Source organism: Dietzia sp. UCD-THP (assembly GCF_000349585.1).
Lineage (GTDB): Bacteria > Actinomycetota > Actinomycetes > Mycobacteriales > Mycobacteriaceae > Dietzia > Dietzia natronolimnaea_A.
On sequence record NZ_AOSR01000013.1, the window covers coordinates 1 to 115,343 of the forward strand.

Below are 115,343 nucleotides of genomic sequence, written 5' to 3' on the forward strand. Positions count from 1 at the left end.
GTTCCGGGCTCGAGCCGCTCGCAGTCGATACGCGAGGCGTCCATGCGTTCGAGCAGGGAGTGCAGACCGGTGGCCGAGCCGAGTTCGATCCCCACGAGGGCGGCCCCGTACTCGCGGTTGTTCCGCTTGAGGTACTCGAACTGCGTGATGTCGTCCTCCGGCCCCAGCACCTCGTCGAGGAATCGACGCAGCTGACCGGGTTCTTGGGGGAACTTGACCAGGAAGTAGTGCTTGAGGCCCTGGTGGACCAACGAGCGTTCGATGATCTCGCTGTACCGCGAGACGTCGTTGTTGCCTCCCGAGATGATGCAGACGACCGTCGCACCCTCATCGATGTCGAGCTGGTCCAGTGCGGTGACCGCCAACGCGCCGGCGGGTTCGGCGATGATCCCCTCATTCTGGTACAGCTCCAGCATCGCGGTGCACACCGCGCCCTCATCCACGGTGAGGACCTGGATCCGCTCGGTCATCGAGGAGATCACCCCGAATGGGAAGTCGCCGATCCGGGCCACCGACGCGCCGTCGACGAAGGTGTCCACGGTGTCCAGGGTCACCGGCTCCCCCGCTTGCAGGGCCCTGGTCAGCGACGGGGCCCCCGCGGGTTCCACCGCGATGACCTTGCAGTCGGGGGCGTACTCCGCCAGGTAGGTCGCGAGACCGCCCACCAGCCCGCCACCGCCGACGGGCACGACCACCGCGTCGGGGACGCTGTCGAGCTGCGCCAGTATCTCCGCCGCGATGGTCCCCTGGCCGGCCATGGTGTCCGGATGGTCGAACGGCGGGACCATCGTCGCGCCGGTCCGTTCGGCGTCCGCCCGGGCGGCGGCCTGAGCCGCGTCGAAGTTGACGCCGGTGACCACCAGCTCCACCCAGTTGCGTCCGTGGGCGAGGATCCGGTCGCGCTTCTGCTTGGGGGTGTTGGTGGGAACGTAGATGCGGCCGTTGATCCCGAGGCTCCGGCAGGCGAAGGCGACGCCCTGGGCGTGGTTGCCCGCACTCGCGGTCACGACTCCGGCGCTGCGCTCGTCACCAGTCAGCTGCGACATCAGGTTGTATGCGCCGCGAATCTTGTACGACCGGACCGCCTGCTGGTCCTCGCGCTTGAGCAGGATGGTCGCACCGGTCTGCTCGCTCAACCGCTCACTCTGGTGAAGCTCGCTGGCGAGGATCACGTCGCCGATGCGGCGGGCGGCGGTGTCGATATCGTCGGGGGTCACGACCTGGGTCGCGGCGGAGTCGGTCACGGTCACGACGACCAGTGTCCCACCGCGCGGTCCGTCACCGCCAACTGGTCATCCGGTGAGACAGCCAGGCCCGAGGAGCGCCTTGAGGTCCCCCATGAGCGAGGACGACGTCTCGACCCGCAGATGGTCGTCCAACCGCAACACCGTGGACGACTTCCCGTTGACCAACCGCAGGTGGACGTCCGAGGGTCCGGGGTGCCGCCCGAGGACCTGCTTGAGGGCGGTGACCGTCTCGATGGTGCACATCTTCGTGGGCAACGTCAGCGCCAGCGGGGCGCCGTTTCCACCCACGACCAGGTCCGGTACCTCGAGGGTGTCGCCGAACACCGAGACCCGGTCCTCGCGGATGTTGATGCGAGCCTTGACCAGGACGACAGCGTCCTCGGCGATGTCGAGGGCGGCGAGGCGATAGGTCTTGGGGAAGAAGAGCACCTCGACGCTGCCGTTGAAGTCCTCGATCGTCACGATCGCCCACGGTTCGCCGTTCTTGTTGACCCGCCGGTCCACGCCGGAGATGATCCCGCCGATCGTCACCGCGGTGCCGTGCGGGAGCTCGCCCTCGTGGATGGTGGCGATCGACGTGTCGGTCTTCGCGGCGATCGCGGACTCCAGCCCGTCGAGCGGGTGTCCCGAGACGTACAGTCCCAGCATCTCCCGCTCGAGCGCCAGCTTCTGCTTGATGTCCCACTCCTCATCGGGAACCCTGACCGCGAAGACGTCGCTGAACGCCGAAGCTCCCCCGGCGTCCTCCGCATCTCCGCCACCGAACAGGTCGAACTGGCCCACCGCCTCGGCCTTCTTGGTGGACATCACCGACTCGACCGCGTCGGCGTGGACCAGGAACAAGCCCTTGCGCGGGTGTCCCAGGGAGTCGAACGCTCCCGCCTTGATCAACGATTCGGTGACCTTCTTGGTGCACGCGGTCTGGTCGATCTTCGCCAGGTAGTCGGAGAAGTCGGTGAACTCCCCTTTCTCCTTGCGCGCGGACACGACGGAGTCCACCACGTGCGTACCGACGTTGCGGACCGCACCCATCCCGAAGCGGATGTCCTCGCCCACCGAGACGAAGTTGGTGAGCGACTCGTTGACGGACGGCGGCAGCACCCGGATCCCCATCTGCCGGCAGTTGGACAGGTACAGCGCGGCCTTGTCCTTGTCGTCGCCCACGGAGGTGAGCAGGGCCGCCATGTACTCCGCCGGGTAGTTGGCCTTGAGGTAGCCGGTCCAGAAGGACACCAGACCGTAACCGGCCGCGTGGGACTTGTTGAAGGCGTAGGAGGCGAACGGCTCGATGGTGCCCCACAGAGCGTCCACGGCCTCCTTGGAGAATCCGCGCTCGCCCATGCCACCGGAGAACTTCTCGTACTCGGCGGCCAGGACCTCGGCCTTCTTCTTGCCCATCGCCTTGCGGAACCCGTCGGCCTCACCGGCCGTGTAGCCCGCGAGTTCGCGGGAGATCGCCATGATCTGCTCCTGGTACACGATCAGCCCGTGGGTCTCGCCCAGGATCTCCTTGAGCGGCTCCTCCAGCTCCGGGTGGATCGGGGTGAGCTCCTGCTTGCCGTTCTTGCGGTCGGCGTAGTTCCAGTGCGTGCCCATCCCCATCGGTCCGGGCCGGTACAGGGCGAGGGCGGCCACGATGTCGTTGAAGCCGGTGGGCTTCATCCGCTTGAGCAGCTCGCGCATGCCGCCGGAGTCCAGCTGGAACACTCCCAGTGTGTCGCCGCTGGCCAGCAGGTCGTAGGTCGCCTGGTCGTCGGTGCTGAGCGTGTCGAGGTCGATCTCCTCGCCGCGGTTGGACTTGATGTTCTCCAGGCAGTCGCCGATCACCGTGAGGTTGCGCAGGCCCAGGAAGTCCATCTTGAGCAGGCCGATGTCCTCGCACGAGGGGTAGTCCCACCCGGTGATGAGGGCGCCGTCCTGGGCACGCTTCCACATGGGGATCACGTCGAGCAGCGGCTCGGAGGACATGATCACCGCACACGCGTGGACGCCCGCCTGGCGGACCATGCCCTCCAGCCCGCGGGCGGTGTCGTAGATCCGCTTGACGTCCGGATCCGTCTCGATGAGCTGCCGGACCTCCGAGGCCTCGCCGTAGCGCTCGTGCTTGGGGTCGGTGATGCCCGACAGGGGGATGTCCTTGGCCATGATCGCCGGCGGCAGGGCCTTGGTGATCCGGTCGGCGATCGCGTAGCCGGGTTGGCCGAAGTTCACGCGGGCGGCGTCCTTGATGGCGGCCTTGGTCTTGATGGTGCCGAACGTGATGACCTGGGCGATCTTGTCCGAGCCCCATTTGTCGCTGGCGTAGCGGATCATCTCGCCGCGGCGGCGGTCGTCGAAGTCGATATCGATATCCGGCGCGGACGGGCGCTCCGGGTTGAGGAATCTCTCGAACAGCAGGCCGTGCTCGATCGGGTCGATGTTGGTGATCTTGAGTGCGTAGGCCACGAGCGCGCCCGCCGCCGAGCCGCGGCCCGGGCCGACCTTGATCCCGATGGATCGGGCGTACTCGATGAGGTCACCGACCACGAGGAAGTACCCGGGGTACCCCTTGCCCTTGATCACCTCGAGCTCGAACTGCGCGCGGTCCAGGTACTCCTGCGGTACCCCGGCGGGGAAGCGCCATTCCAGACCCTTGTGGACCTCACGAGCCAGCCACGTGTCCTCCGTCTCGCCCTCGGGCACGGGGAACTTGGGCATCCGGTCCTTCGGCGCCCAGATCTCGTCGTACGGCTGGACGCGTTCGGCGATCCACAGCGTGTTGTCGCACCCACCGGGGATCTCGGGGTCCCACTGCGCGCGCATCTCGTCGGCCGACTTGAGAAAGTACCCGTCGCCGTCGAACTTGAAACGGTTCTCGTCGGCGAGGGTCTTGCCCGTCTGCACGCACAGCATCGCCTCGTGGGCGTGGGCCTGTTCGCGGGTCACGTAGTGACAGTCGTTGGTCACCAGCGGCGGCATGCCCAGGTCCCTGCCCAGTGTGATCAGGTCCTCCCGGACCCGCCGCTCGATGTCGATCCCGTGGTCCATGAGCTCCAGGAAGAAGTTGTCCTTCCCGAAGATCGACTGCCACTTCTCGGCCGCCTCGTAGGCCTCCTTGCGCTGACCGAGGCGCAGGCGGGTCTGGATCTCTCCGGAAGGACATCCGGAGGTGGCGATGATCCCCTCGGAGTGCTCGGCCAGGATCTCGGCGTCCATGCGGGCCCACTTGCCCAGTTGACCCTCGTACGAGGCCAGGGAGGACAGCAGGAACAGGTTGCGCAGCCCGGTGGCGTTCTCGGCGAGCATGGTCATGTGGGTGTAGGCGCCCGACCCGGCGACGTCGTCACCCTTCTGGTGCTTCTCGCCCCACGTCACGCGCTTCTTGTTGAGCCTGGACTCGGGGGCGACGTATGCCTCGATACCGATGATGGGCTTGATGCCGGTCTTGACGGCCTGCTTGTAGAAGTCCGAGGACCCGTACATGTTCCCGTGGTCGGTCATGCCCACCGCCGGCATCCCGAGCCTGGAGGCCTCGGCGAACATCGGGGTGATCTGCGCCATCCCGTCGAGCATCGAGAACTCGGTGTGATTGTGCAGATGCACGAACTGGGATCCGCCCACGCAGCATTCCTCCTACGGCTTGTCCGGCCCAGTGTAGGTCGGCGCACCGACACGACCCGAAACCCCAGCACGCACCGAGCGTGGCGTCCGCCCCGCCAGCGTGAACGCGATCACCGCGGTCCAGATCAGCGCGAAACCGGTCCACTGGACCGCGTCCAGCCGCTCGCCCACCACCAGCAGTCCCCAGGCCATCTGCAGGATCGGGATGATGTACTGCAGCATTCCCACGGTGGCCAGGGGGATGCGCTGGGCGGCCGTCGCGAACAGGAGCAGGGGCACCACGGTCACCACCCCGGAGGCGGCCAGGAGAGCCGAGTGGCCCACCCCGTGTCCGGTCAAGGTCCCCGCGCCGGTCACACCCAGCCACACCAGCACGGACAGGGCCAGCGGGCCGATGACCAGCACCTCCCCGGTCATCCCGACCACCGGGTCCGCGCGGAGCTTCTTCTTGAAGACCCCGTAGAACCCGAAACTCGTCGCGAGGAGCAGCGAGAGGTACGGGACGTGTCCGTACCCCACGGTGAGAACGCCCACCGCGACCACGGCGAGGGCCACCGCGACCACCTGGGGCCGGTTCAGCCGCTCGCGGAAGATCAGGACCCCGAGGAGGACGCTCACCAGGGGGTTGATCGTGTACCCGAGCGCGGCCTCGGTGACCCGTTCGGAATTGACCGTGTGGACGTAGACACCCCAGTTCACGGTGATGAACGCGGCGGCCCCGGTGATTCGCGCCCACGAGAGACGGTCGAGGGCCCACAGCTGCCGCCACCGCCGGGTGACGGTGAGCACCAGCGCCATGATCACCAGCGACCACACGACGCGGTGGCCCACGATCTCGACCGCACCGGCGGGTTCGAGCAACGGGAAGAACGCGGGGAAGAACCCCCAGAGCGTGTACGCACAGACCCCGGCGAGCATCCCGAGCGCCACGGAGCGATCGGCGGAGTCCTGCCCCCCGGTCGCCCCACCACGCTCGCTCACCGGTGCCATCTCGGCTCCCTCTGGTTCACGCCGAGGGGACGGGCGCGTCGTCCGGCAGCGGGAACGCGGCGTCCACCTGCTGTGGTTGGAGGGGCCGGACGGCGAACCGCTGCCACACCGCGTCGGGGGGCAGCGCCTCGACGGCCCGCACCGACGGCCGGCCGGCCGCGTTACTCAGCTGCGCCGGGGTACCCCGGGCGAGCAGACCGATGATCGCCGGCTCCCCTGATCGGATCCGCGCGGCGGTGAGCGCGGCCGCCTTGGCCGCCCGGTCGGCGTCGGGCGGAGCCTGCCCCCCATCCGGTCGCTCGGGCCCGGTGGGGATCACTGCGTCCAACCGGTGCGCCACGTCATCGAGGCCTCGGTCGAACACCGGCTCACGGCCCGACTCCCCCGACACCGGCTCGGCCAGCGTCACCCCGGTCACGGGCATCGCCACGCCGTCGACCGGCACCTGGACATAGAGCCCGGAGACCCTGGGCAGGCTACGGACCACGGCGGCCGCCTCCGCGGCGGACCACGGCCGGGCGGCGGTCACGAGCGCCCAGCGGTGGGCGTCCGCTCCGGTGGCGGGGTCCTCGCCGTCGTCACCCAGCTCACCGTCGTCAACCATTTCGCCGTCGTGTCTTAAGGAGCTCGCGGCACGCGCCAGGTAGTCGTCGACCGGTTCACCGTTCTCGGGTCCCAGTGCATCGCTCATCACCCCGGGAGTGCGCGGGAGCTCGGTGCGCAGCGCGGTGAGGACGGCGACCAGTGCCAGGACGATCACCACGCCCACTCCCGCGACCGTAAGAGCCCTCAGTGTGACCGACCGAGGCGTGGAGCGGTCGGCTGCCGGGGCAGGGCTGCTCACGCCGCGCGCAGGGCGTCCAGCGCGTGCTGGAGGTCGTCGGGGTACGGGCTGGTGAAGTCCACGCGCTCACCGGTGCCCGGGTGGTCGAAGCCGAGCCCCACCGCGTGCAGCCACTGCCGCTCCAGCCCCAGCCGCTTCGCCAGCACCGGGTCCGCGCCGTAGGTGAGGTCGCCCGCGCACGGGTGGTGGAGGGCCGAGAAGTGGACGCGGATCTGATGGGTGCGACCGGTCTCGAGCTTGACCTCGACGAGCGTTGCCGCCTGGTGCGCCTCGAGCGTGTCGTAATGCGTGATGGAGTGCTTGCCGTCGGAGGTGACCGCGAACCGCCAGTCGTGGGAGGTGTGGCGGCCGATGGGCGCGTCGATCGTCCCGGACAGCGGATCGGGATGTCCCTGCACGAGAGCGTGGTAGGTCTTGTCCACGGTGCGGTCGCGGAACGCCCGTTTGAGCAGCGTGTACGCCCGCTCGGAGGCCGCCACGACCATCAGTCCGGACGTGCCCACGTCGAGTCGGTGGACGATCCCCTTGCGCTCCGGCGGCCCCGAGGTGGAGATGCGGTATCCGGCGGCCGCCAGCCCACCGATCACGGTGGGGCCGGTCCAGCCCACGGAGGCGTGGGCGGCCACGCCGACGGGTTTGTCGACGACGACGAGGTCGGCATCCGAGTAGACGACGGCCATCCCTTCGACCGGCTCGGCGACCACCGCGGGTTCGGCCCGCGGATCGGGCATCTCGACCTCGATCCATGACATCCCGGTGAGCTTGTCGGACTTACCCACCGCCCGGCCGTCGACCAGCACCTTGCCCTGCCCGGCGAGATCGGCGACCGCGGTACGGGAGAGTCCGAGGAGGCGGGAGACACCGGCGTCCACCCTCATCCCGTCGAGACCGTCCGGGACGGGGAAGGTGCGCAGCTCACCCATCCTTCGTGACCTTCTCCGCCGGCCCACGTGAGCCGTCGAACTCCACTCCCTTGAACACGGCGACGGCCACCACGACCACACCGATGACCAGACTCGAATCGGCGACGTTGAACACCGGCCACCAGCCCACCGAGACGAAGTCCACCACGTGGCCCTCCAGGAAGCCGGGAGCGCGGACGTAGCGGTCCACGAGATTGCCCGCGGCGCCACCCAGGATCAACCCGAGCCCCCACGCCCACCACCTCGAGTGGACCCGGCGCGAGAACCACAGCAGTCCCAGCACGACCACGGTGGCCACGAGACTCAACACGACGGTCGACCCCGCGCCCATCGAGAAGGCCGCGCCGGGGTTGCGGAGCAGGAGGAGCCGCACGGAATCACCGACGATCCGGATCGGGTCCTGCCCCTCGAGACCCCACACCGCCAGCGCCTTGGTCGCCTGGTCCACCGCCACGATCACCGCCGCGATCACCAGCATGGCCGCCGGCCCCGCCCTGAAGTATCGGGCACCGGTCCCACCGGGCGTCGTCCCCGCCGCATCGGCCCGCGTCCCGTTGGTCTCCGTCATGCGCTCCAGTATCCCTGATCCCCCGGCGGGGCCGCCGGGTGCGGTGGACCGACCCTCTAGGCTCGGGGGTCGTGAACCCCCGAACACCCTCCGCCTCCGGCCGTCCCCGACCCGTCCGTTCCGGTCGGCGACTGCTCGTCGCCGCACTGGCCACCGCGCTCGTGGCCTCCACCGCCGCATGCGCGGACGAGGGCGACGCCGCCGTGGACGACACCGTCGCCGCACAGGAGGGCCAGGCTCTCGAGCCCGCGGTGGAGGTCGACCCCGGACCCGCCCCCACGGTCGAGCTCCTCGACGAGGGCTCGGGCGAGCTGCGGGTGATGGCCTACGCCCCGTCCCGCGACGCCGTGACCGTCGCCGTCACCAGGTCCGCGTCGGCTCGCACGACCGTCCCGGGCGCGGAGACGAGGGTCGACGAGACCCCCGAGCAGACACTGACCGTCGAGGGCCTGTCGGAGCCGGACGTCGACGGCGCCCAGCGGGCCACCGTCACGACCCGGGAATTCACCTCCGTGGACGAGCTCCGCTCCGCCCAGTTCGCCACCGCTCCCGGATTCGCGGTCACCTGGACCCGCAGTGCCGACGGCATCGTGCGCGGCCTGTCGTTGGAGGCGCCGGCCACCGCGACGGACGCCGCGCGGGCGGGGGTCGAGATCACAGCGAACGCCGTATCCGACGCGACCGTCGCGTGGCCGACCGAGGCGATCGGGGTGGGGGCCCGGTGGACCGTCACCCGCAGCGTCGAGGACGCGGTGGCGCCGGAGCGGGCCGTGACCTACGAGCTGACCGCCCTCGACGGCGACGTCGCCACCGTGTCGATGGAACTGGCGGCACCCGACGCCGCCGCGACCCTGGACGCACCGGCACCGGATGGCGGCCCGGGCGTCACGCTGCAGGTCGAGGAATACGAGGTGACGGGGTCGGGTGAACTCACCGTGGACCTCCGCGCGCCACTGCCCGTCGACGGGACGACGGAGTCCTCGACGCGGGCCGTGTACGTGGACCCGGGTTCGGGCCGACGCACGACCTACGTCGAGGACTCGGTGCTGGAGTTCCGCACCGCCGGGTGAGACCCCCGCGAGGGGGCGGGACCCGGCGGGGTCTTCAGGGAATCAGGCGGTCTGGCACGTCGCCGGCGGCTCCAGGCCGGCATTGGTGATGAGCGCACAGGCGAAGGACTGCTGCAACTGCCACTGACCGCCCTGCTGGATGAACTGGGCCTGGACGTTGATGTCCTCCTGGCCGGGCTGGATGATCACCGCGTTCGCGATGAGCGTGCCCGGGATGTCGCCCTCGGCGGCGCCGGTGATGATCACGTCGGCGCCCTGCTCGGCCTTGAGCGCGGCGATCTGATCGAAGAGCTCCGGCGCCTCGGCGCCGCCCTCGACCAGGTCGACCTTCTCCTCCACCGGCACCGCCGGGTCGGAGGCCCGGGCGAGCAGCTGGGTCAGCTCCTCGGCGGTGGGCACGGGGGCGGCCGTCTGCTCGGTCGCGGTGGGGGCCGGTGCCGTCTCGCGCCCTCCGTCGTCATCCCCGCCGCATGCGGCGAGACCGCCCAGGGTGAAGGCGGAGAGGGAGACTGCGGCGATGGTCCGTCGAAGACTCACGCATGGTCCTTTCGTCGTGATGTGCAACTGTCGGGCCGTTCAGCAGCCCAACGGATACCGACGCTCCATTGTTCCACCGTCCACGGCCCGGGTGGTTGACGACGAGCCCGGAGCCCACCACTGTGGACCGGGTGACCAGCGTCGAGACCAGCACCGATACCCCCCACGTCGTGATCTGCACCACCGGCGGGACGATCACCGCCTCCACAGTGCCGGGAGGGGCGGTGGTGGCGGGCGACTCGGCCGCGGCGACGCAGGCCATGCTCGACGGGCTGCGCTCCGCGCTGCCGGCTTCGATCCGGGTGAGTGCGCGGGCCGTGCTCGACGCCGACTCGTCGACGTTCGGCCCCGCGGAGTGGGACGGCCTCGTCGACGCGGTCGCGGACGTCCTTGTCGATCCGGAGGTGGCCGGGGTCGTGGTGGCCCACGGGACGGACACGCTGGAGGAGACGGTCATGGCGCTGGACCTCCACCACAGCGACCCCCGGCCGGTGGCGGTCACCGGTGCCCAGCTGCCCGCCGACCACCCCGAGTCCGACGGGCCCGCGAACCTCCTCGACGCGGTGCTGCTCGCGGCCGACCCGGTCTCACGTGGTCTCGGCGTCCTGGTGGTGCTGGGACGGGCGATCCTCCAGGCCCGAGGGGTCCGCAAGTGGCACACCACGGAGCCCGTCGCCTTTGCGCGCAACGCCCCGGACCAGCCGGTCGAGGGCCTGCCACCGGAGCTCGAACGGCCCACCCTGCCCGGCCGGGCCCGGTTCTCCGGGACCCGGGTGGACGTGGTGTCCTGCCCGCCCGGCTCGGACGCCGTGGCGCTGCGGGCCTGCGTGGGCGCCGGGGCCCGCGGGCTGGTCCTCGAGGGGACCGGGTCCGGCAACCTGCCCCCCCTGGTGGCCGAGGCCGTCGCAGATCTGGCCGTGGAGCGCCCGGACATCGTGGTGGCGACCTCGACCCGCGTCCCGCGGGGCGAGGCGACGCCCACGTACTCGGGCCCCGGCGGCGGGGCGGATCTCGCAAGGCGAGGTGTTCTGAGCTGCGGTTACCTGCGTTCCGCCCAGGCACGGGTCCTGCTCACCGCACTGCTCTCCCTCGCCGAGGACGGTGCCGGCGCCGACGCGGTCCGGGCACAATGGTCCAGGTTCCACCTCTACAGCTGAGGTGCACCCTGTCTCCGACGCTCCCGCGAGGTGCGCGGGCTCTTCGTCCGGTTCGCGAGGGGGTACGCGGCCGGATCGGTCCAGACGGGCAGCGCACCCGGTGCGCAGCAGGGTGCGCGCCGTGGCAGGGCCGGGCTCCCCGCCCGGCTCCGCGCGTCACCACCCCAGGGAGTCCAGCGGATCGGCGAGCTCCAGGTCGGGATCGTCCTCGGCGAAGGTCCGCATCCTCCCGGGACCGGTGACCGCCGTCTCGAACCTGACCGACACCCGACCGTGGCCGGAGCCCTGGACCCAGCCGTGCCCGAACTCGGGATGGCGTACGTCCGAACCCGTGCGGAACCTCTCCTGCAGTCCCTGACGCCACGCGCCGATCGCCGGTGTGGCGGGGAGCGGGTCGTCCGCGGCCTCCGCACCCGGGCCCGAGGCCTCCTCGTCGGTCGTGACCGTGGTGCCGACCCCGAGGATGTCGGGGAGGTCGTCGGGTTCGTCGTGCCCGGAATCCTGCCGCGTCCCGGGCAGGAACTCCTGCTCGAACAGGGCGTCCTGGTGGATCTCGGTCAATCCCGACAGGCCCACGCCCAGCAGCCGGATCGCGCCGAAGTCCAGGGGGTCGGGGGCCAGGGACCGCGCGACGGCGATGATCGTCTCCAGCGACGTCGTGCCCACCGGCAACGTGAACGAGCGCGTCATCGACGTGAAGTCCGTGCGCTTGATCTTGACCGTCACGGTCCGGGCCGCCCGCCCGTCGCCCAGCAGCCGCCGGTGTGCGCCCTCCGCCGATCTGCGCACGGCCGCCGCGACCTGCCCGGCGGTGGTGAGGTCGGCCGCGAAGGTGCTCTCGGCGCTGATCTGTTTGGCCTCGGCCCGTTCGTGCACCGGCCTGTCGTCATACCCCCGTGCGATTCTGGCGATCGCCGGCCCCACGGTCCTGCCGAGCGCGTGGACCACGTCGTCGTCGTCCATCGCGGCCAGATCGCCGATGGTGGAGATCCCGAACTGGGAGAGCCTCTCCCCCGCCACCGGCCCCACGCCCCACAGACTCCGCACCGGGAGCGGATACAGCACGTCCGAGTGATCGCGTCGGGGCACCACGGCGATCCCGTCGGGCTTGGCGAGCTCGGAGGCGATCTTGGCGTACTGCTTTCCCGCCCCCGCCCCCACCGAGGCCGGCAATCCGGTGGACTCGCGTATCGCCGCCCGCAGGTCCTCCGCCCACCGGCGGGTCCGCTCGGCGTCGGCACCACGGAGCTCAGGCGGTTCGAGGAAGGCCTCGTCCACCGACACCTGCTCGACCACCGGAGCGTGCGCGGAGAAGACCTCGAACACCCGGCGGCTCAACGCGCGGTACACCGCCATCCGGGGGAACACGAAGACGGCCGAGGGGCCCACGAGCCGCCTGGCCTGGTGCGAGGGCATGGCGGAACGCGCCCCGCGGGCGCGCGCCTCGTACGAACACCCCGCCACCACACCGCGACCCCCCACGCCTCCCACGAGCACCGGCCGACCGCGCAGCGTCGGCCGGGTGAGCTGCTCGCAGGAGGCGAAGAAGGCGTCCATGTCCACGTGCAGGACCCACCGGTCCTGCCCGTCAGCCATGCCGGTTCCCGTCTCGTCTCAGGACCGGTCCGTGTCAGACCCGGGCCAGGGTCATCCTGACACCGTCACCGAGCTCCTCGGCGTCGCCGTCGCCCGGGGCCAACGCCTCGACGACCTCGAAATCCGTGGCCAGGACCTCGTCGGCGATCAGGCGGGCGTGACGGTCAGCCCACTCGCGACGGTCCGCCGGGACCTCCAGGCGTACCCGGATGCGGTCGGAGATGTCGAAGCCGGCGGCGCGCCGGGCCTCCTGGATCTCGCGGATCCGGTCCTTGGCCCAGCCCTCGGCCTCCAGCTCCTGCGTGACGGTCAGATCCAGCACCACCAGACCGGCCCCGCCGGGAAGCGCCGCCGTGGACTCCGGATCCGCGGCCACGAGGCGGTGCTCGTACTCGCCCTCCTGCAACTCGACGCCCCCGGCCACCACCACGCCGTCGACCTCGGACCAGTCGCCCGTCTTGGCGGCCTTGATGCACGCCTGCACCTGCTTGCCCAGCCGAGGCCCCGCCGCCCGCGCGTTGACCGCCAACTCCATCCGCCCGTGGGCGGCCACGTCGCTGGTCAGTCGCACCTCGCGCACGTTCACCTCATCGGCGATGATGCCGGTGAACGGCTCCAACCGCTCGGCGTCGGGCATCGCCACGGTGAGCGCGTTCAAGGGCAGGCGCACGCGCAGGTGCTTTGCCTTACGGATCGAGGACACCGTGGAACACACGTCGCGGACGGCCTCCATCGCCTCGACCAGCCCGGCGTCGTGCGGGAGCTCGTCGTCGGCCGGCCAGTCCGCCAGGTGGACGGACTCCCGCCCGGTCAGCCCGGTCCACACGACCTCCGACATGAGCGGCAGGAGCGGGGCGGCGAGCCGCATGGTCGTCTCGAGCACCGTGTAGAGGGTGTCGAAGGCATCGCGCGAATCCTGCCCCGACGACTCCCCCGCCCAGAACCGCGACCGGGACCTGCGCACGTACCAGTTGGTCAGGGCGTCGGCGAACTGGCGCAGCTCGTCGCAGGCGGCGGCGATGTCCGTGGTGTCCAGGGCCCGGGTCATCGCGTCCCGGGTCGTGGCCAGACGCGACAGGATGTAGCGGTCCAGCACGTGGGGCGAATCCGTCCGCCAGGTGGCGCGCTCGGCGGCGTACAGCTGCAGGAAGCTGTAGGAGTTCCACAGCGGGAGCATGGCCTGGCGCACGCCCTCCCGGATGCCCTGTTCGGTGACCACGAGATTGCCACCGCGGAGGATGGGGGAACTCATGAGGAACCAGCGCATGGCATCCGAGCCGTCGCGGGCGAACACCTCGTTGACGTCCGGGTAGTTGCCCTTGGACTTGCTCATCTTGAGCCCGTCGTTGCCCAACACGATGCCGTGCGCGGCGACGTGAGTGAACGCGGGCCTGTCGAACAGGGCCGTGGCCAGGACGTGCAGCGTGTAGAACCAGCCCCGGGTCTGGCCGTTGTACTCCACGATGAAGTCGCCCGGGTTGTGGGTCTCGAACCACTCCTTGTTCTCGAAGGGGTAGTGGACCTGGGCGAACGGCATGGACCCGGACTCGAACCAGCAGTCGAACACGTCGGCCACCCGCCGCATGGTGGACCTGCCGGTCGGGTCGTCGGGGTTGGGCCGGGTCAGCTCGTCGATGTACGGACGGTGCAGATCCGTGGGTCGCACGCCGAAGTCGGCCTCGAGCTCGTCGAGAGACCCGTAGACATCCACGCGCGGGTAGGCGGGGTCGTCGGACTCCCAGACGGGGATCGGCGCGCCCCAGTACCGGTTTCGGTTGATGTTCCAGTCCCGCGCGCCCTCGAGCCACTTGCCGAACTGCCCGTCGCGCACGTGCTCGGGCATCCAGGTGATCTGCTCGCGATTGAGTTCGACCATCCGGTCCCGGAACGCGGTGACCTTGACGAACCAGGCCGGCAGGGCCATGTAGATCAACGGCTGACCGGACCGCCAGGAGTGAGGGTAGGAGTGCTCGATGGTCTCGTGGCGGATCAGGCGCCCCGCGGCGCGCAGGTCGCGGGAGATCGGCGCGTTGGCGTCGAAGACCAGCTGGCCCGCGTACGGCGGCACCTCGGCGGTGAACTTCCCGTCGGGTCCGACGGGGATGACCAGCTCGATGCCGGCCGCATCGCAGGCGTCCTTGTCCTCCTCACCGAAGGCCGGCGCGAGGTGGACGATGCCCGTGCCCGACTCGGTGGTGACGTAGTCGGCCGACAGCACCACGTGCGAGTTGGGGTGGCCGGCGAAGAAGTCGAACGGCGGGACGTACGGCAGCCCCACCAGTGCGGAACCCTTGGCCGTGGCCACCACCTCCGCGTCCTCACCGAACTCGGGGGCGTACACCCCACGGCGGGCCTCGGCCACTACGAAGCGTCGGCCGGCGAGCTCACCCGTGTTCACCTGCACCACGCAGTAGTCGATGTCGGGGTGGACGGCGGCGGCCAGGTTGGACGGCAGGGTCCAGGGGGTGGTGGTCCACACCAGCACCTCGGCCCCGTGGAACGGGCTGGACTGCGGGGCCTCGAGCGGCAGGCCGACCGTGACCGCGGGGTCCTGTCGCATCTTGTACGCGTCGTCCAACCGCGTCTCCTGGTTGGACAGGGGCGTCTGCTCGTACCAGGAGTACGGCAGCACGCGGAAGCCCTTGTAGACCAGGCCCTTGTCGTAGAGGCGTTTGAACGCCCACAGGACGGACTCGGTGAAGTCGATGTCCAGGGTCTTGTAGTCGTTCTCGAAGTCCACCCAGCGGGCCTGGCGGTGGACGTAGTCCTCCCACTCGTCGGTGTAGCGCAGGACCGACGTCTCGCACGCCGCGTTGAACTCGGCCAGACCCATCTCGAGGATCTGCGACTTCTCGGTGATCCCCAGCTGCTTCTCCGCCTCGAGCTCGGCCGGCAGACCGTGACAGTCCCAGCCGAACCGGCGCTCGACCAGGTACCCGCGCATGGTGCGATAGCGCGGGATCACGTCCTTGACGTACCCGGTGAGCAGATGCCCGTAGTGGGGTAGGCCGTTGGCGAACGGGGGGCCGTCGTAGAAGACGTACTCGTGGGCGTCCGCTCGCCTGCGGACGGACTCCCGGAAGGTGTCGCGCTCGTCCCACCGGGCCAGGACGGTCTGCTCGAGCGCGGGGAACGACGGCGACTGCGCGGTGGTGCCGCCGGTGAGGTCGAGAATCGGGTACGCGCTACCCGTTGCGGTGGGCTCGGTGTTCACAGACTCGGTGTTCACAGACTCGGTGCTCATGTGGGCGGACTCCTCGAGGTACGGGCCCGCACGAGCTGGTACCCGTGGGGCCGACAGGCCTGCGCTCGGGGACGAACCGGACGCGACTGGCGCATCCGTCCGCGGTACCACCCCGTTTGGCGTCGACGGTGCGACGCCCACTCGTGGGTCGGGGGCCCTGACTGGCTCCCCCGGTTCGGTTCTACTGAGCCGCCCCCACCTCGGGGCCGACCGTTCTTCCGAGCGCTCCCCGGTGATGGCCGGATCTCAACGCATCCGGCTCAGCGCCGGACATCGGATGATGTTACCTGTCGCTGTGGGCGTCCGTCTCCTCCGCCTCGTCGCTCGCGTCCGGCGGAGTCGCGCCGGAGCCGTCGCGGGCCGTCCTCCCGCGGAGAAGATCCATGAGCAGCAACAGGAGGCCGAGGGCGCCGGCCACGATGCAGGCCCACGCCCACCCGATCTGCCCGGTCGCCACGGCCGCGACCAGGAAGGCGAAGCCGAGCAGCGTCAGTCCGAGTGCGGCGACGAGCATGCGTTCCTCCTGCCGTGGTACGAGTCGTGGAATGCACCGGCTCCGGGGCGGACCCACTCCCCGAATATACGTCGGTCCCCGCACCCTGGGCAGGGGCGGGGACCGGACGCGACGGTGCGGGGTCTACTCGGCGCGGTGGCCGCCGTCCTTCTTGCCACCCTGATCCGGCGCGCCGGCGTTCTCGGCCGGTGCGGTGGGGGCGGCGGACCCGGACTTGCCGAGTTCGGTCAGTTGGTTCTCGAGGTAGCTGGTGAGGCGGCTGCGGTAGTCCTTCTCGAAGGTCCGGAGCTGCTCGATGCGACCCTCCAGCACCCCGCGCTGCTGGTTGATGGTGGCCATGATCTCGGTGTGCTTGCGCTCCGCGTCGGCCTGCAGGGCGTCGGCCTTGGCCTGTGCTTCCTTGATCTGCTGCTCGGAGCGGGCCTGGGCGTCCTTGACGATCCCGTCGGACTTGGTCTTGGCCTCGCCGAGGATCTTGTCGGCCTCCCTGCGGGCATCCCCGACCATCTTCTCCGACTGGTTCTTGGCGTCGCCGACGAGGCGATCGGACTCGCCACGGGCCTTGGCCATCAGTCCGTCGGACTCCTTCTTGGCCTCGCCCGTGAGGCGGTCCGCCATCTCCTGTGCCATCGCGAGGACGCGGGCCGCGCGGAGATGGGTGTCCGAGTTCGCGGAACCGCTGTCCTCGCTCGCGAGGGACGGGGTGGCCGCAGGCGCCGGGGTCGGCGCGGGGGCGGCGGGCGCGGGAGGCGGGGTGGCGGCCCGCGGTTCCTCGACGCGGCCGGCACCCGAACCGCTCGCGGAGTCGCCGGAGGCCTTGTCGGACTTGTCCGCCGACTTGCGGGCCTTCTCGAGGTCCTTGGTCAACTCGTCGACACGCTGACGGAGGTCGTCGTTGTCCTCCACGAGGGTTCCGAGCTCCTCCTCTACCAGGTCGAGGAACTGGTCGACCTCGTCCTCGTTGTAGCCCCGCTTACCGATCGGCGGCTTTGAGAACGCGACGTTGTGCACATCGGCTGGAGTCAAGCGCATGGGATACCCCTCGTGGTCGTCTCGGGTGCCGGCCCGGCGTTCTCGAACCGGACCCACGACTTCATTACTACCTTAACGCGTGCCAATCTAGTCACATTCGGCCCGCGCGTCACCAGCGGCCCGCCTACACGCGTCACCTGTGTCCCGCCACGCCCCTCACGCGACGCTGGTGATCATGATCCGCAGGACCAGTTGGATCACGATGATGATCACGAAGAGCACCAGCACCGACAGGTCCAGGGAGACCTGTCCGAGCCGGACCGGCTTGATGACCTTGCGCAGCGCCTTGACCGGAGGATCGGTGATGGTGAACAACCACTCGAGGACCACCGCGAGTACACCGCGGGGGCTCCAGCCACGGGAGAACGAGGCGATCATCTCCACGACGATCCTGGCGAGGAGCAGATACCAGAAGACCTGGGTGATGATGTAAAGGACCAGCAGGATTTCACGCACGGGACAAGCCTACTGGCAACGATCGACGCCGCGCCGCGGACACCCGGTCATACGGGGTGACCACCCGGGGTCAGCGACGGAACGCGCCGTTGACCGCGTCCCGGACCTCCGCCTCGGTGAGGTCCATTCCGGCCGGCTGCAGCAGGAAGGTGCGCTCGCGATCGGTGACCTTCTCCATGCGGCCGTCGAGGCCGAAGACCAGGCCGGCGGCGAAGTCGACCATCCGGCGCGCGTCCCCGGAGGCCATCGTGGACAGATCCAACACCACGGCACGGCCCGCGCGGAAGTGCTCCCCGAGGCTCTTGCCGTCACCGAATCCCCGCGGACGCTCGACCACGGTCTCGGGGAGGGTCACCAGGCCGTCCTCGACGAAGTCCTCCTCCGGGGCCAGGGCGACGGCGCCGCGAGTGACGGGGACGCCGCGGAGCGAGGCCCGGGCCCCGGCCTCGGCCGCGTGGTAGCGCCTCGGGCGCGGGGCGGGGTCGTCGAGACCGCGGTGGCGACGATCCGGGGCGGGCTCGTCGACGGGATCGAGGTCACCCAGCCGGGGCCGGGGGGTCGCCTCGTCGCCGTACCGATCGGCGGCGTACCCGTAGTCCGCCCGGCGATCGCGGGCGACGCCACCGAGGTCGTCGGCCTCGTGCAGCGCACGCGAACCGCGGATGTCGTGGTGGATCGGGCGGTCGTAGTCGTCCAGGTACTCGTCCTCGTACGCCGCGACGGGCGACATTCCGAAGTACTCCTTGAACCGGGCGATTGCGCTCATCTTCCGGGGACCTTCCTGATACGGGTCGTCGCGGGCCGTTCCTCGTGGGGAAGGCCCCACGATGCTGGACCTCAAACTACTGGCCGTGGTCCCAGGATCGCCGTTCCGACACGCACGCAGGTCGAACCGGCGGCGATCGCGGATTCCAGGTCGCCGGACATCCCGGCGGAGAACTCGCGGGCCCCCGGGTGGTCGCGTCGCAACTCCTCCGCCACCCGGGAGGCCTCGGCGAAGTGCGCGGCGGGCGGTCCGCTCAACGGCGGCACCACCATGAGCCCGGCCAGCCGGAGGTGGTCCAGCCCCGCGACGTGATCGGCGAGCGCGGGGAGGTCGTCGCGGGCCACCCCGCCACGTGAGGTGTCCCCGTCGAGGCTCAGCTGGAGCAGCACCGGCAGCACCCCGGGGTGGTCGCCGTCCGCCGCGGCCCGGCCCCTGCCCTTGTCGAGGCCGCTTGCGACCTTGACCGAGTCGACCGAGTGCACGCGGTCCGCCCACCCGGCCACCGCGGCGGCCTTGTTGGACTGGATGTGGCCGATCATGTTCCACCGCACGGCCCGCGCCAGGTCCGGTTCGGTCGCCGACAGGTCGGCCACCTTCGCGGCCGCCTCCTGCACCCGGTTCTCCCCCAGGTCGCGCACCCCCAGGCGGGCGAGTCGTGCGACGTCGCCGACCGGGTGGAACTTGGTGACGACGACGAGGTCGACGCCGTCCTGACGGCCCGCCGCCGCCAGCGCCGCGTCCAGTCGCTCCCTGGTCTCGGCGAGCCTGGCGGCCAGTTCCTCGGTCCGGGAATCAGACACGGCTGCCGGACACCGGACTGGCGTTTCGCTGCATGTCCGTAACCTAGCGGAGGATCGCGGCCGGCCGCCAGCCGGTCACACCTGCCGCCAGATCACGCTGGCCTGGCGTCCCGTGCGGCCCTGCCTCCGGTAGGAGAAGAGGGACTCGTCGGCGATGGTGCACCGCGGGTCGCTGTCCACGCGGTCGACGCCGAGCCCGGCGAGCTGGCGCGTCAGGCCCGCGCGCAGGTCCACCCCGGACGTCCCCGCGACGGTCCGGGCGAGACTGCCCGGCAGCGCCTTCTCCACCTCGTGCGCGAGCTCGTCGGGCAACTCGTAGTGCTGACCCGCCGCCGCCGGTCCCAGCAGGACGCTGATCCGCTCGGGCTGCGCGCCCAACGAGGTCATGGCCCCGATCAGCGCGGGGACGATACCTCCGACCGCCCCCGCGCGGCCCGCGTGCACCGCGCCGATCACACCGGCCTGCTCATCCGCGGCCAGGACGGGCACGCAATCGGCGCTCAGCACGGCCAGCGCCAACCCTGGCCGGTCGGTCACCAGTCCGTCGGTGGCCGGTACGGCTCCGCCCGTGGGGCGGGTGACCCGGGCGATCCGGGTGCCGTGGACCTGGTCCATCCACACGACGTCCGAGGCCTGCAGTCCCAGTATCCGCGCGAGGCGGGCCCGGTTGGCCGATACCGCGGACGGGGCGTCGCCTACGTGGTCACCGAGATTGAACGAGTCGAAATCCCCCGTGGACACGCCACCGCGCCGGGAGGTGACGACCCGGCGGACCCGGCCCGGGGCGTGGGGCGCCATCCGGTCAGTGCCGCATGAAGGGGGGGACGTCGATGTCGTCGTCCTCGTCCCTGCGGCGCGACCCCTGGGAACCCGCACCGGACTGGCCCGGCTCGCGGCGCTCCTCGCGACGGCCCCCGTCGAGAGGGGTCGACCCGAGCCCGGGGGCGCCGCCGGTCTCGCCGGACGCCCCGGGGACCTCCTCGTCGTCGAGATGGTGGCGGCCCCGCCGTGCCCCGCCCGAGCCGGAGGTCTGACGGGAGCCGCCCTCGAACCCCGCGGCGATGACGGTCACCCGCACCTCGTCGCCGAGGGAGTCGTCGACGACGGTGCCGAAGATGATGTTCGCGTCCGGGTGCGCCTCCTCCTGCACGAGGGTCGCGGCCTCGTTGATCTCGAACAGGCCGAGGTCGCTGCCGCCTGCGATCGACATGAGTACGCCCTTGGCGCCCTCCATCGTCGTCTCCAGCAGCGGCGAATTGATGGCGGCCTCCGCGGCCTTGTACGCCCGGCCCTCCCCCCTCGAGGAGCCGATCCCCATCAGCGCGCTGCCCGCCCCGGACATGACGCCCTTGACGTCGGCGAAGTCGACGTTGATCACGCCGGGGGTGGTGATGAGGTCGGTGATCCCCTGGACGCCGTTGAGGAGCACCTCGTCGGCGGTCTTGAACGCCTCCATCATCGACACGCCGGCGTCCCCGAGCTGGAGCAGGCGGTCGTTCGGGATCACGATCAGGGTGTCGCAGGCCTCGCGCAGTCCCTCGATCCCCGCTTCCGCCTGTCCCCCGCGGCGCTTGCCCTCGAAGGAGAACGGGCGGGTGACGACGCCGACGGTGAGCGCGCCGAGCTTGCGCGCGATGGCCGCGACGACCGGCGCCCCGCCCGTGCCGGTGCCGCCGCCCTCACCGGCCGTGACGAAGACCATGTCGGCGCCCTTGAGGACCTCCTCGATCTCGTCCTTGTGGTCCTCCGCGGCCTTGCGTCCGACCTCCGGGTCCGCGCCGGCACCGAGGCCCCGGGTCAGTTCGCGACCCACATCGAGCTTGACGTCGGCATCGGACATGAGCAGCGCCTGAGCATCGGTGTTCACCGCGATGAACTCGACGCCCTTAAGGCCCTCGTCGATCATCCTGTTCACGGCGTTGACACCGCCGCCCCCGATTCCGACGACCTTGATGACTGCGAGGTAGTTGTGCGGTGAGCTCATCGAGGCCCGGCCTTCCTTTGGGGTGTCGTGCTCGGTTGCATGCTGTCTCGACGAAAGACTCTCGCCCAACTCTCACCCTCTACTTGAGGGTTAAAGTTGCTGGTCAGAGGCGGTTTCCGCCGTCGGGTCACACGGTAGGGGCACCGGACCCGCCCGTCCACGAGGCTCGCGGGCGTGTCGGTCTACCGCGACGCCGGCAGCGCCGGATTGGAGACGTTCCAGATCTCGCCGGGCTGCTCGAGGACCATCTGCAACGCGACCGCCTTCTCGTGGTCGCGGCCGGCGGCCCCCCACTCGACGATCCGACCGTCGACGAGGGTCAGGACGATCGACGCCGGCGTCTCCACGTCCACCGAGGCGATCTCCTGCCCCGCGGTCCCCCGGACCTCGGAGAAAACGACGGACAGGTCACGGACGATCCCCGGCAGGTCGGAGCGGGCCTCCTGCCCCACGGTGAGTTCCGGGGTGCCGGGGGGCGGATCGCCCTGTCCGAAATCGATCCCCTGCCCGTCGACCAGATGCCTCGCGCCGTCGACCTCGACCACCACCAGGGCCGTCCGTTCGATGAGCGAGATCCGCAGGGTCGACGGGTAGTCGCGGGTGACGGTGACCTGGTCGACCCTCGGTATCCCCGCGACACGCCGCGCCACCGCGTGGGTGTCCACCTGCAGCAACGGGGTACCGGGGGCCACCGCCGCCCGCTCGGTCACCGCCTCCACCGGGATCGTGCTGGTCCCGGTCACCTGGACCTGCCGGACGGAGAACACCGGCAGGAAGTACATCGCGATGTACCCGACCAGCAGGACGACCAGGGCCACACCGAGCCCGATGTAGATACGGTTGGTGCGCCGTCGCCGCCTGCGCAGGGTGGCCCGGACCGCGGGGTCCGAGTGGCGCACCCGCTCGTCGGAGCGGCGGACGGCGGCCGCGGCGAGCCGTCGGTCGGGATCGTCCGACGTCGTCGGATCCGCCGCGTCCTCGCGTGGCTCGTCGGTCACCGCGGTGTCCCCCTCACGAGGCGGCCCTCGTCATGACCCCGTCCCGCTCCCCGTGGGTCCGCCCACGATCCTCGGGCCGAGCGTCGTGATGTCCCCGGCCCCGAGGGTGAACACCACGTCGTCGGGCCGGACGATGTCGAAGACCGTGGCCAGGGCCGAGTCGAGGTCGGGCACGTGGTGGGCCGGGGAGCTGACGTGGCGGGCGACGAGTTCACCGTCGACCCCGGGCTCGGGCTGCTCGCGCGCGCCGTACACGTCGAGCACCACCACCTCTTCGGCGAGGGACAGGGCCCGCCCGAACTCCTCGGCGAAGATGCGGGTCCGGGAGTACAGGTGGGGCTGGAACACGGCGATCAGGCGGCCGCCGTCCGCGGAGACGATCTCCCGCCCCGCGCTCAACACCGCCCTGACCTCGGTCGGATGGTGCGCGTAGTCGTCGAAGACCCGCACCCGACCACCCGGGACGGTGGCGGTGCCCTTGGGCTCGAACCGCCGCCCCACGCCCCGGAAGCCGGACAGGCCGGACAGGAAGTCCTCGACGTCGATCCCGGCGACCCCCGCGACCTCCCGGGCTGCGAGTAGGGCCGCGAGGGCGTTGAGCGCCATGTGGCGACCCGGGGTACCCACGTGGAGGTCCCCGCGCGGGCGACCGTCGAGCGTGAGAACGGCCCGGGTCCCGCCGGAATCGACGTCGATCCCGGCGAGTTCCCCCGCGACCGGCAGGTCGGTCTCCGCGCCGCCCGCGGTGCGGTACCCCACCACCCGGACACCCGCGGACGCCGCACGGCGGGCGCGCTCGACCGCTCCCTCGTCGTCCAGGCACACCACCAGGGCGCCGGTGTCCGGGATACGGGCGAGGAACGTGTCGAAGACCTCGAAGTACGCCTCCGCCGTGCCGAAGTGATCGAGGTGGTCGGGCTCCGCGTTGGTGAGGATAACCACGTCCGGCTCGTAGTGCACGAGCGAGCCGTCGGACTCGTCGGCCTCGGCCACGAACACCGGATCCGCGCCGCCGTGCGCGTTGGTGCCGAACTGCAGGACCGTGCCCCCCACCGCGAAGGACGGGTCCGCGCCGGCGGCGAGCATCCCGGCGATCAGCATCGACGTCGTGGAGGTCTTGCCGTGCGTGCCGCACACCATGATCGAGCGACCCGCCCGCGCGAGGTGGCCCAGGACCTGGGACCGGGTCACCACGGGGATCCCCGCCGCCCGGGCCGCGACCAGCTCGGGGTTGTCCGCGGGGATCGCGGCCTTGGAGACCACGACGATCTGCGGCGGGGAGTCGAGCGCGTCCACCGCCGCCGCGTCGTGGCCGACCCGGACCACGGCGCCGAGGGACTCGAGGGAACGGAGGTCCACCGAGTCCCGGGCGTCACTGCCCGAGACCGCCACCCCGTGGTCGAGCAGGATGCGGGCGACGGCGGACATCCCCGCGCCGCCGATGCCGATCATGTGGACACGACCCAGGGTGTCGGGAACGGACCCCGTCGTGATGTCGTCCCCGGTGGAGCGGGCCTCCGGTGTGGTGCTCTCGGTCAACGCCGTGCCTTTCCGGCGGCGTCGATCGCGATCCGCGCCACGACCTCCGCCGCATCTCGTGAGCCGCCACTGACGGCGGCCGCGGACATGGTGTCCAGCCGGTCGCGGTCCAGTGCGAGTGGCAGGACCGTGGACCGGAGGTGGTCCGGTGTGAGCGCCGCGTCCTCGACGAGCAGCGCCGCCCCGCCCGCCACCAGGTCCCGGGCGTTGAGCGCCTGCTCCCCGTTGCCGTGCGGGAGCGGGACGAACACGGCGGGCAGCCCCACCGCGGACACCTCGGCCACCGTGATCGCCCCGGACCGGCACAGGATCAGATCGGCCGCCGCGTACGCCAGGTCCATCCGGTCCAGATAGGGCACGGTCACGTAGGCGGGTCCGTCCCCCGTCACGGCCGGCGCGTCACCGAGGTTCTTGGGCCCCACGGCGTGCAGCACGCCGACGCCGGCGTCGGAGAACTCCTGCGCCACCACGGCCATCGCCGAGTTCAGGGATCGGGCTCCCTGGGATCCACCCACCACCAGCACGGTCGGCGCGTCGGGGTCCAGCCCGAAGGTCGCCCGCGCCTCGGCCCGCAACGCTTCCCGGTCGAGGCCGGCCACCGCCCGCCTCACCGGATTGCCCACCACCCGGGCGTCCAGTCCGGATCCACTGACCGCGGCCAGCGTGGCCACCGCGAACCGTGCGCCGAGCTTGTTGGCGATCCCGGCGCGGGCGTTGGCCTCGTGGACCACGATCGGGACCCGGCCCCTGGTGAGGGCGGCCGCCAGGTACACGGGGACACACGCGTACCCGCCGAACCCCACCACGACGTCGGCCTCCGTCCGGCGCAGTACGGCGCGCGCGCCGCGCACCGCGCGCGCCAACCGTGTCGGCAGGCGGAACAGGTCCCCCCCGACCTTCCGGGGCAGGGGAACGGGGTCGACCAACTCGAGGGGGACACCGCGGCGCGGGACCAACTCGGTCTCGAGACCCTTCGGGGTGCCGACGGCGGTGACACGGGCGTTCGGATCCAGCTCGGCCACGGCCTCACCGACGGCCAGGGCGGGTTCGATGTGGCCCGCGGTACCGCCTCCCACGACCAGGACTGACAGAGCGTCGGTGCGCGGCGCGCTCATCGCTCCCGTCCCCGGTGGATGGGACTGGGTCCACCACCGCCCGGCGACTGGCGGGATCCGGGGTCGGCCGCGGGTCGCCGCGGCAGGCGCCGGTCGTCCTCCCGGGCTCGGACGGGCTTGGCGTTGCGCCCGGTCATGGCGGTGGCCCCACGGCGTCGGTCCCGGGCGGCGTCGGCCGGGATCGGCATCGACTCGTACCGCGGACCGGCGGGCGTCCCGCGCGCCGGCCGCGGTGCCGGTGCGGGCTGGGCGGCCCTGCGTCGGGGCGCCGGTTGGCGGGTGACGGGCTCGCCGTAGCGCCGGGCGCCGGCGCTCGAGCGGCCGGGGGCGTCCGAGGCGGGAACCGGGCGCTCAGGGGTGTAGGGGCGCGGATCCGGGAGGGTGAACCACCGACGCCGGCGCCGCTCGGGGGAGCTGAGGATCGCGGAGATGGCCTCGGGCTCGTGCCGGGCGCAGTTGGCGAGGAGTCCAAGCGACACCAGGGTGACGACCGCCGAGGTGCCACCGTTGGAGATCAGAGGTAGCTGGAGGCCGGTGACCGGCAGCAGGCCCACCACGTACCCGATGTTGATGAACGCCTGCAGGACGATCGTCGTGGTGATGGTGCCGGCGAGCAGTCGCCGGAACGGGTCGGCCGAGCGCAGCGCGATGCGCATACCCGCCCATCCCAACGCCAGGTACAGCGAGACGACGACCGCGGCCCCGAACCAGCCGAGTTCCTCTCCGATGATCGCGAAGATGAAGTCGTTGGTCGCCTCGGGGAGGTAGAACCACTTGGCACTGGACTGTCCGAGGCCGACCCCGAACAGGCCGCCCTCGGCAAGCGAGAGCATCCCCTGATACGACTGGTACGCCGACCCCTGCGGGTTGGAGAAGTCCCCGACGAAGGTGTTGGCGAACGTCCTGACCCGTTCGAACCGGTAGGCGAACGTCACCGCGAGCACGCCGAACACGACGGTGCCGAAGGCGATCACCCACACGAAGTGCCGGGTCGGATACCCGGCGAACCACAGCACGCACAGGAAGGCGAGGGTCACCGCCGTGGCCATCCCGAGGTCGGGGGCGACGACGACGAGGGCGGCGACCACCCCGTAGCCCACGATGGCCGGGAAGAGCAGATCGAGCCAGTACCCGGTGCGTATCCGCTTGGCCACCACCGACGAGGCCCAGACGATGAACGTGAACTTGGCGATCTCCGCGGGCTGGATCGCGAAGAACCCGAGGTCGATCCATCCGCGGGAGCCGTTGATCTCCATGCCGACGCCCGGGATCAGGACGGCGATGAGCAGCCCGATGGACACCAGCAGCATCGGCAGCGCGGCTGCTCGGAGAAGCTCGAACCGCATACGCAGGGCGACCACGAACCCCACCCAGCCGATCGTCACGAAGACCGCCTGGCGGAGGAAGATGTCGAAGGGTGTGCCGCCACCGGAGAACGCGAGGACGTTGGAGCTCGAGAGCACCATCCCCAGGCCGATCACCGTGAGCAGGGCGGTGACCACCATGACCACGTGGAAGGAGGTCAGCGGCGCACGGTTGATCGCCGCCAGCGGCGCGGCGATACGACCCAACAGGTCGGGCCGCGCCTCGGCGACCTGATCGTCGTCGCCGTGGACCCTGTCGGCCCCGTCGGCCCTGTCGGACCTGGCGGATCTATCGGCGCCGCCCCGGCGAGCGGATTCGTGAACTGCCATGCCCTACCTCCCGGCGACCCGGCCCACGGCGAGCGCGAAACTGCGCCCGCGGTGGCCGTAGTCGGTGAACATGTCCATCGACGCGGCGGCGGGGGCGAGCAGCACGGTGTCGCCTCCGGTGGCCATCCGTGCGGCCTCGGCGACCGCCCGGTCCATCGTCTGCTGCGGCTCGTCGGGAGCCGCCGCACCGTCATCGTCTCCCGAGGCCAGCTCCACGACGGGCACCCCCGGCGCGTGTCGGGACAATGCCTCTGCGATCCGCGCCCGGTCGCGGCCGATCAGGACCACTCCGCGCAGGACGTCCGCCACCTCCGCGACCAGGGGGTCGACATCGGCGCCCTTGAGCAGTCCGCCTGCGAGCCACACCATCGTCCCGCCCGCGAGCAGCGACGTGCGGGCCGCATGCGGGTTGGTCGCCTTGGAGTCGTCCACGTAGCGGACCCCGTCCACCGTGTCGACCAGCTCTGCGCGGTGCGCGGCCACCGTGAACCCCCGGAGACCGGCGGCGACGTGCTCGGCCTCCGCCCCCACCGACATCGCCACAGCCGCGGCGGCGAGAGCGTCGAGTACGCCCGCGGGCCCCGGCGGTCGGACGTCCTCCGCCGGCAGCAGTGGCACCCCGTCGTCGTCGCCCGGGTTATCACCGATCCGCGCGGTGAGGACACCCTCGACCACCCCCAACTCCCCGTCACGGGGTGCGTCGAGGCGCACCCCGATCCGCGTGGCCGCGGGCGCCTCCGCCAGTAACCGGGAGGCGATCGGATCGTCGTTCCCGGCCACCGCCACCCGCCCGGTGAGGACCCGCGCCTTGGCGGCCGCGTATGCCTCCATCGACCCGTGCCAGTCCAGGTGGTCCTCCGCGACGTTGAGAACGACCCCGACGTCGGGGCGACAACTCGGCGCCCAGTGGAGCTGGAAACTCGACAGTTCGGCCGCGAGCACCTCGACCCTCGGCTCGGCCAGCAGGACCTCCGTCACGGGCAGGCCGATGTTGCCGCACGCCCGCACGGCAAAGCCCGCCTCCCGGCAGATCGACTCGAGCATCGAGGTGGTGGTGGTCTTACCGTTGGTACCCGTCACCGCCAGCCATGTCCGCGGCGGCCCGAACATCCCGGCCGCATCGGCCCGCCAGGCCAGTTCCACGTCCCCCCACAGCTCGAGGCCGGCCTCCGTGGCGGACCGCAGCAGCGGGGAGTCGGGCCGCCACCCCGGGCTCGTCACCACCAGGTCGATCCGGCCGGGGCCGGTGTCGAGAAGCATCTCGGCCGCACGATCGAGGTCGACGCCGGTACAGCCCACCCCCTCCGGGAGCGAGGCCTGGAGCAGCTCGACGGCATCCGGTCGTGAGTCCGCCACCACGGGCTCGGCGCCGAGCGCGTGGAGTATCCGGACCGCCCCCGGGCCGGACACCCCGGCGCCGAGGACCAGGACGCGGGCTCCGGCGAGGTCGCTGATGCCGAGACCCTGCCCGGAGCCACCGATCCCTGCCGTGCGGAATGCTCTCGTCTCGTGCCCTATCGTCTCGCGCCTTGTCACGTCCGTCATCCCGATGTGCTCGCGAGCCAGTCACCGTAGAAGAGCGCGATCGCCAGACCGCAGGAGATGGCCACGAGGAGCCAGAACCTGATGGTGACGGTCGTCTCGGCCCACCCGCCGTTCTCGAAGTGGTGGTGGATGGGTGTCATGCGGAACGGACGACGGCCGGTGGTGCGGAACGCCACGACCTGGATGAGGACCGAGACGAACTCGATCACGAAGACCGCGCCGACGACGACCATGAGCAACTCGGTGCGCGAGACCACCGAGACGCCTGCGACGATGCCACCCAGGAACATCGACCCCGTGTCGCCCATGAAGATTTTGGCCGGGGCGGCGTTCCACCACAGGAAGCCCAGACACGCCCCGAGCGAGGCCGAACACACCACCGCGATGTCGAGTGGGTCACGCACCTGGTAACACCCGGACAGATCCACCCCCTCCGCGGTGGAGAAGCACGAGTAACGGAACTGCCAGAAGCTGAACACCACGTAGGTGCCCATGACCATGGCCATCGACCCGGCGGCCAGCCCGTCCAGACCGTCGGTGAAGTTGACCGCGTTGGACCAGCCGTAGACCAGGACCACGATGAAGATCAGGAAGACGACCACCGGGAAGGTCACGGCGACGAAGTCGCGCATGTAGCTCAACGAGCGGCTGGCGGGGGTCAACCCGTCGTCGTTCCGGAAACCCAGGACCAGGATGCCGAACGCGAGAGCCGCGAGCACCTGGCCGACGGTCTTGGACAGGATGCCCAGACCCTTGTTGTGCCGCTTGAACACCTTGAGGCCGTCGTCGATCATCCCGACCACCGCCAACGCGGTCGCCAGCCCGAGGATGAGCAGACCGGAGGCGGTGAATCCCCCGCCGCCGACCGTCACCTGTCCTACCAGTCCGGCCACGATGTAGCCGAGCCACACCGCGGCGAGGATCGCGATGCCGCCCATGTTGGGGGTGCCGCGCTTGCTCATGTGGGACTGCGGGCCCTCCAGGCGGATCTCCTGCCCGAAGCCGTGGCGACGGAAGTAGATGATGAGCACCGGGGTGAGGAAGATGCTCACGACGAAGGCGACGATGCCAGCGACCATGATCTGGGTCATTCGGACGTCTCCTCACCACGCGTCGCGAGCAGATGCTCCGCGACGCTCCACAAACCCACAGCCGCCGAGGCCTTGACCAGCACGATGTCCCCCGGCCGCACCTTCTCGTCCACGACGGCGCACGCCTCCTCTGCGGTCCCGACGTGCTCCGCCTCCGACCCCCACGACCCCTCCTGCACCGCACCCTGGAACAGCGCGCGCTGGGGGCGACCCCGGCCGACCACCACCAGTTGGGACACGTCGAGGCGCACGAGGAACCGACCGATGAGGTCGTGCTCCGTCACCGAGTCCTCGCCCAGTTCGGCCATCTCGCCCAGGATCGCCCAGGTCCGGCGGTGTCCCCCGCCCGACCGCGCCATCACGGCGAGTGACTTGAGCGCTGCCCGCACCGAATCGGGGTTCGCGTTGTAGGAGTCGTTAATCACGGTGACGCCGTCGGCGGTCACCCGCACGTCCATCCGCCGCGCGGACGCGGCCCGGGCGGTACCGAGGGCGCCGGCGATCGTCGAGACGTCCATCCCGCAGGCCAGGCCCACCGCGGCGGCCGAGAGGGCGTTGCCCACCTGGTGCTCCCCGTGGACCCGGAGGGCCACATCGGCCTCGCCGTCCGGGGTCACCAGCCGGAAGGAGGCCCGCACCTCGTCGTCCACCCGCACGCCCTCGGCGCGGAGGTCAGCGGACCGGCCGGACCCCACCGTCACGACCTCAGCGGAGGTCCGTCCGGCCATGCCCAGGACCCGGTCGTCGTCGGCGTTGAGCACCGCGACGCCGCCATGTGCCGCGTCAGGCAACGCCTCGACCAGCTCGCCCTTGGTGGCGGCGATGACGTCGCGCGAGCCGAACTCACCGAGGTGCGCGGTCCCCACGTTGAGCACCACCCCGATCCTCGGGGGCGCGATCTCCGCGAGCTCCCGGATGTTGCCCGGCGCGCGCGCACTCAGCTCGAGCACCAGGAAGTCGGTGGACTCATCGGCGCGGAGGGCGGTCCAGGGATGGCCGATCTCGTTGTTGAACGACCCGGGCGGCGCGACGACCGTCCCGGCGGCGGAGAGGACCGCGCCGATGAGGTCCTTGGTGCTGGTCTTGCCCGAGGATCCGGTGATCCCGACCACGACGAGCCCGTGGTCGGCGACCAGCCTGTCGACGCTGGCCCGTGCCAGGGCTCCGAGCGCCGCGAGCACCGCCGCGCCGGACCCGTCGGAGTCCGCGGCCAGGGCCATGGCGTTGGTGGCGCGCCGGTCGACGGGGGGCACCACGATCTGGGCGCCCGCCGCCCCGGGGGCGTCGGTGACCTCGCGCGCGACCAGAGCGGCCGCCGCCCCGGCCTGCAGGGCGCGGCCGACGAACTCGTGGCCGTCGACCCGCTCGCCGGGCAGGGCGAGGAACAACCCGCCGGGCTCGATACGGCGGGAGTCGAACTCCACGGAACCGGTGACCGCGGTCGAGGGGTCGCCGCCGACCAACCGACCGCCGACGATCCCGGCGATCTCGCCGAGGGTGAGGTCGATCATGAGGTGGTGTCCTCCGTCCGCACCGATGGGTCGGTGTATTCCATGCGTCTGATGAGTTCCTCGGCCGCGCGGGTCCGGTCGTCGAAGGGGAAGACCACTCCGTCAATTTCCTGTCCGGTCTCGTGGCCCTTGCCGGCGATCACCACCGCGTCGCCGGAGCGCGCCCAGTCGATCGCCGCGGCGATCGCGGCACCCCGGTCCGCTATCTCCTCGATGCCGGTCCCCTCGCCGGCCGCGGCCTCGGCACCCGCACGCACCGCCGCGCGGATCGCGGCGGGGTCCTCGCTGCGCGGGTTGTCGTCGGTCACCACCACGAGGTCCGCGACCTCCGCGGCCGCCGCGCCCATCAGCGGTCGCTTGCCCGGATCCCTGTCCCCGCCCGCACCCAGGACCACGGCGACCCGTCCCCGGGTCTGCGCACGCACGGACCTCAGGACCGCGGCGACCGCGGCCGGTTTGTGGGCGTAGTCCACGAGGACGCGGAAACCCTGCCCGCGGACGACCGGCTCGAGGCGCCCCGGCACCCGCACGCTGCTCAGTCCGGCGGCCGCGGCCCGCACGTCGAGCCCGAGGGCGTCGACGATCGCGAGTGCGACGAGTGCATTGGTCACGTTGAACCGGCCGAGGAGCGGTAGATCGACCTCCACGGTCACCCCGTGCGGCCCCCACGCGGCGAACGCCTGCCGATCGTCGTCGGTGGTCAACGCCTCGCCCGCCGTCCAGTCGGCGGACCCGCGGGGATCGGCCGAGACGGTCACCGCGTCCGGGCGGGACGCCAGCAGTCGTCTCCCCCAGTCGTCGTCGACCACGATCACTGCCCGCTCGGCGGGCCGCACCGCGGAACCCGCGTCGGCGTCGGGGTCGAACAACCGGGCCTTGGCCCGGAAGTAGTCCTCCATGCTCGGGTGGAAGTCGAGATGATCCTGGGAGAGATTGAGGAAGGCACCCACGGCGAACCGCGTCCCGTCCACCCGACCGAGCCGCAACGCGTGGCTGGAGACCTCGGCGGCGACGGCGCGGGCACCCCCGGCTCGCATCTCACCCAGCAGGGCCTGGAACTCGGGCGCTTCAGGCGTCGTGAGACTGCTCGGCAGGTGCCGTCCGTCCACCCTGCTGCCCGTGGTGCCGATGAGCCCCGCCACGAGGCCACAGCCCGCGAGCGCCGCCTCCACGAGGTGGGTCGTCGTGGTCTTGCCGGACGTCCCGGTGATCCCCACGACGTCCAGGTCAGCGGAGGGGTCCCCGACGATGGCCGCCGCCACCTCGCCCAGGACGGACCGGGGTCGCGGGTGCACCAACACCGGGACACGGTCGGCCACGGGACCCATCAACTCCAGGCCCTCGGTGTCGGTGAGTACGGCCGACGCGCCCGCCTCGACCGCCGTCGCGCAGAAGGAGGCACCGTGGATCCTCGACCCGGGCAACGCCGCGAAGAGCGTGCCGGGTCCCGCGTCCTGGGCCCGGATGGTGGCGCCGGTCAGCTCCGCGTCGGCTGCCGCCCTGTCACCGAGGAGGCTCGCCTGCACCGCGTCCGCCAGCTGTGCTGCTGTCGTCATCGCCTGTCCTCGACCCGCCTCTCGTTGTCCGTGACCCCTCGTGAACCCGCTACACGCTACCTTGCCGGTCGCGCGTCACTGCGCCTGCAGGATCAGGTCCGGCGCGGGGGCGGACGGAGGGATGTTGTCCCGGTTGACCAGCCACGAGGCGATGTCGTGGAAGAGTGGTGCGGCGGATGCGCCGAGGGTGCCGCGCTGGGGTGCGTCGAGCATGATCGAGATCACGTACCTCGGATCGTCGGCGGGCAGGATGCCCGAGAAGGTGATCCAGTACTGCGAGTTGGAGTAGCAGGCACACGAGGGGTCGATCTGCTGGGCGGTGCCGGTCTTGCCGCTGATCTGGTACCCCGCCACCGCGGCCTGGGGGCCGGTTCCCGCCTGCGCCCCCGGGCCGGACTGGACGACCGAGCGGAACATGTCACGCACCGTGCGAGCGGTCTGCTCGCTGACCACCCGCTCGCCCTCCGGTCGATCGGCCTCGTGGACCTCACCGTCCGGGTCCACTCGCTCGGCGACGATCCGTGGCGGCACCCGGACCCCGTCGTTGGCGATGGCCTGGTAGATGCCAGCCATCTGCAGGGTCGTCATGGACAACCCCTGCCCGATGGGCAGGTTGGCGAACGTCCCGCCCTGCCAGTTCTGCAGGTCGGGGACCAGACCGTCGGACTCGCCGGCGAGTTCGATGCCCGACCGCTGACCCAGCCCGAACTTCCGCAGGTACTCCGAATACGATTCCTTGCCGACGCGCTGCGCCAGCATGAGGGTCCCGACGTTCGAGGACTTCCCGAAGATTCCCGTGGTCGTGTAGGGCGTGGGCCCGTGCTGCCACGCATCGGAGACGGTCACCCCCTCCATACTGATGCTCCCGTCCACGGAATGGACCTCATCCGGGTCGGTGAGTCCGGCCTCGATCGCCGCCGCGGCGGTGATGATCTTCTGCACCGAGCCGGGCTCGAAGGGCGAGGTGATCGCCGGGTTGCCGAGGTCCGCCCCGCGCTCGAGTTCGGCGCCGATGCCCACCGCGGGGTTGAAGGTGTTGTCATTGGCCATCGCGCGGACCTCTCCGGTCCGGGAGTCCAGCACGACCGCCGAGGCACTCTGCGCGCCCGAGGAGTCCTTGGCGGACTGCACGGCCTTCTGGACGTGCCACTGCAGGTCGGCGTCGAGGGTCAGACGGATCGTGTCGCCGTCGCGCGGGGCCGAGACGTTCCGCAGCGTCCCCGGGATCACCGTGTCGTCCTGGGCGCGGTCGAAGGTCTGGCGACCGTCCTCGCCGTCGAGTTCGTCGTTGAAAGACGCCTCTATGCCCTGCAGACCGATGAGCTTCCCGTCGTCGCTCTTCGATGTGGCTCCCACCACGTTGGCCGCGAGGGCTCCGCCGGGGTACTCGCGGATGTCCACACGTTCCGCACCGATCATCGGGAACTTCCTGGTGATGGCGTTGGCCTGGGTCACGTCCACGTTGCGGACGAGGTAGGTGAAACCACCCTCGGAGGTGAGTTTGGCCTCGATCTCCTGCCGGTCGACCTTGTCCCCGAGCACGGACTCGAACTCGTCGGCGATCTGGTCGACCAGCTCGTCCCACGTGGGGTTGGTGCGGTTCAGTTCCCTGCGCGCTTCGGCGTTGCGTTGCTCGACCAGCGGCTGGATGGACAGATCCCGGGCCTCGCGGGTGAACGCGATCGGGTCGCCGTGGACGTCGACGATCGCGCCGCGGGTGGCGGGGAGCACCTGGTGGACCTGTCGTTGGCTCTCCGCGCGTGCCGCGAGTTCGGTGCCGCCGATCGTCTGGACCCACAGCAGCTTGACCAGCGCTATCACCATGATGACGGCGAAGGCTGAGCGCATCCACGTGAACCGCCGGTCCGTCGAATCGGCGGTGAGGACCCTGCCAGACCGGGTGGGCGGCCGACCGTCGCCCGGGCGGCCGCCGCGAGGTGCCCCCGAAGGGACCCGCGGGCCCTGTCCCGGGGTGCGTCGATCGGTCATCGAGGGGCCTTTCGCAGGTCGTGTCGTCAGTAGAGCGGGCCGGGGACCGGCGCGAGTGTCGCGACATCGCCAGCCGGGGCCGGCACGGGGGCCGGGGGGTCGGGGGCCACAGCGGGAGCCGGGGCGGCGGGTTCCTCCATCGGGGCCGGCGGTGCGACCGGGACCGGGCGACCCGCGAGCGGTGGATACGGGACGGGGGCGACCCCGCGAGGAGTCCTGTCCTGCGGCGCCTGCGCGGGCGGTGCGTCGAATCCGCCCCGCTCGGGCGACGTCGACGGTTCGGACGCTACCGGAGCCGGCTGCAGCGGCCTGACCGGCGCGCCGAGCTTCGCCTCAGGCTCGCCGACCACCTCGATCGCACCGTCCGAACCCCTGGTGAGGATGGGGGCACTGGCGACCCCGACCATTCCGAGCTTCTCGGCGCGCTGCGCCAGGACCTCCGCCGACCGGGCGCGCTCGTTGGACGCCCGGAGCGTCTCCATGCGCTCGACGAGCTCCACGTTGGCGTCGCGCGCGTTCTTGAGGTCGTAGGTGTCCTGCGTCGTCTGCGCCGACAACAGCAGGGTCCCGCCGACGCCCGTGCCGATGAGGAGGAGCATGACCACCACGAAGGGGATTCGACCCGCCAACTCGGCAGGACTCAGTCGCTCGGCGGGGACGACCACCGTCCTGCGCCCCCGCACCGAACGGGTGACCGGCTTGCGGCGTAGCCCCACCGCCCCGACGCCCGGGGTCCGCCCGGGCCGCTCGGTGGTGGGGGCGGACCGGGTATCGGAGCCGTCGGCGGGATCCGCCGTGTCGATGGTGCTCGTCATGGGGTTCTCCCGTCGATACGCCGGACGCATCGCACCCGGACCGAGGCCGAGCGCGGGTTGTGGTCGATCTCGGACTGTGACGCCTTCTCCGCCCCGCGGGTCACGGACTCGAACTCGGGGCCGTGCCCCGGCAGTTCCACCGGCAGCCCGGCCGGGGTGCGCGAGGCCGTCCGAAGGGTGAGCTCCCGCTTGACGATCTTGTCCTCGAGCGAGTGGTACGCCATGAACAGCGCCCGACCGTCACGCCTCAGGAGGTCGAGGTACCCGGGTACCGCGTTCTCCACCGCCTCGAGCTCGGCGTTGACCTCGATACGCAAGGCCTGGAAGACGCGCTTGCCGGGATGCCCGCCGGTGCGGCGTGCGCCCTGCGGAATGGTGTCGTAGAGGAGTTCGACGAGCTGGGCGCTGGACGAGATGGGATCGGTCTCCCGGCGGCGCACGATGGCGGAGGCGATCTGTCGCGCGAACCGCTCCTCGCCGTAGACCCGGAAGATCCTCGCGAGATCGTCGCGCGGGTAGTCCGCCAGGATGTCGGCGGCGGTCGGACCCGTCGTGGGGTCCATCCGCATGTCCAGCGGCGAGTCGACCGAGTACGCGAATCCACGCTCGGCCACGTCGAGCTGCATGGATGAGACCCCGAAGTCGAGCAGTACCCCGTCGATCGCCGGGCCGGCATCGTCCCTCGACTCCGCGGGAAGACTGTCCACGATCAGGTCCAGATCATCGAACCGGGCGTGCACGGGAGTGAACCGGTCCCGGAAGGCGGTGAGCCTCCGGGTGGCGATCTCGAGGGCCTCCGGGTCGCGGTCGACCCCGACGATCCGCAGGTCGTCGAAGGCGGCGAGGAGGTGCGAAGTGTGTCCGCCCAGGCCCAACGTGCCGTCCACGATCACCGGCCTGCGGCCCGCGGTGGCGGCGGCGTCGATCACGGGCCGAAAGAGCTCGATGGTGCGGTCCAGGAAGACGGGGACGTGGCCGAACCGGGCCGCGGCGCGGTCGGAGCCGGGCTCTTCCGCCATGTCGCCTCCCTCCCGTCCGGATGTCATCGGTGCTCCGGTTGTGGTGGAGCCCCCTGGTCCCCGTCCGGTACCCACCTGGCGTTGGGGAAGTACGCCAGGGTGGTGCCAGGCAGGGGCCGGGGGGCTCCGTCCGTCGTGCTGTCGTGCTGTCGTGCTGTCGTGCTCTCGTGCTGTCGAGATGCGGTCTCGACCGTCCGGTCTCGGTCCCGGCGATCAGAATTCGATCCCCAGGGATGTGCCCTCCATTTCGGAGAACACAGGGAGGTTCTCCGCGCTGTAGCGATCCCAGGCGTCTGCATCCCAGACCTCGAGGCGTTCCCCCAGGCCGTTGACCACGCAGTCCTTGTCGAGGCCCGCGTAGTTTCGCTGACTCACCGGGATGGAGACCCGCCCCTGTGAATCGAGTTGTTGAACCTCCGCGCCGCTCACCAGGAGACGGAAGAACGCCATGTGCCTCTCGCTGAGGTTGGCGGTCGGCCGCACCTTTCTGACCAGCGCGTCGAACTCGCGCTCCGGGAAGACCGAGAGTGTGTTGGTGAACCACCCACACACCACCACCCCGTCCGACAGGCCTGGCCTGAACCTGGCCGGGATCGTCAGCCGTCCCTTGTCGTCGAGCTTGGGACGGTGTGTCCCGTACCCGACGAAGGCTCGTTCGCGCTCGGAGTCGTTGAGGTCGGTGTCGGTCACCCGCCACCTCCTGGGATCAGGCCCCTTCGAGCTCCTCGCGTCCCCCACTGTACCCCACAATGCCCCACAAACAAGGCCTGCGCCCCACTTCTCCCCACTCTGTCTTGTCTTTGCAGTTCAGAACGTCCGGTCGCGGGACAACTCCGCTACCGGGACCGAAAGTGGCGCGCCCGCGCGGACGCGTTCCCGGCGGTCAACTGTGATTGGTGTGACTGGAGCACGCCTATGGGATAGAACAGCGGATCCCGGTGGGGCAAAGTGGAGAACGGGGGGCGAGCGGTGGGGACTGACGCCGCCGAACTCGACGCCGAACTCTCGGGCGACCCTGAGCTGGGCCACGCCGGGACTCGTACGGAGCCACGGGAACGGGCCGACGCCGCAGAAACGGATCGGCGCCAACGGAGTGTGTCGACGCCAGTGGGGCAGCGGCGCGGGCCGGCGCTCAGACGTGGGCCAGCGCTCGGACCCGGGCCGGCACCTCGGACCCCGCTACCTCACACGCGGGCCGGTACCCCACAAATAGGAGCGAGGGGCGAGCGCAGATGCGCTCGCCCCTCGCCGGAGCTCGTCAGTCGTCGTGGTTACTGCTCGAACCGACGGCGGAAGCGGTCCTCCATACGCGAGGAATAACTCTGCCCGTCCGCCCCCTTAAAGGACGACTTCCCCGCGCCCGGCACCCGGGTTCCGCCGGAGGCGCCGGTCGACGACGACCCCGTGGAGGGCGCCGACCGAAGAGCCATCACACCCGCCGCGAACATCACGAGGAAACCCACGAGACTGAGGACGGGAAAACCGCCGGGCTTGAAGTCGAGTGCCAGCCCGCCCACGAGGAGTGCGACCCCCACGATTCCGAGGGCCACCACCACACCGGCGGGTCGCCGACCACCGGTCCCACCGGTCTTTCGAACGGACGACGCGAACTTGGGGTCGTCGGCGTAGAGCGCATTCTCGATCTCGTCGAGCATGCGCTGCTCGTGCTCGGACAGGGGCACTGCGACCTCCTCAGAACGCTCGTGGTTACGAGCTCGGCCGGCTCGGCCGTGTGACGGGAACAGTCTACGGGGATCGGCCGGTCGAGGGTTCCCCCCATCATACGAGCGCAACGCGGTGGTGACCACCGCGATTCCGCGTGACGACGGGAAGCCTGCCCCGCGCGTCGTCCACGGCGTCACGCCGCCGGCCCCAGAACCCCCAGCCGCTCGTCCACGAGGTCCAGGAATCGGCCGACCGCCCAGAGGAAATCGTCCGCCATACGGTGTGTGACGTCGCGGGGCAGGCCGTCCTCCACAGCGGCGGCGAGGGCCGAGTAACCGCCGAACGCGGAGGCCCATTCCGCCAGTTCGGGCACTTCCACGGCGAGCCTGTGCCACACATCGGAGGGCCCCCGTCGACGCGGCCCCGGGGACACGAGCGCCGCCGCCGCCGACCTCGCCGCGCGGTACGACTCGAGAAAGCGGTCGGCGGGTGACGCCGCGGCCACCGCACGGCCCCGGTGGATCTCTGCGCGCTCCGCTCGACCGAGGAACCCGACGGCACCCCCGGTCGGCGTACGAACCGACGTTCTCGAACCCATCTGTCCTGCACCTCCCCTTCTGCGGCTCACGGTATCGGCGGGGTACGACACAATCCCGGTCGCGAACGCGCGCACGTGATGAGATGGGGTGGATGGACACCGTGATCACCAGCGTCGACGCCGGCGAGTTCCGAGACCGACTGCCCGAGGCGCTCGGTGTGTACGTCGACGCCATGGGCTACCCGCCCCAGGTGATCCGGTCCCGCGCCCCCGCGTGGATGGAGCACAGTCACCGCGACGGATGGTCCGGGGTCGCGGCCTTCGAGTCGCCGCGTCGGCGGTTTCTCGGTCACGCCCGTGGGCCGCTGGTGGCCATCTGTTACGGCTACCGGGGCGCCCCCGGCCAGTGGTGGTACGAGCAGGTCGCCCGGGGCCTGGGTGATCAGGGCCGACAGCTACCGACGGATTACGTCGAACTGACGGAACTCCACGTGTCCCCCCGATATCAGGGGCGCGGGATAGGAACGGAGTTGCTCCGACGCTTCCTGGCGGACCGTACGGAGCGATCCGTGCTGCTCTCGACCCCCGAGGTCCCCGAGGAGGCCAACGGGGCATGGCGGCTGTACCGCTCGCTGGGCTTCTCGGATGAACTCAGGGCCTACAGGTTCGAAGGCGACGCCCGGCCCTTCGCCGTACTGTCGCGTTCGCTCCCCCTCACCCGACACGGAGGCTCGCGTGAACAACCGTCATGACGTCGTGGTGATCGGTTCCGGCCACAACGGACTCATCTGTGCCGCGTATCTCGCGCGGTCCGGCCTCGACGTGCACGTGGTGGAGAAGGACACCGTCCTGGGCGGTGCCACCTCCACCGTCGAGCGCTATCCCGGCCACCGCACGGATCGTGGATCGTCAGCCCACCTGATGATCCGACACACCGGTATCCCGGAAGAGTTGGACCTCGCCGCTCACGGCCTCAGGTATGTGGACTGTGACCCGTGGGGATTCGCCCCCGCCCCGCCGGGCAGCGACGACCCCCCGATCGTCTTCCATCGCGACCTCGACGCGACCTGCGCGAGTATCGCCGCCGCCTGCGGCGAGACCGATGCGCACGCGTACCGCGGATTCGTCCGCCGGTGGGGGGTCCTGGCCGGACGGATGATGAAGGGGTTCGGCGTCCGTCCCACGGCGTCGCGACTGGGAGCGGCGTTCCTCGGTCGGGACGATCTCCGGGATCCCTTCGGCGCGGTCCAGACCTTTCTGGCCTCCGGCGACGCCCTGCTCGACCAGACTTTCACGTCCGAGCGGCTCAAGGCCGCCCTGTCCTGGTTCGGCGCACAGTCTGGACCACCGATGTCCCATGCCGGCACCGCGCCGATGATCGGCTTCGCGGCGCTCATGCACCAGACCCCTCCCGGCCGTGCGATCGGTGGGTCGGGCGCCCTCGCCGACGCACTCGTGTCCGCCGTCCGGGCCGCCGGTGGATCGGTCACCGCGGGTGCGGGAGCGACGGCGATCCGCCGCGCGGGGTCCGGGTGGCGGGTGGAGACCGCGGGGGGCGGGTCGCTGCACTGTTCGGCCGTCGTCGCGGCCTGTCATGTCCACACCACGCTCGACCTCCTCTCCCACGAACTCCCCGCGGCAGGACTCGACGCCTGGCGCCGGCGGATCCGACCGGGGTTCGGGCTGGGGATGGTCGTCCGGCTGGGCACGACGGATCTGCCGCGTTACCCGGGAGTGTCCACGACGACCAGTGCGCACGGTCTGCAACTGCTCGTGACGGACCGTCGCCGACTCGACCACAGGTACGGGGTCGCCGCGGCCGGACGGCTCGACGCGGATCCCGCCGTCCTCGCGATGAGCTTCAGCTCTCTCGACCCCTCGCTCGCGCCGGCGGGCCGGCACGAGCTCACACTGTGGTCGCAATGGCATCCACGGCACCTCGCGGACGGGCGCTCCTGGTCCGAGGCGGGTCCCGGGGAGGCGGACCGGATCATCGCGGCCGCGGAGCGCTTCGCGCCCGGGCTCACCGACTCCATCGTCCACCGCCACGTCCAGACGCCGCAGGACCTGGAGACCGAGCTCGGCCTGATCGGGGGCAACGTGATGCACGTGGAGATGTCCCTCGACCAGATGCTCCCGATGCGACCCCACCCGGACCTGGCCGGTCACACCGTCCCCGGCGCCGACGGCGTGTTCCTCGCGGGCGCCTCCACCCATCCCGGCGGCGGCGTCATCGGCACGAGCGGGAGGACGGTGGCACGTCTCGTCGGCCGCCGGCTCGGCACGTCGACGCGGCGTCGGCATCGCACGCGGGCACAATGACGAGCGTGATCGAACCGAGCGGCACCGCGAACAACCCCGTGACGGCCCCGCACTCCCCCGCGGGCCGCCGGCTCGTGGGCGTCACCGCCCTGATGACGATGCTGTTCGTCCTCACCGGGTGTCTCCAGCTGAACGCGCAGATGAGTGTGCGGAAGGACGACACCGTCTCGGGTCGCATCCTGGTGGCCGGCGACCAGCCGGCGCAGACGGCGGCGCTGGAACGGCTGTCGACTCCGTCCGGCCTGGAGCAGAAGGTGCGGATCACCGCCTACTCAGCGGACGGTTTCACCGGCAGGGAGATCTACTTCACCCAGTTGACGTTCGCGGAGGTCGACGCGCTGTCACTGGCCATCGAGGTCGAGGGCGCCCGGCCCTACACCCTGGGGTTCCGGCGGAGCGGCGACACGGTCTCGTTCACCGGCTCGGTCGACCTCTCGGGGATCCCCGCGGACCGCGCGGAGTCCGCGACCACGCGGGTGGACCTCACCTTCCCCAACCGCATCGGCGAGACGAACGGCACGCTTGGTGGGGGCAACTCCGTGAGCTGGACGCCGGCGCCGGGCTCCATCACGCGGATGCAGGCGTCCTCGTCCTACCCGGACCCCGCCACCCGCGGGTTCGCGGTGTGGATGATCGTCGGGATCGGCGCGGCCCTGCTGGTGTCGATCGGGACCATCCTCGCCGCGCGGACCTCCCGCGCCCGCTCGGACCGCCTCGTACGCTGACCAGCACAGTCTCCCGCGACGGCACCGGCTCCCGCGACGGCGCCAGCTCCCGAAGCCGCCCGGAGCGGGCGGTCTCAGGCCCCGCTCGCCACCACGTCCGGCGACGGGACCATCGACAGGTTGGCCAGCACCTCGTGGGTGGCGCGGGAGAAGTTCAGGGTGTTGAAGTGCAGGCACGGCACGCCCTCGGCGATCAGGCGCTCGCAGAGTTCGGTGGCGAACTCGATCCCCACCTCACGCACCGCGGCACGATCCTCGTCGGGTCCGTCCCCCGCGGCGGTACGCAGCCTGCCGGACAGTCCGTCCGGCAGCGCGCACCCGGACAGCTCCACCATGCGGCGGACCTGACGGAGGCTCGTCACGGGCATGAGCCCGGGGATGACCGGCTTGACGGCCTGTTCCGGGTCCGCGGACTCCAGTCGATCCCGTAAGCGCAGGTAGTGCTCGACATCCCAGAACATCTGGGTGATCGAGTACTCCGCGCCGGCGCGGAGCTTGTTGAGCAGGATCTCGGTGTCGTGATCGAGGTCGCGCGCCCGGTAGTGCCCCTCGGGGAAGGATGCGACGCCCACGTGGAGGTCACCGACCTCGTGGATCAGTCGGACGAGCTCCTCCGCGTAGTGCAGACCCTCGGGATGCGGCGTCCAGTCACCGAGCGGGTCACCGGGGGGATCGCCCCGGAGCGCGAGGATGTTGCTGACCCCCACGTCGACGTACATCTGGATCATCTCGCGTAGTTCGGCGACCGAATGGCCCACGGCCGTCAGGTGCGCGATGGGCACCAGGTCGGTCTCCCGGACCACCCTCTCCACCACCTTGACCGTCCGGTCGCGGGTGGAGCCGCCCGCACCGTAGGTGACGGACACGAACGCCGCCCCCAGTTCGGAGAACACCGAGGCAGCGCGCCACAGACGGGCCTCCGCGGCCTCGTCCCGGGGTGGGTAGAACTCGACGGAGAACGGCACCCTGGGGGTGCGCGACGAGGCGATGCGGTCCACGATGCTCGGGTGTCGGTCGCCGCCCGCCGGTACGAGGTGGGGTAGCTGGGTCACCGGACCAGGGTAGCCCGACACGCGCCGGTGCCGACCCTCGCCCGGCGACTAGGATCACTGCCACGAGGGCTGCCGGACGGCGGCGCCCCGAAGGGATGGTGACCGTGGTCACGGCGACTCGCCCGGACGACGCAGAACGGGTGCTCGGCGCACTCCGCCGCCATCTCGACGAGCGGCGGCGGGTGGTGTCCGGGGTCGACGACCGTGTCGACGCCCTCGCGGGACGGTTGTCGGACTTCGTCCTCAACGGTGGCAAACGGATCCGACCCCGTTTCGGCCTGGCCGGGTGGTCGGCCGCGAGCCCGGCGGACGCGACGGTCCCGGATGAGATCATCACGGCCTGCGCGGCACTCGAATTGATCCAGGCCTGCGCCCTCATCCACGACGACATCGTGGACGCCTCGGACACCCGTCGCGGCCGACCGACGGTCCATCGTTCGATCGAGGCGGCACACCGGGACCTGGGATGGTCCGGTGACCCCGCCCGATACGGCGTGTCGCAGGCGATCCTCGTCGGGGACCTGGCCCTGGCCTGGGCGGACGAGATGTTCGTGACCTCGGGCGTCGACCCCGCCGCGCTCGGCCGCGCACTGGAGCCGTGGTACGCCATGAAGACCGAGGTGCTCTCGGGGCAGATGCTGGACATCCTGGCCGAGTCCTCCGGTGCGACCGACGAGGAGACGCCGGCCCGGGTCAACCGCTTCAAGACGGCCGCCTACACCGTCGAGCGGCCCCTGCACATCGGTGCCGCGCTCGCCGGGGCGGCACCGGACACCGTCACGGCGCTGCGCGAGTTCGGGGTGGCCGTGGGGCAGGCCTTCCAACTCCGTGACGACATGCTCGGCGTCTTCGGGGATCCGGAGGTGACCGGCAAGCCGTCCGGGGACGACCTCAGGGAGGGCAAGCGGACCCTCCTGCTCGCCCGCGGTACGGCGCTGGCGACGGCCGGGGAGGCGGACTTCCTGCTCTCGGTCCTGGGCACCGATCTCGCCCCCGCCGAACTCGAGCGCGCCCGCCGGATACTGGTGGACTGCGGTGCGGTGGCCTCCGTCGAGGCGGAGATCGACACCTTCACGGTCCGGGCCCTGGACGCGATCGGTTCCGACGCGGTGAGCGAGCACGGTCGGGTCACACTCCGCGCCCTGGCCGAGGCCGCCACCCGTCGACGGTCGTGACGGTGGCGCCGGAACCGACCCCGGGGGCCGTGGCGTCCCACGAGTCGGATGCGTCGGCGCCGGCGCGCGCCGCCGCGAGCGCCCGCTCGCTCACCTCCTCCGCGCGCTCGGCCCTCACCGGGCCCTGCGGCCCCGCGCTGTACCGGGGGATGCTCGGGTCCGGGCTCCTGACGCTCGGGGGCTTCGGCGCCGGAGCGCTGCCGGTGGACGGTGGGCCCGCCGTCGCCGTCGGCCTGCTCGGGTTCACTTTCGGTCACGGTGAGATCCTGGCGCTGGCGCTGTGCTGGATCGGCATCGCGCTGCTCTTCAGCGGCTGGCTGGCGCTGGGACCGCGGGCGCTGTCCGGTCGGCTCCCCACGCGGGACGCGGTGTGGGCCACTGCGCTGTGGTCGCTTCCGACCCTGCCCGCGGTGCCGATGTTCAGCCGCGACGCCTGGTCGTACCTCGCCCAGGGGGCGATGGCCGCCGCGGGCGTCGATCCCTACGAGTTCGGTCCCGAGGCCAACCCGGGCGCGTTCTCGGACGAGGTCAGCCCCGACTGGCGGTCGACCGCCACCCCGTACGGACCGCTCCACCTGCTGCTCATGAGGGGCGTGGTGGCCGTGTCCGGCGGCAACCCGGCGGTGGGGGTCGTCATCCTGCGCGTCGCGGTGTTGTCCGCACTGGCCGCACTGACCGTTCTGCTCGTCATGGCCGCTCGCCGGGCCGGTGTCGACGCGGCGGCCGCGGTCTGGCTGGCGTGCGCGTCGCCACTCGCGGTGATCCACCTGGCGGGCGGGCTGCACAACGAGATCTTCCCGCTCGTAGCCTGCCTCGGGGCGGTCGTCCTCACCCTCGACGGGCGGGCGACCTGGGCGGGGGCGGCTATCGGGATCGCGGTGGCTTTCAAGGCGACCGCCGTGATCGTGGCCCCGTTCCTGCTGTGGATCGCGCTGTCGCGACGCCGCGAGGACAAGGCTGTCGCCAGACCGACCCTCCGGGCGCTCGGCGACACGGCGCTCGCCGCGGCGGTCGCGATCGGTGTGCTCGGGCTGACCACCCTCGCGTCCGGTACCGGAATCGGGTGGTTCGACGCGATCGCCGTGTCCGACAGGGTGATCAACTACCTCAGCGCTCCGACGGCGGTTGCGCATCTCATCCACGCGGTCACCGACTCCCCCGGGTTCGAGGATGTGCTGGCGGTGGCCCGGCAGGTCGGGCGGGTGGCCCTCGCCGTGGCGCTGGTGGCCGTGTGGTGGCTCCATCGCCGGGACCGGATGACGGCGCTGCGGGGAATCATGCTGGCGCTGCTGGCCTTCGTCGTACTGAACTCACTCGCCTGGCCCTGGTACTACGTGTGGGTGGCCGCGTTCTGGGTCCTCGCGAGGCCGGGGCCACGAGCCACCACCGCCGCCGTCGGGGCGACCGTGTTCCTGGTCATGGCGATAGGACCCAACGGATCGACCAGCCTCTACAGTCCGGTGCTCTCCGGGGTCGCGGTGCTCGCCTCACTGGCGGTGGCCTGGTGGTGGTGGCGGGCCACCGACGCCGATCAGAACGCCATCGCCTGAGCGCGCCGGATGACCTCCCGGGCGCGGTGACCATGGAGTGCGTCGGCGGGCCGCCCCGGCAGGCTGTCGTCCTCTGTGAAGAGCCACCGCAGGATCTCCTCGTCGCGGTAGCCGCCGTCTCGCAGGACCGAGACGAGTCCGGGCAGGAACCGCACCACCTCGTCGTCGTCGTCCAGGAAGACCGCGGGGACCACCACCACGCCGCCACGCCGGACGGCGATCAGTCCCCCTTCGCGGAGCAGGTCGTGCACACGGGTGACCGGGATCCCCAGTCGACTCGACACCTCGGGCAGATTGATCGTCTCGACGTCACCGGGTAGGACGTCATCACAGTGCGGAACGGTACTCACGGTGACCACGTTAGTCCCGGCGAGGCCCGGCGGTCACCACCGCGGGGACCCCTGCCGGGCGCACCGCCCGGTCGCGTGCCGATATCGCGACGCCGGCGGGCAGAATGGTCCCCATGACCACTCACGACGGGCAGCTTCCAGGGCCGGGCACGGTGCTCGACGGGCGCTACCGGCTCGACGCCGTGATCGCCCGGGGCGGGATGTCGATCGTCCACCTGGCCACCGACGAACGGCTCGACCGTCACGTCGCCGTCAAATTGTTGGACCCCGCCCTCGCCGGAGACCGCGCCTTCGTCGACCGGTTCACCCTCGAGGCACGCTCGGCCGCGCGACTGTCCGACCCGGGCATCGTCCAGGTCTTCGACCAGGGGGTCGAGGGGGACACCGCCTTCCTCGTCATGGAACTGGTCCCGGGCGGGACCCTGCGCGAGCTCCTCGACGAACGCGGGCCCATGCCCCCCTACGCGGCCGCCGCCGTACTGCGCCCACTGCTCGGGGCACTGCGCGAGGCTCACTCTGCCGGGTTGGTGCACCGCGACATCAAGCCCGAGAACGTCCTCATCTCGACGACCGGCGCGGTCAAGCTCGCCGACTTCGGCCTCGTCCGTGCGGTGGCCGAGTCCAGAGCGACCTCCCGGAGCGTGGTGATGGGCACCGCCGCCTACCTGTCCCCCGAGCAGATCTCCGGCACCGACACCGATGGACGCTCCGACCTCTACTCCCTCGGCGTCCTCGCCTACGAGATGCTCACCGGGCAGCCCCCGTTCAACGGGGACAACTCGATCGCCGTGGCCTACCGTCGCCTGGACACCGACGTCCCCGCCCCGTCCGACCAGTCCGATTCCGTGGCGGAGGATCTCGACCACCTGATCCTCCGGGCGACACGCCGCAGCCGCGAGGACCGGTACCCGGACGCCGCGGAGATGCTCGACGACCTCGACCGGGCCGCCGAGATCGGACGGTTCCCCACGTACGTCGTCCCTGCACCGCAGCAGTCGTCCTGGTCCAGGGCCCGGGCTGCCGCCGCCCGGTCGGCGCCCGACGGCGCGGCCGAGTTCGACGCCGCTGATCGCGAGAGCGGTGAGGCACTCGGCCGCGGTGACGGACCGGTGCCGACGCGGGTGCACACGAGGGTGGGCCTCGATGCGGCTCCTCCGACCCCGCCCGCCGGGGCCCACCATGCCCGGGGGGAGGTCGAACCGGTCCCCGACCGGTCGCCTGTCCGTCCGCGCCGCAAACTCGGCCTGCTCTGGCTGCTCGTCGTGCTCGCGCTCGCCATCGTCCTGGCCGTGGCCGGATGGTGGCTCGGGTCCGGCCGATTCGTCACCGTCCCGGCGGTGCAGGGGATGTCGGTGGGTCAGGCCACCGACGCCGTGAACGCGGTGGGGTTGTCGGCCACCACCCGTGACGCGTTCAGCAACGACGTGCCCCGGGCGGGACTGGTCGGGACCGATCCCGAGGCGGGGGCCCGCGTGCCCCGCGGTGACCCGGTGGCGGTCCTGGTCTCCGTGGGACGGCCGGTCGTGCCCGAGGTGGGCGCCGGGCGCGATGTCGACACCGTCTCGGCCCTGCTGCGGGAGAACTCTCTCGAACCGGTCCGCGGCGGGACCGAGCACTCCGACTCGGTCCCGGTCGGGCAGGTGGTGGCTCTGGAACCACGGTCCGGTACCACTGTCGACGTGGGGACCAGGGTGTCGATGGTGACCAGTTCGGGGCCCGCTCCGGTGAGCGTCCCCGATGTCGCGGGCCTCGAGGAGGACCAGGCCCGGGCCGCGCTGGAGGGATCCGGGCTCTCCGTGTCGGAGGTCCGCCGGGTCTACGACGACGAGGTGGACGGCGGGCTCGCCGTGGGCACCGACCCCGACGTCGGAACGGACGTGGCCCGCGGGGACGGCGTGACGCTGCTGATCTCCAACGCCCTCACCGTCCCCGACATCAGGGACGTACCGGTGGACGAGGCCACCGACGTGCTCACCAGGGCCGGTTTCACGATCGTCCGCCAGGCGCCGGTCACCGACCGCCGCATCGCCGATGGCCGGGTGGTCAGCACCGACCCGCCCGCCGGCCGGAGGCTGGATCCCGCCAACGCCGTACTGCGGATCGTCCCGTCGAATGCGGTGACCGTCCCCGTCGTCCTGGGGTCCCGGGCCTCCGACGCCCGGCAGACTCTCCGCGAGGCCGGGCTCGAGCCCACCATCGACTCGGGGTCACCGAGCGGGATCGTCTACGGTCAGAACCCGCTGCCCGGGCGAGTCGTGGCCCGGGGCAGCGAGGTCGAGATCGACGCACTGGGCTGAGTCCGCCGGACCCGTGGCCCGGTGCGGACCCGGCTCAGTGGCGGAGCATCTCCGCGACCAGGTAGGCCAGTTCGAGAGACTGCTGGGTGTTGAGCCTCGGGTCGCAGGCGGTCTCGTACCGTCCGGCGAGGTCGAGATCCGAGATATCCTGGGCGCCTCCCAGGCACTCGGTCACGTCCTCGCCCGTGAGCTCGATGTGGATCCCGCCCGGGTGCGAACCGAGGGCGTGGTGGACCTCGAAGAAGCCCTGGACCTCGTCGATGATCCGGTCGAAATGTCGGGTCTTGTAGCCGTTCGACGTGGAATGGGTGTTGCCGTGCATCGGGTCGCACTGCCAGATGACCTTGTGCCCCGACGCCTCGACGGCCTGCACGATCGGGGGGAGGGCGTCCCTGACCTTGTCGTTGCCCATACGGGAGACCAGGGTCAGACGTCCGGGACGGTTGCGCGGATCGAGCTTCTCCACGTACTCCACCGCGAGTTCCGGGGTCGTGGAGGGGCCGATCTTCAGTCCGATCGGGTTCTCGATGAGCGAGGCGAAGGCCACGTGGGCGTCGTCGATCCCGCGGGTGCGCTCCCCGATCCACAGGAAGTGTGCCGAGAGGTCGTACAGCCCCTGCTGCGCGTCGCCCGTGAGTCCCGTGCCGTCGTCGGCCAGGCGCAACATCGCGCGCTCGTAGTCCAGGACCAGCGCCTCGTGGGAGGAGAAGATGTCCGCCGACCGCAGGTTGTGGTCGGCGACCCCACAGGCGTCCATGAACCGCAGTCCGCGGTCGACCTCCGCGGCGAGCGCCTCGTATCGCGCCCCCGCGGGGGAACCGGCGACGAACTCCATGTTCCATTCGTGCACGCGGTGCAGGTCCGCCGTGCCCGACGCCGTGAGCGACCGGACGAGGTTCATGGCCGCGGCGGCGTTGGCGTAGGCCCGGACCAGGCGGGACGGGTCGTGCTCACGAGTGGTCTCGTCGGCGTCGAACCCGTTGACCATGTCCCCGCGGTAGGACAGCAGGCCGGTGGCGTCCCGATCGGCGGAGCGCGGCTTGGCGTACTGGCCGGCGATCCTGCCGACCTTGACCACCGGCATGGAGGCGCCGTAGGTCAGGACGACGGACATCTGGAGGAGCGTGCGGATCACGCCCTTGATGTGCGGCTCGGTGTTGGCCTCGAAGGTCTCCGCACAGTCCCCGCCCTGGAGGAGGAAGGCGCGGCCGTGCGCGACGTCGGCCAACCGGTCAGACAGGTGCTCGACCTCCGAGGCCACGCAGATCGGTGGCACACTCTCGAGGACCTTGCGCATCGCCGCAGCGTGATCGGCATCCCACGACGGTTGCTGCAGCGCGGGTCGCGACAGTGCGTCCGCCAGCAGCCGGTCGAGGTCCGCCGAGAGCGGGGGGAGGTCGGGAAGCTGCGCGATGTCGACGTCGACTGTCCAGTTGCTCACCCGGCGAGGATACGCCACCGGCACCCTCGCGGACCTCAGAGGCCCAGGTGGGGTGCTGTCGCGGCGATCGCCCGGAACCTCATCGCCGCATGACGCGCATCACCGAGGGCGTCGTGGGCTCCGCCGGGGTGTGCGGGCAGATCCGGCTGCCCGGCGAGCTCCCACAGCTGGCGCACATCCCGGGTGAATCTCGGCATCGCCGCCGGGAGTTCGGTCATGTCCCCCCAGAGCTGGCACACGGCGACGTGGTCATACGCCCCGATCCATGCCCACAGCTCCACCGGACCGGAGACCGGCGCGGTGACGAAGTCGTACAACTCGTCGCGGATCGACGCGCGCGAACTCCACGCCGCCGACGAGGGATTGGGAAGCTTCGGCAGGACGTTGCGTCTGACCCATGGCCCGGCCTTCGCCGGATCGAACTCCGTGGAGACCGCGTAGAACTCACGTCCGTCCTCGGCCACCACCCCCACCGAGACCAGGTCGATGGTGGTGCCGTCCTCGATGAACTCGCAGTCGTAGAAGTAGCGCACCGGCGTCAGCGCTGCCCCTCGACGGGAGCGTCGAGGAGGTTTCGTCCCGACTTCCGGACCGCCTCGTAGCGCTTCTTCATCTCCGCGCCGTAGACGTCCGGGACATACTCCTGACCCGTCAGCGACTGGATACGCCGCATGAACTCGTCGGTGATCTCGCGCTCGGCCACGCGGTCCCCCTCCCGACCGGCCCACGGCGTCAGGTCGAGCGGTTCCCCGATCATCACGCGGACCGGGGTCCGACGATGCGGTCGGGTGACCTTGCGGATGTAGTCACCCGTCCCGACCACCCCCACCGGGATGATCGGGACCCCCGCGCGCAGCGCGAGCCGGGCCGGCCCCGTCTTGCCCCGGTACAACCGCCCGTCCGGGGTGCGGGTTCCCTCCGGGTAGACGCACAGGATCTGACCCGAGGACAGGACCTCCATGCCCGCGTCGAGCGCCGCCTGCGCTGCGTCCGCATTGGTCCGGTCGATCGGGTACTGACCGGTCCCGGCGAAGAACCACCGGCTGAGCGCACCGCGGATCCCGCTGCCCGTGAAGTAGTCGCTCTTCGCCAGGAAGGTGACCCGCCGGGGAAGGAGCAGCGGGGTGAACAACCAGTCGCCCACCGACTCATGATTGCCCACCAGGACCGCTGCCCCGTTCGCCGGGAAGTTCTCCTCACCGGTGAGGACCGTCCGACTGGTCATCCGCAGGAAAGGCCCGATGATCACGTACTTGAACAACCAGTACAGCACCTGGGTCACCGGTCTTTCTCATAGTTGGGAGGTCGACGAAAGCGGATACTACCCGGATCGGTCCGCGAATCCGGACGGGACGAGATTCGGCGGCCAGAGCTCGGGATCCGGGACGAATCCGGCGACCACGGCACCCGCCACCGGATCATGGTGCGACGCGACGAGGGTGCACCGGGACAGCAACGCGGGAAGTCGCAGCACCGTCCGGACGCCGGCGAACTCCAACCGGAGGCCGTCGCCCTCGATCGAGGGCGGCGTCGTCGGCGGTGCGGGCACCGGGAACTCCGCCCGGTAGCCACCGTTGCCGTCCGCGGACACGACGGGGGTGACCGCGCCGCGGGCGAGTGCCGCCAGAGCCGCCGTGCGGTCCGGAGCACCGCCGACGACGATCACCTCGACCGGCCCGGCGAGGAACGTCGAGACCTCCCCGGCCAGGAGGGACAACCGGTGCGCCTCGCGGGTCCGGGTGTCGGCGCGGTCCCCGGCCGCCATGGACGCGAACCGGACGTGCGCGGGCCACCGGGACTCCACGAACCCGGCCAGCTCCCCCGCTGCTGAGAGCCGCCGGACGGCCGCCAGATCACCGTCGAGGTCCACCATCACCACATCCCACACCCCCGCGGCGGCCGCCCGCCGGGCGTACTCCCATCCCAGTACCGCGGCGAGGGGGGCGTCACTTCCGGTGGCCAGGGCCGCGAGCACCTCGTCCTCCGGGTCCACGGCACCCGACCTGTACGCCTCGAGTCTCGCGGTGGCGTCGTCGGCGCGGACCTCCACGGGCCCCTCGTCGGTCGTGTCCAGTCGGGGATCGACCGAACCGGGGTCCCCGGTCAGGATGAGAGCGGTCCCACCGGCGTCCACCAGGTAATCCGCCACCGCCGCGGACCTGTCCGCCGGGTCGCCCCCCAGAACGATCACGACCCTCGACCCGGTCACCTCGACTCGGTCCGGCGTTTGAGCTCACGGAGGGCCTCGGAGAGGATCCGCCGCTCGGCCCGGTCGCGGAGCCGACCGATCACCGGCACCACGAGCTCGATCTCCAACTCGTAGTCGACCCGGGTCCCGCCGTCGACGGGCTCGAGTCGATAGGAGCCCTTCTGCGCGCGCTGGAGAGTAGAACTCTCCAGGCGCCACTCGACGGCCCTGTCGTCCGCCGACCAGGAGTAGACGAGGACGTAGTCGTCGACGATCGCGCCGGCCTCCAGTGCGAACCGGACCCGGTCGGGCCGGCCGTCCGCGCCGATCGAGAGGACCTCGGCGACCCGGATCGACGTGGACCATTCCGGATACGAGTCGAAGTCCGAGATGACGGCCATCACGTCCTCGACCGTCGCCTCGATCACGGTGGAGTCGCTGGTCGGCCACAGCTCGGGGGCGCCGTTGTCCTCACTCATATCCCCAGCTTCACATATCTCCCGCCGGGATGCGCTCTCCGGCTGACGCCCGGGCGCACGGGTGGCGTGGATGCCGTCCGCCCCCGGGGATAGTGTGTCCTCACTGCGATTAGACCATCGATCGTCTCCACCAGGAGGACCCTTTGCGCGAATACGTCGCCGCCCCCGCCACATTCACCGTCCCCGACGACTGGTCCTGTGCCCAGTCGGCGTACGACCGGGCGGAGCGGACTCCGGACAACGTGGCCTTCCAGCGTCCGGTCGACGGACGGTGGACCGATGTCACCAACCGGGAGTTCGCCGACACGGTCCGCCTGGTGGGTCGGGGCCTGGTCGCCCGCGGGATCGGGGCCGGGGACAGGGTCGCCCTCCTGTGCTCGACGCGATACGAGTGGAACGTGATCGACTTCGCGATCTGGGCGGCGGGCGCGGTCACGGTACCCGTCTACGACAGTTCGTCCGCAGAACAGATCCGCTGGATCATGGAGGACTCGGGCGCTCGGCTCATCATCGTCGAGAAGGAGACCCACGCCGCGACCACCCGCGAGGGGATCGCCGACCTGGAGGGGCCCCCCGACATCCTGGTGATCGAGGGTGAGACCTCCGCGTTGGACCTTCTCCTCGCCGGGGCGACCGACGTCGCCGACGCGGTGCTCGACGAACGTCGCGCCGGGGTGAGCGCGTACTCCCCCGCGACGTTGATCTACACCTCAGGCACCACCGGGCGACCCAAGGGGTGCATGCTCACCCACCGCAACTTCATGTCCGAGGCCCTCGCCCTCCTCGAGACCCCGTTCAACCAGTACCTCCGGCAGGACGCGACCACGGTCATGTTCCTTCCCCTGGCCCACGTGCTGGCCCGCGCCGTCACCTACGCGGGGTTCCACGCCGGCGTCCGGATCGCCCACTCGTCGGACCTGACGAATCTCGTGGACACGTTCTCCGAGATGCGGCCCCACTACATCCTGGCCGTCCCGCGCGTGTTCCAGAAGGTCTTCAACAAGGCCCAGGCCACCGCCCAGGACGGCGGTGCCTTCAAGGCGTGGATGTTCGACAAGGCCACCGACACCGCCGTCGCCTACTCCAAGGCCAACCGCGGTGGACGGGTGGGGCCGCTGCTCAGGCTCCGCCACGCGCTGTTCGCCAGACTCGTCTACGCCAAACTCGTCACCGCACTGGGTGGACGCTGTGAGATCGCCATCTCGGGTGGCGCGCCGCTCGGCGAACGCCTGGCCCACTTCTTCGACGGCATCGGTGTCAACATCTTCGAGGGGTACGGACTCACGGAGACCTGCGCGGCGATCGCGGTCAACACCCCCGGTCAGATGCGTATCGGGAGCGTCGGCCAGCCACTACCCGGGTGCGCGGTCCGGATCGCCCCGGACGGCGAGGTCGAGGTGAACGGCCCGGTGGTGACCTCCGGCTACTGGCGCAACGAGCGTGCGACCGCCGAGGCCTTCTCCGACGGCTGGTTCCGGACCGGGGACCTCGGATCGCTGGACGAGGACGGCTACCTGACGATCACCGGCCGCAAGAAGGAGATCATCGTCACCGCGGGTGGCAAGAACGTCGCTCCGAACCAGCTCGAGGACGCGCTCCGGGCGGACCCGCTCGTCGCCGAGGCCGTGTGCGTGGGCGACGGGAAGCCGTTCATCTCGGTGCTGCTCACCCTCGACCCCGAGGCGCTGGACCGGTGGAAGGCTCACCATGACAAGACCGGTTCACTGTACGAGCTGCTGCGGGACGCGGACATGATCGAACATCTCGACCAGGCGATGTCGCGGGCCAACAGCACCGTCTCCCACTCGGAGGCCATCAAGAAATATCACGTGCTCCCCGACCAGTTCACCGAGGAGACCGGGGAGCTCACCGCCTCGCTCAAGGTCAAGCGAAACGTGGTGCACCAGAAGTTCGCGGCACAGATCGAGGACTTCTACAGCTGACGTACCCAGCCCGATCCACGCCCGGATCGGGAGTCGATCGCACGCTAGTCCCCGGAGAGCACTCGCCGCATGTCGCGCGCGAGGTCTTCCCATCGCCAGGAGTCGAGAACCCAGGTGCGGCCGCGGACACCCATCGACGACGCGCGTGGCCGGTCCGAGAGCAGACCGGCCACGGCGTCGACGATCTCGCCCGTCGAGGTCCCGTCCACCAAGAGCCCGGTGGTCCCGTCCAGGACGGTCTCCGGGGCTCCGCCGCTTCGGCCGGCCACGACGGGGACGCCGCAGGCCGAGGCCTCCAGGTACACGATCCCCAGCCCCTCCACGTCGAGTCCCCCACCCCGGGTGCGGCAGGGCATGGCGAACACGTCCGCCATCCGGTGGTGGTCGACGATCTCGTCCGCCCGGATCCGGCCGGTGAAGATCACCCGGTCCGACACCCCGTGCCTGCGGGCCAGACCCTCCAGCGTCCGCCGGTACGGGCCACCCCCGACGACGACGAGGACCGCTCCCGGGACGCGGCGGGCGATCTCGGGCAACGAGCGGATGAGCGCGTCCTGCCCCTTCCTCGGGACGAGGCGGGAGAGACACACGATCACCTCACGGTCCGCCACCCCGTAGCGCTCGCGGATCGACCTGCGGCGGACGGGATCGGGCCGGAACCTGTCCGTGTCGACTCCCCCGGGCTGGTGCACGAGCCGCGCGTGCGGGCCGAACGCCGCCGCGACGCGTCGTCTCGTGTACTCACTCACGTAGGTGACGGCGTCCGTGGACTCTCCGATCATCCTGAGCACCTGCCGCGAACCAGGCAGCATCGACCACCCCACCTCGTGACCGTGGGTGCTGGCGACGATGCGGGTGACGGGACCCTCCCGCAGGACGGGTGCCATCGCGGCCAGGGGTGCCGCCGCACCGAACCACACCGTGCTCGCCCCGAAGTCCGAGGCCAGTCTCCGGGCCCGCTTCGCGAGATCCGGAGTGGGCAGAAGCATCTCCGTCGGGACCCGCTCGACCAGATAGGGGCGGGAGTCGTCGTACTCGATCGAGTCCCGGCCCCGGAACGTCGAGGCGAGGACCGCCACGTCCTCCGGGTCCAGGTGCGCCAGGTAGGTCTCCAGGTATGACTGGATACCACCGGGCCGCGGCGGGTAGTCGTTGGTGATCAGCAGGGTCTTCGTCATCACATCCGAGACTGCCACACCGCCCGGGGATCTCCTGCCCGGCGCCCATGGGTCAGTAGCGACGGATCCCGCTGATCGGCATGGCGTCGACCTTCTCGAGCTTGACCGGCACCCCGTAGGTCGGCGCGTGGAGCACGAGTCCGTCGCCGGCGTACATGCCGACGTGGGTCGCACCCGCGTAGTAGATGACGAGGTCTCCGGGTCGGATGTCCGCCATCGCGACGGGCGCCCCCGCCACCGCCTGCGCCTGACTCGACCGGGGAAGCGCCTTGCCCTCCTGCGCGTATGCCCACACCATGAGGCCGGAGCAGTCGAACTCGGACGGTCCGGTCGCCCCCCAGGAGTACGGGGCACCCAGCCGGGTGAGGGCCACGTTCAACGCGGCCGTGTTGACACCGTCGATCGCCGGGGCGACGTACCCCGGGGGCACCAGGGGACCGCCGGCCCAGAGTGCACGCTGCGCGTCGGAGAGAGCGTCCACACGACGCCTCACCTCGTCGATCCGCACCCTCATCTCGTCCGACCGCCGATCGAGGTCGTCCGCGCGTCGCTGGGCGTCCCGGGCCGAGGCGCGCGCGACCTCCGACGCAGCATCCGCCTCCAGGCGGAGACGGGCGGCCTCCGCCGAGGCGGCCCGCGAGGAGTCGAGGGCACTGGTGGTGGCGCCCGAGAGCCGCTGCAGGGTACCGAGCCGGTCGACCAGATCTCGTGGACTCTCGGCGAGGACGGCGGCCCGGGTGGCACCGGTATCGCCCCCGCGGTAGCGGATCGTCGCGAGTCGGTCGACGAGCGACTGGTCGCGCGACGCCCCCACATCGGCGACGACGGCGAGTCCGGCGGCCACCCCGGCCTCGCGCTCGCGCCGCTGCCGTTCGGCGTCGGCCCGCTCCAGATCCGCCCGCGCGAGGTGCAGCTCCTCCCCGAGTGCCCCGGCCTCCGCGGACAGCCTCGCCAGCTCGACCAGATCCTCACCGGGGGCCTCGCCCGACGAGGCGGGTCGTTCCTGCGCGGTGTCCTGGGCCGGGCCCGCCGTACCGGTGCTCTCGGCCCCGACCGGGCCCGCCGTCCCGGGATCCACGGTCTGGGCCGACACCGTCTGGGCCGACGCCGTCTGAGCCGACACCGTCACGCCGCCGGAGCCCAGGAGGACCAAAACGACAACGGTCAGGGCGACCGACCGGACTCTCTGGGTCATGGGTAGATGCGGCGCTCTCGGATCGTGTGTCGGTGACGAACGGAGCGCGACGGATGTCGCGTCATGCTCCGTGGACGGGATAGTCGTGATCGAGATAGTACAGACGACGAACCCCGCCGACACCGGTTACGTGACCGGGGATCGGCGGGGTCCGCTGGAGAGCGTCTGCGGGACGACTCAGTAGTAGCGGGTCGCACCGTAGAAGGGCATGGAGTCCAGCGGCGCGTAGCTCACCGAGGTGCCGGAGTACGGGGCGTGGACGACCTGGCCGTTGCCGGCATAGATGCCCACGTGGCTGGCGCCGCTGTAGAACGCGACGATGTCCCCGGGCTGCAGGTCGGCCTTGGCGACCTGGGTGCCGCCGCCGATCTGGGCCTGGCTGGTACGCGGGATGGAGATTCCCGCCTCCTTGTACGCCCACGAGGTCAGGCCGGAGCAGTCGAACGAATTGGGGCCGGTGGCGCCCCAGGCGTAGGGCGAGCCGACGCGGGTGCTCGCGGCGTCGAGGATGCGCTGGCCGGTGGAGATCTCCGGCGCCGGGGTGGCGAACTCGACGGGGGCGGCCTGGGCTACCGGGACGAGGCCGGCGGGCAGGGCGATGCCCTCTGGGAGATCGACGGTGACCTGTGCGGGCACACCGGGCAGACGCAGTTCGACGGGCACGTCGACGGTCACCGGTGCGGCGGCCGCGGTCCCGGCGCCTGCGACGGCGGCGCCCGCTGCGAGCAGTCCTGCGGTGGCGACACGGCGCCCGGTCGAGCTGGCCTTGATGCTGTGGGCTCCCACGAGAGTGATTTCCTCTTTCTTCCTGGACACCGACCGGGTTAGCTGACGGGTTCGGACACGGAAGTCTGTCCTACGCCCCGACCTCTCGGCCGTCGGGCGATTCACCCCAGTGGAACGTGGTTCCCCGGTGCGCCGTGGTGGCGCTTTGGTGGCGACCCCGGCCCCCACCGGTGGGCGGGTGATGACTTCCGAGGTCTCGAAAAGGTTACGAAACCATCTCGCCGAAGTCCAGTCCATCCGCTAAGCGGCCGATTCGGCACCCACGATCTCGAGCGTCGAGACCATCCCGAGCGCCATGAGCACCTCGATCGCCGAACGCACCTCGGGCTCGAGAACATACCCGCACGACTCCTCGGAAAGTGCATCTAGCTGCACCTCTTCGGACAAGAGCACGGAGACGACACAATCCTCGCACCCGCCCGGCCGGGCCGGACACCGTGAGCAGTCCATCGAGAACATGATCTACATCACACTCCGTCCTGGGCGTGTTGCCCATTCGTTACCGGGCCGCGATTTGCGGCTCGGGGCAGACCGTAACGGCCGGGTACGACACCGCACCCCTGGGACACCCACCGCCCGCAACGGCGGCCGGTGGACTGCGGGGCGCGGACCGCGGGGTGCGGGGTGCGGGGTGCGGGGTGCGTCGGACGTCTCTGTCGGACCGGATCGTTACCGTGTGCGCCATGCCCTGCCCCCCGACTCGAGAACTGGCCCGCTCCCCGGGGGCCACGGGGGTCCAGGCCGCCTTCGACGAGCTCGAGCCGATGCTCTCCGAGGTGACGTTCGTCGTCGTCGACCTGGAGACCACCGGCACCCGGCCGGGAACGGATGAGATCACCGAGCTCGGCGCGGTCCGGGTACGGGGTGGCGAGGTCCGGGCCGAGCTGTCCACCTTCGTCGCCATCAACGGCCCGCTGCCGGGGCACATCAGCAGGCTCACCGGGATCGCACCCGTCGATCTCGTCGGGGCCCCTGCACTCGGTGAGGTGATGGCGACGTTCCTGGAGTTCTCCCGCGGCGCCGTGCTGGTCGCCCACAATGCCCGGTTCGACCTCGGATTCCTCCGCGCCGCCGCCGAGTCGACCGGCCACCAGTGGCCCGATCCTCCGTCGGTGTGCACCCTCGCCCTGGCCCGACGCATCCTCCATCGAGGCGAGACCCGTGGGCACCGCCTCGGCGAACTCGCCTCCCATCTGGGATCGACCGTCGAGCCGAACCACCGGGCGCTCCAGGACGCCCGCGCCACCGTCGACGTCCTCCACGCACTGATCTCCAGGGTCGGCGACTGCGGGGTGTCGACGCTCACCGAGCTCCGTTCCTATGACGGTCGCCTCGCCCCCGCGGTCCGGCGCCGGGCCTCCCTGACCGAGTCGCTCACCACCGGCCCCGGCGTCTACCTGTTCCGCGACGCGTCGGGCGGCGCGCTGTACGTGGGGTCGTCCATATCGGTCCGGCGCAGGGCCCGCTCCTACTACTCCGGAGCCGATCCGCGCGGCAGGATGCGGTCGATGGTCGGCCTGGCCGAGAGCGTCGAGTCGGTGCCGTGCGCGCACCTCCTGGAGGCGTGGACCGTCGAGGAGCGGCTCATCGACTCGCTACAACCGCCCTACAACCGACGGTCCAGGTCTCCACGCCGAGGATGGTGGCTCTCCCCGCCGTCGGGACGTGCGATCCGGGGGCACGTCACGCGGGCCCCGGAACACCCGTTCGCCCTCGGACCTTTTCGGAGAGCCGAGGACGCCAGGGCCGCATGGCTGGATCTGGCGGATGCCGCCGGTTCGCCACCCGGCGACGAGGAATGGGAGGCACTGGTCACCGGCCGGGACTCCACGGCCGTGAGGGCGATGGTCGACCGGGTCGACTCGCTCGCCGCGGGCGGAGCCTTCGAGCGCGCGGCCCGGCTGCGAGATCGCGCGGCGGCGCTGGTCCGGACCCTCGCCAGGCACCAGGAGCTCTCCGCCACCGCGGGCCTACGCGAGCTCGTCCTGGCCCAACCCGCGCCCGGGCGCACCTGGGCGGTGGCGGTCGTGCGTCACGGTCGTCTCGCCGGTTCGGGGACGGTGCCCGCCGGAGCAGCTCCCCTGCCAGTGATCGACTCGCTCAGGGCGGGCGCCACGACAGTGCAACCCGGCCCCGGGCCGTTCGCCGGAGCCAGCGCCTCGGACATCCGCAACGTGCACAGGTGGATCGATTCCGGACCCACCCGCATCGTGTCGGTCACGGGGTGCTGGGCCCTGCCCGTCGACGGTGCCCACACACTCGCCGAGTGGGCGGATCGAGCCGAGCAGGCGGCGTCGGCGAGAAGTGGAGCGGGTGTCAGGACCGTGCGGCGCTGAAGGCCGCCCACCTGTCCAGGAGTCGGGCGGCCTCGCCGTCGTCGACCGCCTTCGCGGCGCGCTCCACTGCCGACCTCATCGCCGGCACGAGGTCCGCACCCCGCTCGAGACCGTCGAACGCCACCAACGCCGCCGCGGAGTTGAGCAGCACCGCGTCCCTGACGGGACCTCTCACTCCCGACAGGAGCTCCCGGGCCACCGCCGCGTTGTGTCTCCCGTCGCCCCCGCGCAGTTCCTCGACCGCGCACGTGGCCATCCCGAAGTCCCCGGGCGCGATCTCGTCCTCGTCCACGTGGCCGTCTGCCACCCGCAGCACGCGGGTTGGTCCGGTCATCGTGATCTCGTCGAGGCCATCGGAGCCACGCACCACCAACGCCGATCTACCGCGGAGCGCGAACACCTCGGCCATCACGGGCATGAGGCGCTCGAACGCGCACCCGATGAGGTTGGCCGTGGGCGCTGCGGGGTTGGTGAGTGGCCCCAGAACGTTGAACACCGTGGGGATCCCGATCTCCCGGCGGGGTGCGGCGGCGAATCGGAGCGCCGGATGGAACACGGGCGCGAAACAGAAGGCCACACCCACCTCGTCCACGCTCCGTGCGACGTCCTCCGGTCCCAGGTCGATCGCGACGCCGAGAGCCTCGAGGACATCGGCCCCTCCGCTCTTCGAGGACGCCGCACGGTTGCCGTGCTTGACCACGGGCACCCCGCAGGCGCTCACGACGAGAGCGGACATCGTCGAGATGTTGACCGTTCCCTGTCGGTCGCCACCGGTCCCGACGATGTCGACGCAGGGCCGGGAGGTCGGAACCCGACGGGAGTAGTCCAGCATCGTCGAGGACAGGGCGTCGAGTTCCGGGCCCGTCACACCCTTCATGTCGAGCGCGACGCCGAACGCAGCGATCTGGGCGTCCGTCGCGAGACCCTCCATGATCCGGGACATCGCCCAGCGGGCGTCAGCCGGTTCCAGGTCCCGGCCCGACGTGAGCGTGCCGAGTACCCCGGGCCAGGACCGGCCCTCGTCGAACGCTGCAGAACTCCCCACGTGTCCCGACCTCTCTCTGGATCCCGGCGGCCCGCCAACCTCGGGACCGCGCACCGACAATCGTGCCACCAGCCACCCCACCGGTGCCCGCGGACTCCCATCTCCGGGCCCCTGAGGTCGACCGCCAGAAAGGCTGAGAAGCCCCTGATACCCCTGCACGGGGTGCGTCGTCGGACGCCGTTCCCGGGAGTTCTAGGAACGACCTGCGAAAACACTGTGGGGACACGCCGAAATCGGGGGTCCCTGCAGCCTCCGCCCACCTCAGGGGTCATACTTGGCCTCGTGACGAGCGCAGTGGATAACTCAGGATCGGCGATGGCTCAGCGCGTTCATTCGCTGAACCGTCCGAACATGGTCAGTGTGGGCACCATCATCTGGTTGTCCCAGGAGTTGATGTTCTTCGCGGGACTGTTCGCGATGTACTTCGTCTCCAAGGCGAACTCGGGAGGTGACTGGCCCTCCTACCCGACTCACCTCAACGTCCCGTTCGCTCTGACCATCACGGCGATCCTCGTGGCGTCCTCGGTCACCTGCCAGATGGGCGTCTTCGCCGCCGAGCAGGGGGACGTCTTCGGCCTCCGCCGCTGGTACATCATCTCGGCCCTGATGGGCACGGTCTTCCTCATCGGGCAGGCCTACGAGTACTACGAGATGTACCTCGAGGGCACCACGATCTCGTCCAGCGTCTACGGCTCGGTCTTCTTCATCACCACCGGTTTCCACGGCCTCCACGTGGCGGCCGGCGTCCTCGCGTTCGTCGTCCTCGTCATGCGGACGACCATGTCCCGGTTCACTCCCGCCCAGGCCACGGCGGCCATCGTCGTGTCGTACTACTGGCACTTCGTCGACGTGGTCTGGATCGGCCTCTTCGTCACCATCTACTTCATTCAGTAGTCAGCTGGCCGCAGGACGCTGCGTCCAGCAGGTCCCAACTCCAAAGGGAACTCACAATGAACTCACCTCACCCACCCGCTGCGGACACGCCGTCGCCGGAGCCCGCGGTGAACCCGGCACGTCCGGCCTCGTCGAAGCGTCGCCGCAAGGCGACCGGCGCGCTCGTCATCGCCGCCGGTCTGCTCGGTGCCGGGGCCATCGCCACGGCGGTCGTCCCCGAGCCCCAGGTGGCAACGGCCCAGCAGGACCAGGCCGCGCTCATCGCCGAGGGCAAGTCGATCTACGACGTCGCGTGCATCACCTGCCACGGGCAGAACCTGCAGGGTGTCGAGGACCGTGGTCCGTCGCTGGTCGGCACGGGCGCGGGGGCGACCTACTTCCAGGTCCACTCCGGCCGTATGCCCGCCGCCAACAACGAGGCCCAGGCCGAGCGGAAGAAGCCGCGCTACAGCGAGCACCAGATCATCGCGCTCGCGGCGTACGTCGACCTCTTCGGCGGTGGCCCCGAGATCGTCACCGATCCCGACGGTTCGATCGCCCAGGAGTCGCTCCTGGGCGCCTCGGGCGAGGCCCGGGCCGAGGAGATCGCGCGTGGTTCCGAGCTCTTCCGCCTCAACTGCGCCTCCTGCCACAACTTCACCGGTCGCGGTGGCGCGCTGTCGGCGGGCAAGTACGCCCCGATTCTCGATCCTGCCAACGAGCAGGAGATCTACCAGGCGATGCTCACCGGGCCGCAGAACATGCCCAAGTTCTCGGACCGGCAGCTCACCCCTGACGAGAAGAAGGACATCATCGCCTACATCAGGGACACGGACTCCAAGGTCTCGCCCGGCGGTTACGCGCTCGGCGGGCTCGGCCCCGTGACCGAAGGTGTGGCCATCTGGCTAGTCGGCATCGTCGCCCTCATCGGTGCGACCCTCTGGATCGGATCCCGTTCATGAGTGAGACCCCCAAGAACCCGTCCGCCGCGGACCTCGACCGGATGAGCGACGCCGAGCTCGTCCGGTTGGGAACCGAACTCGACGAGGTCGACGTCCGATTCCGGGAGGGCCGGTGGCCGGAGGGTGTCACCACCCGAGCCGAGAAGCGCGCCGCACGCGTCGTCACCACGTGGTTCGCGCTGTCCGCGGTCCTCGCGCTCGCCTTTGCCGTGATCTACATCGCCTGGCCGTGGGAGTACCGCGGGCAGGGCGAGGACGGCTACTGGCTCTACATGATGTACACGCCCCTCCTCGGCCTGACGATCGGGCTGTCGATCCTGTTCCTGGGCTTCGGGGCCGTGCAGTTCACCAAGAAGTTCATCCCCGAGGAGATCTCGGTCCAGACCCGCCACGACGGGCCGTCCGAGGACATCGACCGTCGGACGATCGTCGCAGGACTCAACGACTCCTGGAAGACCTCGACCCTCGGTCGCCGCAAGGTCATGGGCGGGTTCCTCGGTGCGAGCGTGGCGCTCATCGGGCTGTCGGCGATCCTGCCTCTCGGTGGCATGATCAAGAACCCCTGGCGCCGCGGGGAGATGACCATCGCCGGAGACGGCACCCTGCACACCACCGGATGGACCCTCGCCTCGGACACCCGACCGGACGGACTCCCGGCCGAGAAGGTGTACCTCGGTCGCGACACCGGCAAGGTCTTCCCTGACGGACATCCCCCCGCGGGCGAGGGGCGGCTGGAACGGATCCACGTCGAGGACCTGGCGGCCGGCGGGCTCGAGTCGGTCTTCCCGCTACCCGCGAGCGCGCTGGGCGACTTCGAGGAGCACATGCACTCGATTCACGGGGCCCGGAACTCGGTCATGTTGATCCGTTTCCGCCCGGCCGACTCGGCCAAGGTGATCAAGCGCAAGGGCCAGGAGAACTTCAACTACGGCGACCTCTACGCCTACTCTAAGATCTGCACACACCTCGCATGCCCCACCTCACTGTACGAGCAGCAGACGCACCGCTTCCTCTGCCCGTGCCATCAGTCGCAGTTCGACGCGCTCGAGTACGCGAAGCCGATCTTCGGCCCCGCCGCGCGCGCACTGCCGCAGTTGCCCATCGCGGTTGACAGCGAGGGATACCTCGTCGCCAACGGTGACTTCATCGAGCCGGTCGGACCTGCCTTCTGGGAGCGTCGTTCATGAGTAACAACACCAAACTCGCGGAGGTCGGGAACAATCTCGACTCGCGATACACCATGGCCAAGGGCATGCGCCGGCAGATCAACAAGGTCTTCCCCACGCACTGGTCCTTCCTGCTGGGCGAGATCGCCCTGTACAGCTTCATCATCCTGCTGATCTCGGGTGTGTACCTCACGCTCTTCTTCGACCCGTCGATGTCGAAGGTGATCTATCAGGGCGCCTACGCTCCCCTCAACGGTATCGAGATCTCCCGGGCCTACGAGACCGCGCTCAACATCTCGTTCGAGGTCCGTGGCGGGCTCTTCGTCCGTCAGATCCACCACTGGGCGGCGCTGCTCTTCGTCGCCTCGATGGTCGTCCACATGATCCGGATCTTCTTCACCGGCGCGTTCCGTCGCCCGCGTGAGGCCAACTGGGTCATCGGCTGTGTACTGCTGCTGCTGGGTATCGTCGAGGGCTTCCTCGGCTACGGCCTGCCGGACGACGTCCTGTCGGGTACCGGTATCCGGATCACCTCGGGCATCATCGTCGGACTCCCGGTCATCGGGACCTGGATGCACTGGATGATCTTCGGCGGGGACTTCCCCGGCGATCTCCTGATCCCGCGCTTCTACATCCTGCACGTGCTGATCATCCCCGCCATCATCCTGGCGCTCATCGCCGCGCACCTCGCGCTGGTCTGGTACCAGAAGCACACGCAGTTCCCCGGGCCCGGCCGCACGGAGAACAACGTCGTCGGCGTCCGCATCCTCCCGGTCTTCGCGGTCAAGTCGGTCGCCTTCGGCGCCATCACCGTCGGCATGCTCATGCTCTTCTCCGGCATGTTCACGATCAACGCCATATGGAATCTGGGGCCATACAACCCGTCCCACATATCCGCCGGCTCGCAACCCGACTGGTACATGCTGTGGACCGAGGGTGGCGCCCGCGTGATGCCAGCGTGGGAGATCTACCTGGGCAACTACACCATTCCCGCAGTGCTCTGGGTCGCGGTGATGCTCGGCGCGATGGTCGCGATCATGTTCCTGTACCCATGGATCGAAGCCAAGCTCACCGGCGACACCGCGCACCACAACCTGCTCCAGCGTCCGCGCGACGTGCCGGTTCGTACCGCGGCCGGTGTCATGGCCATCACGTTCTACGTGATCCTGGTGTTGATGGGATCCAACGACCTCATCGCCTATCACTTCAACATCTCACTGAACGCCACTACATGGGCGGGCCGGATCGGCCTGATCCTCCTGCCGCCGCTCATGTACTTCTTCACCTACAGACTCTGCCTGGGCCTTCAGCGGGCTGACCGGGAGGTTCTGGAGCACGGAATCGAGACCGGCATCATCATGCGGATGCCGCAGGGTGAGTTCGTCGAGGTCCACCAGCCGCTCGCAGGGGTTGACGAGCACGGTCACGCGGTGCCGCTCGAGTACGCCGGTGCCAAGGTGCCCACGAAGATGAACCAGCTCGGTGCCGCTGGTCGCCCCCCGCGGGGTGCACTGACGGCGGACCCGGCCGACGAGGTCCACATGCTCGACGAGTCCGATCACGGCAAGCACGACCGGGAGCACTCGATGCTCACCACGTTGCAGGAGGAGAACCGTACTCGTCGCCACGACGAGCACTGATCCGCCTAGGACATACGACCGCGGGCCGGGCCTCCGAGAGGAGGTTCCGGCCCGCGGTCGTGTCGGCTCGTCGCCGGGTGGAGGGCCCCCGGTTCAGGGAGTGATGGTTCAGTGAGCGAGGGCGCCCGGATCCACTGCGAGCGTGTCACCGGCCATGTCGGCCACGGCCCGGAAGGCCATCGTCATGCCCGACCCCAGGGGCACCCCGGGGCCGGGGTACGCCTCGCCTGACACCGAGGCCGAGGAGTTGCCCGCGGCGTACAGACCCGGGATCGGTGCGCCGTCGGTATCCAGGACGGCCCCGTCGTGGTCGGTCACCGCGCCCCCCTTGGTGCCCAGATCCCCGAGCACGAGACGTACCGCGTGGAAGCGCTCGCCTTCGAGTGGCCGCAGGCACTCCTCCGGTGTAGACGCACCGAGGAAGAAGCGGCCATAGGGGTCCTCGCCCCGGCCGAAGTCCTCGTCCTTCCCCCGGGCGGCGAAACTGTTGTACCGGGCAACGCTCTCACCCAGGACGACCTCGTCGACGCCGATGGCCTCCGCGAGCTCCGCGATCGATCCAGCGGTGTGCCAGAGCCCTGCCTGACGGTGCTGATCGGGATCGGGGCCGGGGACGCAGATCGCCGGGTACCCGCCCGCTTCGGCGTCGTCGAAGACGAGCCAGAACTCCTCGCCGGCACCGTCGTCCATCCGAGCGTGCATACGCCGGCCCATCTGGTCGTACGGCAGGAGTTCGTTGGCGAATCGCCGACCGGTGCCGTCGACGATGATCCCGGAACGGACACCGAGCGTGAATGCGGCGTGGCCGTTCGGGAACAGAGTCGCCGGGCACCACCACGACTGGTCGAGCAGGTCCAGTCGGGCTCCGACCTGGTCGAACATGCGGACGGCGTCACCTGTACCGGTATCCGGATGGGATGCAGACCACGCGGCGGTCGGCATCCGCTGCCACCGACGCCGCAGATCCATCGACCGCTCGAAGCCACCTGCGGCCACGAGCACACCGCGCCGTGCACCGATCGATCGCGACCCCGAGGCGTCGCGCACCTCGACCCCCACGACCCTCCCGCCGTCGTCGCGCAGGAGCCGCTGTGCCGCCGTCGACAGCCGGAGCTCCGCGGCCTCCATGGCGTCCAGCGCCAGCACGAGTCGGGCCACCCAGGCGCGGCCACCCTCCACTCTGGTGGGGTGCTCCGGGGCCCCGAACTGGTCCGAGGGGACCGAGGCGCGGATGTCGCCCACGCGCTCGCCCACCTCGTCGACAGTGATCGGTTTGGGATAGATGCTCCGGCCCGTCTGCTGGCGACCGGGTGCGTCGAAGTAGTCCGGGAACGCCTGGAACCGCATGGGGATCCCCAGGGTGTCCAATAGATGGTCGACGACCATCGGGCCGGTGTTGAGGTACGCGTCTTGTAGGTCGGGGTCGGTCCGGTCGCCCACCACGGCACGGAAGTAAGTTCTGCCCGTCTGGACGGAGTCCTCCACCCCGTCGCGCGCGAGCACCCGGTTACCGGGCAACCACACCGCGCCTCCGGAGTACGCGGACGTGCCGCCGAAACGTTCCGTCTTCTCGACGAGGCACGTCGCCATGCCGCGGGACGCCGCCACGGCCGCCCCGAAGAGGGCCGCGACGCCTGAACCCACCACGACGACGTCGAACTCCGTCTCGCCCCTGCTGTCCTGCTCCCCCACGGGCTCTCCTCGTCTCGTCGTCTCCGGGCTTCCGATCCGGCAGTCGGCCACCGGCCCGCGTTTCTAGAACACGTTCCACAGTAGCGGGACGCCCCCTGTCCGCGGGGTGAACTACGCGGGGTGAACTACGCGGGGTGAACGACCGGACCCGTGACACCCTCACGGCGGGCGGGCATGATCGCGGTGTGACGAGCAACCAGGTCGACCACACCGATGACGGCCACTACATCGTGGTCAAGGGACGACGCTGGCGGGCCACCGATCCGTCGATCCCCGACGCGCTGAAGACCGAGTTGGTCTCGGCGCTCATGACCGGCCGCCGACTCGTGAAGTCCGACGGCGACGCCGCCCGGGTAATGGTGCACGATGCCAAGGTGGCCCTGGGCGAGCGTGGCGACCCCTGGTGGGAGCCCACCGAGCAGGGCACACGGGACCGGTTGGCCGCGACCATGCGGACACTTCTGCGCTCCCGGGGCGGGAGTTCGATCTGCCCCAGCGACGCCGCCCGTACTGTCGGCGGCGACGACTGGCGAGAGCTCATGGCGACAGCGCGGGAGGTCGCGCTGGACCTGCGAGCGGACAGGGTGGTCGCCGTGACCCAGCGGGGCGAGGTCGTCTCCGGCACCGATCTGCGTGGGCCCATCCGCATCATCGCCGGGGCCGCGCTCGACTTCCGGCCGGGCCCGGACGGCAGCGCCACAGCGACGTGAAGCTACCAGCGGGTAACCCGCGCCGTGCCGCCATCCACTGCCTTGTACGATCAGGGTCGGTAGGAGACATTCACCTCATCGGCCCGTCCCCCTCTCATGGCGGGTCGTCCAATGGAAAGGCACACCCTTGCGCCGCACAGTGTTCAACGAAGACCACGAGGCCTTCCGCCAGACAATCCGCGCCTTCATCGAGGCCGAGGTGTCCCCGCACTTCCAGGAGTGGTTCGACGCGGGCATGGTGCCCCGTGAGTTCTACTACAAGCTCGCCGACCTCGGCGTCTTCGGCATCAACGTCGACGAGGAGTACGGCGGAGCCGGGATCGACTCGCACAAGTTCGAGGCCATCCAGTCCGAGGAGACCGCCCGCGCCGGCGTGAACTTCGGCGGGTCGGGTGTTCACGTCCTGCTTGGCCTGCCCTACATCAAGGCTCTGGCAACCGACGAGCAGAAGCAGCGGTACCTGCCCAAGTTCGTCTCCGGTGAGGAGATGTGGGCCCTGGCCATGACCGAGCCGGGGACCGGTTCGGACCTGGCGGGAATGAAGAGCACCGCCAAGCTCTCCGAGGACGGCACCCATTACGTCCTCAACGGCGCCAAGACCTTCATCACCGGAGGTGTCCACGCCGACCGCGTGATCGTCTGCGCCCGGACCGCTCCCCCCCGGGAGGACGACCGTCGCTTCGGGATCTCTCTCCTGGCCGTCGACACCTCGCTCGAGGGTTACTCCGTGGGACGCAAGCTGGACAAGGTCGGCCTGAGGACCTCCGACACCGCGGAACTGGCCTTCAGCGACGTCAAGGTCCCGGTGGAGGACCTGCTCGGCGAGGAGAACCGTGGCTTCTACTACCTCGGGCAGAACCTGCCGTCCGAGCGCTGGGGTATCGCCTACGGGGCGTACGCCCAGGCCGCTGCCGCCGTCCGCTTCGCCAAGGAGTACACCCAGCAGCGCACGGTCTTCGGCAAGGAGGTGGCTTCGTTCCAGAACACCAAGTTCGAGCTGGCCGCCTGCCAGGCCAAGGTCGACGCCGCGCAGGCCGTCGCCGACCGGGCGCTCGAGGCACTCGACGAGGGAGAGCTGACCGCGGCGGAGGCCGCATCCGCCAAGCTGTTCTGCACCGAAATCGCGGCCGAGGTCATCGACCGTTGTCTCCAGCTGCACGGAGGCTACGGGTTCATCAACGAGTACCCGATCGCCCGACTGTACACGGACAACCGGGTCAACCGGATCTACGGCGGGACCAACGAGGTCATGAAGACCATCATCGCCAAGGACATGGGACTGTAGCTCCCCCCGCAGGGACTCGCCGGTACGACGAGGCCCCCACCGCGCGACGCGGTGGGGGCCTCTGACCGGTTTCCGGCCGGCGCCGGATCAGTGCTTCTCGCGACCCCAGTGGTACTCGAAGACCAGCGCACAGGCGGTGATGATCAACGCGGTCGCGCCCGCGAGCAGGACCCACCAGTTCCAGAACGCCGCGCCGAAGCCGGTGATCATCACCGAGGCGGCGACGAAGAACGGCCAGAAGCTGTGCGGGCTGAAGAATCCGAGCTCGCCGGCGCCGTCCGAGATCTCCGCCTCCTCGTAGTCCTCGGGGAGCGTGCTGATGCGTCGCGCCACGAACCGGAGGTACCCGCCGATCAACAGGCACAGACCGGCGGAGAGCACCAGCGAGGTTGCGCCCACCCATTCGATACCGGTTCGCGAGGTGCCCGTGAGGTAGGTGTACGCGACCGCCAGGATGGCGAGGAAGACCACCAGTCCGTCGAAGATTCTTACTGTTGCGTTCATCGTGCAGGAGCCCTTCGCGTGATACCGGGAGAGACGTTAGTTAGCGGACGCGTTCTCGATGATGTTGTTCTGGTCGCGGGTATCGCTGCGGCCGGTCTTGAACGGCGCCGTGGAGGTGGAGTAGGGCGCCTCACCGATCGACGCGAGCGCCTCGGCGTTGGACGCGGTCGGGTTGTCCTGGCGGAACTGGATGTACTCCGCGAAGGCCTCCGGCGACACCGCCCTGAGCTCGAAGTTCATCATCGCGTGGTAGGCGCCGCACATCTCGGCGCATCGACCGACGAACGCACCCTCACGCTCGATCTCGGCGATCTGGAACATGCTCAGCTGCTGGTTCTGGCCCGGGTGGGGCATCACGTCGAGCTTGTAGATGAACTCGGGGATCCAGAAGGAGTGGATCACGTCGGCAGCCGCCAGGCGGAACTCGATTCGGGTTCCGGTCGGGAGGACGAGCACCGGGACCTCTTCCGAGGTTCCGACGGTCTCGATGTTGTTGAAGTGCAGGTACGACTTGTCCTCCGCCAGGCGACCGTGGATCGGACCGCCTGCGGCGGGCTCACCGTGGTGGCCGCGGGCCATGCGCTCCTCGTCGGACAGCACGCCGGCCTCCTCGGCAGCACGCTGGGCCTCCTCGTTGGTGCCGTCCTCGATGGACACGCCGGCGACGTCGACCTTGTTGTACCCGAACTTCCAGTTCCACTGGAAGGCGGTGACGTCCACCTTGACGCCGACCTCCTCCTCCGGTCGGAGGTCGAGGACCTTGTTCTGCGTGATGACGGTGAAGTAGAAGAGCACCGAGATGATCACGAACGGCACCGCGGTGTAGACCAGCTCGAGCGGGACGTTGTAGGCGGTCTGGCGCGGGAACTCGCCGTCGTCGTTCTTCCTCTTGCGGTGGAAGGCCATGGTCCAGAAGATGAGGCCCCACACGAAGAACCCGACGACAAGCGAGGTGATGACGGTGAGAGTCCAGAACTCCCTGATGGCGATGCCCTCGGGCGTGATCCCGTTGGGGAACCCGAAGTTCATGGTCTGGTTCCACCATTTGTTGTCGGTGTGGAGGCTGCAACCGGACAAAATCAAGCCCAATGTGCCGAGCGACACCGCGAGTGCAGCCCTGCGCGTCCGACGACGCCCGTCACGCTGTTCCACCATCACGCCTTCCTGATCAGCGGCACCGACCACGTGGCCGGGACACTTAGGAATCGTAGACCACGGCTCTCAGTTTGGAAGCCGCGGGTCCCGGCATTTCACCGATCCCACCCCTCCGCCGTCCGGCGCGGCGGGCGGGAGCCCCGGGACCAGTAGTATTCGAACCCATCGTGGCCCGCAGACGCGGGTTCTCCCCCACCCCCGACGACGATCGACGAGGTACCCGACGAATGTGTGGCCTGCTTGGTCTGCTCACCCCCGACGGCTCCGCCCGCGCCCAGGAATCGAGGGTTCTGGGCGCGATGGGGTGCCAGCGTCACCGCGGTCCGGACGAGGTGGGGACCTGGGTCGACGACGACCTGGCGTTCGGCTTCAACCGTCTGTCGATCATCGACATCGCGCATTCACACCAGCCGCTGCGCTGGGGTCCGCCCGAGGCCCCCGACCGCTACGCCCTGACGTTCAACGGGGAGATCTACAACTACGTCGAACTCCGTGCGCAGCTGCGTGAGGAGTTCGGTGCCGAGTTCCGGACCGAGGGCGACGGGGAGCCGATCGTGGTGGCGTTCCACCACTGGGGCCCCGCCGCCGTCCGCCGGCTCCGCGGGATGTTCGCCTTCGCGATCTGGGACACCGTCGAACGCACCCTCTTCGTGGCCCGCGACCCCTTCGGGATCAAGCCCCTCTACATGGCGACCGGTCCCGGGGGTACCGCGTTCGCGAGCGAGAAGAAGTCGATCACCGAACTGATCGACCTCCTCGCCGTCGACACCTCTCTCGACACCCGCGCCCTACAGCACTACGTCACCCTCCAGTACGTCCCCGAGGACGAGACGCTGACGCGCGGTGTCCGGCGGTTGGAGTCCGGATGCCACGCCACCCTCTCCCCCGGAACCGCCCCCGTGATCGAGCGGTACTTCGAGCCGACGTTCCCCGTGGCGCCCATCGCCGACGGTGACGCCGAGCGCCGCTACGAGGAGATCGCGGTGGCTCTGGAGGACTCCGTCGCCAAGCACATGCGTGCTGACGTCACCGTGGGGTCTTTCCTGTCCGGCGGTATCGACTCCACCGCCATCGCCGCCCTGGCGCGGCGTCACAACGAGAACCTCCTCACCTTCACCACCGGTTTCGAGCGGGAGGGCTACTCGGAGGTGGACGTGGCCGCGGAGTCCGCGGCGGCGATCGGTGTGGAGCACATCGTCAAGGTGGTCTCGCCGGAGGAGTTCGCCGCCGCGATCCCGGAGATCATCTGGTACCTCGACGAGCCCGTCGCCGATCCGGCGCTGGTGCCCCTGTACTTCGTCGCCCGCGAAGCCCGCAAGCACGTCAAGGTGGTGCTGTCCGGCGAGGGGGCCGACGAGCTATTCGGCGGGTACACCATCTACAAGGAGCCGCTGTCCCTGGCGCCGTTCGAGAAGGTACCCGGCGGCCTGCGCCGGGCCCTCGGGCGGGTGAGCGCCCGAATCCCCGAGGGCACCCGCGGCAAGAGCCTGTTGCACCGCGGATCCATGACCCTCGAGGACCGCTACTACGGCAACGCGCGCTCGTTCTCGGAGGACCAGGTCCGCTCGGTCCTCACCGACTACCGGGCCGAATGGGGCCACCAGGACGTCACGGGCCCCATCTACGAGCGTTCGCGCGGCTGGGACCCCGTCGCCCGCATGCAGCACCTGGACCTGTTCACGTGGCTGCGCGGCGACATCCTGGTCAAGGCCGACCGGATGACCATGGCCAACTCGCTCGAGCTGCGCGTGCCGTTCCTCGACCGCGAGGTCTACGAGGTGGCCTCCCGCCTGCCGTACACGGAGAAGGTCGCTCACGGGACCACCAAGTACGCGCTCCGCAAGGCGCTCGAGCGGATCGTGCCGGCGCACGTGCTGCACCGGAAGAAGCTCGGCTTCCCGGTCCCGACCCGGCACTGGCTGGCCGGACCGGAGCTGCACGACTGGGCGCGCGCGCAGGTCCTGGCCTCGGGCACCGACGAGTTCGTAGACAAGGCCGCCGTGATGCGCATGCTCGACGAGCACCGACGTGGCGAGTCCGACCACAGCCGCCGGATCTGGACGATGCTGTGCTTCATGATCTGGCACGGCATCTTCGTGGAGGGGCGCATCACCCCGGACATCGAACAGCAGGACTACCCCGTGCGCCTCTAGCCCGAGCCGACCCCGCGGCCAGCCGGATCCGAACTCAAGCCCCCGCAGGCCCGACCCATCGAGAAGAGCGTTCCGCACACACCCTCTCGGGGAATGCGTGCGGAACGCTCTTCTCGTCGGGGGTTGGTCGCTGGTGGGTCGTTTGACGCCGGCTCGGCGGTAAGCGACCCGGGCGGGATCAGGCGGGCAGCAGCGCCGCGAGCTCCTCGGCGGCCTCGTCCCCGTAGGCATCGGCGAGTCGCCGGCGCGCAGCGGTGGGGTCGATGCTCCACTCCTGGGTGCCGGTGGTCTCCAGCACGTGGGTGGCGATGAGAGCACCGAACTGGGCCGAACGCTCCAGCGAGAGGCCGTCGACCACACCGCTGAGGAAGCCCGCGCGGAACGCGTCGCCGACGCCCGTGGGGTCGAGCAGGTGGTCCGAGGGCACGATGCCCACCTCGAGGGGCTCGGCGCCCTTCTCCACGATCACCACGCTCTTGCCTCCGCGGGTGGTGATGCGGGTACCGACCTTGTCGTCCAGTTCCTCGGCCGTCCACCCGGTCTTGCTCAGCAGCAGTTCGTACTCGTACTCGTTGGTGAACAGGTACCGGGCGCCGTCGACCAGCGCTGCGGCCGCCTCCCCGTCGAGGAACGCCAGCTGCTGGGAGGGGTCGGCCGCGAAGTCGAGCCCGAGTTCGCGGCACTCCGCCGTGTGGGAGTTCATCGCGGTCGGGTCGTTGGCGCCGATGAGCACGATCTCGGGCCGGCCGATGCGGTCGACCAGGCGGGCCAGGGAGATGGTGGCCGCCTCCCCCATCGCTCCCGGGTAGAACGAGGCGAGCTGGGCCATGTCCGAGTCGGTGGTGCACACGAACCGTGCGGTGTGCAGGGCGGAGCTGATGTGGACGGCCGAGGTGTCCACGCCGTGCCTCTCCAGCCAGTCGCGGTACTCGGCGAAGTCCTCACCAGCGGCGCCGACCAGGTAAGGACGGCGGCCGAGTACTCCGAGCGCGAACGCGATGTTGCCACCCACCCCGCCGCGGCGGATCTGGAGGGAGTCCACCAGGAAGCTCAGCGACACGTGGGCGAGCTGGTCCGGCAGGAGCTGCTCGGAGAACCGACCCGAGAAGGTCATGAGGTGGTCGGTGGCGATGGAACCCGTGATGACTACTGACATGCCCCAGACAGTAGACGACCCGGGCCGATCAGCGATCGGCCCGGGTCGTCAGTGCCCCGGGAATGCCACGGGGGTGTCCCCGGTGAACTCAGTTGAACGAATCACCGCAGGCGCACGAGCCGGTGGCCTGGGGGTTATCGATCGTGAAGCCCTGCTTCTCGATGGTGTCGACGAAGTCGATCGACGCACCGCTCAGGTAGGGCACGCTCATCCGGTCGACGGCGAGCTTGATTCCGCCGAAGTCGTCGACGACGTCGCCGTCGAGCGAGCGGTCGTCGAAGAAGAGCTGGTAGCGAAGACCGGCACATCCACCGGGCTGGACGGCGATGCGCAGCGCCAGATCGTCACGGCCTTCCTGGTCGAGGAGCGCCTTGGCCTTCGAGGCGGCGGCGTCGGTGAGCAGCACACCGGTGGCGGTGGTCTCCGTGGAGGTGTTCTCCGCAGTGGTCATGTCGGTTCTCCTTGCGATCCGAGAGGGTCTTCGGTGGCGTCCTACGGTGGTGCAACGTCCACCGGGGAGGTCTCTATTCCCCGGACGCCGCGTCGCCTGACACGATACGCCTGCGAGGAGTGACGGGTGAATGTCCTCGGTCCGGCCCGATCGCCTAGCCTGGGTACGTGAAGTTGCGTGCATTCGGGTCCAGTAAAGACGACTCCGGCAAGAGTTCCGCAGGTACCGACTCCGGCGCGGAGTCCTCGTCCGGCGTGGCCCCGTCCGATACCGCGGCCGGTGCTGCGTCTCCGGCAGGGGACGCCCGGCGACCCGCGGGCAAGGGTAAGCCCACCCCCAGGCGGAGGGACCAGGAGCGCGCGCGGGGTCTGCGGACGGGGCCCGTCACGGCGCCCGTCACCCGCAAGGAGGCCAAGGAGCGCCGGAAGGCCGCCCGGGCGAACATGTCCAAGGACGAGCGCAGAGCCTCCAAAGCAGAGGACCGGGCCGCCCGTGAGGAGCGCCGTCAGCTCATGATGGCCGGCGACGACCGTTACGTGCTCTCGCGCGACCGCGGCGAGGTCCGTCGCTTCGCCCGCGACTGGGTGGACACCCACCGGCGCCTGATCAACTTCTTCATGCCGCTCGCGCTGTTCGTGATCATCTTCCAGCTGATCCCCAACCCCGCCTTGATGTTCTACAGCCAGAACCTGTTCCTCATCCTGATCGTGGTCGTGGTGGTGGACGGCGTCCTGCTCGGGCGCAAGGTCAACAGTGTCGTCCGCGAGCGGTTCCCGGACACCGAGGACACCGGATTCGGCATGGGGTGGTACGCGGTGATGCGGGCGACCCAGCCGCGGATGCTCCGCACCCCACGCCCGAGGGTCCGTCCCGGCGACTCCATCTGACCTACTGCTGACCTGACGGACGGCTGATCCCACCGACAGCCGACCTGACCGACGATCCACGGAAGGCCTTCGAACGCCATGCGCCTGCTCGTCCTCGGCGGCACCCGCTCGGGCAAGTCCGCCCACGCCGAGTCGGTCGCCGCCACCACCGGTGCGAGCGTGGTGTACGTGGCCACCGCGCGACCGGACCACGACGATGTGGAGATGACCGCCAGGATCACCGCACACCGGGACCGCAGACCCGCCGAATGGTCCATCGAGGAGACCGACGAGATCTCGCGGGTGTTCACCGAGAATCCGGATGACACGGTCCTCGTCGACGACCTCGGAGGCTGGCTGACCCGCAGGATGGACGCCACCCGCGGATGGACCGACGGCGGGGCGGCCGTGGGCCGCGAGGTCGACTCGCTCGTCTCCGCGGTCGCCGCCCATGCCGGTTCGCTGATCCTCGTGTCACCCGAGGTCGGCCTCGGAGTCGTGCCCGACACGCTCTCCGGGCGCCTCTTCTCTGACCTGCTCGGTTCGCTCAACCGGCGGCTGGCCGACGTGTGCGACTCGGCCGTCCTCGTCGTCGCCGGCCGGGTCCTGACACTCTCTGACCCCGGGACCCCCGCCGCGCCGACGTACGCCCCCGGGGACCATCCCGCGCCGGTCCCCGCAGCACCACTCCCCACCTCCGCGGTCCCTGCCGTGCAGCGAGCAACCGAACCCCCACCCGCTCCGGAGGCCCGGTCCGGGGCCGAGCCGGTGGTCGCGGCGGGAGTCGCGGCGGAGGTCGACCCCGGGCCGGTGGACTTCCCCGGCCTCGCGGACGTCGAGCACTACGACGACCCGGTGACGTTCCCCCCGATCCACCCGCCCTCCTACACCGTGGCGGACGAGGCGCGCGCCCGTCAGCTCGAATTGACCAAGCCGTCGGGTTCGCTCGGTCGGCTGGAGGAGATCGGGGTGTGGATCTCGGCGTGCCAGGAGACGTGCCCGCCCCGTCCTCTCGACCGAGCCCGGGTCGTGGTGTTCGCCGGCGATCACGGTGTGGCCACGAACGGGGTCTCCGCCTTCCCGCAGGAGGTCACCCTGCAGATGGCCGACAACATCGTGGGCGGTGGCGCGGCCGTGTCCGTTCTCGCCCGCGCGGCGCGGGCGACGGTCCGGGTGGCCGACATGTCCATGGCCGCGGAACGACCCGGGGGGTTGGACGACCACAAGATCCGACGCTCGAGCGGGTCGATCGATCGCGAGGACGCGCTGAGCCCCGACGAGGTCCGGGCGGCGATCGCGGCAGGCCGCAGGATCGCCGACGAGGAGGTCGACTCGGGCGCGGATCTGCTCATCGCGGGTGATCTCGGCATCGGCAACACCACGCCGGCGACGGTGATCACCTGCCTCGTCACCGGTCGCGAGCCGGTCGAGTTGGTCGGCCGTGGCACCGGGATCGACGACGTCGGGTGGATGCGCAAGACCGCCGCGATCCGTGACGCGATGTTCCGGGCGTCCGGTGACCTCCGCGACCCGGTGGGCATGCTCCGCCGGGTCGCGGGCGCCGACCTCGCCGCGATGGCGGGATTCCTCGCCCAGGCCGCGGTCCGCAAGACCCCCTGCATCCTCGACGGGTCGGTGGTCACGGCGGCGGCACTGCTCGCCGAGGCCCTGGCACCCGGGGCACGCCAGTGGTGGGTCGCTGGCCACCGGAGCGCCGAGCCGGCCCATTCCGCCGCGCTGACCTACCTCTCGCTCGAGCCGATCCTCGAGCATTCCATGCGTCTGGGCGAGGGCAGCGGGGCCGTCGCCGCGCTGCCCACCGTCCACGCCGCGATCGCGGTCCTCACGGAGATGGCGACCTTCGCCGACGCCGGGGTCAGCGGCAAGGCCTGACGTGTTCGACGCGGTCCGCCTCTCGCTGTCCTGGATGACGGTGCTGCCCGTGGCTGGTCCGGGTCGACCCGTGGGGCCGGGTCCGTCCGAGGCCGGTCGGGCGATGACCGCCCTGCCGGTGGTCGGGCTCGTCTGCGGGGTGCTCGCCACCGCGACCGCCCACGGGGCACACGTGCTCGGGGCGGGCTCCGTCCTCTCCGGCGTGGTGGGGATCGCCGCGGTGCTGGCGTTGACCCGTGCGATGCACGTGGACGCACTGGCCGACACCGCGGACGGCCTCGGCTCGTACGCCGGGCCCGAGCGGGCGCTGGAGATCATGCGCTCCGGGACGATGGGGCCGATGGGCGGCGCGGTCCTGGTCCTCGTCCTGCTCGCCGAGGTCGCCGCTCTCGGCGCGCTGGTCGCCTCGGGCGCGTGGTTGGCCCCGATCGCGGCCTTCGTCCTGTCCCGTTGCCTGCCGGTGGTACAGCTACGACGAGGGATCCCCGCGGCGACCACGTCGGGTTTCGGTGCGCTGGTGGCCGGGTCGCAGTCCCGGCCGGCGGTGGTGGCCGTCGGTCTGATCTGCGCCGCGGCAGGCGCCGGCCTGGCCGGGTCGGGAGGGACGGTGGCGTGGTGGGCACCGTTCATCGGGGCGGCGATCGGCCTGGCCCTCTACGCTGCCGCCGCGGGCTTCGCTCGACATGCCGTCCGTCGGCTCGGCGGCGTCAACGGGGACATCCTGGGGGCGGGGATCGAGGCGGGCACGGCCGCAGCGCTGGTCATCGCCGTCATCCTGGCCTGACACGCGTCACCGAGAGGCCCGCGCGTCAACGAGAAGAGCGTTCCGCACACCCCCTACTCGAGAAACGTGTGCGGAACACTCTCCGCGATGGAACTACGGAGCGGTCAGGCGGAGAGGTCAGGCGAGAGTGGTCATCCACCCGAAGGTGTCGTCCACGGAACCGCGCTGGATCCCGGTGAGGGTCTCGCGCAGACGCATGGTGATCTCGCCGGGCCCGCCGTCGCCGACCGTGTACCCGCCCTCGGCGTGCTTGACCGAGCCCACCGGGGTGATCACGGCTGCGGTGCCGCAGGCGAACACCTCGGTGATCTCCCCGGAGGCCACCCCGGCCTCCCACTCGTCCACCGAGACTTTCCGCTCGGCGACGGGATAACCGAGGTGGCGTGCCAGCCGGATGAGACTGTCGCGGGTCACACCGGGCAGCAGAGAACCGGACAGCTCCGGGGTGACGATCTCCGCCGAGTCGCCGGTGCCGAGGATGAAGAACAGGTTCATCCCGCCCATCTCCTCGACGTACCTCCGCTCGATGGCGTCCAGCCAGACCACCTGGTCGCAGCCCTCGGCGGCGGCCTGCTCCTGGGCGCGCAGCGACGCCGCATAGTTCCCCCCGAACTTCGCCGCGCCGGTTCCACCCGGGCTGGCGCGCACGTACTCGGTGCTCAGCCACACGCTCACCGGGGCCACTCCGCGCGAGAAATAGGCGCCGGCGGGAGAGGCGATGACCGAGTAGAGGTACTCATCGGCCGGGCGCACACCGAGGCCGGTCTCCGTCGCGATCATGAACGGGCGCAGGTAGAGCGCCTCCTCCCCGCCGGCGGCGGGAACCCAGTCGCGGTCGATCGCCACGAGCTGCCGGAGGGACTCCATGAACAGCTCCTCGGGCAGCGTCGGCATGGCCAGACGCTGCGCGGACCGGTTGAAGCGCGCCGCGTTCTGCTCCGGGCGGAAGGAGGCGATGGAGTCATCGGCCTGCCGGTACGCCTTGAGCCCCTCGAAGATCGTCTGGGCGTAATGCAGCACCACCGCGGAGGGGTCGATCGACAGCGGGGCGTAGGCCTCGACCGTCGGGGTACCCCACGACCCGTCGGAGTACGGGAGGGTGACCATGTGGTCGGTGAAGTGCTTTCCGAAGCCGGGAGCCGCGAGGATGGCTTCGCGCTCGGCGGCCGTCCTCGGAGTGGCCGAGGGGCGGATGTCGAACTGGGACATGGTGTCTCGCTTAAGTGAGAAGGGGCGGGTCAGCGGGTGCGGATCTCGACGAGCGGGGGTACCGCGAGGCGGCACGGTACCTCTCGCCCCCGTACGTCGACGACGACCTCGTCGCCCTTCTTCACCCCGGCGTCCAGCTCGACGAACGCCAGCCCGATCCCGGTCTTCAGGGTCGGCGAGAACGTGCCGGAGCTCGTGACGCCCACGTCGCGTCCGCCGGCCCGCACGGTCTGGCCGGCGCGTAGCACGCCGCGGCCGGTGACCTCGAGCGCGTACATGCGCCGGGCGGGCCCGGCCTCCTTCTGACGCAGCAGCTCCTCGCGCCCCCAGAAGGACGGCTTGTCCCACCCGATGGCCCACGCACAGCGGGCTTCGAGCGGACTGAGGTCGAGGGACAGCTCGTGCCCGTGCAGCGGGTAACCGGCCTCGGTGCGCAGCGAGTCGCGGGCACCCAGACCGCACAGCGCACCCTCGCGCGCGAGGGCCTGCTCGGCGAGCGCGTCCCAGACGGGACCGGCCTGGTCCCAGGCGGGCAGGACCTCGAAGCCGTACTCGCCCGTGTACCCGGTGCGGCAGACCCGGACGGACTGCCCGTTCCAGTCGGCGTCGACGTAGGCCATGTAGTCCAGGTCGACGGGCAGGCCGACCGCGGTGAGGACCTCACCGGCGAGCGGGCCCTGCACGGCGATCACGGCGCGGGAGCGGTGCTCGTCGGTGACGTCGACCTCTGGCGCCCGCTCGGCCGCTGCTGCCTGCATCCGGCGCACCACCTCGGCGGTGTTGGCGGCGTTGGGGATGAGAAAGACCTCTTCGTCGGAGACGCGGTAGGCGATGAGGTCGTCGACGACTCCCCCGGACTCGTCGCAGCACAGGGTGTACTGGGCGCTGCCCGCCGAGATGCGGTCGAGGTCATTGGTGAGGCAGGTGTTGACGAACTCGGCGGCTCCGGGACCGGTCACGAGCGCCTTGCCGAGGTGGCTGACGTCGAACAGTCCGACCGTGGTGCGGGTGGCGGTGTGCTCGGCGACAGTGCCCGAGTACTGGACGGGCATCGACCAGCCACCGAAGGGGGCGAACGTGGCACCGGCCTCCACGTGGCGGGAGTGCAGCGGCCCCTCGTAGAGGTCCCCGGTGTCTGTCATGTCGCCACTCCTCGCGCTCTCCAGTACGGCTGTGCCTCCACGGTAGTCGATAGACTATGGTGCCCTGGCCGTGGCGGTCCCGCCACGTCATCAGGGCATCCGACACGTCCCGTACGTCCACGCCGAACGCCAGGAGTGCTTCATGCCCACCGCGCAGTCGATCCTCACCCACAGCCCGGACCTCGCCGTGATCGAGGCCGTCACGACGCCTGTCGAGTCCGAGGTGGTGGTGGTCGGTATCGCCGCGGACGCGGCGTCCGGGAACGGCGGCGGCGCGGCGAAAGCAGCCCCCGTCGTCGTCGCCCCGGGTCTCGACGGCGACTCGACCGCGGCGCTCGCAGATCTGGCCCACTCCGTCGGCGCCTCCACCAAGGTCGGGTCCACCACCCGCGTCCCGGCACCGGAGGGCGTCCCGGGTCGGTCCGTGGTGCTCGTCGGCCTCGGGTCCTCCGACGACGAGGTCGGCGACGAGACGCTGCGCCGGGCGGCCGGCGCCGCCGCGCGCGCGTGCCGCGGCCTGGGTGCCGCGTTGGTCCTGCTCGACGTCGAGCGCGCCGAGGCCGTCGCGCTCGGGGCGGCGCTGGGATCGTTCCGTCCGGCCAAGGTCACCGCGAAGGATGACGGCGACGACGAGAAGGCGGACTCCGTCAAGGTGCTCGTCGCGGAGGGCGGCGCGGACGCGGTGACCCGCGCCGCGACGATCGCGGAGTGCGTGGGCCTGGCTCGCGACCTGGTCAACACCCCGCCCAACCTGCTCTTCCCCGGCTCCTTCGCGGACCGCGCGGCCGAACTCGCCGCCGACGCGGGCCTCGAGGTGGAGGTCCTGGACGAGTCCGCTCTCGCGGAGGGCGGCTTCGGCGGCATCCTGGCGGTGGGCGGTGGGTCGTCCCGCGGGCCGCGACTGGTCCGTCTCACCCACCGCGGGGCCGAGGGGCGACCCACGGTCGCGTTGGTCGGAAAGGGCGTCACGTTCGACACCGGCGGCATCTCCATCAAGCCGGCAGCGGGGATGGAGCAGATGACCATGGACATGGGCGGAGCGGCCGCCGTCGTCGCGACCGTCATCCTCGCCGCCCGGCTCGAGCTGGACCTCACCGTGGTGGCCACCGTGCCGATGGCCGAGAACATGCCGTCCTCGACCGCGTACCGCCCCGGTGACGTGCTGACCATGTACGGCGGGACCACCGTCGAGGTACAGAACACCGACGCCGAGGGTCGGCTGATCCTCGCCGACGCCATCGTTCGCGCGTGCGAGGACTCTCCGTCCCACCTCATCGACACCGCGACGCTCACCGGCGCGCAGATGGTGGCGTTGGGCAAGAAGACCCCGGGTGTCATGGGCACCGAGGACTTCCGCGACCGGGTGGCCGAGCTCAGCCGGGGCGTCGGTGAGGGCGGGTGGCCGATGCCCCTGCCCGAGGAGCTGCGTGACGGATTGGACTCCGAGGTCGCCGACCTCACCAACGTGACCCCGCATCGTTGGGGTGGCATGCTCTCCGCGGGCCTGTTCCTCAAGGAATTCGTCGCCGAGGGCGTCGAGTGGGTCCACATCGACGTGGCCGGCCCGGCGTATAACGACGGCGGCGCCGAGGGGTACCTGCCCAAGGGGGGGACCGGGGTGCCCGTGCGGACGATGCTCGCGGTCCTGGAGGACATCGCCGCACCGTGACGTGCGCTCGGCGAATCCACCGCGGTTCGCGAACATCGTCCGCACGGTTCATGCAGGACGGGGTGCGGTCATACCACCGGTTCGAGCACCCCGTCCGGGACCGCCTGCACCTCCACGGACGCTGACGCGTTGCCGAACCCGGGATTGCCGGCCGTGGCGAACCAGTCCCGGGCGACGGTGATGTCGTCGGTGAAGGCGCGGCTCAGGATGAGCAGCAACCGGGCCTTCTGTGGCAGCAACTCGTTGCCGGAGATCATTCCCGCAGCTCTGGTGGGGCCGACCGTCCCGGAGCCGGTGCGGCTGGTGGAGACGAACCACACCCCTTGGGTGATGGCATCGCGACGAGCCTGGCCCGCCGCCGAGGAGATGCCGCCCGCACCGGTCCCGGCGGTGACGATTCCGGTTGCCCCGCCGGTGACCATTCCCCGGATCGCGTCCCCGGAGGCCTCCTGGTAGTTGTAGAAGATCTCCACCTTGGGCAGATCACCTGCTGAGATCTCCGACAGGTCGAAGGGCGTGAGCCAGCGGTCGGACTGGCAGTCGAGCACTCGTGACGGTCCGCGCGGGAGACTGATCCGATCGCCGTCGATCCACCCGAGGACGCCGACTCTCCGGGATTCGAACGTGTCGGTCCGCATGGTGTTGCCCTTGGTGACGTCGCGTGCCGCGTGGATCTCGTCGTTGAGCATCAGCACGGTGCCGAAGCAGTAGGTCTGCTGAGATGCTGCGAGCCGGATCGACTGGACCAGGTTGGCGGGACCGTCACTGCCGAACACCGGGTCGACATCCGGGGTCGGGCCGGCAGCCCACGGACGCATCGCACCTGTGATGAATACTGGCTTCTTGCTCTGGACAGTGACATCGAGCCAGTACCCGAACTCCTCCATGGTGTCGGTTCCGGTGGTCACCACGACGGCATCCGAGTTCGCGAGTGCTCGTTCGACCGCCAGGGTCAGCTCGCGATACTGCGCGATGGTGTAACCGCCCGAGCCGGCGTTACCGAACTGCACGATGTCCACGTTGGCCATCTGATCGATGGCCGGGGCGATCTCGGGGATGAGCTCGGCCATCGGATACGTTCCGGCGCGGTAGTTCGAGTACGAGTCCTGCGTGGTCGCCCGGCCGGCGAGGGTGCCGCCGGTTGCCACGACCGTCACGGTGGGCAGGGTGGGATCGCCGTCATCAATCGGCTCGGTCGGATCCGGAGCGGGCTCGGTCGGATCGGGCTGAGCGGGGGTGCCGGGTGCGTCCGGGGAAGGACTGCCCGTGCTCGCCCCGAGACTCCCGGCGGCGAGGCTGTCAAGCGGAGATCCCGCCGCTGTGCTGGGCAGCCCGGTGGCCGGGAGCCCGGCGCAGGACAGAGCAGCCACGAACGCTCGTGCCCTGCGGCGGGGTGTCATCTAGAGCATGTGTGCTCATTTCTCTGAGGGGAAGGGAGACCCGGCCGCTCGACCTGCGATCAACAGATCGTCCGAGCGGCCCCAGACACCCTCTCGCCCTGCTGTTTCGAGCAGATTTCCGGCGACCCCCTCAATGTGTCGACGCCGTCACGCGTGGATTACGTACTGGCTCCGGGCCTGTGGTCCGCAGCGCCGGGGGACATCGACGCGTCCGAGCGCGAGTCCGTGTCAGCTCCCGTCGGCTCCGCGCATCTGTTCGCGGAGCCGACGGGCCCTCTCCTTGCGTTCGCGCGAGATGCGGACTTCCTCGAACAGCCGCATCCGGTCCGGGTAGCCGGTCTCCATCGCGTCGTACAGGGGGATCCCCAGCTCGTCGGCGAGCTTGCGCGCGGTGGCCACGTCTCCCACCGGGCGACGCGTCCACTCGCCGTCGAAGGCGACCAGGAGGAGCCCGGGCACCGACACGAGCGTCTCGGGTTCGAGGTAGGCCTCGATCCCCACTCGCGTCTCGCACCACGAACGGAAGTGGGCGAGGTCGGCCGGATCCGCCGGGATACGCGTCTGCCGCCGCCGGAAAAGATCGCGGATCGCCACTGTCGGACTCCTCCCGTCGGCCCCCCGTCCGGGGTGGGGCCGTCTCTGAAACCCGATCGTACCGACCGTCAGCACCGGTGATGGCGTGGCCGCCGGCCGGTCGAGGCGTCCGCTGACGCCGGGATCGGAGCGTCCGACGACACCGGCAGGTGGCACAGGGCACAATGGTTGGCGATCGTCCGGATTGACCGCCACAGCGGTTCTCTCCCGGGTCGTCGAAGAACTGACAGCTCACCATCACGCCGCCGCTCACGCGGGCGCGGATCGCGCCGGCGGGCAGCGCCCACAACTCTTGAGGAGTCACGACACCATGGCCTTCTCCGTACAGATGCCGGCTCTCGGTGAATCCGTCAGCGAGGGCACCGTCACCCGCTGGCTCAAGAAGGAGGGGGACACGGTCGAGGTCGACGAGCCGTTGCTCGAGGTCTCCACCGACAAGGTCGACACCGAGATCCCGTCGCCCGCCGCGGGCACCCTGGACAAGATCGTCGCCGACGAGGACGAGACCATCGAGATCGGCGGAGAGCTCGCGATCATCGACGACGGTTCCGGTGGAGCCGACGACGAGTCGGATGACGACGCCTCCGACAACGCCGATCAGGACGACGACGAGGCGGACGACTCAGCCGACGAGCCCGCGCCCAGCTCGTCCTCCGGCAGCAAGGGCTCCGGCAAGAAGGGCTCCGGCGGCAAGGGCACCGAGGTCACCATGCCCGAACTCGGCGAATCCGTCACCGAGGGCACCATCACCAACTGGCTCAAGGCCGTCGGCGACACCGTCGAGGTCGACGAGCCCCTGCTCGAGGTCTCCACCGACAAGGTCGACACCGAGATCCCCTCCCCCGTCGCCGGCACCATCCAGAAGATCGTCGCCGACGAGGACGAGACCGTCGAGGTCGGCGCGGTCCTCGCCGTCATCGGAGACGCAGACGCCTCCGACCAGGACGACGAGCCCGAGGATGAGGGCACATCCGACGCCGCGGAGTCCGCCCGGCCGGATGACGCCCCCGCGCAGGCGGAGGGTGACGCCACCGATGCGGCCGGTGCCGCCGAGCAGGATGATGCGGCGGGCCACACCCCGGAGACCGAGAAGAAGGCTGCGGACAAGGCGGCCGCGAAGGCCGAGAAGTCCACGGGGGCCGATGACAGCGAGAAGGCGTCGGGTGCAGACCGTGAGCGGGCCGAACCGGCGCAGGCCGCCAAGTCCGGCACCTCGCCGTCCCCCACACCGTTGGTACGCACGCTCGCAGAGGAGAAGGGTGTCAACCTCGACTCCGTCGAGGGTTCCGGGGCGAGTGGGCGCATCCGCAAACAGGACGTCCTCGCCGCGGCCGGAGAGAAGGGCGGCGACAAGGGCAGCGACAAGGCCGACGCCCCTGACTCGTCGACCGGGTCGTCCCCGTACGTCACACCGCTCGTGCGCAAGCTCGCGCAGGAGCACGGCGTGGACCTCGATTCCGTCAAGGGCACCGGGATCGGTGGGCGCATCCGCAAGCAGGACGTCCTCGCCGCGGCCGAGGGGGGCGCGGACACCGGCGCGGAGAAGAAGACCCCGGCGGGCGGCCCGTCCACGGCCGGGGTCCGGCCGGAACTGGCGGAGCTGCGCGGGACCACCAAGAAGGCCAACCGGATCCGCAAGATCACCGCCAAGAAGACCCGGGAGTCGCTCCAGACCAGCGCACAGCTCACCCAGGTCTTCGAGGTGGACATGAGTCGCGTCGCGCAGCTGAGGGCACGGACGAAGAGCCAGTTCGCGGACACCCACGGCGTCAAGCTCACCTACCTGCCGTTCTACGCCAAGGCGGTGGTCGAGGCGCTGGTCTCGCACCCGAACGTCAACGCGTCGTACGACGAGGACAGCAACGAGATCACGTACCACGGGTCCGTGAACCTCGGTATCGCCGTGGACACCGAGGCGGGGCTGCTCTCACCGGTCATCCGCGACGCCCAGGACCTGGACATCCCCGGTCTCGCCAAGGCGATCATCGACCTGGCGGAGCGGGCGCGGGCCTCCAAGCTGACCCCGGACGACCTCCAGGGCGGCACGTTCACCATCACCAACATCGGAAGCGAGGGTGCGCTGTTCGACACCCCGATCCTCGTGCCACCGCAGGCCGCGATGCTGGGGACCGGTGCGATCGTCCGGCGCCCCGTGGTGGACGTCGACGACGACGGCGAGTCGATCGCCATCAGGTCCATGGGGTACCTCCCCCTGACCTACGATCACCGCCTCATCGACGGTGCCGACGCCGGCCGGTTCCTCACCACGGTCAAGGACCGTCTCCAGAGGGCCGAGTTCGAGGGGGACCTCGCGCTGTAGGTCCCGACGAACGAACGACGGGCGCCCTCCCCCGGGAGGGCGCCCGTCCTCGTCGTCAGGGCAACCCGCCTAGAGTGGTCGCCATGTCGCACACCGGTCAGTCCCTGCGCCGCGATCCGGTCCAGCCGGAGATCCGCCGACTCGGGACCGTCGAGTACACCCCCACCTGGGAGCTGCAACGGACGCTGGCCGAAGAAAGGGCCGAGGGCATCCGGGGGGACACGATCCTGCTCCTGGAGCACCCGGCAACGTACACCGCCGGCAAGCGCACGGAGCCGGCGGACCGCCCGGTCGACGGGACCCCCGTCGTCGACGTGGACCGGGGTGGCCGGATCACCTGGCACGGGCCCGGGCAGTTGGTCGGGTACCCGATCATCGCGTTGTCGGATCCCATCGACGTGGTCGAGTACGTACGCCGCGTGGAGCAGGCCCTCATCACCACCTGCGCCCGGATGGGGGTGGAGGTCGACCGCGTGGACGGCCGGTCCGGCGTGTGGTGCCCGGCCGGCGACGGGCGGCCGGAGCGCAAGATCGCGGCCATCGGGATCCGCGTGCAACGCGGTGTGACGATGCACGGTTTCGCCCTCAACTGCGACTGTGATCTCGGCGCCTACTCGCGGATCGTCCCCTGCGGGATCGTCGACGCCGGGGTCACCTCCCTCTCGGCGGAACTGGGCCGGGTGGTGCCGGTGTCAGAGGTCCTGGACCAGGTCACCTCCGACGTGGTGGAGGCACTCGACGGCCGACTGCCCGTGCAGTAAATCGAGAGTAGGCTTGCGGCCGTGACTGTGACTCCTGAAGGCCGCAAACTGCTCCGCATCGAGGCCCGTAACGCCGAGACGCCGATCGAGCGGAAGCCGTCGTGGATCCGGACCCGGGCGACCATGGGGCCCGAGTACAAGGAACTCAAGAGCCTCGTCAAGACCGGTGGTCTGCACACGGTGTGCGAGGAGGCCGGGTGTCCCAACATCTACGAATGTTGGGAGGACCGCGAGGCCACGTTCCTCATCGGCGGCGAGCAGTGCACGCGCCGGTGCGACTTCTGCCAGATCGACACGGGCAAGCCGAGCGCCCTGGATCGCGATGAGCCGCGACGGGTGGCTGAGTCGGTCCGCGAGATGGGTCTGCGCTACTCCACCATCACCGGGGTCGCCCGCGACGATCTGCCTGACGGCGGAGCCTGGCTGTACGCGGAGACGGTCCGCAAGATCCACGAGTTCAACCCGAACACCGGGGTGGAGAACCTGATCCCCGACTTCAACGGGGACCCGGACCAGCTCGCGGAGGTCTTCGAGTCGCGGCCCGAGGTGCTCGCACACAACCTGGAGACGGTCCCCCGGATCTTCAAGCGCATCCGGCCGGCCTTCCGGTTCGACCGGTCGCTCGGTGTGATCCGCGCGGCCCGCGACTTCGGGTTGGTCACCAAGTCCAACCTCATCCTCGGGATGGGCGAGACCACCGAGGAGATCGTCGACGCGATGGTCGACCTGCACTCCGCGGGATGCGACATCCTCACCATCACGCAGTACCTCCGGCCGAGCCCGCTGCATCACCCGATCGACCGCTGGGTGAAGCCCGAAGAATTCGTGGAGTTGTCCGAGCAGGCGCGCGAGATCGGCTTCGCCGGGGTGATGGCCGGGCCGCTGGTCCGGTCCTCGTACCGGGCCGGGCGCCTCTACGTCCAGGCGCTCGAGCACCGCGGCCAGGCGGTTCCGGAGCACCTCACGCATCTGACCTCCGGTGGCGCCGCCTCGCAGGAGGCCTCTTCCGTCCTGGCACGCAGCCTGGCCTGAGCCTCCACGCGGGCGACCGCGGTTCCCGGGCGGAGGTGCCCGCCACGTATCCTGAACGGCATGGCGAAGAGCGAGGTCAGCAAGGCGGACAAGAAGGCGGCCCGGGCTGCACGGCGGCAGGCGAGCAAGGCACAGCGCGGCCAGATGTGGCAGGCGTTGAAGATCCAGTCCAAGCAGGACAAACTGCTGTGGCCTCTGATGATCTGCGCGTTGATCCTGTCCGCCGTGGCGTTCTTCCTCCTGGGTTCGCTGTGGGGTGGCCAGTGGTGGATGCTCCCGCTGGGTGTGCTCACCGGACTGATGCTGGCGATGGTTATCTTCTCCCGCCGCGTCCAGAACACGGTGTTCGCCAAGGCCGAGGGCCAGCCCGGTGCGGCGGCGTGGGCACTGGACCAGCTCCGATCCGGGTGGCGGGTCAACCAGGCGGTCGCCGCGACCACCAGCTTCGACGCGGTCCACCGCGTGGTCGGCCGCTGCGGGATCGTCCTCGTGGGCGAGGGGCAGCCCCACCGGCTCAAGCCACTCATGCTGCAGGAGAAGAAGAAGGTCGCCCGCGTCGTCGGCGACACCCCGATCTACGAGTTGATCGTGGGTGACGAGGAGGGGACGACCCCCGAGCAGGTCCCGCTGCGCAAGCTCAACCGCCGCCTGACCCGGTACCCGATGAACATCAACCGCGCGAAGGTCGACGCCCTGGACACCAGGCTGCGTGCGCTGGGGACCAAGACCGGCATCCAGAACCAGATGCCCAAGGGTCCGCTCCCCCAGGGCGCGAAGGTCCGGAACATGCAGCGCAGCGCCCGCCGTCGGGGCTGATCCCGTTAACCGCGCCCGGATCATGCGTTCTGTTCAGCGCGTCCGGATCAGGGCCGTGCCCGTGGCCCTGTCATGCAGACCGCGACCGTCCTCGTCCTGAACGAGGGGCGGGATCAGGAAGAACACGAAGAACACCCGGACTATGGCGCGAATGAGCCCGACCCGGTCCTCGGCGTCGATCCGGGCGGTTCCGATTCCGAAGAGTGCCTGCCCGGGGGTCTGCGCGAAGAGCCAGACGCACACCACCCCGGACACTCCCCAGAGCAGCGGGGTCGCCCAGCTGGCCACAGCAGAGAACGTCTCACCGCCGAGAAGCCCCGCCCCACCGAGTGAGACCACGAGTCCGACGAACCCGTAGGCGAGAAACCAGTCGACCAGGAGCGCACCCAGTCGTACCCCCAGGGGCGCGAGGGACCCCTCGCCGTGTTCGGGCAACCCGAGACGCTCACCCTTGTACGCCTGCTCCGGTTCGTTGCCGGACGACGTCGGGCCTGACAGCCATGATCCTGCAATTTCTCGCATGCTCCCAGGGTAACCGGGGCCCGGATGATCCCCGTATCGGTATTCCCTCACGAAGGATGACTAGGCTGACCCCCATGGGAGGGACGGCACCCGGCAGGTCTCTGTAACACCGCCGAAACATTCGGTTGACGGCCGGGCAACACCCCGCCCATATCGTGAGGTCACCGCACGACGGGCGGCACCGGTTGCCTGTCGCACAGAGAGACGAGGAGCGACATCGTGGCATTCTCCACTCCGGACGAGGTCATCAAGTTCATCAAGGACGAGGGCGTCGAGTACGTCGACATCCGGTTCACCGACTTGCCGGGCAACGAGCAGCACTTCACGATCGCCGCTGCAGCGTTCGACGAGGATCTGTTCGAGGACGGCCTGGCGTTCGACGGCTCCTCGATCCGGGGCTTCCAGTCGATCCACGAGTCCGACATGATGCTCCTCCCGGACGTCGCCACGGCGCGGCTCGACCCCTTCCGTAGGGCCAAGACCCTCAACATCAGCTGCTTCGTCCACGACCCGTTCACCCGCGAGGCCTACAGCCGCGACCCCCGCAACGTCGCCCGCAAGGCCGAGGAGTACCTGGTCTCCACGGGTATCGCCGACACCTGCTTCTTCGGTGCCGAGGCCGAGTTCTTCGTCTTCGACTCCGTCCGGTACGGCTCGGGCACCAACCACGGCTTCTACGAGGTCGACTCCAGCGCCGGCAACTGGAACACCGGCTCCGGCCAGGAGGCCGACGGGTCGCCCAACCTCGGGTACAAGGTCCGCGAGAAGGGCGGTTACTTCCCCGTCGCCCCGTACGACCACTTCGTCGACCTGCGCGACGAGATGTCGACCAACCTCACCAACGCCGGGTTCGAGCTCGAGCGCTTCCACCACGAGGTGGCCGGTGCGCAGCAGGAGATCAACTACAAGTTCAACACCCTGCTCCGCGCCGCCGACGACGTCCAGCTCTTCAAGTACATCGTCAAGAACACCGCGTGGAAGAACGGCAAGTCCGCGACCTTCATGCCGAAGCCGCTCTTCGGTGACAACGGTTCGGGCATGCACGCCCACCAGTCGCTGTGGAAGGACGGCAAGCCGCTGTTCCACGACGAGTCCGGGTACGCGGGACTGTCCGACGTCGCCCGCTACTACATCGGCGGCATCCTGCACCATGCTCCGTCACTGCTGGCGTTCACCAACCCCACGATCAACTCGTATCACCGCCTGGTCCCGGGTTACGAGGCGCCGATCAACCTCGTGTACTCGCAGCGCAACCGTTCCGCTTGCGTCCGCATCCCGATCACGGGCAACAACCCCAAGGCCAAGCGCATCGAGTTCCGCTGCCCCGACTCCTCCGGCAACCCGTACTTCGCGTTCGCCGCGATGATGATGGCCGGTATCGACGGGGTCAAGAACAAGATCGAGCCGATGGCCCCGGTGGACAAGGACCTCTACGAGCTCCCGCCGGAGGAGGCCGCCGACATCCCGCAGGCGCCGACCTCGCTGCCAGCGGTCATCGACCGTCTCGAGCAGGATCACGAGTACCTCACCGAGGGCGGCGTGTTCACCGAGGACCTCATCGAGAACTGGATCACGTACAAGCGTGAGAAGGAGATCGCCCCGGTCAACCTCCGTCCGCACCCGCACGAGTTCGAGCTCTACTACGACTGCTGATCCGAGGGTGTACACACACGATCTCTGATCATCGAAGCGGCGGCTGTGCTGCGGAGACGGTTCCCACCGTCTTCCAGCGTCAGCCGCCGTTCTTCGTTTCACACGAGGTCCCCGAAGAAGGCCGAAGCGCGTCAGCGTGTCGGGCAGGCGACTCATCCGGGCCGGTGTTCGGCCTCCCCTACGCCTGGTGATCCGGGGTGTCAGCGAGACGGATCAGGGTCTGGCAGCCGGTCGCGACATGAACACGCCTGCCGGCCTCGAGGGTGAAGGCCTCCAGTCGGCACACCGTGAGAGTGCGGCCACTTCTGATCACCTCAGCTTCGGCGACAAGGAACTCGCCCACGGCCGGCGCCAGCAGGTTCACGGTGAAGTCGACCGTCAGGATTGAGTCTCCGCGTGTGTACGTCGACAGGCCCGCATAGCCGCCCGCGGTGAGAAGCTGTCCGCGACGTGGTCGGCGAGTTCAGCGGTGATGTTCTCGGAGGTGTCCATTGTCTTCCTTCGATCAGAGAATCACGGGCGCGCGCGTCGCCGGCGCGCAGCCGGTCTGGTGCGCCGGGGTCGCGCTAGAGCATCGGGTGCCGCGGGGTCTGCGTCCCCGGTATGGGTACAGGATCAAGGGATTGCCACGCCTCGCGAAGAATGCTGACTCCGCGTTCGAGCTGGTCGGTCCCCGCGGTGAAGGGCACACGGATGAATCGCTCGCGCGCGCCATCGATTCCGAACCGAGGCCCGGCGGTGATGCGGACTCCTCGGGGTTGGCAGGCAGATGCCAGCGCTGAGCTGAGAGGTGCGCCGAGTTCGACCCACAATGCCAGTCCGCCATGAACCTCGGGGATGCGCCAGTCGGGGAGGCTGGTTCGCAGTAGTGAGACCAGGAGGTCCCGGCCAGCTCTCAGTTGATCAGCGCGGCGGGTCAGCAGCAGGTCGTAGCGTTCAAGGACCTCGGTGGCGATGAGCTGTTCGATGACGGGTGTGCCGAGGTCGTCCGCGGGCCTCCGGGTGATCAGTCGGCTGATCATGGCGGGCTCCGCGCGAATCCAGCCGACTCGCAGGCCGCCCCAGATGGTCTTGCTGAGCGATCCCACGCACACCAGCGTGTCGGCGTCTCGCGTGGTGGTCAGCGAGGGGAACGCCGGCGGGCTGTCGGGTCTGTCGATGTCGAGGTCGGCCGTTGTCTCATCGATCAGCACCAGGGCCCCGTTGCGGCGGGCACTTGCGATCACCCGCTCGCGTTGCTCGGCATGCATCGAGGAGCCGGTGGGATTGTGGAAGTCGGGGATGAGGTAGACCAGTTCGGGACGCACGCGCTCGATGGCGCTGACCAGGTGGTCGATGTCCCACCCGGTCGTGGTCACCGGGGTACTGACGAGTCGCCCGCCGGCGTTGCCGAGCGCCTCGTAGGCGTGCGGGTACGTCGGGGACTCGATCAGAACTCGATCGCCGTGCCGCAGCACCGTCCTCGCGGTCAGGGCTATGGCGTTCTGGGCACCGAGGGTGATCAAAATCTGATCGGGTGTGGTCGGGGCGCCGTGCTCGGTGTAGCGGGCGGCAATCGATTCACGCAGGCGCTGCTGGCCGATGAGGTCGAATCCGGAGTGTTCGAGCACGGTCGACGCCCGGCCGGCCACGGCGCGGACGATCTCGTCGAGGCCGGCCACCGGGGCCGGGACTGATCGTGCGAAGTCGACCTCGAGCACGGTCCGGCCGGGGAGCCACGGCGGAAGGACCAGGACACTCCCCGACCCCCTCATGCTGATCAGGTGTCCGCTCTCGCGCAGTGCCCGGTAGGCCGCGACGATAGTAGTGCGACTGCGGCCCAGCTCATCGGCCAGTTCACGCTCGGCGGGCAGCCGAGTGTGAGTGGCGAGTCGACCATCGGCCAAGAGCAGTCTGATTCGGGCGCCCAGGGCCGCATAGACCGGTTCGGCCGATTCCCACTCGCCCAGTAGCGCCGCGAGTTGTCTGGCGCCGATTCGGGAGCGGGCCATCGGTCGTCTCGTCACCCGCCGGCGAGGGGGTGTCGACGTCATCGTGCTCGACCGTCATCCATCCGAGCACCCTCCTGGGATGTCCGGCCGGCCCAGGCCGCAGGGTCGCCGCCCCACCGGCTGGCGGCCGCGGAGTACCTCCCCGGGGCGTCCGGGACACTGACCGCGGGGGCAGCGAAGGTCACCCTCCCCGCGTCGGAGGTCACGGTCTGGGTGGTCGGCGACGCCTGCGGTCCCGCAGCGCCGGGTTCACGTGGCCCGGGAGCGGTGGTCTCGAGCAGCTCGTGCGCCAGCCGGCACAGCGCCACCGAGACGTGCAGTGTCGCGCCGTCGGAAGCCTGTTCAACGAGACTTCGGGCGATCGCGGCAGCGAGGAAGTGCCCGCGCTGTGGTCGAGTGCCTGCGCCGGCAACGCTCCCGGGCGGACCCCATCGGGGCTCTCGACCATCGCGATGCCGGTCGCGGCCTGGACGATGCTGTCGGACCCGCGCCGGGAACGCCACGGGCCCTCGCGTCCCCACGCACTGATCGAACCGATCACCAGGCCCGGGTAGTCCTCGGCCAGCTGATCGGGCGAAAGCCCAAAGCGGTGCAACGCGCCCGGACGGTAGCCGGTGACTACCACATCAGCGGTCGCGAGCAGGTCGGTGAGCACCCGCCGATCGACCCGCGACGCCAGGTCGAGGGTGGTTGAACGCTTGCCCTGGCCCGTGTCGAGGTGTTGCCAGGCGATCTCGGGAAGCCGTGGTGAGTCGACTCGAAGCACGTCGGCTCCCGCATAGGCGAGATCGCGGGTGGCCACGGGCCCGGCGATCACCCGGGTCATGTCGAGAACCCGCAACCCCGACAAGGGCAGCGCGCACTCCCCGGGCCAGTGCCGCGCCCGGGCCGCTCCCACCGTCTCACGAGAGATCAGCGGCGTACCGGCCACGGCGGCCGCCTGCGGATGTCGTGCCCATCTCTGATGGTCGCGGACCACCACCACGATCGCGCCCTTCTCGGCCGCCTCGTCCTCGAGTTCGACAGCGCTGCGTTCGGCGACGGCCGCCGCGAACGTCTCGACGCCGGCTGCGTCATCGAGTCCGAGCATGAGGCGCAGTCGCTGTTCATGGTGTGGATAGGTCGCATGTGTTCGGACCCAGCCGTCGCGGGCCGGCCAGAACCCGGACAGCGGTGCCCACGCCCGCGGGAGCTGGTCGTCGAGTCGGAAGTGCCGCTCGCTGGTCACCGACGTGGTGATGAGATCGCCCCGAAGGCGCAGCGGACGTGGCTCTCGCCGACCTCGCACGGCAGCGACCTGCTCGATCGCCGCAGAAGCCAGGCCGATGCTGTCGGTGACCAGCTCGGCGACATCGAGCCGGGAATCAAGCCTCACCGGTGGGTCCACGCCCCCGATGTCCCCCGGGTTCGCTGCGGACGCACCGAGATCGCTCAACGCACGTTCCGCGAAACGACCCACCGTCATGAGTCGGCCCGCCCCAGGTCGAGCATCCACTCGTGGCGGTCGTGACGATCCCCGTGGTGGAGCGAGGACAGCTCAGCTCGCAGGAGTGAAGCGACGGACCGGGAGCCAGGAGGAGGGGTCTCGATCAGCAGACCCTCGCCGACCAGCGCGGCGACGGGAGTGATGACCGCGGCGGTCCCGGCGGCGAAGACCTCCCTCAGTTCACCGCTGGCGGCGGCGGCGCGCCATTCGTCTACGCTGATCGGCCGCTCGATCGCGCGGTATCCCATATCCCGCGCGAGGCACAGGACACTGTCGCGAGTCACACCCGCCAGAATCGCTCCGGTCAGAGGAGGCGTCACAAGTGTCCGATCAGCAAAGACGAAGAAGATATTCATGTTACCGGCTTCTTCAACCCACGTCCGTGTGCTCGCATCGGTGAAGAGGACCTGGGCGCATCCATTGGCCCGCGCCTGGTGCTGCGCGGGCAGTGATGCCGCGTAGTTGCCGCCGCACTTGGCCTCTCCCGTCCCGCCCGGTCCAGACCGTGCGTAGTCCCGCGACAACCACAACCTGATGCCCTCATTCGCGTCAGGGAAGTAGGGGCCGGCCGGCGAGGCTATGACTCCGTACGTCGCCTCGCGTGACGGACGCACCCCGAGAAATGCTTCGGTGGCGATGAGGAACGGCCGCACATACAAGCTCGCGCCCCTCTGGCGCGGGACCCATCCGGCGTCGGTTCGCGCCAGTTGCCGAATCGACTCGATGAACAGGCGCTCCGGCAGTTCCGGCATCGCGAGGCGTGCTGCCGACGAAGCGAATCTCCGCGGATGAGCATGTGCTCGGAACGCGCGCAGGTGACCGTCGGCGTGGCGATACACCTTGAGCCCTTCGAAGACCCCTTGGCCATAGTGGAGGATCGCCGATGCCGGATTCAGCGACAGCGGACCGAACGGCACCACGCGCGCGTCGCGCCAACCGCCTGTCTCGGAGTAGTCGATGAGGACCATGTGGTCGGTGAAGTGCTGGCCGAACTCCGTATCGTTCAGGGCGCGTGTGAGTTGCGGGACGTCTGTAGTCATCAACGAGCTCCTTCTTCACGACCCAACGCTCTTGAGTGAACCCCGTGCGCCTTACGGCGTCGCCATCCAATCCGGCACAGCTGGACTGGTCCGCACTCCGCATGACCACCCGGGGAGTCCACCCGGTGCGAGGTGGCAGTGGCCAGATGCCCTGCGATCAGGACAGCATGGCGTCATGTCCCCCACCGACAGAACCCACAGCGACGAACGACGACTGTGGCGTGCCTACGAGTCCGTCCACGCGATCTGCTACTTTCACCCGCGGTTCGCCTCGACCATGAGCGAGACGGGGCTGACAGGGTGGTGGAACGGCTACTTCGCGGGACGCGCCGCCCCTCTGGGACCGACGCCACCGCAGGTCGTGACCTCCCTGTTCTACGGCTTCTCCCCCGCGATGGTCGGCCGCGCCGTTCCCAAGATCTGGACCCGGATCACTCCCGAAGCCGCCATCGACGCGCGACTCGATGCCGCAGAGACAGTCCTGGCCGAGCACACCGACATCGGTTCGCGCGACGAGTTGCGCCGCGTCACCGATGACCTCGAACGCGCCATCGACTCCCTCTCATTCGACGGGCGGGCCCTCGCGAGCGCCTGGAACTCGGTCCCGCGACCCAAATCAGTCCTTCAGCGCCTCTGGTTGGCGACCACGGTCCTGCGCGAACACCGCGGTGACGGCCACGTCATCGCCGCCACCGCCACCGGCTTCACGGGCCTGGAGGCGGCCATGACCCACATCGCCACAGGGCAGGTGAGCCGACGAATCATCCAGGAGAACCGCGGCTGGACCGACGCGCAATGGCAGGCGGCCTGTCGCGCGCTCCTCGACCGCGGGATCCTCTCAGACGAGCAGACGCTCACCCCTCGAGGCACTGCGCTGCGCGACCGGATCGAAGACCTGACAGACCAGCTCGCCGCATCGCCGGTGCTGTTGTCGGACACCCCCGGCGTAACCATGGACGTACTGACCTCTCTGGCGCGGGTGCTGGTCGACCGCGGGGCGGTCCCCGTCTCCAACCCCATCGGGGTTCCCCGCCCGTGACGGTCGACGCCACCGCAGACTCTTCGCAGTTCAGCGCTTGCGATGCACACATTGTTCTGCTGTCGGGTCCAGCCGCTCCGTAATCGTTGAAACACCCCGGCCCCTGTGGCCGGGGCGTTTACGGTTGACCCAGAACCGGAGATCGCCAGGAGGCAGGGAACGGAAGGGGTCGGGAGCTCGTGGACGCAGACGACGTGGACTTCCGGAGCGCCTCCCCGAGGGCCAGGCCACTCAAGGTGGTCGCGGCCGCCCTGGACCCGGACCACGAACCGGGGGCCGACCCGGATGGCGAGAGCTACCCGGTCCTGCTCAAACTGTCGCGCGTGCTGGACCCCGAGGAGGCGAGACTGCTCCTCGAACGCAACCCCTTCCTCCACGCGAGCGCAGGTTCGCGCAAGCTCATCGCGATGGACACCTCGGTGGAGACGCTGCGGGAGCAGAAGGACCGGCTCCAACTCCTCCTCGCCGAGGTCGAGGCGGACGCTCTCGCCGAACAGGCCCGGCGACGCTCGGAGGAGCACCGCGCCGCCGAACAGCGGGTGGCCGAGCTCCGGCGTCGCAACGACGTCCTCGGCGAGATCGAGTGGTGAACCGCTGAGGTCGTGGTGAGCCCGCTCTCGTGGGAGAGTGCTGGAATGAAGACCCCTCGCCCACCCCGCTCCGTGCGTGGCGCCGCCCGCTCGGCCGTCGACCATCCCGCACTCGAGTGGCTGGCCCGTGCCGGTTTCGTCATGAACGGGATCCTCCACCTGCTCGTCGGGTGGATCGCGATCCGGATCGCGACGGGGTCGGGCGGCGAGGAGGCGTCCCACTCCGGTGCCCTCGCCGAGATCGCGTCTGCCCCGGGTGGCCAGGCGTTGCTCTGGGCCGGCGCGGTCGGCTTCCTCGCCCTGGGCCTGTGGCAGGTCGTCGAGATGATACTGGGGTCCGAGGAGGCCTCGGACAGGGCCAAAGCGGGGGCCAAGGCCGCGGTCTACCTGGCCCTCGGGGTCACGACGGCCCGGTTCGCCTCGGGAGGATCCGATTCGGACTCCGAGACCGCGTCCGGAACCACCGCCGGACTGCTGGGCTCCGGGGCGGGTAAGGTCGCGCTCGTCGTGGCGGGCCTCGTGATCATCGGAGTCGGCGCGCATCACGTGTACACGGGCGTCACCAAGAAGTTCGTCGAGGAACTCGAACGCACCGGCGGCGGCACCGTGGGGCGGGCCATCGTCGTCTCCGGACAACTCGGGTACATCGCCAAGGGGGCCGCCCTGGTCATCCTCGGTGGCCTGGTCATCGCGGCGGTCGCGACAGCGGACCCCGAGAAGGCGGGTGGCCTGGATGCCGCGTTGAGGACGGTCGGCGCGCAGCCGTTCGGGCAGATCCTGCTCATCACGACCGGAGTGGGGATCGCTCTCTACGGTGTCTACTCGATCGCGCGGGCCAGGTACTCCCGGATGTGAGACGCCGGGTCGTCAGCCGAGCTTGGGGAAATTCTGGGGGCAGTAGGTCCCCACCGCGGCGCCAAGGAAGAAGCCCTGTTGCTCCGGCCCGAGTCGCCCGTACTCACCCAGCCAACCCGACACCTCGTCCATCTGCTGGCCCCCGTCGAAGCGCCCGCATGCCTCCGTCGCGGTGGCCACCGGATCGAGGCCCTCGGGCAGCACCACGTCCTGCCTCTGCAGCAACGCGGCGAAGTCGCCGCCACCGGGGGCGACGGGCGCGGGCTGAGCCTCCGGGGGTTCGTCCGGCCGGGGCTCCGGTTCGGGTTCGCCCGGCAACGGTTCCGGCCGCGGCTCGGGCGGAGGTGGAGGTGTCACCGGCCCGGTGGGCTTCTCCGGTCGCTCCTCGGCGAACGGGGTGCTCGTGGCGGGCGTCGTGGTGGTCTCCGTGGCCACCTCTGGAGCCTCCCCGTCCACCGTCGCCCCGCCACACCCCGCCAGTGACACGGCGAGCACGACGGCACCGAGACCGGACGCTGCTGTCAGGATGCGTGAACTCATGGTGCGCATGGTAGGTCAACCAACCCTTTCCGCGGGAAGCCGCACCGTCGCCAGCACGCCCAGATGATCGGTCGCCCGCACCCGGACGGTGTCGGTCTCCCCCACCGCCTGCGCTCCCCGCGCGAGTACGTGGTCGATGCCGATGAGGGGTGGGACACGCCTGTCAGCGGGCCAGGTGGGCACCCAGCCGTCGCCGCCGCCGGAGACCGAGTCGGTGTACCCGAGCCCGCGTAGTCCGCGGAACCGGGCGTGGTCCCAGGTGGCGTTGAAGTCGCCGCCCACCACCACCGGGGCCGGCCCGGGCACCGCGCCAAGGAACCAGCGCAGCCGATCCGCCTCCTCGACCGCGGCCGGGCCGTCGACCATCGGCGCGACGGGGTGGGCGGCCACCACCGTCACAGGCCCCCCGGGCCCGGCCATGCCGGTGCGAAGGACCCCCAGACTGAACCCGGGTACCCGCTCGGGTGACGAGAGCGGATACCGGGACCAGGCCGCCACGCCGGCTGCCCGAGGCGCGGCATCGGAGGCCTCGTACGCGAGCATCTCCCCGAGCCCCGCCGCACGCAATCCCTCGAGCGCCTCCGGGGTGACCTCCACCGCCAGCAGCAGATCGACGCTGCCCTCGCGGACGGCGCGGACCACGTCGTCGGGATCCGCACTTCCGAACTGGAGGTTCTGCATCAGCACCCTGAGGTCGATCCCGTCGTCGTCGTGCCCGCGAGCGGGTGACACCAGCGGGCCGTACTGGACCACCCCCGCGCCGACCAGCGTCACGGCTATGACCGTCAGCACCACCGAACGGGCACGGAGGGCGGCCAGAACAGCGACGAGGGAGAACGCCCACGCCCACAGGGCGAACGTCGCGAGAACCAGGACCGCGGGGATCCCGGAGGTCGAGTGATGCAGAGCGATCCCCGCCGCGGCCACGAGCCCGGCCAACACTGCCGTCGCACGGGCGACAGGGCGTGCGGCAGGGCGTGCAACTGGGCGTGCGGCAGGGCGGGGCCGCCTCACCGCAGGAACTTGCGCAGGTCCCCCAGTGCCGCGATCACCCGGTCGAGGTCGTCACCGTTGCGGACCATCGATCGGACCGTCTCCGCCACCGACGCGATCGACGGCGAGGACGACGGCGCAGGGTCGGGCGGAACAGGCCCGCCGACCAGGGCGCCCGAGGCCGCGCGGGCCGCTCCCGACCGACGCAGGTCCGGGCCGAGCTCCACCTCGAAGCGGTCGCCCATGTCGTCGGATCCCAGACAGCGCACGCGTTCGTCGGCGGGGACCCCGGCCGCCCGGACCGCGTCGACGAACTCGTACAGCTCGCCGTAGGTGACCCCGTCGAGGGTGAGGGTGAGGTTCATCTTCACAGCCATGTCCCCAGGATATCGGCGCGTCACCCGCCGGCGCATCGGTGACAACCCTGGTCCGACCCCGGCACACGCCTCAGATCTCACCCCAGAAGACGTGGTCGACGGCCTTGCGGCCGAGGCGGGTGACCCGGAGGTACTGGTTGAGGAACTCCGCGCCGTCGGAGGACCCGGCGCAGATGCTGGCCACGGCCGCCAGGATCTTGCCCTGACCGGGGAGTTGGTCGACCGCCTTGCCGCGGGCCAGAACCAGGGCGTTGCGGGCGCGGGCGGCCATGAGCCACGACTGGACCAGGGCGTCCCGCTCGCCCTCCGAGAGCAACTCCGCGGCGGCTGCGGCCTCGAGAGCCTCCAGGGTGGAGGTGGTGTGCAGGCCGGGCACGTGCGCCGCGTGTTGCATGGTCAGCAACTGGGCCGACCACTCGACGTCCGCCAGTCCACCGCGCCCGAGTTTGGTGTGGGTGGCCGGGTCGGCGCCCCGGGGCAGCCGTTCGGTGTCGATCCGCGCCTTCATCCGCCGGATCTCCTGCACCACCTTGGGCGGCACCCCGTCCGCCGGATAGCGGAAATCGTCGATCATGTGCAGGAAGTCGAGACCCAGATCGCGGTCCCCGGCCGCGAACGCCGCCCTGAGCAGGGCCTGCAGTTCCCACGTCTCAGCCCACTTGGAGTAGTAGGCGCGATAGGACGCCAGGGTCCGGACCAGGGGTCCGTTGCGGCCCTCCGGGCGCAGGTCGGCGTCGAGGTCGAGCGGGGGGTCCGACGACGGCGACGAGAGCAGCCGCCCCACCTGCTCGGCCACCTGGATCGCCCACCGGACGGCCTCGTCCTCCGCGACGCCCTCCACCGGGTCGCATACGATCATCACGTCCGCGTCGGACCCATAGGAGAGCTCGTCCCCGCCCAGACGTCCCATCCCGATGTACGCGAGCCGGGCCGGCGGCGCCTGTCCCTCGGGGGACATGTCCCTGATCACCGCCGCCAGGGACGCCTCGAGCACTGCCCGCCACACCGCGGACAGTCGCTTCCCGACCTCCGGCACGGAGATCAACCCCAAGACGTCGGCCGCCCCGATCCTGGCCAACTCGGCTCGGCGCAGCGACCTCGCCGCGGCGATGACCTTCTCGGGGGTGCGGTGGCGGGACGCCGAGGCGGACAGCGCGGAGGCGATGTCGGAGACCTTGGACGCCACGAGCACGGGCCCCTCGGCCCCGTCGGTCAGATCGGGGATGACCTCGGGGTTCCGCAGGAGGAGTTCGGAGACGAAGACCGAGGTGCCCAGCACCGTCACCAACCGGCGCGCCACGATGCTGTCGTCTCGCAGGACGCGGAGGAACCAGGTGATGTTCTGGTGTTCTTCGCAGAGTTTCCGGTAGGCCAGGAGCCCGGCGTCCGGGTCCGGGGTGTCGGCGAGCCATTCCATGAACGCGGGCAGCAGCAGCGCCTGGATCCGGCCACGGCGGTTGTTCTGACCGGCGAGGGCCCGGAGGTGTCCGAGCGCGTGACGGGGGGCGCCGAACCCGAGTGCCGCCAGCTGCCGCTCCATCGCCTCGGAGCTCAGGGACAGTGCCTCGGCGTCGTAGGCGGCGATCGAGTCCAGCAGAGGGCGGTAGAACAATTTGGAGTGCAGTCTGCGCACCCGACTCCTGACCTGGCGCAGCTGCTCGAGTAACACCTCCGAGGCATCGTGCCTGCTGCTCGGCCGGATGTGGGCGGCCCTGGCGAGCCAGCGGTAGGCTTCCCGGTCGACGTCCTCGGGGAGCAGGTGGGTGCGCTTGTAGCGCTGGAGTTGGAGCCGGTGTTCGAGCAGACGCAGGAACTCGTAGGCGGCCACGAGGTTGGAGCCGTCCTCGCGGGCGATGTACCCGCCCGCCCGGAGCGCGCCGAGCGCGTCCACCGTGCTGGTGACCCGGAGTTCCTCGTCGGTTCGACCGTGCACCAGTTGGAGGAGCTGGACGGCGAACTCCACGTCCCGCAGGCCTCCCCGACCCAGCTTGAGTTCGCGTTCGCGGAGCGCCTCGGGGACGTTGTCCTCCACGCGTCGACGCATGGCCTGGACGTCCTGGACGAAGTCGTCCCGTTCGGAAGCGGTCCACACCAGCGGGTGCACGGTCTCGTAGTACTCGGTGGCCAGGGCCAGGTCGCCGGTCATCGGGCGGGCCTTGAGCTGCGCCTGGAACTCCCACGTCTTGGCCCACCGCTTGTAGTAGGCCGCGTGGGACCCCAGGGTCCGCACCAGTTCGCCGGACTTGCCCTCCGGCCGCAGGGCGGCGTCCACCTCGAAGAAGGCCATCGACCCGATACGCATCATCTCCCCGGCCACCCGCCCGGTCTTGGCGTCCGCGGGTTCGGAGACGAAGATGATGTCGACGTCGGAGATGTAGTTGAGCTCGCGGGCCCCTCCCTTGCCCATGGCCACCACCCCGAGCCGACCGGGCATGGGCGAGTCCGGGTACACCGTGGCGACGGCCACGGCGAGGGCGGCGGTCAGCGCCGAGTCCGCGAGATCGGCCAGACGGCGGCCCACCTCGGCGAACGGCAACACCGGCTCGTCCTCGACCGTGGACGCCACGTCGTGGGCGGCCAGCAGCGCCACATGGTCCCGGTAGGCCGACCGGAGCACGTTCACGGCCGCGCCACCGGTGACCCCCGCGCGGTAGGTTCCCACGCTGCGGAGGTCAGCGGACTGGGACGGCGTCGGGGCGCCGTCGACGGGCTCCTCGGGGACCGCGTCGACCGCTCCCAGCATGTCCGCCAGGACGTCCTCCCGGGACGGCAGTGGCGAACGGAGTAATGCCCAGCGGGTGGGCTCCGCGACCAGATGGTCCCCCAGTGCGCTGGACGAGCCGAGCAGTCCCAGCAGGCGTCCCCGCAACGGGAGGTCTGACCGCAGCGCCGAGTCCAACCCCGCCACGCTGGTGTCGCCGCCCCCGCCCGGAGCGGGTCCCCCACCCGACGATTCGGCGGCCAGGGCTTCCCGCAGCCGGACGAGCGTCCCCAGGGCGAGGTCCGGGTCGGGAGCGCGCGAGAGTGCCCACATCAGCGGTGTCGCGTCCTCGTCGGTCCACCCCAGGTAGGTCAACCAGTCCCCGGCGCGCGGGTCGAGCAGTCCGAGCCTGCCCGGGCTGGGCACCCTGGATCGCGCGGAATCCATGGTCACCGAGACCGTCCGATCACAGCGCGGAGTGGTTTCACAGCGCGAGGTAGTTGCGGAGCTCGTACGGGGTCACCTCGTTGCGGTACTCCCGCCATTCCCGACGCTTGTTGCGCAGGAAGAACTCGAACACGTGCTCACCGAGTGCCTCGGCGACGAGCTCGGACTCCTCCATCGCGTCGAGGGCCTGCTCGAGGCTCCCCGGGAGATCGGTGTAGCCCATCGCCCGTCGTTCACGCCGGCTCATGGTCCACACGTCGTCCTCGGATTCCGGTGGCAACTCGTATCCGTCCTGGACGCCCTTGATCCCGGCGGCGATCATCACGGCGTACGCGAGGTACGGGTTGCACGCCGAGTCCGGGCTGCGCACCTCGATCCGGCGGGAGGACGCCTTGTTGGGCGTGTACATCGGAACGCGCACGAGCGCCGAGCGGTTGGCACGACCCCAGGTGGCGGCGGTGGGGGCCTCGCCGCCTCCGATGAGCCGCTTGTACGAGTTGACCCACTGGTTGGTGACGGCCGAGAACTCCGGTGCGTGACGCAGGATCCCGGCGACGAACGACTTCGCGGTGGTGGAGAGCTGGTACTCGTCGTCCGCGTCGTGGAACGCGTTGGAGTCACCCTCGAACAGGCTCATGTGCGTGTGCATGGCCGACCCCGGGTGGTCGCGGAGGGGCTTGGGCATGAACGACGCCCACACCCCGTTGTTCATGGCCACCTCCTTGACGACGTAGCGGAAGGTCATGATGTTGTCGGCCATGCTCAGCGCATCCGCATATCGCAGGTCGATCTCCTGCTGCCCCGGGGCGCCCTCGTGATGGGAGAACTCCACGGAGATGCCCATCGCCTCCAGCGCCTCGATCGCGTTCCGCCGGAAGTGCGGAGCCGAATCGTGCACCGCCTGGTCGAAGTAGCCGCCGTTGTCCGACGGGACGGGCTCGGCCCCGTTGGTGTCGAGACTCTTGAACAGGAAGAACTCGATCTCGGGATGCACGTAACAGGAGAATCCGAGGTCGGCCGCCTTGTTGAGCTGCCTGCGCAGGACGTGGCGCGGATCCGCCCAACTGGGGCTGCCGTCGGGGTTGAAGACGTCGCAGAAGATGCGCGCCGAGTGCTGGGCGCCGTCGGCATGTGCCCACGGCAGGACCTGGAACGTCGACGGATCCGGCTTGGCGATGGTGTCCGCCTCAGAGACCCGCGAGAACCCCTCGATGGCGGAGCCGTCGAAGCCGATCCCCTCCCCGAACGCCCCCTCGAGCTCCGCGGGTGCGACGGCCACTGACTTCAAGGTTCCGAGAACGTCGGTGAACCAGAGCCGGACGAACCGGATGTCGCGCTCTTCCAAGGTCCTGAGAACGTACTCCTGCTGGCGGTTCATGATGTCCAACCTAGTGCCTGTCGTGTTACGGGCGTGTGACATCGGGTCCGCGACACGCCCCCCGTCCCCTCCCCGCGCCGTGCGGCCCCGGCCCCGGGACCCACGCCACCGGGGCCGTGGCAGACTCATCGGCGACGGCCGCGGCCGTCACCGCCCCCTGTCCACCCGGGGACCGGCCCTCCTGCCGGCCTCGAGGTCACTGTAGGAAGGCCACACCGCCATGAGCGACAACCCAGACACCCCGGTCTACGGCTCCGGTGGTGCACCGGACGCGGGACCCCGGGGTCTGACGCGGGTGACGAGGATCCACCACCTGGCCGAACTCAAGGCCGCGGGGGAACCCTGGCCCATGCTCACCGCCTACGACTACGTCTCCGCGCGTCTGTTCCAGGAGGCCGGTATCCCGGTTCTGTTGGTCGGGGATTCGGCGGCCAACGTGGTGTACGGGTACGACACCACCGTCCCCGTGACCGAGGACGAGATGATCCCTCTGGTCCGCGCTGTGACCCGGGGAGCTCCGAAGGCGCTCGTCGTGGCCGATCTCGTGTTCGGCAGCTACGAGACCTCCCCGGCTCAGGCGGTGTCCGCCGCCACGCGGATGATGAAGGAGGGCGGCGCCCAGGCCGTCAAACTGGAGGGCGGCGTCCGGATGGCCCCGCAGATCCGGGCGATCGTGGACGCCGGAATCCCCGTGATGGCCCACATCGGCTTCACCCCCCAATCGGTCAACGGTCTCGGCGGCTTCCGCGTCCAGGGGCGCGGGGACGCCGCCGACGCACTCCGGGCCGACGCCCGCGCCGTGCAGGAGGCCGGCGCCTTCTCCGTCGTCATGGAGATGGTCCCCGCCGACCTCGCCCGGGAGGTCACCGCCGAGTTGGACATCGCCACGGTCGGCATCGGCGCCGGGAACGGCTGCGACGCCCAGGTGCTGGTGTGGCAGGACATGGCCGGACACGGCACCGGGCGGACGGCGAAGTTCGTCAAGCGTTACGCGCAGCTCGCCGACACGCTGCGCGACGCCGCCCGGGAGTACGGCGAGGAGGTCCGCGCCCGCGCGTTCCCCGCACCCGAGCACTCCTTCTGACCACGGCAGTTCCCCGCACACGGCACTCTTCCGAACATCAGGGCGGCCCCGATGACCCCACAGACCACGCTCCGCACCCCGTACCCGCGGATCGCGCCGTACGAGACCGGCATGCTCGACGCGGGCGACGGCCAGCGCCTGTACTGGGAGTGCTCGGGTAATCCCGACGGTGCCCCGGTGCTGTTCGTCCACGGCGGCCCCGGAGGCGGGACCACACCGGAGCATCGCCGGATGTTCGATCCGGAGTCCTACCGGATCATCCTGGTGGACCAGCGCGGCTGCGGACGGAGTACTCCGCACGTCGCGGACGGGGCGGACCTCGCCGTCAACACCACGTGGCATCTCACGGCCGACCTCGAGCGCCTGCGTGAGGCGCTGGGGATCGACCGCTGGCTGGTGTTCGGCGGGTCGTGGGGGACGACGCTGGCTCTGGCCTACGCCCAGCAGCATCCCGATCGCGTCCGCGGCCTGGTGCTCCGCGGGATCTTCCTGTGCCGCCCGTCGGAGATCGACTGGTTCTACCGGGGCGGCGCCGCCCACCTGTTCCCCGACGCCTGGGAGGGGTACCTGGCACCGCTCGTGGCCGCCGAGGGCGCCGAGACGGTCCATCGGGACGGCTTCGACCACGTGGCCACCTACCACCGCCTCCTGCACTGCGGTGATCCGGCCGTCGAGATCGCCGCCGCGCGCGCGTGGACGACGTGGGAGACCACCACCTCCACCCTGCTCCCCCAGCCTCCCGCCGCGGACGGCGACGAGGCGGACCGGTTCGCCCTGGCCTTCGCCCGCATCGAGAACCACTACTTCGTCAACGACGCGTTCCTCGGCGGACGGGCCATCCTGGACCGGATGGACCGGGTCGCGCAGCTGCCGGCCGTGATCGTCCACGGCCGCTACGACGTCGTCTGCCCGGTCACGAGCGCGTGGGAACTGCATGCGGCCTGGCCGGGCTCCGAGCTGCACATCGTCGCCGACGCAGGGCACGCGATGGCCGAGCCCGGCACCACCCACCACCTGCTCGAGGCGACCGACCACTTCCGGCCCTGACCACGGCTTCCCGCGCAGGCCCGCTCCGCCGCACGCCCCCTGGGCCGGGTCAGACGACCCCGAAGCGGCGCGAGGCGGCGACCGTCGCCTTCTGGTAGCCCGACGGGAAGAGCCGGACCATCGCGTCGATCACGTACGCGTCCGGACCCACCAGCACCCTCGCGCGTCGTCGCTCGACCCCGTCGAGGATCACCCGCGCGGCCGTCGACGCCTCCGTCCGTGCGAACTTGGAGTCGAAGATCGTGGCGAAGGTCGCACTGTCCAGGCCCTCGGCTGCGCCGGCACTCCTGGCCACCGCGGTCCTGATCCCCCCGGGATGCACACAGGTGACGTCGACGGGGTGGCCGCCGGCGAGCATCTCCATCCGCAGCGATTCGGTGAACTGCTGCACCGCGGCCTTGGCCGCGTTGTACGCGTTCTGTGTGGGCACCGAGAGGATCGCGAAGATGCTGGAGATGTTGACGAGATGCCCGTCCCCGGAGGCGATGAGATGCGGCAGGAACTCCTTGGTGCCGTGCACGACCCCCCAGTAGTCCACGTCCATCACCCGGGCGATGTCCTTGTAGCCGGACTGCGCGACCGACCCGGTGAACGCGATACCGGCGTTGTTGACGACGAGGTGGACCACGCCGAACTGCTCGATCACGCGGCTCGCGTACTCGGCGACGGCGGCCTGCTCCGTGACGTCGAGCCGGTCGGAGTGCACCTCCGCCGATGACTCCGCTCCCACCAGTCTCACCGTCTCGGCCAGACCGTCGACGTCCACGTCGCTCAGGGCCAGCCGGGCCCCCCGCCGAGCCGCCTCCCGCGCGAGCTCACGGCCGATGCCGGAGCCGGCACCGGTGATGACGACGACCTTGCCGTCCATCTGCCAGTGGGGACGGCGGGAGGTCAGGCCACCCAGGGCGCCGAGCACCTTGGTGATCGGCGCGCTCACCGGAGCGCCTCCTGCCCGGTGGGCACCTCGGCGGGTCGGTCCACCGTGGTCCTGCGGTACGCGCTCACGTCGAACTCCCTCGTCTGGTTGCGGAAGGTGAAGGTGAAGTCGGGCCACACGGCCGGGGCGTTGCCCTTGGCGTCGAGGTACCAGCTCTTGCAGCCGGTCAGCCAGACCGTCTTGCCGGTGTTCTCGCGCAGCTCACGGTTGTAGGCGTTCTGGACCGCCTCGCGGACGTCGACCGTCTGCAGGCCGCGGTCGCGCATGGCGCGGATCGCGTCCACGAGGTAGTTCAGCTGGGACTCGATCATGTAGATGATCGAGGAGTGTCCGAGGCCCGTCGCGGGGCCCATGAGGACGAACAGGTTGGGATATCCGGCGACGGTGGTGCCCTTGTAGGCCTCCATTCCCTCGCTCGACCAGGTGTCCGCAAGGGTTCGTCCGGCCGAGTCGCGGACGCGCTCGAAGAACGGCGAGTCGGTGACGTGGAACCCGGTGGCCACCACCAGCACGTCCGCGGGGTGCTCTGCGCCGTCGGAGGTGACGATCCCGGTCTCTGTCACCCGGCTGATGGGAGTGGTCACCACGTCGACGTTCCGCCGGCTCAGCGCCCGGTACCAGGTGTTGGACAGCAGGATCCGCTTACATCCGATCTCGAAGTGCGGGGTGAGGGTGGCCCGTAGTTCGGGGTCGCGGACTGACATCGCGAGGTGCGCGCGCCCGAGCGCCTTGATCGGGGCCAGGGCCGCCCGGGTCCGGGTCAGGCCCACGACCTGGAACTCACGGCTGGCGTACTGCAGTCCCCGGACCGCGCGCTGCAGACCGGGAACCCTGCGGTAGAGGGCACGCTCGAACCCCGGGTACTTCCGGTCGATGCGGGGCAGGACCCAGGGCGCGGTGCGTTGGTAGACGTCGAGGTGCTCGACGACCGGGGCGATGGACGGCACCACCTGGATCGCGGAGGCTCCGGTGCCGATCACCGCCACGCGTCGACCCGCCAGGGGGACCGAATGGTCCCAGCGGGCGGTGTGGAAGACGGGGCCCGCGAACTCGTCGATGCCGTCGATCTCCGGGAGCTTGGGCTCGCACAGCGCGCCGACGCCCAAGACCAGCACTCTCGCGTCGTACTCCCCCGCGGTGGTGCTCACCGTCCACCGGCCTCGGTTCTCGTCGTACTGCGCCGAGGTGACCTCGACGCCGAACCGGATCTTGTCCCGGACCCCGTGATCATGCGTGACACGACGGATGTAGTCGTAGATCTCGCCCTGGGGGGAGAACGCCCGCGACCACTCCGGGTTGAGGGCGAAGGAGTACGAGTACAGGTGGGATGGCACGTCGCACGCCGCCCCCGGATAGGAGTTGTCGCGCCAGGTGCCGCCCACGTCCGCGCCCCGCTCGACCACGATGAGGTCGTCGACCCCCTCCTCGGTGAGCCTGATGGCCGCCCCGAGTCCGGAGAAACCGGCCCCCACGACGAGGACGTCGACTCGTGTCGTCTGATCCACTTCTTCTCCCGACGGCGCGCATGTGATCCGAACCACCGCGATCTTACCCGCAAGTAAGTCCGAGACGTCACGGGACGTCGACAGAGTGTGGGTGGCGGACCGGTCGCGGCGCACCGGACTCGGTGTTCACCCGGGCCTGATACAACCAGTCCATGACGATCAGAGAGACGATGGAGATCGAGAGCAAGTTCGAGGTCGACACCGACACCCCGATCCCCGCCGCGGACGCCTTCGCCCCTCTGCTCGCGGACGACCCCGTGGTGCACGAACTCTCGGCCACGTATTACGACACCGCCGACCTCAGCCTCACCCGACACAAGGTCACCCTCAGACGCCGTACCGGCGGCGACGATTCCGGCTGGCACCTCAAACTCCCGTCCGAGGCCGGGCGGGTGGAGTTGCAGCTCCCGCTGGACCACGGCGACGACGTGCCGGCCGAGTTCGTGGCCGCGGTGGCGGGGCTGGTCCGCCGCCGACCGCTCGCGCCCGTGGCCCGCGTGGACAACTGGCGGCATGTCGTGCTCCTCCGCGACCCCGAGGGCACCGCCGTCGTGGAGTTCTGCGACGACCACGTCTCGACGCAGTCGTTCGTCACCGGGAACGCGAACGCGGAGTGGCGGGAGTGGGAGGTGGAACTGGTCGATCCGTCCCGGCCAGGAGCGCGGGGCCATCTCGACACCGTCGCCACCGCGTGTTCCTCCGCCGGGGCCACGACCTCGTCGTCGTCGTCCAAACTCGCCCGCGCCCTCGGCGCACTCCCCTCACCGGACGACCCGGGCGCCTCCGCGGTGAGGGACGCCCTGCGGGAGGACCTCGGCAAGGTACTCGACCACGATCCCGCGGCCCGGCGCGTCACCATGGTGGGCGTTCACCAGATGCGGGTGGCGGTCCGCGGTCTGCGCAGCACCATCAGTTCGTTCGCCGAGGAACTCGAATCGGAGACCGAGGACACCGAGATCGATCTGGCCGACCTGCTGGAGGAGCTCAAGGTCCTCGCCGCGGTCCTGGGCAAGGTGCGCGACATCCAGGTGGTCGACCAGCGGCTCGAAGAACTGGCGGCCGAGTACCCGGAGGACGTGGTGAGCCCGCTGACCAGGAAGCGGCTGAGCGACGAGCTCGCTTCCGAGGAGCGACGCGCCGGCGCGCGGGTCGCGGAGGCACTGGGTTCCGAACGGTACCTCGACCTGCTCGACCGGCTGCACCTGCTGGTCGAGGTCGCCGGCACCGGTTCCGGATCGGGCCCCCGGTCCGGCGCGCCCGCGCAGAGCTCGAAGAAGCGCAGGCGCGAGGCCCAGGACATGGTCCTGCGAGGAGTGGACCGACAGTTCGCCAAGTTCACCAAGGCCCGCACCCGCACCGAGCGTGACCTCGACTCGCTCGAGCTGACCCTGGCCCAGCGCGAGGAACTGACCCACGTGGTCCGCAAGCGCGCCAAGGCACTGCGGCGCAACGTCGGCGCCCTCCGCGAGTCGGATGGCCTGACCGTCGCACCGCTGCGCACCGCGTGCCAGCGACTGCACACCGTGCTCGGCGACGTCCAGGACAGCGTGACCGCCCGGATGTGGCTCCGGCGGATCGCCAGGCGGGCCGAGTCCGCGGGCGAGCCGACCTTCGGTTTCGGTGTGCTCTTCGAGCACGAGCGCGGCTTCTCCGAGCGCGCGCTGGCAGGGTTCGAGAGCGACGCGGCCACCGTGACCGCCGCCTACCGCGAGTTGTCGGAATCCCGGCGCGCGGCGCGGAGACGGAAGACGAAGAGCAAGAAGAAGGGCAGCGGCACGTAGCGCAGCCCTGCTCAGTCCTTCTCGTCCTGCGCGTCCCACGCCTCGTTGCGGGCCTTCGCCTTGGCCAGTGCGGCCTCGGCCTCACCGCGGGTGGCGTAGGGGCCCATGCGGTTGTCCCAGTTGGTCACCTTGCCCTGCAACGCCTGGCCCGTGCCGATGTCGTAGTACCACTGCTCTTCCGACATGAGGGGCCTCCTGGGGTCGTCCGTTGATCTGCTGACCCGTCCGACCCTACTCGGGGTTGAGGCCGGGCTCGCCCCTTCCCACCGACTTGCGCGCCCTCTTCGGCTCGCGCGGCCGGATTGCCCGGGAATTCCGGCGATGCGCGGGCGGAATGGACCCGAGACGCCGCGCAAGCCCAACACGCCGCGCAAGTCCAGCGGGCCGCGCAAGTCCAGCGGGCCGCGCAAGCCCAGCCAGGCGCGCACACGGCGGGATCGGGGCGAACGAGTCGGCCTGTAAGCCGGATCCTGTGCCCCTCCACGCGGAGGGGCGACGACCATCCATCTGGGCACACCGTCACCGGCTACCTCGAGCGGTCCACCCGCGGACTCGGGCGAGCAGCCCTTCCGTGCATCTCTGCACGCCATCCGCGCAGCCGCACCGCAGGCGGTGCGGCCTTCGACCTTGCTCCGGGTGGGGTTTACCTAGCCGCCCCGGTCGCCCGGGGCGCTGGTGCGCTCTTACCGCACCGTTTCACCCTTACCGCGCTCGCGGCGCGGCGGTCTGTTTTCTGTGGCACTGTCCCGCGGGTCACCCCGGGTTGCCGTTAACAACCACCCTGCTCTGTGGAGTCCGGACTTTCCTCGGACCGGGGCCTTGCCACCTGATGGCGCCGGTTCCCCCGCCCGCGGCCGTCCGGCCGACTCGTTCGCCCTGGGGAGTCTAGTCGAGGTGCGAGGTGTCGTTGACCAGGTGCACCGACGTGGGACCGTCGGGGTAGAACCGCACGTCGGACACCGAGGCCAGGTCCAGGTGGAGCCGGAAGAGCAGCTCGTCGCCGGCGTCGAGGGCCGCCCGGATCGCGAGTTTGATGGGGGTGACGTGACTGACCACGGCCACCACCCCGCCCGGGTTCTCGGCGACGATCCGGCGCAGTCCCCGCTCGACCCGGGCGCGGACCACGGCGAAGCTCTCGCCCCCGGGGGGCGGGACGGCGGTGTCCGACATCCAGCGTGAGTGCAGAGCGGGGTCCTGCTCCGCGGCCTCGGTGAAGGTCAGGCCCTCCCACTGCCCGAAATCGGTCTCGATGAGGTCGTCCTCGACCATCAGCGGGACACCCGTCGCCTCGGCGGCCCGCTCGGCCGTCCCCAGACACCGGCGCAGTGGGGAGGAGACGACCGCCGAGAGCCCGGGGAGGCGGGCCAGCCGCTCCGCGGTCCGCTCGGCCTGGAGCACCCCCAACTCGGTGAGGTCGGGATCGCCCTGGCCGGAGTACCGACGGTCCACCGAGAGCGGGGTCTGACCGTGACGGGCGAGCACGATCCGCGTGGGCCTGCCGGCCGCGCCCGTCCAGCCCGGGCCGCCGCTCACGAGTTGGCCGTGCGGACGACGATCACGCCGCACTCCGGGCAGGTCAGGACGTCGTCGGCGGGTGCCGTGCGGAACGCCGACACGGTGGTGCGGTCGAGATCGATCGCGCAGGCCGAGCATCGGCCACCACTGAGGATCGCCGCACCCACTCCCGCCTGCTGCGCACTACGGGTATAGAGGTCGAGCAGGTCGGCGGGGAGGTCCTCCGCCTGGCGGGCCCGCTCGGCGGTCGTGGCGGTGACAGAGTCCTCGAGGTCGGCGAGTGCGGTGTCGCGGACGGTGGTGGCCATCCCGAGGCGGGCGTCCAGGTCGGTGATGATCGCGCCGGAGTGGCGGACGTCGGCGTCAACCGCCTCGTGGCGCTCGGTCAGCTCGGAGAGTTCGGCCTCGAGGTTCTCCTGACGACGGTGGAGCGATCCCAGCTCGTACTCGAGCTCGGTGGCCTGCCTGTCGGACAGGCCTCCGGCGGCCAGCGCCGCGGAGTCGTTCGCGCGACGCCTCCGTACGGCGTCGAGATCCGAGTTCAGCTTGGCGATCGCACGATCCAGGTCCTCCACGTGGATCCGCGCCCGCGCGGCGGACTCCACGGCCGCCCGGCGCTCGGCCTCCAACGTGTCCACGGTCGCCTGCTCCGGGAGGGATCGCCGACGGTGGTCGAGGGAGCCCAGGCGCAGGTCGAGCTCGGCGAGGTCGACGAGTCGACGCTGGAGGGTGGGATCGGCCTTCATGAGGGCCAAGACTACCGCCCGACGCCCGCCGTCCCCGACGCCGCCGTCCACGGATCGGTGCGCAGGTCGCAGACGGTCGCCACCACCCCGACCCCCTCCTCGAGCAACGCCGCGGCCTGCGCACACCAGGGGAACTCGAGTGCCCAGTGCGCCGCGTCCACCAGTGCCGGGCCGCCTTCCCGCAGGTGCTCGTCGACGACGTGGTGACGCAGGTCTCCGGTGAGGTACACGTCCGCCCCGGCCGCGCGGGCCGCCCCCAGCAGCGAGTCACCGGAGCCGCCGCACAGCGCGACCCTCCTGACCTCCGTCTCGGGATCACCGGCGGCCCGGACCCCCCACACGGTCCGGGGCAGTCTGGCGCCGACGAGCGCGGTGAACTCGGCGAGGGTCATGGGTCCGGGCAGGTCGCAGACGCGGCCGAGGCCCGTGTCCTCCGGGCCCGGACCGGGGCCTGCGTGGTTGACCAGCACGTCCATCGCGGTCACCTCGTACGGGTGCGCGGCCGTCACCGCCCGGCGCACCTCGGCCCGCAGTTCGGGGGGCGCCACGAACTCCACCCGCGTCTCGGAGACCCGCTCCGGCTCGCCCACCTGACCCCTCGCGGGGGTGGTCCCGTCGCCGGGCCGGAAGCGACCGGTACCCCGCACGGAGAACGAGCACTCCGTGTACCCGCTCATCCGGCCGGCCCCGGCGGCGAAGACGGCGTGCAGGAGGTCCTCGACGTCGTCGTCGGGCACCGTCACCACCCACCTGTCGACGGTGCCGTCACCAGTCGGGACCAGCGGTCGCCCGGGATCCAGCCCCAGCGTCTCGGCGAGGGCGTCGTTGACTCCGGGCCGCGCGGAGTCGGCGTTGGTGTGCGCGGCGTACAGGGCGCATCCGCCCGCGACCAGGCGGTGCAGCAGCCGACCCTTGGGGGTGTCGGCGGCGATGGAGTGCACCCCGCGCAGCAGGGGCGGGTGATGGACCAGGAGCAGGTCGGCGCCCACGGCGAGCGCGTGGTCGACCACCTCGTCGGTCGCGTCAACGGCCACCACGACCGTCCCGACCTGCGCGGCGGGGTCGCCCGCGACCAGCCCGACACGGTCCCAGGACTCGGCCAACCGGGGCGGGTACGCGTGCTCCAGCAGGTCGATCACATCGGCCAGGGTGGGCCCACCGGTGGTCATCGTCGATCCCCTTCCCGCTCCGCCCGCCAGGCGCGGACGAGTGCGTCCACCATCCTGCCGTCGCGGACCGCCAGGCGCAGGTGGGTGGCGTCGAGCCCGGGGAACGTGTCACCGCGGCGGGTCGCGATCCCCCGTCGCGCCAGTCCCGCGCGGAACGCGGTGGGATCCGCGCCGTCCGGGGTGCGCACCAGGACGAACGGGGCCTCGGGGGGAACGACGACCGTGATCCCTGCGGACTCGAGCGCGGCCACCATCGCCCGACGTTGGGCCACCACCTGCTCGCGCGCGGCCTCCAGCTCGCCGTCCGCCTCCGGACCCAGGCACGCCCGGATCGCCTCGAGCTGCAGCGTGCCCAGGGGCCAGTGCGGCCGGTCAGCGGCGAGGTCAGCCAGGACCGCCGGATCGCCCACGGCGTAACCCACCCGCAGCCCCGCGAGCGCCCACGTCTTGGTCAACGACCGCAACACCACCAGGCCGGGAAGGCGGGCGCCGGCCAGCGTGTGCGCGGACTCGTCGTACACCACGTCGCAGAACGCCTCGTCCACCACCGTCACCCGGCCCGGGCGGCACAGCGCCGCGACGGTCGCCCTGGCGTGCAGGACCGAGGTGGGGTTTGTGGGATTACCGACGACGACGAGGTCCGCCTCCTCGGGAACGAGCGCCGGATCGAGGCCGTACGGCGGAGGCAGGATCACTCTGTGGACCGGCACCCCGGCCCGCCGCAACTCGACCTCGGGCTCCGTGAACGACGGGTGCACCACGGCAGCGCGCAGGCCCCTGCGGGCCGCGTGGTCGGCGAGGAGGTGGAACCCCTCCGAGGCGCCGCCGAGCAACAGCACCGCGTCGGGGTCGACCCCGTGACGGGCCGCGACCGCGGCGGCGGCGGCGTCGCGGTCCTCGGCGGTGGGGTACCGGCCCAGGTCGCCGAGTCGGTCGGCCAACCTCTCCCGCAGCCACGTGGGAGGGCCGTCACCCCGCACGTTGACGGCGAAGTCGACCCCGCCCGGCACCAGCTCGGCGTCGCCGTGGTGTCGCAGCGCCTCCCAGGACGGGCCGTCCGGTTGATGACCAGTCAGGTGTCCGGGCGCGGCGCTCATGCACGGCAGCCTAGGGGGGCTCGGGGCCGGCGGCGACGGGGCGGGTCGCGTGGCGGCGCGGGACGGGTTGCGGCGCGGGTCTGGGAGAATGACCGCATGCCCGACCGCCCTGTCCTGCTCGTCGATCTCGACGGCACCATCACCGACTCCCT

100 protein-coding genes, 1 other RNA gene, 1 pseudogene and 1 riboswitch (1 of these 103 running past the window's edge) are annotated in these 115,343 nt (G+C 70.4%); of the genes and pseudogenes, 33 read left to right on the plus strand and 69 right to left on the minus strand.

Annotated features, from left to right (window positions below; translation table 11 throughout):
• The 6 genes from ilvA to lspA form a co-directional block, all read right to left on the minus strand.
• On the minus strand, positions 1 to 1,250 hold a 1,250-nt coding region (gene ilvA / locus H483_RS22500), incomplete at its 3' end, for a threonine ammonia-lyase IlvA (RefSeq protein ID WP_017835508.1).
• 42 nt (positions 1,251 to 1,292) lie between these two features.
• The gene (dnaE, locus tag H483_RS22505) at positions 1,293 to 4,847 is read right to left on the minus strand and encodes a DNA polymerase III subunit alpha (protein WP_017835509.1); all 3,555 of its coding nucleotides are present in this window, start codon (positions 4,845 to 4,847) and stop codon (positions 1,293 to 1,295) included.
• A gap of 12 nt (positions 4,848 to 4,859) precedes the next feature.
• A complete protein-coding gene (rarD, locus tag H483_RS22510) occupies positions 4,860 to 5,837 on the minus strand; it encodes an EamA family transporter RarD (RefSeq protein WP_017835510.1) in 978 nt (325 codons plus the stop codon).
• A 16-nt stretch (positions 5,838 to 5,853) separates the two neighbouring features.
• On the minus strand, positions 5,854 to 6,606 hold the full coding sequence (locus H483_RS22515) for a hypothetical protein (RefSeq protein WP_017835511.1): 753 nt from the start codon (positions 6,604 to 6,606) through the stop codon (positions 5,854 to 5,856).
• 71 nt (positions 6,607 to 6,677) lie between these two features.
• Positions 6,678 to 7,604, minus strand: a complete 927-nt coding sequence (locus tag H483_RS22520; protein WP_017835512.1) for an RluA family pseudouridine synthase — start codon at positions 7,602 to 7,604, stop codon at positions 6,678 to 6,680.
• Positions 7,597 to 8,172: a signal peptidase II gene (lspA, locus tag H483_RS22525; RefSeq protein WP_017835513.1), complete on the minus strand. Its 576-nt coding sequence runs from the start codon at positions 8,170 to 8,172 to the stop codon at positions 7,597 to 7,599. The genes H483_RS22520 and lspA overlap by 8 nt, the downstream gene beginning before the upstream one ends.
• A 71-nt stretch (positions 8,173 to 8,243) precedes the next feature.
• On the opposite strand from lspA, the gene H483_RS22530 reads away from it, so the two are divergent.
• Positions 8,244 to 9,242, plus strand: a complete 999-nt coding sequence (locus tag H483_RS22530; protein ID WP_017835514.1) for a hypothetical protein — start codon at positions 8,244 to 8,246, stop codon at positions 9,240 to 9,242.
• A 42-nt stretch (positions 9,243 to 9,284) separates the two neighbouring features.
• Here H483_RS22530 and H483_RS22535 read toward each other — a convergent pair whose 3' ends face one another.
• A complete protein-coding gene (locus tag H483_RS22535; protein ID WP_017835515.1) occupies positions 9,285 to 9,779 on the minus strand; it encodes a hypothetical protein in 495 nt (164 codons plus the stop codon).
• A gap of 131 nt (positions 9,780 to 9,910) precedes the next feature.
• On the opposite strand from H483_RS22535, the gene H483_RS22540 reads away from it, so the two are divergent.
• Entirely contained in the window at positions 9,911 to 10,936 is a 1,026-nt protein-coding gene (locus H483_RS22540) for an asparaginase (protein WP_042328859.1), read from the plus strand.
• A 156-nt stretch (positions 10,937 to 11,092) separates the two neighbouring features.
• Here H483_RS22540 and H483_RS22545 read toward each other — a convergent pair whose 3' ends face one another.
• The 23 genes from H483_RS22545 to H483_RS22645 form a co-directional block, all read right to left on the minus strand.
• Positions 11,093 to 12,532, minus strand: a complete 1,440-nt coding sequence (locus H483_RS22545) for a DNA polymerase IV (RefSeq protein ID WP_017835517.1) — start codon at positions 12,530 to 12,532, stop codon at positions 11,093 to 11,095.
• Positions 12,533 to 12,566: 34 nt separating this feature from the next.
• Positions 12,567 to 15,776: an isoleucine--tRNA ligase gene (ileS, locus tag H483_RS22550; RefSeq protein WP_017835518.1), complete on the minus strand. Its 3,210-nt coding sequence runs from the start codon at positions 15,774 to 15,776 to the stop codon at positions 12,567 to 12,569.
• Between the two features lie 283 nt (positions 15,777 to 16,059).
• Complete coding sequence (locus H483_RS22555; protein WP_017835519.1) at positions 16,060 to 16,290, minus strand: phage holin family protein; 231 nt, start codon at positions 16,288 to 16,290, stop codon at positions 16,060 to 16,062.
• A 123-nt stretch (positions 16,291 to 16,413) separates the two neighbouring features.
• Complete coding sequence (locus tag H483_RS22560; protein ID WP_031264466.1) at positions 16,414 to 17,322, minus strand: DivIVA domain-containing protein; 909 nt, start codon at positions 17,320 to 17,322, stop codon at positions 16,414 to 16,416.
• 156 nt (positions 17,323 to 17,478) lie between these two features.
• Positions 17,479 to 17,778, minus strand: coding sequence for a YggT family protein (locus H483_RS22565; protein WP_017835521.1), 300 nt, complete (start codon positions 17,776 to 17,778; stop codon positions 17,479 to 17,481).
• A 70-nt stretch (positions 17,779 to 17,848) separates the two neighbouring features.
• Positions 17,849 to 18,544 (minus strand): cell division protein SepF, encoded by a 696-nt coding sequence (locus H483_RS22570; protein ID WP_017835522.1) that lies wholly within the window; start codon positions 18,542 to 18,544, stop codon positions 17,849 to 17,851.
• Positions 18,545 to 18,615: 71 nt separating this feature from the next.
• Positions 18,616 to 19,344 (minus strand): YggS family pyridoxal phosphate-dependent enzyme, encoded by a 729-nt coding sequence (locus H483_RS0118985; protein WP_017835523.1) that lies wholly within the window; start codon positions 19,342 to 19,344, stop codon positions 18,616 to 18,618.
• Between the two features lie 75 nt (positions 19,345 to 19,419).
• Positions 19,420 to 20,142: a peptidoglycan editing factor PgeF gene (gene pgeF, locus H483_RS22575; RefSeq protein ID WP_017835524.1), complete on the minus strand. Its 723-nt coding sequence runs from the start codon at positions 20,140 to 20,142 to the stop codon at positions 19,420 to 19,422.
• 4 nt (positions 20,143 to 20,146) lie between these two features.
• Positions 20,147 to 21,328, minus strand: coding sequence for a cell division protein FtsZ (ftsZ, locus tag H483_RS22580; protein ID WP_017835525.1), 1,182 nt, complete (start codon positions 21,326 to 21,328; stop codon positions 20,147 to 20,149).
• A gap of 182 nt (positions 21,329 to 21,510) precedes the next feature.
• A complete protein-coding gene (locus H483_RS22585) occupies positions 21,511 to 22,326 on the minus strand; it encodes a cell division protein FtsQ/DivIB (RefSeq protein WP_017835526.1) in 816 nt (271 codons plus the stop codon).
• Positions 22,327 to 22,356: 30 nt separating this feature from the next.
• Complete coding sequence (gene murC, locus H483_RS22590; protein WP_031264467.1) at positions 22,357 to 23,820, minus strand: UDP-N-acetylmuramate--L-alanine ligase; 1,464 nt, start codon at positions 23,818 to 23,820, stop codon at positions 22,357 to 22,359.
• 41 nt (positions 23,821 to 23,861) lie between these two features.
• Positions 23,862 to 24,980: an undecaprenyldiphospho-muramoylpentapeptide beta-N-acetylglucosaminyltransferase gene (gene murG, locus H483_RS22595; protein WP_017835528.1), complete on the minus strand. Its 1,119-nt coding sequence runs from the start codon at positions 24,978 to 24,980 to the stop codon at positions 23,862 to 23,864.
• Positions 24,977 to 26,674, minus strand: a complete 1,698-nt coding sequence (gene ftsW, locus H483_RS22600; protein ID WP_017835529.1) for a putative lipid II flippase FtsW — start codon at positions 26,672 to 26,674, stop codon at positions 24,977 to 24,979. The genes murG and ftsW overlap by 4 nt, the downstream gene beginning before the upstream one ends.
• A gap of 3 nt (positions 26,675 to 26,677) precedes the next feature.
• Complete coding sequence (gene murD, locus H483_RS22605) at positions 26,678 to 28,219, minus strand: UDP-N-acetylmuramoyl-L-alanine--D-glutamate ligase (RefSeq protein ID WP_017835530.1); 1,542 nt, start codon at positions 28,217 to 28,219, stop codon at positions 26,678 to 26,680.
• Positions 28,216 to 29,310: a phospho-N-acetylmuramoyl-pentapeptide-transferase gene (mraY, locus tag H483_RS22610; RefSeq protein ID WP_017835531.1), complete on the minus strand. Its 1,095-nt coding sequence runs from the start codon at positions 29,308 to 29,310 to the stop codon at positions 28,216 to 28,218. The genes murD and mraY overlap by 4 nt, the downstream gene beginning before the upstream one ends.
• Positions 29,307 to 30,821 carry a UDP-N-acetylmuramoyl-tripeptide--D-alanyl-D-alanine ligase gene (murF, locus tag H483_RS22615; RefSeq protein ID WP_017835532.1) on the minus strand — a complete coding sequence of 505 codons (1,515 nt, stop codon included), beginning with the start codon at positions 30,819 to 30,821 and terminating at the stop codon, positions 29,307 to 29,309. The genes mraY and murF overlap by 4 nt, the downstream gene beginning before the upstream one ends.
• Positions 30,818 to 32,377, minus strand: a complete 1,560-nt coding sequence (locus tag H483_RS22620) for a UDP-N-acetylmuramoyl-L-alanyl-D-glutamate--2,6-diaminopimelate ligase (protein WP_017835533.1) — start codon at positions 32,375 to 32,377, stop codon at positions 30,818 to 30,820. Before H483_RS22620 ends, murF begins: the two co-directional genes overlap by 4 nt.
• Before the next feature lie 75 nt (positions 32,378 to 32,452).
• Positions 32,453 to 34,366: a penicillin-binding protein 2 gene (locus H483_RS22625; protein ID WP_081615072.1), complete on the minus strand. Its 1,914-nt coding sequence runs from the start codon at positions 34,364 to 34,366 to the stop codon at positions 32,453 to 32,455.
• Positions 34,367 to 34,392: 26 nt separating this feature from the next.
• Positions 34,393 to 35,181, minus strand: a complete 789-nt coding sequence (locus H483_RS38085; protein ID WP_052308363.1) for a hypothetical protein — start codon at positions 35,179 to 35,181, stop codon at positions 34,393 to 34,395.
• Positions 35,178 to 36,200, minus strand: a complete 1,023-nt coding sequence (rsmH, locus tag H483_RS22630) for a 16S rRNA (cytosine(1402)-N(4))-methyltransferase RsmH (RefSeq protein ID WP_017835535.1) — start codon at positions 36,198 to 36,200, stop codon at positions 35,178 to 35,180. The genes H483_RS38085 and rsmH overlap by 4 nt, the downstream gene beginning before the upstream one ends.
• 213 nt (positions 36,201 to 36,413) lie before the next feature.
• The gene (locus tag H483_RS22635; protein ID WP_017835536.1) at positions 36,414 to 36,890 is read right to left on the minus strand and encodes a division/cell wall cluster transcriptional repressor MraZ; all 477 of its coding nucleotides are present in this window, start codon (positions 36,888 to 36,890) and stop codon (positions 36,414 to 36,416) included.
• A gap of 581 nt (positions 36,891 to 37,471) precedes the next feature.
• On the minus strand, positions 37,472 to 37,882 hold the full coding sequence (locus H483_RS22640) for a DUF3040 domain-containing protein (RefSeq protein WP_017835537.1): 411 nt from the start codon (positions 37,880 to 37,882) through the stop codon (positions 37,472 to 37,474).
• Between the two features lie 176 nt (positions 37,883 to 38,058).
• Complete coding sequence (locus H483_RS22645) at positions 38,059 to 38,463, minus strand: SAV_6107 family HEPN domain-containing protein (RefSeq protein ID WP_017835538.1); 405 nt, start codon at positions 38,461 to 38,463, stop codon at positions 38,059 to 38,061.
• A gap of 92 nt (positions 38,464 to 38,555) precedes the next feature.
• Between H483_RS22645 and H483_RS22650 the strand changes: the two genes are divergently transcribed.
• The 3 genes from H483_RS22650 to H483_RS22660 are packed head-to-tail and all read left to right on the plus strand — an operon-like array spanning position 38,556 to position 41,450.
• On the plus strand, positions 38,556 to 39,155 hold the full coding sequence (locus H483_RS22650; protein WP_031264470.1) for an N-acetyltransferase: 600 nt from the start codon (positions 38,556 to 38,558) through the stop codon (positions 39,153 to 39,155).
• A complete protein-coding gene (locus H483_RS22655) occupies positions 39,139 to 40,725 on the plus strand; it encodes an NAD(P)/FAD-dependent oxidoreductase (RefSeq protein ID WP_017835540.1) in 1,587 nt (528 codons plus the stop codon). Before H483_RS22650 ends, H483_RS22655 begins: the two co-directional genes overlap by 17 nt.
• The gene (locus H483_RS22660; protein WP_017835541.1) at positions 40,722 to 41,450 is read left to right on the plus strand and encodes a hypothetical protein; all 729 of its coding nucleotides are present in this window, start codon (positions 40,722 to 40,724) and stop codon (positions 41,448 to 41,450) included. The genes H483_RS22655 and H483_RS22660 overlap by 4 nt, the downstream gene beginning before the upstream one ends.
• 74 nt (positions 41,451 to 41,524) lie before the next feature.
• On the opposite strand, the gene metF is transcribed toward H483_RS22660, so the two are convergent.
• On the minus strand, positions 41,525 to 42,502 hold the full coding sequence (gene metF / locus H483_RS22665; RefSeq protein ID WP_081615081.1) for a methylenetetrahydrofolate reductase [NAD(P)H]: 978 nt from the start codon (positions 42,500 to 42,502) through the stop codon (positions 41,525 to 41,527).
• 95 nt (positions 42,503 to 42,597) lie between these two features.
• On the opposite strand from metF, the gene H483_RS22670 reads away from it, so the two are divergent.
• Together H483_RS22670 and mptB are read left to right on the plus strand one after the other, a co-directional pair.
• Positions 42,598 to 43,677, plus strand: coding sequence for a polyprenyl synthetase family protein (locus H483_RS22670; RefSeq protein WP_017835543.1), 1,080 nt, complete (start codon positions 42,598 to 42,600; stop codon positions 43,675 to 43,677).
• A gap of 2 nt (positions 43,678 to 43,679) precedes the next feature.
• The gene (gene mptB / locus H483_RS22675; protein WP_238556206.1) at positions 43,680 to 45,227 is read left to right on the plus strand and encodes a polyprenol phosphomannose-dependent alpha 1,6 mannosyltransferase MptB; all 1,548 of its coding nucleotides are present in this window, start codon (positions 43,680 to 43,682) and stop codon (positions 45,225 to 45,227) included.
• On the opposite strand, the gene H483_RS22680 is transcribed toward mptB, so the two are convergent.
• Complete coding sequence (locus H483_RS22680; protein ID WP_031264471.1) at positions 45,209 to 45,577, minus strand: Rv2175c family DNA-binding protein; 369 nt, start codon at positions 45,575 to 45,577, stop codon at positions 45,209 to 45,211. The two genes, mptB and H483_RS22680, sit on opposite strands and share 19 nt — an antisense overlap.
• Positions 45,578 to 45,690: 113 nt before the next feature.
• Between H483_RS22680 and pknB the strand changes: the two genes are divergently transcribed.
• Positions 45,691 to 47,874 carry a Stk1 family PASTA domain-containing Ser/Thr kinase gene (pknB, locus tag H483_RS22685; RefSeq protein WP_042328836.1) on the plus strand — a complete coding sequence of 728 codons (2,184 nt, stop codon included), beginning with the start codon at positions 45,691 to 45,693 and terminating at the stop codon, positions 47,872 to 47,874.
• Between the two features lie 34 nt (positions 47,875 to 47,908).
• On the opposite strand, the gene H483_RS22690 is transcribed toward pknB, so the two are convergent.
• Genes H483_RS22690 through H483_RS22710 form a run of 5 tightly spaced genes read right to left on the minus strand, consistent with a single transcriptional unit; the run spans position 47,909 to position 51,982 of the window.
• A complete protein-coding gene (locus H483_RS22690; protein WP_017835547.1) occupies positions 47,909 to 49,315 on the minus strand; it encodes a class II 3-deoxy-7-phosphoheptulonate synthase in 1,407 nt (468 codons plus the stop codon).
• A gap of 35 nt (positions 49,316 to 49,350) precedes the next feature.
• Positions 49,351 to 49,848, minus strand: coding sequence for a polyadenylate-specific 3'-exoribonuclease AS (locus H483_RS22695; protein ID WP_017835548.1), 498 nt, complete (start codon positions 49,846 to 49,848; stop codon positions 49,351 to 49,353).
• Positions 49,849 to 49,853: 5 nt separating this feature from the next.
• Positions 49,854 to 50,597, minus strand: coding sequence for a 1-acyl-sn-glycerol-3-phosphate acyltransferase (locus H483_RS22700; RefSeq protein WP_017835549.1), 744 nt, complete (start codon positions 50,595 to 50,597; stop codon positions 49,854 to 49,856).
• A gap of 39 nt (positions 50,598 to 50,636) precedes the next feature.
• Positions 50,637 to 51,506 carry a hypothetical protein gene (locus H483_RS22705; protein ID WP_238556207.1) on the minus strand — a complete coding sequence of 290 codons (870 nt, stop codon included), beginning with the start codon at positions 51,504 to 51,506 and terminating at the stop codon, positions 50,637 to 50,639.
• A gap of 14 nt (positions 51,507 to 51,520) precedes the next feature.
• Positions 51,521 to 51,982 carry an SRPBCC family protein gene (locus H483_RS22710; protein WP_017835551.1) on the minus strand — a complete coding sequence of 154 codons (462 nt, stop codon included), beginning with the start codon at positions 51,980 to 51,982 and terminating at the stop codon, positions 51,521 to 51,523.
• A gap of 143 nt (positions 51,983 to 52,125) precedes the next feature.
• Here H483_RS22710 and H483_RS22715 point away from each other — a divergent pair, with 143 nt between their 5' ends.
• Entirely contained in the window at positions 52,126 to 53,925 is a 1,800-nt protein-coding gene (locus H483_RS22715) for a long-chain fatty acid--CoA ligase (RefSeq protein WP_017835552.1), read from the plus strand.
• A 44-nt stretch (positions 53,926 to 53,969) separates the two neighbouring features.
• On the opposite strand, the gene H483_RS22720 is transcribed toward H483_RS22715, so the two are convergent.
• The 4 genes from H483_RS22720 to H483_RS22735 all read right to left on the minus strand — a co-directional run bounded on the left by H483_RS22720 (position 53,970) and on the right by H483_RS22735 (position 57,477).
• A complete protein-coding gene (locus tag H483_RS22720; protein ID WP_017835553.1) occupies positions 53,970 to 55,103 on the minus strand; it encodes a glycosyltransferase family 4 protein in 1,134 nt (377 codons plus the stop codon).
• Between the two features lie 52 nt (positions 55,104 to 55,155).
• Positions 55,156 to 56,298, minus strand: coding sequence for an NlpC/P60 family protein (locus H483_RS22725; protein WP_017835554.1), 1,143 nt, complete (start codon positions 56,296 to 56,298; stop codon positions 55,156 to 55,158).
• A 177-nt stretch (positions 56,299 to 56,475) separates the two neighbouring features.
• Positions 56,476 to 57,084, minus strand: a complete 609-nt coding sequence (locus H483_RS22730) for a C40 family peptidase (protein WP_017835555.1) — start codon at positions 57,082 to 57,084, stop codon at positions 56,476 to 56,478.
• Positions 57,085 to 57,097: 13 nt separating this feature from the next.
• A riboswitch (cyclic di-AMP (ydaO/yuaA leader) is annotated at positions 57,098 to 57,245 on the minus strand.
• A 79-nt stretch (positions 57,246 to 57,324) separates the two neighbouring features.
• Positions 57,325 to 57,477, minus strand: coding sequence for a hypothetical protein (locus tag H483_RS22735; protein ID WP_238556208.1), 153 nt, complete (start codon positions 57,475 to 57,477; stop codon positions 57,325 to 57,327).
• A gap of 290 nt (positions 57,478 to 57,767) precedes the next feature.
• Here H483_RS22735 and H483_RS22740 point away from each other — a divergent pair, with 290 nt between their 5' ends.
• Positions 57,768 to 59,420, plus strand: coding sequence for a DEDD exonuclease domain-containing protein (locus H483_RS22740; protein ID WP_017835557.1), 1,653 nt, complete (start codon positions 57,768 to 57,770; stop codon positions 59,418 to 59,420).
• Here the strand turns inward: H483_RS22740 and trpD are convergent.
• Positions 59,401 to 60,465, minus strand: a complete 1,065-nt coding sequence (trpD, locus tag H483_RS22745) for an anthranilate phosphoribosyltransferase (protein WP_017835558.1) — start codon at positions 60,463 to 60,465, stop codon at positions 59,401 to 59,403. The two genes, H483_RS22740 and trpD, sit on opposite strands and share 20 nt — an antisense overlap.
• Positions 60,466 to 60,747: 282 nt before the next feature.
• On the opposite strand from trpD, the gene H483_RS22750 reads away from it, so the two are divergent.
• From H483_RS22750 to H483_RS22765, 4 genes are read left to right on the plus strand one after another with little or no spacing between them, the layout of a single operon-like run.
• Positions 60,748 to 61,359: a heme-copper oxidase subunit III gene (locus H483_RS22750; protein ID WP_031264477.1), complete on the plus strand. Its 612-nt coding sequence runs from the start codon at positions 60,748 to 60,750 to the stop codon at positions 61,357 to 61,359.
• Between the two features lie 56 nt (positions 61,360 to 61,415).
• Complete coding sequence (locus tag H483_RS22755; RefSeq protein ID WP_031264478.1) at positions 61,416 to 62,300, plus strand: c-type cytochrome; 885 nt, start codon at positions 61,416 to 61,418, stop codon at positions 62,298 to 62,300.
• Entirely contained in the window at positions 62,297 to 63,487 is a 1,191-nt protein-coding gene (locus tag H483_RS22760) for a ubiquinol-cytochrome c reductase iron-sulfur subunit (protein WP_017835561.1), read from the plus strand. The genes H483_RS22755 and H483_RS22760 overlap by 4 nt, the downstream gene beginning before the upstream one ends.
• Complete coding sequence (locus H483_RS22765) at positions 63,484 to 65,106, plus strand: cytochrome bc complex cytochrome b subunit (RefSeq protein WP_017835562.1); 1,623 nt, start codon at positions 63,484 to 63,486, stop codon at positions 65,104 to 65,106. Before H483_RS22760 ends, H483_RS22765 begins: the two co-directional genes overlap by 4 nt.
• 108 nt (positions 65,107 to 65,214) lie before the next feature.
• Here the strand turns inward: H483_RS22765 and H483_RS22770 are convergent, their stop codons facing one another.
• Positions 65,215 to 66,798, minus strand: a complete 1,584-nt coding sequence (locus H483_RS22770) for an FAD-binding protein (RefSeq protein WP_017835563.1) — start codon at positions 66,796 to 66,798, stop codon at positions 65,215 to 65,217.
• 185 nt (positions 66,799 to 66,983) lie between these two features.
• Here H483_RS22770 and H483_RS22775 point away from each other — a divergent pair, with 185 nt between their 5' ends.
• Positions 66,984 to 67,508 (plus strand): DUF3253 domain-containing protein, encoded by a 525-nt coding sequence (locus tag H483_RS22775; RefSeq protein ID WP_031264479.1) that lies wholly within the window; start codon positions 66,984 to 66,986, stop codon positions 67,506 to 67,508.
• Positions 67,509 to 67,635: 127 nt separating this feature from the next.
• Positions 67,636 to 68,793, plus strand: a complete 1,158-nt coding sequence (locus tag H483_RS22780) for an acyl-CoA dehydrogenase family protein (RefSeq protein ID WP_031264480.1) — start codon at positions 67,636 to 67,638, stop codon at positions 68,791 to 68,793.
• Between the two features lie 87 nt (positions 68,794 to 68,880).
• Here H483_RS22780 and H483_RS22785 read toward each other — a convergent pair whose 3' ends face one another.
• Positions 68,881 to 69,297, minus strand: a complete 417-nt coding sequence (locus H483_RS22785; RefSeq protein WP_031264481.1) for a cytochrome c oxidase subunit 4 — start codon at positions 69,295 to 69,297, stop codon at positions 68,881 to 68,883.
• Positions 69,298 to 69,333: 36 nt separating this feature from the next.
• Positions 69,334 to 70,452, minus strand: coding sequence for a cytochrome c oxidase subunit II (locus H483_RS22790; RefSeq protein WP_081615074.1), 1,119 nt, complete (start codon positions 70,450 to 70,452; stop codon positions 69,334 to 69,336).
• Between the two features lie 227 nt (positions 70,453 to 70,679).
• Between H483_RS22790 and asnB the strand changes: the two genes are divergently transcribed.
• Entirely contained in the window at positions 70,680 to 72,605 is a 1,926-nt protein-coding gene (asnB, locus tag H483_RS22795) for an asparagine synthase (glutamine-hydrolyzing) (protein WP_017835568.1), read from the plus strand.
• Between the two features lie 178 nt (positions 72,606 to 72,783).
• Here asnB and H483_RS22800 read toward each other — a convergent pair whose 3' ends face one another.
• Positions 72,784 to 73,761, minus strand: coding sequence for a carbohydrate kinase family protein (locus tag H483_RS22800; protein WP_017835569.1), 978 nt, complete (start codon positions 73,759 to 73,761; stop codon positions 72,784 to 72,786).
• 88 nt (positions 73,762 to 73,849) lie between these two features.
• A complete protein-coding gene (locus H483_RS22805; protein WP_017835570.1) occupies positions 73,850 to 74,212 on the minus strand; it encodes an iron-sulfur cluster assembly accessory protein in 363 nt (120 codons plus the stop codon).
• 167 nt (positions 74,213 to 74,379) lie between these two features.
• Between H483_RS22805 and H483_RS22810 the strand changes: the two genes are divergently transcribed.
• From H483_RS22810 to H483_RS22820, 3 genes are all read left to right on the plus strand, one after another.
• Positions 74,380 to 75,099 (plus strand): DUF3043 domain-containing protein, encoded by a 720-nt coding sequence (locus tag H483_RS22810; protein WP_031264483.1) that lies wholly within the window; start codon positions 74,380 to 74,382, stop codon positions 75,097 to 75,099.
• A 78-nt stretch (positions 75,100 to 75,177) separates the two neighbouring features.
• Complete coding sequence (cobT, locus tag H483_RS22815) at positions 75,178 to 76,971, plus strand: nicotinate-nucleotide--dimethylbenzimidazole phosphoribosyltransferase (RefSeq protein ID WP_017835572.1); 1,794 nt, start codon at positions 75,178 to 75,180, stop codon at positions 76,969 to 76,971.
• Position 76,972: 1 nt separating this feature from the next.
• The gene (locus H483_RS22820) at positions 76,973 to 77,755 is read left to right on the plus strand and encodes an adenosylcobinamide-GDP ribazoletransferase (RefSeq protein ID WP_017835573.1); all 783 of its coding nucleotides are present in this window, start codon (positions 76,973 to 76,975) and stop codon (positions 77,753 to 77,755) included.
• Positions 77,756 to 77,872: 117 nt separating this feature from the next.
• Here the strand turns inward: H483_RS22820 and H483_RS22825 are convergent, their stop codons facing one another.
• A complete protein-coding gene (locus tag H483_RS22825; RefSeq protein WP_017835574.1) occupies positions 77,873 to 78,964 on the minus strand; it encodes a branched-chain amino acid aminotransferase in 1,092 nt (363 codons plus the stop codon).
• A 29-nt stretch (positions 78,965 to 78,993) separates the two neighbouring features.
• On the minus strand, positions 78,994 to 80,106 hold the full coding sequence (gcvT, locus tag H483_RS22830) for a glycine cleavage system aminomethyltransferase GcvT (protein WP_017835575.1): 1,113 nt from the start codon (positions 80,104 to 80,106) through the stop codon (positions 78,994 to 78,996).
• A 142-nt stretch (positions 80,107 to 80,248) separates the two neighbouring features.
• Between gcvT and H483_RS22835 the strand changes: the two genes are divergently transcribed.
• Positions 80,249 to 81,775: a leucyl aminopeptidase gene (locus H483_RS22835; RefSeq protein WP_017835576.1), complete on the plus strand. Its 1,527-nt coding sequence runs from the start codon at positions 80,249 to 80,251 to the stop codon at positions 81,773 to 81,775.
• 68 nt (positions 81,776 to 81,843) lie between these two features.
• On the opposite strand, the gene H483_RS22840 is transcribed toward H483_RS22835, so the two are convergent.
• Both H483_RS22840 and H483_RS22845 read right to left on the minus strand, forming a co-directional pair.
• Complete coding sequence (locus H483_RS22840) at positions 81,844 to 83,145, minus strand: asparaginase (RefSeq protein WP_193746836.1); 1,302 nt, start codon at positions 83,143 to 83,145, stop codon at positions 81,844 to 81,846.
• 258 nt (positions 83,146 to 83,403) lie between these two features.
• Positions 83,404 to 83,769: a hypothetical protein gene (locus tag H483_RS22845; protein WP_017835578.1), complete on the minus strand. Its 366-nt coding sequence runs from the start codon at positions 83,767 to 83,769 to the stop codon at positions 83,404 to 83,406.
• A 310-nt stretch (positions 83,770 to 84,079) separates the two neighbouring features.
• Between H483_RS22845 and sucB the strand changes: the two genes are divergently transcribed.
• The 4 genes from sucB to H483_RS22865 all read left to right on the plus strand — a co-directional run bounded on the left by sucB (position 84,080) and on the right by H483_RS22865 (position 88,698).
• The gene (gene sucB / locus H483_RS22850; RefSeq protein WP_017835579.1) at positions 84,080 to 86,089 is read left to right on the plus strand and encodes a 2-oxoglutarate dehydrogenase, E2 component, dihydrolipoamide succinyltransferase; all 2,010 of its coding nucleotides are present in this window, start codon (positions 84,080 to 84,082) and stop codon (positions 86,087 to 86,089) included.
• An 83-nt stretch (positions 86,090 to 86,172) separates the two neighbouring features.
• Positions 86,173 to 86,850 (plus strand): lipoyl(octanoyl) transferase LipB, encoded by a 678-nt coding sequence (gene lipB / locus H483_RS22855; RefSeq protein WP_017835580.1) that lies wholly within the window; start codon positions 86,173 to 86,175, stop codon positions 86,848 to 86,850.
• 21 nt (positions 86,851 to 86,871) lie between these two features.
• A complete protein-coding gene (gene lipA, locus H483_RS22860) occupies positions 86,872 to 87,882 on the plus strand; it encodes a lipoyl synthase (protein WP_031264487.1) in 1,011 nt (336 codons plus the stop codon).
• Between the two features lie 60 nt (positions 87,883 to 87,942).
• Positions 87,943 to 88,698, plus strand: a complete 756-nt coding sequence (locus H483_RS22865; RefSeq protein ID WP_017835582.1) for a DUF4191 domain-containing protein — start codon at positions 87,943 to 87,945, stop codon at positions 88,696 to 88,698.
• Positions 88,699 to 88,731: 33 nt separating this feature from the next.
• Here H483_RS22865 and H483_RS22870 read toward each other — a convergent pair whose 3' ends face one another.
• Positions 88,732 to 89,220 carry an RDD family protein gene (locus tag H483_RS22870; RefSeq protein ID WP_017835583.1) on the minus strand — a complete coding sequence of 163 codons (489 nt, stop codon included), beginning with the start codon at positions 89,218 to 89,220 and terminating at the stop codon, positions 88,732 to 88,734.
• 219 nt (positions 89,221 to 89,439) lie between these two features.
• Here H483_RS22870 and glnA (H483_RS22875) point away from each other — a divergent pair, with 219 nt between their 5' ends.
• Entirely contained in the window at positions 89,440 to 90,873 is a 1,434-nt protein-coding gene (gene glnA, locus H483_RS22875) for a type I glutamate--ammonia ligase (protein ID WP_017835584.1), read from the plus strand.
• Between the two features lie 178 nt (positions 90,874 to 91,051).
• On the opposite strand, the gene H483_RS0118995 is transcribed toward glnA (H483_RS22875), so the two are convergent.
• The 4 genes from H483_RS0118995 to H483_RS22890 form a co-directional block, all read right to left on the minus strand.
• The gene (locus tag H483_RS0118995) at positions 91,052 to 91,285 is read right to left on the minus strand and encodes a hotdog domain-containing protein (protein ID WP_081615075.1); all 234 of its coding nucleotides are present in this window, start codon (positions 91,283 to 91,285) and stop codon (positions 91,052 to 91,054) included.
• Positions 91,286 to 91,439: 154 nt separating this feature from the next.
• On the minus strand, positions 91,440 to 92,864 hold the full coding sequence (locus tag H483_RS22880; protein WP_017835586.1) for a PLP-dependent aminotransferase family protein: 1,425 nt from the start codon (positions 92,862 to 92,864) through the stop codon (positions 91,440 to 91,442).
• 202 nt (positions 92,865 to 93,066) lie between these two features.
• Complete coding sequence (locus tag H483_RS22885) at positions 93,067 to 94,239, minus strand: CoA transferase (RefSeq protein ID WP_193746837.1); 1,173 nt, start codon at positions 94,237 to 94,239, stop codon at positions 93,067 to 93,069.
• 86 nt (positions 94,240 to 94,325) lie between these two features.
• Positions 94,326 to 95,390 (minus strand): branched-chain amino acid aminotransferase, encoded by a 1,065-nt coding sequence (locus tag H483_RS22890; protein ID WP_017835587.1) that lies wholly within the window; start codon positions 95,388 to 95,390, stop codon positions 94,326 to 94,328.
• Positions 95,391 to 95,565: 175 nt separating this feature from the next.
• Between H483_RS22890 and H483_RS22895 the strand changes: the two genes are divergently transcribed.
• The 3 genes from H483_RS22895 (at position 95,566) to H483_RS22905 (ending at position 97,874) form a co-directional block, all read left to right on the plus strand.
• A complete protein-coding gene (locus H483_RS22895) occupies positions 95,566 to 96,429 on the plus strand; it encodes a hypothetical protein (protein ID WP_017835588.1) in 864 nt (287 codons plus the stop codon).
• A 179-nt stretch (positions 96,430 to 96,608) separates the two neighbouring features.
• Entirely contained in the window at positions 96,609 to 97,019 is a 411-nt protein-coding gene (locus H483_RS22900; RefSeq protein WP_017835589.1) for a hypothetical protein, read from the plus strand.
• Positions 97,020 to 97,064: 45 nt separating this feature from the next.
• Complete coding sequence (locus tag H483_RS22905; protein ID WP_017835590.1) at positions 97,065 to 97,874, plus strand: DUF1206 domain-containing protein; 810 nt, start codon at positions 97,065 to 97,067, stop codon at positions 97,872 to 97,874.
• Between the two features lie 12 nt (positions 97,875 to 97,886).
• Here the strand turns inward: H483_RS22905 and H483_RS22910 are convergent, their stop codons facing one another.
• From H483_RS22910 to glnA (H483_RS22930), 5 genes are all read right to left on the minus strand, one after another.
• Positions 97,887 to 98,414, minus strand: a complete 528-nt coding sequence (locus H483_RS22910; protein WP_152427840.1) for a DUF732 domain-containing protein — start codon at positions 98,412 to 98,414, stop codon at positions 97,887 to 97,889.
• Positions 98,415 to 98,429: 15 nt separating this feature from the next.
• Positions 98,430 to 99,356, minus strand: a complete 927-nt coding sequence (locus tag H483_RS22915) for an endonuclease/exonuclease/phosphatase family protein (RefSeq protein ID WP_017835592.1) — start codon at positions 99,354 to 99,356, stop codon at positions 98,430 to 98,432.
• Positions 99,357 to 99,424: 68 nt separating this feature from the next.
• Positions 99,425 to 99,784, minus strand: coding sequence for a hypothetical protein (locus tag H483_RS22920; RefSeq protein WP_238556209.1), 360 nt, complete (start codon positions 99,782 to 99,784; stop codon positions 99,425 to 99,427).
• Positions 99,785 to 99,854: 70 nt separating this feature from the next.
• A complete protein-coding gene (locus H483_RS22925) occupies positions 99,855 to 102,932 on the minus strand; it encodes a bifunctional [glutamine synthetase] adenylyltransferase/[glutamine synthetase]-adenylyl-L-tyrosine phosphorylase (RefSeq protein WP_031264489.1) in 3,078 nt (1,025 codons plus the stop codon).
• 37 nt (positions 102,933 to 102,969) lie between these two features.
• On the minus strand, positions 102,970 to 104,310 hold the full coding sequence (gene glnA / locus H483_RS22930) for a type I glutamate--ammonia ligase (RefSeq protein WP_017835595.1): 1,341 nt from the start codon (positions 104,308 to 104,310) through the stop codon (positions 102,970 to 102,972).
• A gap of 220 nt (positions 104,311 to 104,530) precedes the next feature.
• Here glnA (H483_RS22930) and panB point away from each other — a divergent pair, with 220 nt between their 5' ends.
• Positions 104,531 to 105,394, plus strand: a complete 864-nt coding sequence (gene panB, locus H483_RS22935) for a 3-methyl-2-oxobutanoate hydroxymethyltransferase (RefSeq protein ID WP_017835596.1) — start codon at positions 104,531 to 104,533, stop codon at positions 105,392 to 105,394.
• 51 nt (positions 105,395 to 105,445) lie between these two features.
• Positions 105,446 to 106,441, plus strand: a complete 996-nt coding sequence (gene pip, locus H483_RS22940) for a prolyl aminopeptidase (protein ID WP_017835597.1) — start codon at positions 105,446 to 105,448, stop codon at positions 106,439 to 106,441.
• Positions 106,442 to 106,490: 49 nt separating this feature from the next.
• On the opposite strand, the gene H483_RS22945 is transcribed toward pip, so the two are convergent.
• Both H483_RS22945 and H483_RS22950 read right to left on the minus strand, forming a co-directional pair.
• A complete protein-coding gene (locus H483_RS22945) occupies positions 106,491 to 107,309 on the minus strand; it encodes an SDR family oxidoreductase (RefSeq protein ID WP_042328873.1) in 819 nt (272 codons plus the stop codon).
• A gap of 65 nt (positions 107,310 to 107,374) precedes the next feature.
• Positions 107,375 to 108,883: an NAD(P)/FAD-dependent oxidoreductase gene (locus H483_RS22950; protein ID WP_017835599.1), complete on the minus strand. Its 1,509-nt coding sequence runs from the start codon at positions 108,881 to 108,883 to the stop codon at positions 107,375 to 107,377.
• A gap of 152 nt (positions 108,884 to 109,035) precedes the next feature.
• Here H483_RS22950 and H483_RS22955 point away from each other — a divergent pair, with 152 nt between their 5' ends.
• Positions 109,036 to 110,664, plus strand: a complete 1,629-nt coding sequence (locus H483_RS22955) for a CYTH and CHAD domain-containing protein (RefSeq protein WP_017835600.1) — start codon at positions 109,036 to 109,038, stop codon at positions 110,662 to 110,664.
• 11 nt (positions 110,665 to 110,675) lie between these two features.
• On the opposite strand, the gene H483_RS39065 is transcribed toward H483_RS22955, so the two are convergent.
• The 6 genes and pseudogenes from H483_RS39065 to cobC all read right to left on the minus strand — a co-directional run bounded on the left by H483_RS39065 (position 110,676) and on the right by cobC (position 115,191).
• Positions 110,676 to 110,849, minus strand: coding sequence for a hypothetical protein (locus tag H483_RS39065; protein ID WP_017835601.1), 174 nt, complete (start codon positions 110,847 to 110,849; stop codon positions 110,676 to 110,678).
• A gap of 258 nt (positions 110,850 to 111,107) precedes the next feature.
• An RNA gene (gene rnpB / locus H483_RS38090) (RNase P RNA component class A) lies at positions 111,108 to 111,534 on the minus strand.
• A gap of 15 nt (positions 111,535 to 111,549) precedes the next feature.
• Positions 111,550 to 112,185, minus strand: a pseudogene (locus H483_RS22960) (histidine phosphatase family protein); the annotation flags it as partial.
• Between the two features lie 8 nt (positions 112,186 to 112,193).
• Complete coding sequence (locus H483_RS22965; RefSeq protein ID WP_031264491.1) at positions 112,194 to 112,925, minus strand: zinc ribbon domain-containing protein; 732 nt, start codon at positions 112,923 to 112,925, stop codon at positions 112,194 to 112,196.
• Positions 112,926 to 112,936: 11 nt separating this feature from the next.
• A complete protein-coding gene (locus tag H483_RS22970; RefSeq protein WP_017835604.1) occupies positions 112,937 to 114,094 on the minus strand; it encodes a Nif3-like dinuclear metal center hexameric protein in 1,158 nt (385 codons plus the stop codon).
• On the minus strand, positions 114,091 to 115,191 hold the full coding sequence (cobC, locus tag H483_RS22975; protein ID WP_017835605.1) for an Rv2231c family pyridoxal phosphate-dependent protein CobC: 1,101 nt from the start codon (positions 115,189 to 115,191) through the stop codon (positions 114,091 to 114,093). Before cobC ends, H483_RS22970 begins: the two co-directional genes overlap by 4 nt.
• 96 nt (positions 115,192 to 115,287) lie before the next feature.
• On the opposite strand from cobC, the gene H483_RS22980 reads away from it, so the two are divergent.
• Positions 115,288 to 115,343, plus strand: partial view of an HAD hydrolase-like protein gene (locus tag H483_RS22980; RefSeq protein ID WP_017835606.1) — the start only. Its footprint extends 613 nt past the window's final position; the window shows 56 of its 669 coding nt (coding positions 1-56); it begins with the start codon at positions 115,288 to 115,290; the stop codon falls past the right edge of the window.

Coding starts and splice junctions, on each gene's coding strand:
- H483_RS22555 (WP_017835519.1), bottom strand. CDS start 16,290: ATGCTCGTCGCCGCACTCGGACTGACGCTGCTCGGCTTCGCCTTCCTG.
- H483_RS22880 (WP_017835586.1), bottom strand. CDS start 92,864: ATGGCCCGCTCCCGAATCGGCGCCAGACAACTCGCGGCGCTACTGGGC.
- H483_RS22800 (WP_017835569.1), bottom strand. CDS start 73,761: ATGTCAGTAGTCATCACGGGTTCCATCGCCACCGACCACCTCATGACC.
- H483_RS38085 (WP_052308363.1), bottom strand. CDS start 35,181: ATGACGAGCACCATCGACACGGCGGATCCCGCCGACGGCTCCGATACC.
- H483_RS22895 (WP_017835588.1), top strand. CDS start 95,566: ATGTCCCCCACCGACAGAACCCACAGCGACGAACGACGACTGTGGCGT.
- H483_RS22670 (WP_017835543.1), top strand. CDS start 42,598: ATGGTGACCGTGGTCACGGCGACTCGCCCGGACGACGCAGAACGGGTG.
- gcvT (WP_017835575.1), bottom strand. CDS start 80,106: ATGACAGACACCGGGGACCTCTACGAGGGGCCGCTGCACTCCCGCCAC.
- pknB (WP_042328836.1), top strand. CDS start 45,691: ATGACCACTCACGACGGGCAGCTTCCAGGGCCGGGCACGGTGCTCGAC.
- lipB (WP_017835580.1), top strand. CDS start 86,173: ATGTCGCACACCGGTCAGTCCCTGCGCCGCGATCCGGTCCAGCCGGAG.
- ftsW (WP_017835529.1), bottom strand. CDS start 26,674: ATGGCAGTTCACGAATCCGCTCGCCGGGGCGGCGCCGATAGATCCGCC.
- H483_RS22945 (WP_042328873.1), bottom strand. CDS start 107,309: ATGGACGGCAAGGTCGTCGTCATCACCGGTGCCGGCTCCGGCATCGGC.
- rsmH (WP_017835535.1), bottom strand. CDS start 36,200: ATGGCGGAAGAGCCCGGCTCCGACCGCGCCGCGGCCCGGTTCGGCCAC.
- H483_RS22520 (WP_017835512.1), bottom strand. CDS start 7,604: ATGGGTGAGCTGCGCACCTTCCCCGTCCCGGACGGTCTCGACGGGATG.
- H483_RS22825 (WP_017835574.1), bottom strand. CDS start 78,964: ATGTCCCAGTTCGACATCCGCCCCTCGGCCACTCCGAGGACGGCCGCC.
- H483_RS22870 (WP_017835583.1), bottom strand. CDS start 89,220: ATGCGAGAAATTGCAGGATCATGGCTGTCAGGCCCGACGTCGTCCGGC.
- H483_RS22905 (WP_017835590.1), top strand. CDS start 97,065: ATGAAGACCCCTCGCCCACCCCGCTCCGTGCGTGGCGCCGCCCGCTCG.
- H483_RS22785 (WP_031264481.1), bottom strand. CDS start 69,297: ATGAACGCAACAGTAAGAATCTTCGACGGACTGGTGGTCTTCCTCGCC.
- H483_RS22755 (WP_031264478.1), top strand. CDS start 61,416: ATGAACTCACCTCACCCACCCGCTGCGGACACGCCGTCGCCGGAGCCC.
- H483_RS22710 (WP_017835551.1), bottom strand. CDS start 51,982: ATGAGTGAGGACAACGGCGCCCCCGAGCTGTGGCCGACCAGCGACTCC.
- pgeF (WP_017835524.1), bottom strand. CDS start 20,142: ATGGCGCCCCACGCCCCGGGCCGGGTCCGCCGGGTCGTCACCTCCCGG.
- cobC (WP_017835605.1), bottom strand. CDS start 115,191: ATGAGCGCCGCGCCCGGACACCTGACTGGTCATCAACCGGACGGCCCG.
- H483_RS22970 (WP_017835604.1), bottom strand. CDS start 114,094: ATGACCACCGGTGGGCCCACCCTGGCCGATGTGATCGACCTGCTGGAG.
- ileS (WP_017835518.1), bottom strand. CDS start 15,776: ATGAGCACCGAGTCTGTGAACACCGAGTCTGTGAACACCGAGCCCACC.
- H483_RS22720 (WP_017835553.1), bottom strand. CDS start 55,103: ATGACGAAGACCCTGCTGATCACCAACGACTACCCGCCGCGGCCCGGT.
- H483_RS22660 (WP_017835541.1), top strand. CDS start 40,722: ATGACGAGCGTGATCGAACCGAGCGGCACCGCGAACAACCCCGTGACG.
- H483_RS22570 (WP_017835522.1), bottom strand. CDS start 18,544: ATGAGCGCAATCGCCCGGTTCAAGGAGTACTTCGGAATGTCGCCCGTC.
- H483_RS22920 (WP_238556209.1), bottom strand. CDS start 99,784: ATGGCTGTGAAGATGAACCTCACCCTCACCCTCGACGGGGTCACCTAC.
- H483_RS22890 (WP_017835587.1), bottom strand. CDS start 95,390: ATGACTACAGACGTCCCGCAACTCACACGCGCCCTGAACGATACGGAG.
- H483_RS22760 (WP_017835561.1), top strand. CDS start 62,297: ATGAGTGAGACCCCCAAGAACCCGTCCGCCGCGGACCTCGACCGGATG.
- H483_RS22805 (WP_017835570.1), bottom strand. CDS start 74,212: ATGACCACTGCGGAGAACACCTCCACGGAGACCACCGCCACCGGTGTG.
- H483_RS22725 (WP_017835554.1), bottom strand. CDS start 56,298: ATGACCCAGAGAGTCCGGTCGGTCGCCCTGACCGTTGTCGTTTTGGTC.
- H483_RS22620 (WP_017835533.1), bottom strand. CDS start 32,377: ATGACGACAGCAGCACAGCTGGCGGACGCGGTGCAGGCGAGCCTCCTC.
- panB (WP_017835596.1), top strand. CDS start 104,531: ATGAGCGACAACCCAGACACCCCGGTCTACGGCTCCGGTGGTGCACCG.
- cobT (WP_017835572.1), top strand. CDS start 75,178: ATGCGCCTGCTCGTCCTCGGCGGCACCCGCTCGGGCAAGTCCGCCCAC.
- murG (WP_017835528.1), bottom strand. CDS start 24,980: ATGAGCGCGCCGCGCACCGACGCTCTGTCAGTCCTGGTCGTGGGAGGC.
- H483_RS22955 (WP_017835600.1), top strand. CDS start 109,036: ATGACGATCAGAGAGACGATGGAGATCGAGAGCAAGTTCGAGGTCGAC.
- murD (WP_017835530.1), bottom strand. CDS start 28,219: ATGACGGACGTGACAAGGCGCGAGACGATAGGGCACGAGACGAGAGCA.
- ftsZ (WP_017835525.1), bottom strand. CDS start 21,328: ATGAGCTCACCGCACAACTACCTCGCAGTCATCAAGGTCGTCGGAATC.
- H483_RS39065 (WP_017835601.1), bottom strand. CDS start 110,849: ATGTCGGAAGAGCAGTGGTACTACGACATCGGCACGGGCCAGGCGTTG.
- H483_RS22545 (WP_017835517.1), bottom strand. CDS start 12,532: ATGGCTGACGGGCAGGACCGGTGGGTCCTGCACGTGGACATGGACGCC.
- H483_RS22865 (WP_017835582.1), top strand. CDS start 87,943: ATGGCGAAGAGCGAGGTCAGCAAGGCGGACAAGAAGGCGGCCCGGGCT.
- glnA (WP_017835595.1), bottom strand. CDS start 104,310: ATGAACCGCCAGCAGGAGTACGTTCTCAGGACCTTGGAAGAGCGCGAC.
- H483_RS22740 (WP_017835557.1), top strand. CDS start 57,768: ATGCCCTGCCCCCCGACTCGAGAACTGGCCCGCTCCCCGGGGGCCACG.
- H483_RS22765 (WP_017835562.1), top strand. CDS start 63,484: ATGAGTAACAACACCAAACTCGCGGAGGTCGGGAACAATCTCGACTCG.
- H483_RS22910 (WP_152427840.1), bottom strand. CDS start 98,414: ATGAGTTCACGCATCCTGACAGCAGCGTCCGGTCTCGGTGCCGTCGTG.
- asnB (WP_017835568.1), top strand. CDS start 70,680: ATGTGTGGCCTGCTTGGTCTGCTCACCCCCGACGGCTCCGCCCGCGCC.
- murF (WP_017835532.1), bottom strand. CDS start 30,821: ATGATCGACCTCACCCTCGGCGAGATCGCCGGGATCGTCGGCGGTCGG.
- rarD (WP_017835510.1), bottom strand. CDS start 5,837: ATGGCACCGGTGAGCGAGCGTGGTGGGGCGACCGGGGGGCAGGACTCC.
- H483_RS22645 (WP_017835538.1), bottom strand. CDS start 38,463: ATGGGTTCGAGAACGTCGGTTCGTACGCCGACCGGGGGTGCCGTCGGG.
- H483_RS22835 (WP_017835576.1), top strand. CDS start 80,249: ATGCCCACCGCGCAGTCGATCCTCACCCACAGCCCGGACCTCGCCGTG.
- H483_RS22650 (WP_031264470.1), top strand. CDS start 38,556: ATGGACACCGTGATCACCAGCGTCGACGCCGGCGAGTTCCGAGACCGA.
- H483_RS22625 (WP_081615072.1), bottom strand. CDS start 34,366: ATGACCGATCGACGCACCCCGGGACAGGGCCCGCGGGTCCCTTCGGGG.
- sucB (WP_017835579.1), top strand. CDS start 84,080: ATGGCCTTCTCCGTACAGATGCCGGCTCTCGGTGAATCCGTCAGCGAG.
- H483_RS22965 (WP_031264491.1), bottom strand. CDS start 112,925: ATGAAGGCCGATCCCACCCTCCAGCGTCGACTCGTCGACCTCGCCGAG.
- lspA (WP_017835513.1), bottom strand. CDS start 8,172: ATGACGGAGACCAACGGGACGCGGGCCGATGCGGCGGGGACGACGCCC.
- pip (WP_017835597.1), top strand. CDS start 105,446: ATGACCCCACAGACCACGCTCCGCACCCCGTACCCGCGGATCGCGCCG.
- H483_RS22790 (WP_081615074.1), bottom strand. CDS start 70,452: ATGGTGGAACAGCGTGACGGGCGTCGTCGGACGCGCAGGGCTGCACTC.
- mraY (WP_017835531.1), bottom strand. CDS start 29,310: ATGACCCAGATCATGGTCGCTGGCATCGTCGCCTTCGTCGTGAGCATC.
- H483_RS22925 (WP_031264489.1), bottom strand. CDS start 102,932: ATGGATTCCGCGCGATCCAGGGTGCCCAGCCCGGGCAGGCTCGGACTG.
- H483_RS22560 (WP_031264466.1), bottom strand. CDS start 17,322: ATGCGCTTGACTCCAGCCGATGTGCACAACGTCGCGTTCTCAAAGCCG.